Below are 115,343 nucleotides of genomic sequence, written 5' to 3' on the forward strand. Positions count from 1 at the left end.
GTGATCTGCTGATCCTTGTACTTCCACAGGAAGGCTTCCAGGTTCAACTGTACGCGATTGTTGAAGAAGCGGTTCTTTGATCCGATGGTATAGGCCGTGATGAATTCGGGCTTGTAGCTGGGGCGCCCTTCGGCAAGCTGGAACCCACCGGCGCGATAGCCGCTTTCGGCCGAAGCATAGAGCAGCGAGCGCGGCGCGACGTCGAATTCCACCGCCGCCTTCCACGTCACGCGCGAATAGCTGCCCTGCGCCACCACCGGGTTGTAGGTCTTGAGAATCTGGCCCTTGCCCGTAGTCAGGTCGAACAGTTGCACGTTGGCCTGGTCGGTTGCGCTCGATGAAATCCAGCCGTTGGACTTGAGCCAGTCGATCGTGGAACCGGTGCTGAGCGTATCGGCATAGCGCGGCAGCGCGCCGCTATTGGCACAACCATAGGCAAACGAGGCCGGCGGCGTGATCAGTTCAGGCGCCACGCCATCGGGCGCGCCGCCGCAGAACGTGATGAAATTGTTGATCATCCCGTTCATGTCCTTGTGGTCGTGCGTATAGCGCGCTCCACCCACCAGGCGCAGCCGGTCGGTCACATGGCCGGTCAACTGGCCAAACAGGGCCCAGCTCGTGGTCTTGTGGGTATAGGACTGGATCGGCAGCACGAATTCCTGGTTGTAGATGCTGTTGGACTTGATCTTCTCATCGAAGAAGAAGCCGCCCAGCACATAGTCCATCGCCCCCTTGCTGCCGGACAGGCGGCTTTCCAGGCTGAACTGCTTGTCGGTCTCGTTGGCATAGGCGGTGTTGAACGCCGGGCCGTAGAAATAGCTCTCGCCGCTGGATTTGCGATAGGCCGGGATGATCGTCAGCTTGCCCAGGCCCGTGTTCCAGTTCAGCTCGGCATTCACGCCCCAATAGGTGAAATCGATCGACTGCTGGCGCTTCATCGCCGTCAGGAAGCCGAAACCCGGCGCGGCCAGTTGTTGCGTGCGCCAGGCATTGGCGGCCGTGGTGTTCAGCCCCTCGCTGGCATCGAAGCCCGATGGGATGAAGTTGTAGCTGCTATCGAACGAGCCGACATAGCTGCTGCCCGTGCCGACACCGCCCACCTTGGTCCAGTCCGCGCCCAGGCGCAGGCTCAGGTCACTGCTCGGCTCGAACAGCAACTGGCCGCGCACCCCGCTGCGGTCGAGATCATCCGAACCATCGCGGTTATAGCCCTGGTGATATTGCCGCGTACCCGAAATACGCAGCGCGGTCTTGTCGCCCAGCGCCAGATTGGCATAGCCATCGACGTTGACGGCATCGTAATTGCCGTAAGACAGGTTGAAACCCATCCCGTTCTTGCCCAGTTCCGGGCGCGCGGGAATGATGTTGACCGCACCGCCCGTGGCATTGCGGCCATAGAGAATGCCTTGCGGCCCCTTGAGCACTTCCACCCGCGCCAGGTCATAGAACGCGGCGGCAAAGGCCCCGGCGGCACGGCCCAGCACCACCCCGTCATAGCTGGGCGTCACGGCGGGATCGTTGTAGGAACTGTTGGTCACGTTGCCCACGCCGCGCAGGAAGATCGAGGTGTTCGATCCGCCACCGTTGGTCACGCTGATCGCGGGAACCTGCTTGGTGATGTCCTGCGCATTGGTCACGCCGCGCTGCATCAGGTCGCTGCCGGAAACCGCGTCGATCGCGATGGCGGCCTTCTGGATGCTTTCGGACTTGCGCTGGGCCGTCACCACGATTTCACCCAGGCCGGGCTGCCCTTGTTCCGGCTGTGTGGCGGTGGTCGGCTGATCGGGTGTCTGCTGCGCGCTGGCCGGCCCGGCCGCGATCGTCAACGCCAGAACGGATGCTGAAAACCCTGCGCAAAGGCGCGTCTGCCTGATCATAATATTCCTCCCCGGAGCATTTCCGCGCATCTTGGCACGGCAAACCTCTATTGGCCCGTCAGGTAGGGCAATCATCGCGGCGCGTCTTAACGATTGTGTGGATGGGCGCCTATCCATGCTTCGGATTTGCCTCTCGGCTACCGTGCATTAGCCATGGCGCCATGGAACGGGAGAACATCACCGGCGTCGCCAAGACGCTGATCGTTGGCGGTGGCATCGGCGGCATGGCCGCTGCCATTGCCCTGGCCGAACGCGGCGTGGCGGTCGATCTGATCGACCTTGATCCGCAATGGCGGGTCTATGGTGCCGGGATCACGATCACCGGCCCCACCTTGCGCGCCTATCGCCGGATCGGCCTGCTCGACCAGATCAAGGCGCAAGGCGCGATTACCAACAAGACACGGCTGTTCCGCTTCGACGGCACCCATCTCAAGGATCTCGACGAGCCGGTGATCGAGGAAGGCCTGCCCGCCACCGGGGGCATCATGCGCCCGGTGCTGCACAAGATCATGCAGGGCAAAGTGCGCGAACTGGGCATCCCGGTGCGCCTTGGCCTTACCGTCAGCGCCCTGGCTGATAGCGCCGACGGCGTGGACGTGACTTTTTCTGATGGCACCACCGCGCGTTACGATCTGGTCGTGGGGGCCGACAGCGTGTTTTCCGCGCTCCGCGACCTGGCCTTCCCCCACATGGCGCCCGCCCAGCCCACCGGCCAGGGCTGCTGGCGCATCTCCATCCGCAAGCCGCCCACGCTGGACATGGGCGAATTCTACCTCGGCCACGACAATCCCTGCGGCATCACTCCGTGCAGCCCCGACAGCATCTACATGTGGATGCTGACCCCGCACGAAGAGCGCGAAACGTTCCGCACCGAAGCGGAACTGTATGACGATCTCAAGGCCCTGCTCGCTGGTTTCGGTGGCCATGCTGGGTGGATCCGCGACAGCATGACGATGGACGACTGGATCAACTATCGCCCGCTCGTCGCCGCGCTCCAGCCCCGCCCGTGGTACAACGGCCGCGTCGTGCTGCTGGGCGATGCCGTCCATGCCACCACGCCGCATCTCGCCTCGGGCGCAGGGATGGCGGTAGAAAGCGGGATCGTGCTGGCCGAGGAACTGGCCCATGCCGGGCCGGATGTCGCCGCCGGCCTTCACGCTTACCAGGAACGGCGTTTCCCGCGCTGCCAAGACGTGATCGAAAGCTCGCTGGCGCTCGGCCGGCTTCAGCTTTCGCATGGCTCGCCGGGCGAACACGCGCATATCCTCGAAGGCGCGCTCGATCGGCTCAACCAGCCGTTCTGACCCAGCGGCCACGGCCTTGGCGGTTGCCCCGCGCGGGCTTTGCCGCCAAGGCTCCGGCATGTCCGTGACCATCACCCATGCCGCCCGCCCCACCGATGCCCAGCGCGAAGCGATCCTGGCACCCTTGCGCGCCTACAACCTGCGCGAAGGTGGCAATCCCGGCCTCGTCCCGGTCGCCCTGCTGCTGACCGACGCCGATCGCACCGAGCATGGCGGCCTGTGGGGCAAGATCAGCTACGACTGGCTGTTCATCGAACTGCTCGCCGTGCCCGACAGCCTGCGCGGCCAGGGCCATGGCGAAGCGCTGATGCACAAGGCCGAAGCGATCGCGCGGGACCATGGCTGCGCGGGCATCTGGCTCGATACCTATGCATTCCAGGCGCGCGGCTTCTATGAAAAGCTGGGCTACACCGTGTTCGGCACACTGGACGACCACCCGCGCGGACAAAGCCGCTTCTTCCTGCAAAAGCGGCTGTGAAACCGTCGCAACCCTTTTTGCACGATTGCCGTTTACGTTTCATGCCCGCGCCGTCCTGCGGCCATGGGGAAACGCCAGCGCATGCTCAAGATGATCGTCAACACCGGCCACGCCATGCGCATGATCACGGCCTTCGCCTCGGCCGTGTTCACTGGCCTGTGTGCCTGGCAGTTGCAGGACATGGGCGGCAGCGGCGCCGGGCAGGCTACCGTGATGGGCGTGTGGGCGCTCGCCGCCGCCTCGGCCCTTGGCGGCCTGCTGTCGCTGCGCCGCCTCCTCCAAACTGGCAAGCCAAAGGCCCGTGCCACCGGCCTGCCCGACCTGCCGGGCGATCCCGGCTTCGATCCTGACGCGATTATCGCCCGCCACCTGGCGCAACGCGCCACCGCCCCGCTGCCCGAGCCGGACGCGCCGCTGGCCGATCGCCCGGAAACCCTCCCCCCGCGCCCGGTGTTTGGTCGCAAGGGGCTCTAAGCACAGCTTAGGGTCTGTGGGGATTTAGGTCAGGGTGGAGCGAGAATGGCTGATTTTCGCGACCCGGAGCGCAGCGTACTTTCAGTACGTGAGCACCGGAAGCGCGAAAAGCGGCCGTTCGCAGCCCGCCATGGGCTAAATCCCCACAGACCCTAGGCGCCGCGTTCGAGCGTGGCGATAATATGCTGCGCCAGGCGATGGGCGGTGTCTGACAGGCCGGGCGCTTCGAGCAGGGCGATTTCGGTATCGTAGAGCGGGGGCAGGCCCGCTTCCTCGCTTACTGCCACCAGGCCCTGCGGCACCATTTCCAGGGGCAGCACGGTCATCCCCAGCCCGGCGCGCACGGCCGAGAGACTGCCGGCCAGGCTGGTGGAGGTATAGGCGATGCGCCAGGGGCGGCCCATCGCGTCGAGCGCTTCGGTCGCGCGCTTGCGATAGACGCAGGGTTCGGGCGAGACCACCAGCGGCACGCGGGCGAAATCGGCGGCCGACTGGCGATCGCGCGCCACCCACACCAGCGGTTCACGCCACACCCGCACGCCATCCTGCCGGTCCAGCATCGGCTGCCGCTTGACCAGCACCAGGTCGAAATGCCCCAGGTGAAACCGCTCCATCAGGTTGAGCGTCAGGTCGCAGGTCACTTCCAGTTCCACCAGCGGGTGCGCCTCGGTAAAGGCAGCCAGCACGGCCGGGAGATGTGCGGTCGCAAAGTCCTCCGGCACGCCGACCCGCACCGAGCCGGCGATGTCCGGTTCCAGCATTTCCGCCACCGTGGCATCGTGCAGGCGCAGGATCTGCCGCGCGGGGCCGATCAGACGCTCGCCTTCCGGGGTGATCGCCAGGCTGCGCGGGCTGCGCAGAAACAGCGGGCGGCCCAACTGGTCTTCCAATCGCTTCAACTGCAAGGAAATTGCCGATTGGGTTCGCCCCAGCCGCTCGCCGGCGCGCGTGAAGCTGGCGGTGTCCGCAATGGTGACGAAGCAGCGGAGCAGATCGATGTCGAGCGTGCGCAGAGCCATGCCTGCACCCTCTATCATTTGAATCTTCAATTTTCAATATTTCACAAATTCGTTTCCCCAATCATTCATTCGGGTGCACCTGCGAAGGCGCAAGAGGGGGCAGCGCTTCGCCCCCGCCAGCCAGGAACCGCACATGAACCAGACCACGCCCCTGGCGGATGGTCGCCGGGCGCCCGCGCCCACGGCGTCCCGCCGCATCCTTTCGCTTGCCGATCTGCCCGTTCTTGCCCTGGGCGCACTGCTGGCGACCGCGATCCTCGGTGGCCTCACCGCGGTCACGCCCGCCGGGGTCGCGCTCGCCGGGCTCAGCCTGCTGATCACCGGTGTGGTGATCGGCTTCGCGCGCCGACAACTGCGCGCCGATCCGCGCGCGGCCTGGTTCGGGCGCATGGCCATCGCGCTGGCCATCGCCACGGTGATGATGGGCCTGGCCGGCAACGTCGTCCTGCTGGTGGCGGCATGGATCGTCAGCGGCCGCCTGATGGCCGGGATGATCGGCCATGTCGGCGAATGGGCCGAAGCCCGCGCTGCGCTGCGGCGGGCAAGCATCGCATTCGGCATCGGCGATCTCGCGCTGGTCGGCGCCGCGCTGCTGCTCTCGCTGGGCACCGGTTCCACGCAGATTGCCGCGATTGTCGCCGCGGCGCCCGGCCTCGCGCCCGATATCGTGCTGCCGGCCGCCGCGCTGCTGGTCGTGGCCGCCCTGGCGCGCTGCGCGCTGCCGCCCTTTTTCTCGTGGTTGATGCGTTCGCTGGCGGCTCCCACGCCGGTCTCGGCACTGATGCATGCCGGCTTCGTCAACGCTGGCGGCTTCCTGCTGATCCGCTTCGTCCCGGCGCTGGAAGCCGCACCGGCCGCCCGCTTCGTGCTCTTTGCCACCGGCATCCTCGCCGCACTGGCGGGAAGCGCGATCATGCTGGTGCGCAGCGACGTGAAAGGCGGCCTCGCCGCCTCCACGGTGGCGCAGATGGGCTTCATGCTGCTGACCATCGCGCTGGGTGGCTATGCCGCCGCGCTGTGGCACATGGTGGCGCACGGGGTGTTCAAGGCATGGCTGTTCCTGGGTTCGGCGGGCACCGTCTCCCGCGCCCCGGCGACCAAGGCCCTGCCCCGCGCGTGGCCGGCGGGCATTGCCCTTGCCGCGCTGGCCGGCGGCCTTGCCCTGCTGCACTGGGGACCGGCTACGGCGCTGCTGCCGCTCGGCCTGGCTGCCACGGCGCTGCTTTGCGCCCTCGCTGTCGGCCTGCGCGCCGCCTCGCGCAGCCCGGTTGGTATGATCGTGATCGCCATCCCGATCCTGCTGATTGCGATCAACGCCGCAGCGCTGGCGTTCGTGGCCCATGTCCAGCCCGATGCGGCCATGCCGCTGCTGTCCGGCCCGGCGCAGTGGGTCCTGCTGCTGGTCTTCCTCTCCGTCTGGGTGCTGCAACAGCGCGTGGCGCGCGGCGAGCAGAGCCTGCCCCCGGCGCTCTATGCCCGCCTGATCCACGCCGGCAATCCCACCGCCTGATCCAAAGGAACCGCCCGATGACTCTCGCTGCCGGAAACCTCGCCAAGACCGCCGCCCCCACGCTGGCCCATCCCGCCCTCGGCTCTCCGGGCGAACGGGAAGCCCTGCTCGCGCTCGCCTCGATCGCGGCCCACACCGTTGCCCCGCTCTGGCCGCTGGACAGCGCCATCGCGGTCAACCCGCTCGCCGGGTTCGAGGATCTGCCGTTTGAAGATGCAGTGCCTCAGGCCGCCGCCCTTCACGGCGCCCGCGCCACGCTGTCGCTGCCCGAATGGCGCAGTCTGCTCGCCGAAGGGCGGATCAACGATGTTGCCCTGCGCAAGACGGTGGTCCAGGCGCTCGGCGGGCTGGAGGCCGCGTTCGACCCGCTCGTGCCCGAACTCAACGCCTATGATCTGCTGATCGCCCGCCTGGTCACGCTCGATGCCGAGCATGCGCCGCCGGTGCGCCGCGCGCTTTCGCCTGCGGTGGCGATGCTGGCGCGCTGGCTCGGGGCGTTTTTCGATCGCACGGCGGCGCTGCCGGTGCCCGGCCGCGCGCGCGGGCTCTATCCCTGCCTGCTCCAGGCGCTGCGCCACGATCCGGCGCTCGGCAAGAGCGTGGAAGCGACCGGCGCCGCCTGGCTGGCCAGCGCGCCCGGTGATCCGGTCGAGATGCTGCTGCTCGGCGCCCGGCGCGAGGCGGTGAGCCCCGAACATCGCCTTGCCTGGTTGCGCACGCTGGTGGCGACATTGCCAGGCTGGGCCGCGCACTTGCGCTGGCGGACCGAATACGCCGGGCCGGAAGCCAGCCGGGGCGCCCCGGCAACGATGCTTGATCTCATGGCCCTGATGGCCCTGGTGCGCGGGCTGGAGCGTCCGGCCTTGCAGGCAGTGCCCGATGCGCCCAGTCCCCGCACGGTGGAAGCGGCGCTGCTGCGCCATTTCGGCCTGTCCGCCGATGCAGCAAAGACCTGGCCCGCCGCCGCCCGCGAACGGCTGGCCACCGTGGCCGCGCTTACCCCGGCGCAACTCGGCTTCCTGTTCCAGCAGGCAGCCGAGGCCAGCCATCTCGCCACGCTGACCGCGCCGCTCGAAGGCGCCTCGGCCCGTCGCACGGCGCCGCGCGCGCCCATCCGGCCACAAGTGCAGGCGGTGTTCTGCATCGACGTGCGCTCGGAACCGATGCGCCGCGCGCTGGAAGCGCAAGGGGCAATCGACGGCGCGTTCGAAACGGTGGGCTATGCCGGCTTCTTCGGCCTGCCGATCGCGCTGGCCCCGATCCCCTTGGCGCCTATGGCCGAAGCCCAGGCGCGCAACCAGTTGCCGGTGCTGCTCTCGCCCGCGCATGTCGTGCCGGAAACCGCTGCCCCTGGGCGGGAGGCGGAAGCGCGCACCGTGCTGGCACGGCAGGCCGCGCTGGCCGATGCCCAGGCCATGCTGGATACCACCAAGGCCGGCGCCACCGGCTTTGCCACGGCCGAAGCCGCCGGGCCGCTGGCCGCCGTCAGCATGATCGCCCGCACCCTCGCCCCGCGTCTCACCGATGCCCTGCGCCGCCGGGTGATCGGCGATGCCGGCCAGGTGCTGGCGCCCGCTGCCTGCAACGACGATCCTGCAATCGGCCACGGCCACGCGCACGATCACGCCATCCCGCTGGCGCAGAAGATCGCCTATGCGCGCGGCATGTTCACGCTGACCGGCCTTTCGGCGCAGACCGCGCGGCTCTTCGTGCTGGTCGGCCACGGCGGCTGCACCACCAACAACGCCTTTGCCGCCAGCCTCGATTGCGGCGCCTGTGGTGGCCATCCCGGCGGCCCCAATGCCCGGCTGATGGCCGCGATCCTCAACGATCCGGCAGTACGTGCCGGTCTTGCCGCGCAAGGCCTGGCGCTACCCGAAGACACCTGGTTCCTTGCCGCGCAGCACGACACCACGCGCGACATCGTCGAGGTGTTCGATCGCCACCTTGTACCCGCCAGCCATGCCGATGATCTGGCACACCTGGACGCCGCGCTGGCCCGCGCCGGGGTGCAGGCCCGCGCCGAACGCGCCACGCGGCTCGGCCGCACGCCGCAGGACCTGCTGGTGGGCGCCGCCCACTGGGCCGAAGTGCGCCCGGAATGGGGGCTTTCAGGCAACGCCGCGTTCATCATCGGGCCGCGTGCCCTCACCCAGGGGCTGGACCTGGGGGGCACGGCCTTCCTGCACAGCTATGACTGGAAGCAGGATGAAGACGGCAGCGCGCTCACCGGGATCATGACCGCGCCGATGATCGTGGCGCAGTGGATCAACTGCCAGTACCTGTTTTCCACCATCGACAACGAGGCGTTCGGCGCCGGGGACAAGACCACGCAGAACGTCACCGGCGGCTTCGGCGTGGTCCAGGGCAGCGGCGGCGATCTGTGCACCGGCCTGCCGCGCCAGTCGCTGTTCCACGATGACGGCACCCCCTACCACATTCCCCGCCGCCTGACCGTGATCGTCGAGGCGCCGCTGCAACGGGTGGAAGGGATCGTGCGCCGCCATGACGCGGTGGGCCGGCTGGTGGAAAACGGCTGGATCAACCTGGTGGTGATCGATCCGTGGAAGCACCAGGCCCATCGCTGGTTGCGCGGAGAGTGGAAAGCACGGCCCTGTTGAGAGAAGACACGAAAAAACCCGGCCCCCATCAGGGCCGGGCTTTTGCGGTGGTGCGCCCAACTGGATTCGAACCAGTGGCCTCAGAATTAGGAATTCTGCGCTCTATCCTGCTGAGCTATGGGCGCAGCCGCTGCCGCACCTAGCATCACTCGCCCGTGCCGACAATGCGCCAGCGTGCGTTGTTGTCCACGATGGCAGCTATCCGGCCCGGTTGAGCATCACGGCAATGCTGATCTTCACATCATCGCCCACGAACGGGGCATATTTGGTCATCCCGAATTCGGAGCGGTGCACCGTGCCCGTGGCATTGACCGCCAGCCCGGCGCCCGGCGTAGCGGCATCGGCAAAGGTCGCGTCGAGCAGCAGCGGGCGGGTCACGCCATGCATCGTCACTTCGCCTTCGATCCGGGCGCTGCGTGGCCCGGTGGGCACCAGCTTGCGCCCCTGGAAGCGGATCGTGGGATAGCGGGCCACGTCGAACAGGCCCGGCCCTTTCAACTCGTCGTCAAACGTGCCGTCCTGCGTGGCAATCGCGGTTGCCGGCATGACCACGTCCAGCGCCAGGGTTTCTGGCATTCCAGGATTAAGCACGATCGCACCCGTCGCGCCCGGCACGGTGCCTTCAATATGGTTCACGCCCAGATAGCGCACCCGAAACCGCGCCACGGTCTGCGCCGGATCGACGGTATAGCGCCCGGCCGGCAGGCTTTGCAGCAGAACGGGCAGCGCCGGGCCGGGGCCAAGCCCAGGTCCAGGCTGAGCCTGGACCACGCCGCAAGCGGCAATGCCGGCCAGGGCCAACGCGATGGCAGCATGATGGCGAAACGTCATGGCAAAGGCTCTCCCGCCGGGGAATCGATCGGCGCTATGGCTTTGCCCTTGGTATCATGACTGATCGCTGTATGCGCCAGCGTCCGTCGGGCAGGTTGACAAGACGCCGGGTCCACCGCCGCGATCGCTGGACACCGCCGCTGCCAGCCGCCAAACTCCGTGCCGGACGGGGACCATGGCAGACGACAGACAGCGAAGCGAATCAGGCTTTTCGCATTCCAGCTTTTCACAGGGCGCGAACAGCGTCCTGGGTTCGCCGCTGCGCCTGCTGGCGGGCACGCTGCTCTATGTCGTCGCGCTGTTTGCCGTATCCACAATGGGTTATGTCCGCGCCGGATGGCCGCTGGGCGATGCCGCCTACATGGTGCTGCTGACGATCTTCTCGGTCGGTTATGGCGAAGTGCGGCCGATCGACGGCACGTTCCTGCGGCTGTGGACGACGATGACCATCGTGCTGGGCTGCACCGGCATGATCGTGCTGACCGGCGCGCTCGTCCAGGTCTTCACCCTGTTTCAGTTTCGCCGCCTGCTGGGGCTTGATCGCATGCATACCGAAATCGAACGCCTGACCGGCCACACCATCATCTGCGGCTATGGCCGCATCGGCGTGCAACTGGCCAAGGCGCTGGCCGAAGCCGGCCACCCTTTCCTGGTGCTCGAACGCTCTCCCGCCAAGGCCGAGGAAGCACGCGGCCACGGTTTCCTGACGCTGGTGGGCGAAGCCACCCATGAAGATACATTGAAGGAAGCCGGCATTGCCCGCGCCCGCGTGCTCGCCACGGTGCTGCCCGATGATGCCGCGAACGTGTTCATCACGCTTTCGGCGCGCAGCCTCAACCCCGCCGTGCAGATCATCGCGCGCGGCGAAGCGCCCACCACCGAAAGCAAGCTGTTCCACGCCGGGGCCGACAAGGTGGTGCTGCCCACCCACATCGGCGCCGAACGCATCACCGAAATGATCCTCTACCCCGCCACCGGGGCGGCCATGGACGAAGGCAGCCCGATGGGCGAGGTGAAGCGCAAGCTGCACGATTTCGGGCTGGACCTGGAAGTGGTCACCTGCCCGCCCAAGGGCGCGCTGACCGGTGCCAGCGTCGGCGAAGCCGAACGGCGCGGCAACGGCGCTTTCTTCATCGTCCAGATCGACCGCGCCCATGGCCAGCAGATCGCGCATCCCGGCGAGGACGTGCGGATCGAGGCGGGCGACCGCATCCTGCTGGTGGTGCGCGGCAGCCGCCTGTCGGCGGGCGCCGTGTTCCACGCCCCGGCGCGGCCGATCAAGCACGGGCGCGCGCTGGTGCGCTGATCGTTCGACAACTTAGCCGTGCGCGCCGAAGTAGTTCGCCACGGCCACGGCCACGCGCAGGTTCAGGGCATGGGCGCGCTCGATCGGATCGATGAACCGGGCGCGGATGGCGCCATAGTCCTCGCCTTCGTGGTCGGGGAAGTCGCTCGGCTCGTCCACGCTGAAATCCGCCACGTGGGGGATCGCCACCGGATAGGCGCGGCGCAACTGGGCCAGGGCATCGTCCACGCGCAGCGACAGCACCATTTCCAGCACGTCGTCGCGGCTCACGTCGTTGGAACGCGAGAACGGCGGCACCTGCACCGCGCGCAGGAACATGTGCATCAGCAGCGACAGGCGCACGGCCTGGAGCAGGCCGATGTTGCGCCGCTCTGCATCGACCACCGGATCCCGCCCTGAGGGCATGCCCGGCACCAGCGCGAGCAGGCGGTGCAGCTTCATCCAGTCGACCCGCAGGCGCGAGGTCAGGCGGCGGAACACGCCCGAGCGATCGTCCTTGGTGAGATATTCGGCCAGCGCCATGCACGCCGCTTCCAGGGCGGTTTCGGTGCCGCGATAAGGCCGGCTGGCCCAATAGGCGGAATTGAACAGCTCGCCATAAGCCGCCACCGTCTTGATCGAAGCGAGCCCATTGGCCGCACGCAGCAGGCGCACCAACTGGTTGCCACGGTCGGACTGGCCGAGCAGTTCGGCAATCGCCTCCATCTCGTCGCCCGCCGCCGTGCCCGCCCCGGCGATCACGTTCACCGGATAGCCGATCTGTTGCAGGATGGCGTTGTGCGGGATCGCGCGGATCTGGCGCAAGCTCATCGAGCGATCGGCGGAAATGTCGGACTGGCGGCGCGACACGCGGCTGCCCGTGGCGGTCAGCATGCCCAGGCCAAACGCGGTGACCGCGCGGGCATAGGTCGCGCTCTTGAGGTGATCGCGCTGCACCCGGCGGATCGCGCGATAGAAATCGAGGCTGAGGTCGGTGCGATCATAGAACGGATCGCGCGCGGCGGGCGCGGTGAACGCCACTTCGGCTTCGGCAATGCGCGCCAGCGTGGCCAGCGCCAGTTCGTCGTTGCGGAAGAACAGATAGCCATCGCCGCCCTGGAAGCTGGCCTCGGCCTCCAGCGCGATACCCGCCTTGGCAAAGCGGCGGCGCGCCCAGCGGCTGAGCGGCCAGGTCAGGCGATCGGCAAAGCCGGCCGGATGCGCCCCGCGCCCCATGGATTCGCCATGCGTGTCGAACACCAGCGCCGCCACATCGGCCAGGCCGTTGTTGACCATGGCTTCGGCCAGGCGGCCTTGCAGGCGCTCGATCGCCAAGGCGGCGGGCAACTGGCCGATGAAGCGGCCGGCGTCGGAAAAGCCGGTCTGGATCGACACGCGCCCGCGCCCGCGCACATAGTCGCGATAGGCCTCTTCGGCGAGCAGCGCTTCGAGGAAGCGACCGCCATGCTCCAGCGCGGTCTCGGTCTCGAACAGGGGAGACACGTCCACCTTGTCCTCGATGCCGAACAGCTTGGCGAAATAGAGCGCGGCCAGCACGGTCTGCGGCTGCTCGCATTCGGCGATCAGCATGCGGATCGGCGCATCGGCGTCGATATGGTGCAGGATCTGCGCCATGGCCAGAAACTGGCGGATCGCGGTGCTGGTCTCGATCGCCAGCGCGGCGAAGTTGACGCGCAGCGGCTTCACTTCGGCCAGCAGCTCGCGCAGGCGCGAGATCGCGCTCTTGCTGGCAATGTCGAGCGTGCCTTCCGGGTCGATCCGGCGGCGCAAGGCGTTGTGAAGCTGCGAGGAATTGACCCGGAAGTGGATCCACCCCATGCCCAGGCCATCCGCGCGCATGGCGCCCGCCAGCGTCGCCAGGCCCACCGCCACGTCGCCATCTTCGGCAGCGGCGGCATCGGCTTCCAGCGTGGCAATCAGCGGCGCCAGGCTGAGCAACTTGGCCGGATCGTCGGCCGTCAGGCGGTTGGCCGCCGATGCCAATCCCTCGGGCGTATCGAGTGGGCGCGAAAACAGCTCCGCCATTTCCGAAGCATGGGCCTGCGCCGCATCGAGCGTGGCGACCATCGCGTGATCGGGCACCAGGCTGGCAAGCCCCGACGAATAGGTGGCCAAACGGCGCGCCTTTTCGCGCAGGCGGAATGCGACCGAGGTGTGCCAGCCGATATCGGTGCGGCCATCCATGTCATAGCCGACCCAGGTGGCAAAGCGGAACGGCAGCGGCCGGAAATCGAGCCAGCGACCCGGCCAGCGCTGGCGGGCATGGGCCAGCAGCGTGGCGTTGATGCGGTCGCGCGCATGGCCGGCACGCTCGATCGCGTTGCACACTTCAAGGTGCTCGAATTCCAGGGTGATCTTGGGGCCGTTGGCCGGCAGGGCACACACCGTGGAGGCCAGCGGATCGTCGGCCAGCGCGGCCGTGGCTACGGCATCGGCCTGCGCCGGATTGAGCAGGAACGTGGGGTGCGCGGTGAACACCGCATGCAGCAGCGGCTTTTCCCAGCGGGCGCGGAACTGACTGAAGCCGTCTTCCTCGTCCAGCAAGGCGGCCACGCGCGCCAGGTTCTCGTCGGGATTGGTCGGCGCCACCAGCCGGCGCAGGCGCCCGGCACGGCTTTGCAGCGCCTCGCACTCCAACTCGGCCACCAGGCTTTCCATGTCGTCGAGCGACAGGGCACCGGTCTCCAGCTCGCGCGAGAGATCGTGGCTGAGCTGGAATACCGGATTGAACAGCGGCGTTTCGGCGGTCCGCTCGTGCAGCTTGCGCAAACGGTCCCTGAGCTTCGCGACGGTCTTCATCTGCCGTTTCCCCCCTGCTGGCTGTGATGCCGTTTGCGGCTTCCTGGTCGAGCGCGCGTTCCTGGCCGCCACCCCGCGTGGCCCGGTCAGGCCTTGGCGAGCGCCGAGGCCTCGCGCGCCAAGCGCTCGATCTCGGCTTCGTCGGGTGCGCCCTTGGGCACGACCCAGCTACCACCCACGCAGAGCACGCGATCGAACGAGAGCCATTCGGGCGCGGTCGCGGCGCTGATTCCGCCCGTGGGGCAGAAACGCGCCTGATAGAACGGCGCGGCCAGGGCCTTGAGCGCTGGCAGCCCGCCCGAGGTGGAAGCGGGGAAGAACTTGAAATGGGTCAGCCCCAGATCAAGCCCACGCATGATGTCGGCAGCGCAAGCAGTGCCGGGCAGGAACGGAATGCCCGCGTCCACGGCGGCCTGGCCCAGGCGGTCGGTCAGCCCCGGCGAGACGATGAATTCGGCGCCAGCATCGATCGCGGCCTTGAGTTCATCGGGATTGGTCACCGTGCCGGCGCCAACGATGGCCCCTTCGACACTCTTCATCGCGGTGATCGCATCGAGCGCCGCCGGTGTGCGCAGCGTCACTTCCAGAACACGCAGGCCACCAGCAACCAGCGCGCGCGCAACCGGCACGGCATGGGCCACATCATCGATCACCAGCACCGGAATGACAGGCGCCGTGCGCATGATGGCTTCGATCGGCTTCATGAACTCTCCCCGCATTTGGCAGGAGAAAAGCCTAGCCCCTCAACGCACGGTTGTGCACCCGCTAACAGCCCCGGCGCATAGCTATTTCCTCAAAGTGTGGCAAAAGCGCGCTGCCTAGGGCCTGTGGGGATTTAGGCCAGGGTGGAGCGAGAATGGCTGATTTTCGTGACCCGGAGCGCAGCGTACTTTCGGTACGTGAGCACCGGAAGCGCGAAAAGCGGCCGTTCGCAGCCCGCCATGGGCTGAATCCCCACAGGCCCTAGACGGCCGAACTGAACTGATGCCCGCCACCGCGATAGGCATCGAACAGCACGGCGATGGAGCGATGATAGGGCGCGCTGTGCGGTGCCAGCACCAGCCGCTGCCCTTCGATCCGGGCCAGGCCGCGCGCCAGGAACGGCGCCAGCCCTTCCCGCGCCTCGTCCATCAGGTCCGTCGGCAGGTCCACCGCTTCGTGGCACAGCAGGGTTTCGATCACCGCCGCGCGGCGCTGGTCCTCTGCGCTTTGCACCAGCCCGCGTGTGCCGGCCAGGCGCCCGGCTTCCACCTGCTGGCGATAACGGCCGGCGTTCTTTTCGTTCTGCACCAGCAGGCCGGGAAACATGCCCACCGATGAAGCCCCAAGGCCGATCAGCGCGCCTGCGGTATCGTCGGTAAAGCCCTGGAAATTGCGCCGCAGCGTGCCGTTGCGCCGCGCCTGGGCCAGATCGTCCTGCGGCCGGGCAAAGTGATCGAAGCCGATGGCGTCATAGCCCGCCCCGCGCAGATGCGCCGATCCCTGCGCCGCCATGGCAAAGCGGGTGCGCTGGCCGGGCAGCGCGGCCACGTCGATCCGCCGCTGGCGCGGCACCACGTGCGGCACATGGGCATAGCCGAACAGCGCGACGCGGTCGGGTGCCATGGCCACGGCGGTGTCGAGCGTTTGCGCCAGCACGGCTTCGTCCTGATAGGGCAGGCCATACATCAGGTCGAAATTGATCGAATCCACCCCGGCCCCGCGCAATCCGTCCATGGCGCGGGCAATATCCGCCTCCGGCTGAACCCGTCCGATCGCGGCCTGCACACGCGGATCGAAGGTCTGCACGCCCAGGCTGGCCTTGATCACCCCGATGCCGCGAATGGCGGTGAACCACTGCGGCGCCAGGCTGCGCGGATCGAGTTCGAGCGAGAGCACCGGCCGCGCCAGGCGGAAGTTCAGCGTCAGCGTATCGATCAGGCGAACGAAGTCGGTGGGCGAAATGGCATTGGGGCTGCCCCCGCCAAAGGCGATGCGGGTGATGCGCGCCTGCGGCCCGATCGCCTGCGCCACCATTTCGATCTCGCGGTGCAGGGCGCCGAGATAGGCGGACAGGCGCTGGCTGCGGTTGGCCGCCCCGGTGTTGCACCCGCAATACCAGCAGATTTCCTGGCAATACGGGATATGCAGATAGAGCGAGACCGGCCCCTGCAAGCGCGCCAGCGCGGCTACTTGCGCATCCGCCAGATCGACATCGGCAAATTCGGCGGCGGTGGGATAGCTGGTGTAGCGCGGCACGGGCCGCGCCAAAAGCTCGGGATACCACGTCCAATCGGCAAATCGCTCACCCAAACCGGACCCGATGGTGGGGTTCGGCAGGGTTGCGACTGCGGTGTTCAGGGTGTCTGGCTTTTGGGCAACTGGGCCTGCTTCAAGCGACATCGTCGTCGTCCTCCTGGCCACAGCAGCTATCGCCCCCGGCACGCTTGCGCATTGCGCTATGGCAAATCGCGCAACACGGCGCAGACCCGTCGCCCACCGGCTTGCGCGCAGGCGCGCGCCCGGCCAGGCGGATCAGCAGGACATGCCCCGCCTCGCCACAGATCGGCACGGCCAGCGCGCCGCCGTCGGCGCTGAGCGCCAGGGCCGGCGCCGGCAGGGCCAGCCGCAGCACCGCGGCCACGCTGGCCAGCGCCACCAGCCGCAGGCGCGTCTCGCGCGTCATGATCTGTCGTCCCGCTCGTCCGTTTCGTCGATCAGGATGCGCGCGGCTGCACCGTCCAGATCGACGAACTGCCCCCGGCGCAGCGCCCAGAAAAAGGCGCAGAGCCCGATCAACCCCATGCCGAGCGCAATCGGGATCAACAGTGCGATGGAGGTCATGCCCGTTGCTCCTTGACCAGAGACAGGCGCAGCGAATTGGCCACGACGATCAGCGAAGACGTGGACATCGCCACCGCCGCGATCAACGGCGTCACCAGCCCGGCCATGGCCAGCGGCACGGCCAGCAGGTTATAGGCGATGGCCAGGGCAAAATTCTGCCGCACCACGCGCATCGTCGCGCGCGCCATGCGCACGCTGCGCGGCAGCGCCATGAGCGAGGCGCCGGTGAACACCACTTCGGCGGCCTGGCGACCCACGTCGCTCGCCGTGCCCGGCGCGATCGAGGCATATGCAGCGGCCAGTGCCGGCCCGTCGTTGAGCCCATCGCCCACCATCAGCACGCGCCGCCCGCCCGCCGCCAGCCGCGCGATGGCATCGTGCTTGTCGTGCGGACTGGCGCTGGCCTGCGCGGTCAGGCCGGTCTGCCGCGCTACCTGGGCCACGGCCTGGGCATTGTCGCCCGACAGGATCGAGGCCTCCAGGCCCAGACCGCGCAAGGCGTCGAGCGCCATCACGGCATCGGGGCGCAAGGCATCGGCATAACCGATCAGGCGCACCGGATCGGCACCCAGCGCCAGTGCGGCCGCCATGCCTCCGGTGGGGGAAGAAGGCCGGCCGAGCGAGACCGGCACTTCGTGCCACAGCGCGGTGATCCCGCGCCCGACGACTTCCTCCACCTGGGCCAGCGGCTGCGCTTTCACCCCGCGCCCGGCCAGAGCTTCGGCCAGGCCCTGCGACAGCGGATGGCGGCTGTGGCTGGCGAGGGCCAGGGCCACGCCCGCCTCGTCAGGCGTCAGGGCATCGAGCGCGCCGGCATCGGGTACCGGCCGTCCCAGGGTCAGCGTTCCGGTCTTGTCGATCAGCACGCGGTCCACTTCGGCCAGGCGTTCCAGCGCGGAGCCATCCTTGATCAGCACGCCGCGCTTCATCAGCGCACCGGCCGCCACCACTTGCGCCACCGGCACCGCCAACCCCAGCGCGCAAGGGCAAGTGATGATCAGCACGGCAATGGCAATCACCAGCGCGTGATAGAACCCCGCCCCCGCCAGCATCCAGCCGGCAAAGGTCAGCGCCGCCAGGCTGTGCACCGCCGGGGCATAGAGCCGCGAGGCGCGATCGGCGATCCGCACATAGCGCGAGCGGGACTGACCGGCCGCCTCCATCAGGCGGGCGATTTCGGCCAGGGCAGTATCTTCGCCGATCGCCCGCACTTCCACGTCGAGCGGGGCGTCTGCGTTGAGCGTGCCTGCCAGCACGGCATCGCCCACGCCAGCGGGCACGGGGGCGCTTTCGCCAGTCAGCAGCGCGCGATCGAGGCGGCTGGCCCCACGCAGCACCACGCCATCGGCGGCCAGGCGCTCTCCGGCGGCAACGCGCATCACCATGCCGGGCGCCAGGTCCGCCGCCGCCAGCCAAGCCGTGGTGCCATCGGCGGCCACCACCAGCGCACCGGGCGCAGCCTGGCGCAGTAGTGCGTCCACCCCGGCGCGGGCGCGATCGCGCATCATCGCGTCGAGCGCGCGGCCCGCGAGCAGGAAGAACAGCAGCATCAGCGTGCCGTCGAACCAGGCCTCTGCGCCATGCGTGACGGTTTCATAAAACGACAGCGCGGTGGCCAGCGTGACACCGATGGAAATCGGCACGTCCATGTTGGTGCGCCCATGCCGCAGCGCGCCCCAGGCCGAGCGGAAGAACGGTCGCCCGGCGTAGACGATCGCCGGCACGCCGATCAGCGCGGAAAGCCAGTGGAACAGATCGCGCGTCGTGCCATCCGCGCCCGACCAGACACTGACCGAGAGCAGCATCACGTTCATGCAGGCAAAGGCCGCCACCGCCAGCGGCGCCAGCAGCGGCCGCACTGCGGAAGGCGCCTGTTCCAGCACCGTGGCGCGCGGCTGCGCAGCAAATCCGGCATTGGCCAGCGCGGCGACCAGATCTGGCACGGTTACCGCTTCGGCATGGGTGACCCCCACGCTGCGCGCGGTCAGGTTGGCGCGCGCGGTGGTCACGCCCGACACGCCGCCCAGCGCGCGCTCCACCTTCCCCATGCACCCGGCGCAATGCATCCCCGGCACCGACAAGGCGGTGTGGACCTGCCCCGCTGCCCCGGCCGCGCCGGGTCGGTCCAGCGTCTGTGCCGCCTGGGTCATCCCACGTCTCCCATCATGCGCCACGTGGCGCCCTGCCGCACCACCCTCAGCTTGATCCGCCAACGCCCGGCCGGCAGGCTGGCGCGATAATGGCCCGGCGCCGTTTCATTCAGCGTCAGCGCCAGATCGTCGCGCAGGCCCAGCGGGTGTTCGGCCACGGCGGTCACTTGCGCGCCGGCCAGCGCATGGCCCTGCGCGTCGCTCAGCGTCACCGCCAGCGCGCCGTCGCTGCTGCGGGCAACCGCCCCGTTCCAGCCCAGCGCGCGTTCGCTGCGGGCCTCGCCCAGCCAGCGGTTGAAGTTCTGGCTGGCGACATAGGAGTTTTCCACGACCACGCCGCCAAAGGTGGAGGTGGCCAGCCGCGCCATGATCACGTTGACGACGATCACCACGCCAAAGAACGTGACGAGGATCGCGGCCATGTGGCGGCCGGTAAACGGACGGACAACACGATGCTGGGTCATCGGCCTGCTCCTTTCATTGCGCCTGGGGCGCGGAGAATTCGGTGTTCACGCGGTCCTGCGCCGGCGCTTCGCCCGGGCGGGCGACCGCCGCGAGATGGAACGCGAAAGGCTGCGGCCGCGCGTCGTCCCCCGGCACCACGGCATAGACGCGCAGCCGCATCGTGGTGTCGGCCGGCACAGTGAAGCGTAGTGCGGGCTTCGCCGCCGCAGCGTCCATCTCGTCGGTATAGATCACCCCGCCGGCCAGCCCTTCGAGCGACAGCACCGTGTCGCGCGGACGGTCTTCCATGTTGCGCAGCTTGATCGTGAAGCCATCGCGCACCGATCCGTCGGACAGTTGCACGAATTCCGGATTGCGATCGCGCGCCACCGACAGGTCCAGGCGCGTGCGCTGGCCCAGCATGAACAGCAGGCCGAGGCCGATCGCGCTCCACAGCCCGAGATAGACCAGCGTGCGCGGCCGGAAGATGGCCTTGACCAGCGACTTGGGCGCCCCGCCCTTGCGTTCGTGCTCGGCATCGTCGAGCGTGCAATAGTCGATCAGCCCGCGTTCCCGGCCCACCTGCCCCATCACGCGGTCGCAGGCGTCGATGCACAGGCCGCAGGTGATGCAGCCGATCTGCGCACCTTCGCGGATGTCGATCCCGGTGGGGCACACCGCCACGCACTGCTTGCAGTCGATGCAGTCGCCGATCGCGCCAGGCAGGCGCCCTTCTCGAACCTTTGCGGCCTGCTTGAGCGAACCGCGCGGTTCGCCGCGCCAATCCTTGTAGGTGACGATCAGCGACTTTTCGTCGAGCATGGCCGACTGGATGCGCGGCCAGGGGCACATATAGACGCAGACCTGCTCGCGCATGAAGCCGCCCAGCCAGAACGTGGTGAACGTGAGCACCGCCACGCAGGCATAGGCCACGCCAGGCGCCGCACCGGTCCAGAATTCGCGCTGGAGCGTGGGCGCATCGGCGAAATAGAAAATCCAGGCGCCCCCCGTGGCAAAGCTGATGGCCAGGAAAATCGCCCATTTGGTCAGCCGCTTGGTGATCTTGCGCGCGTTCCACGGGGCGCGGTCCAGCGCCAGTTGCGCGTTGCGGTCCCCGTCGATCAGACGGTCGACATGCTGAAACAGATCGGTCCACACCGTCTGCGGGCAGGCATAGCCGCACCAGGCGCGTCCCACCGCCGAGGTGACCAGGAACAGCCCCACCCCGGCCATGATCAGCAGGCCGGCCACGAAATAGAACTCGTGCGGCCAGATTTCGATGCCGAACATGTAGAAGCGGCGATGGGCCAGATCGATCAACACCGCCTGGTTGGGCGCCCATGGCCCGCGATCCCAGCGCAGCCACGGCGTGCCCCAATAGACGGCCAGGCAGAACGCCATGACCGCCCATTTGAACCGGCGGAACCGCCCGTCGACCTTGCTGGGGCAGACCGGTTCGCGCCGGGCATAGAGCGAGGGTTCGTGGTGCGCGGTGGCGTTGTCGCCACCCCCTTCCTGCGGAGAGGGGGTGGACGCCACCAGCTTGAGCTTGGGATCAGCGGGCATGGCTGGGGTTACCGTGTTGCCGGCGCCGCCGGGGCAGCGTCGGGTGCAGGAGTTGCGGCGGGCAGCGCTTCGCCACCCCCGCGCGAGTGGACATAGGCCGCCAGCATCTTGACGGTCACCGGATCGAGCCGCTGGCCCCAGGCCGGCATCACGCCCTGGCGGGCATAGGTCACCGTCTGCGTCAGCGTGGCGCGATCACCGCCATAGAGCCAGATCTTGTCGTTGAGGCGCGGCGCGCCCACGGTGCGGTTGCCCTCGCCATTGGCGCCATGGCAGACGCTGCAATTGTCGGCAAAGATCTGCGCGCCACGGGCAGACGAAGCGCTGGCCTTTTCCTGCCCGCTGATCACGCGGACATGGCTGACCACGTCCTGCACCTGCGCCGCCGTCAGGATGCCATCGCGCCCGAACGCGGGCATCTGGCTGGTGCGGGTCTGCTCGTCGCCGGGATAGCGCACGCCATGTTCCAGCGTCTGGTGGATCGTGGCGATGTCTCCGCCCCACAGCCAATCGTCGTCGTTGAGATTGGGATAGCCCTTGGAACCTGCCGCGCCCGAGCCATGGCACTGCACGCAGTTCTGCTTGAAGGCGGCAGCCCCGCCCTCGATCGCGGCGCGCAGCAATTGCGGATTGTCCGCCAGCTTTTCCACCGGCGTTGCGGCGATGGCAGCGCGGGTCTGGGCGCGGGCGGCGTCCGCAGCCGCCAGGTCTTTGGCCAGTGCGCCGCGGCTGGTCCAGCCAGCCGTGCCGGCCGAGGCCGCATGGCGCCCCGGAATGGCCGGGTAGACCACCACATAGCCGATCGCGAACACGATCGTGGCGTAGAACGTCCACAGCCACCAGCGCGGCAAGGGCGTGTTGAGTTCTTCGATGCCGTCCCATTCATGTCCGACGGTTTCCACGCCGGTGGGCTCGTCGATGCGCTTGTCAGCCATCGTGGTCCTCCGTGAAGATCGAGTTGGCCGCTTCCCTGCCGGAGGACTTGCCCCCACGGCGGAAAGGCCAGATGCACAGGGCCAGGAAAATCACGCCCATCACCACCAGCGCCCAGCTATCGGCAAAGTGGCGCAAGGCATCATACGTGCTCATCGCCCCTTCTCCTTGGCCAGGTCTTCCTGCGCGGCGGGCGCATTCACATCCACCAGCGTGCCGAGCATCTGGAGATAGGCGACCAGCGCATCCATCTCGGTCAGCTTCTTGGGATCGCCATCGAAATCGCGAACCTGGGCCTTGGGCCAGCGGGTCTTGAATTCGGTGGCGTTTTCCGGATCGGCCTGGGCCTTCAAGTCGTCGTTGGCCTTGGCGATCTGGTCCTTCGTGTAAGGAACGCCGGTGGTGTAGAGCGTTTGCAGCTCGGCCGTCATGTCCCCCTGGTTGAGCGGACGCTCGGCCAGGAACTGGTAGGTGGGCATGATCGATTCCGGCACGACCGAGCGCGGGTCTTTCAGATGCTGGACATGCCATTCATCCGAATACTTGCCGCCCACGCGCGCCAGGTCCGGCCCGGTGCGCTTCGATCCCCACTGGAACGGGTGGTCATACATCGATTCCGCCGCCAGGCTGTAATGGCCGTAACGCTCGGTCTCGTCGCGGAACGGACGGATCATCTGGCTGTGGCAGACATAGCAGCCTTCGCGCACATAGATGTCGCGCCCGGCCTGTTCGAGCGGGGTGTAGGGGCGCATCCCCTCCACTTTCTCGATGGTGTTGTCGATCCAGAACAGCGGGGCGATTTCCACGATCCCGCCGATCGTCACCGCAGCAAAGGCAAGGACTGCCAGCAGGGTGACATTGCGCTCCAGCGTCTTGTGACGCTCGACAATGCTGGACATTATCTATCTCCTTCCTGCGGCGTTCAGGCGGGTTGGGCAACGATGGGACGATCCTTTTCCGGATCGAACGCGGCATCGTGCATCGGCGCTTCGGTGCGGTACTGGCCCAGGATCGTCCTGGTGATGTTGATCACCATGATCACCGCGCCGCTCAGGTAGAGCAGGCCGCCAAAGGCGCGCAGGGCATACATCGGGTGCAGCGCGGCGACGGTTTCGGCAAAGCTGTTCACCAGATAGCCGTCAGGCCCGTATTCGCGCCACATCAGCCCCTGGGTGATGCCCGCCACCCACATCGAGGCCGCATAGAACACGATGCCCAGCGTGGCGCACCAGAAGTGCCAGTTGACCATGCGCAGCGAATAGAGCCGCTCGCGGTTCCACAGGCGCGGCACCAGGTAATAGAGTGCCCCGAACGTCACCATGCCGTTCCAGCCGAGCGCACCGGAATGCACGTGGCCGATGGTCCAGTCGGTGTAGTGCGAGAGCGAGTTGACGCTCTTCACGCTCATCATCGGGCCTTCAAACGTGCTCATGCCGTAGAACGCCAGGCTCATCACCAGCATGCGCATGATCGGATCGGTGCGGATCTTGTCCCACGCACCATTGAGCGTCATCAGCCCGTTGATCATGCCGCCCCAGCTCGGCATCCACAGCATGACCGAGAACACCATGCCCAGCGTCTGCGCCCAATCGGGCAGCGCCGTGTAATGCAGATGGTGCGGGCCAGCCCAGATGTAGAGGAAGATCAGCGCCCAGAAGTGGATGATCGACAGGCGATAGGAATAGACCGGGCGCTCGGCCTGCTTGGGCACAAAGTAATACATCATCCCCAGGAAGCCGGCGGTCAGGAAAAAGCCAACCGCGTTGTGGCCATACCACCATTCCACCAGCGCGCCCTGCACGCCGGCAAAGATCGGGTAGGACCGCGAGCCGAACAGGCTGATCGGAATGTTGAGGTTGTTGACGATGTGCAGCATCGCCACGGTCAGGATGAACGAGAGGTAGAACCAGTTGGCCACATAAATGTGCGGCTCGCTGCGCTTCACGATCGTGCCGACGAACACCGCCAGATAGGCCACCCAGACGATGGTCAGCCACAAGTCAGTGTACCACTCCGGTTCGGCATATTCCTTGCCCTGGGTAATGCCCAGGAGATAGCCGGTCGCCGCGATGACGATGAAGAGCTGGTAACCCCAGAACACGAAACGGGCGAGGCCGGGGAAGGCCAGCCTCGCCCGGCAGGTGCGCTGCACGACGTAGAACGACGTGGCGATCAGCGCATTGCCCCCGAAAGCGAAAATGACCGCCGAGGTGTGCAGCGGGCGCAGGCGGCCGAAATTGATCCATTCCAGCCCCAGGTTGAGCTGGGGCCAGGTCAGCTCCAGCGCGATCCACAGGCCAGCGGCAAAGCCGGCGATACCCCAGAAAACCGTGGCGATGACGCCCCAGCGAATCACATCGTCGTCATAGCGCCCCTGATCGGGCATGCGCAGGATGCCGCGCACGGCATCGTCGACGTTCTTGCCGCTGATGGTCACCCACAGCGCAAGGGCGGCGGCGATGCCGAAGATCGCCATATGAATCGCGAAACCCTGGTCTACTGCCAGAGCACAGGCAACCACCGCCAGGACAAGCGCACCAAACCATAGCCCGGCGCGCAACAGAACCTGTTCCATGGACCCTTCCCTTCCATGATCTACTACAGATTCCGCCCCTGCGCCGATTGCCGGCATTGCACATTGATACGGGTCAAATAACCCCAGTGGTGAGCGAATTGTTGAAACGCTTGCCGTTTTTGCGTTGCGTCAATGTAGCGAATCGTTTGCCGGCGCATTGACCGTTTCACGCCAGAGGGAACGGAGCCTGCGAGGGGCAGGCCGCCTGCGGCGCAGCCTGCAACTGGCGCAGTCTGACAGTGACTAGGAAACGTGCGATGAAAAAGGTTCTTGGCAAAGCTCTCGGTGCCGCCGCGCTGGCGCTGGCGTTCGCCTCTCCCGCCCTCGCGGCCGATGATGCCCCGGCCGCCGGCAAGTGGCAGGTCAAGGTGCTGGCCACCTCGGTTCTTGCCGATGGCAAGATCACGGCCGTGCGCAAGGACCTGATCGGCCTGCCCGCCGGCTCGCAGACCGATGCCAGCAACAACGCCTTCACGCCCACCTTGGCAATCGAATACTTCGCGCTGCCCAACGTGTCGGTCGAAACGATCTGCTGCTTCACCGCGCACCACGTGTCGGGCGCCGGCGCGCTCGATGGCGCCAGCCTGGTCGATCACGCGCTGATCCTGCCGGCAACGGTCACCGCCAAGTATCACCTGACGCTGCCGGGCGGCATCAAGCCCTATGTCGGCGCCGGCGGGGCCTGGTTCTTCTACATTGCCGAACGCCCCGGTGCCACGGCGCAGACCCTTGGCGCCACCCGTGTGAAGCTGGACAACGATGCCGGCGTGGTGGTGCAAGGCGGGATCGACATTCCGATTACCAAGACCGGCCTTGGCCTCACGCTCGATGCCAAGAAGTACTGGATCAGCACGACCGCGCACTTCTACACCGCCAACGGCACCGAAGCGCTGACCACGCGCCACCGCATGGACCCGTGGGTGCTCAGCGCAGGCGTCGCCTACCGCTTCTGATCACGGCGTACCACCGATAGCCCTGCATATCCGTCGTATGCAGGGTTGCGGGCGGGTCGGTCCAGGGTCTGGGATCCCCTGGCATCGGCCCGCCCGTTTTCGCGTCCTGCACCGGCAAGCGCTGCGCCCGGCGAAGGCACGATCCGTCTCGGTTCGTCTTAAATATTGTAAATTCAACACGATTTGGTGCCAAAAGTCGGGTGAGACGGGCTATGCGGGGGGAACCTTTGCAATGGCTAATCAGGGACCCAAGAGATGGCCGTCACCCCCTATCACCCCAAGATCCTGGGCATTGCCCTTGCCCTCGCCGCAGCCGGCGGCGCGGTGCAGCAAGCCACGGCGCAGACCGCGCAAGAGACCAGCTACAACGGCAAGCTGGAACGCCGCAGCCCGCGTGATGGTGAAATCTATGACAGTCACCCGCTCCAGCTCAGCGCCGGCAAGCGCTATGAAATCGGCGTGGAATCGACCGAGTTCGACCCGCAGATCACGCTGACCGATCCCGATGCGGAAGTGATCGCCGAAGACGACGATGGCGGCGAAGGCAACAATTCCCTGCTGGAGTTCTCCCCCACTCGCAGCGGCACCTATCGCATCCGCGTGAAAGCCGTGGACGATGGCAAGGCGGGCGCGGCCTACAAGCTGACGATGCGCGAACTGCGGCCCCTGCCCGCCCCGGTGCGGGCCAAGCCGGCAACCACCGCCTCGCTGCGGATGGAAAGCTATGGCGGCTCGCTCGACGCCAGCGATGGCGAAGTGAACAAGCGCTATGAAGACGAATACGTGTTCCATGTCGAAGGCGGCCAGACCATGCTGTTCTTCCTGAACAGCAGCGCGATCGACCCGGTCCTGCAAATCTATGACCTGCCCGGCCGGACCACGGGCCGCTCGATCGACCAGGACGACGACGGCGGCAGCGCGCAGAATGCGTTCATCGCCTTCTCGCCCAAGGACAGCGGCGACTATATCGTGCGGGCCACCAGCGCCAACGAACACGAGACCGGCGCCTATACGCTGCGCGCCGTGCTCGTGCCGGCTGACTGATCAGCGAACCGCCGGCCTGCTCCTGCGGAGTGGGCCGGTGCCGCAACGAAAATGCGCCTTGGCGCATTTTCAAAACGGGCTCTTACCCGGCCAGTGCCACCAGAGCTCCGCGATTGACGATTTCCACGTCGCGCCGGGCCGGCAGATCGATCACGCCTTCGTTCTTCAGCTTGGTGAACTGGCGGCTGACCGTTTCGATGGTCAGGCCCAGCACATCGGCCACCTGCTGCCGCGAAAAAGGCAGGGTGAAGCGCGTGGCCGGGCCGCGCGTGATCGGGGTGCAGCCGGTCTCGGCCAGGCGTTCGGACATTTCCAGCAGGAACGTGGCGATCTTTTCAGGGGCCGTCTTGCGACCGAGCAGCATCATCCATGAACGTGTGCGGTCCAGCTCGGCCAGCGTGCGTTCCAGCAGCTTGTGCTCCAGCCCGGGATGGCTGCGGGCGAAGCGATCGAAATCGTTGCGCGAAAACACGCAGACCCGCGCGTCCGTCAGGGCGACGACGCTGGCCTTGCTCGTCTGGCCAAAGGGGCGGCCAATGAAATCCGAAGGATAAGCCACACCCACGATCTGCTCGCGGCCGTCCTCGGTGCTCGTGGTCAGCTTGAGCACGCCTTCGATCACGTTGGCGACGAGCAGCGAATCGTCATCCTCCCAGATCAGGGGTTCGCCCGCCGAGACATTGCGGCGACGGCCGATCGCATTGAGCGCGGTGATTTCCTGATTGTCGAGTCCGGCACAAATCGCGCGATTGCGGACGACGCAGGTTTCGCAAGAAGACATGTCGCCCCAAATACCAGCTTGCGCACGCCAAGACAATCACAAGACCCGGTCTTATAAGACCAAAGTGTAATGAAGCCGGAGGCAAAAAAGGGGGGCGGCAAGCCAGGCTGGCCGCCCGAGTTGGGGAGAAATCACGCGAAACGAACAGTCTGTCCGGGTTGGAAAGAGCTGTTCCCTTCGGCGATTTCCGGTCTAGCGCCCCGCGCCCGGCCCGGCTTTGATCCGCGTCAACCGCCCCGCAATTCGTGCGAAAACGGTGTAATTTCGCGCTTCTCGTTACACCCCCTGGGCGATTTCTACGGCATCGTGATACTGCCCGCGGAAGAACAGCAGCGGCGTGCCCCCTGCCCGCGAATCCAGCGCTTCCACCGCGCCGACCACCAGCCAGTGATCGCCGATGTCTTCCACCCGCTCGATCCGGCAGTCGATCCAGGCCAGCGCGTTGTCGAGCAGTGGCAAACCAGCGGGACTGTGACCGTGCGCCAGTTCGGCAAACTTGTCGTCGGCGCGGCTGGCGAAGCGGCGGCACAGGTCGAGCTGGTCTGCCCCCAGCACATTGACGCAGAACCGTCCGGTGGCGGCAATGCGCGGCCAGGAGCCCGAACGCTTGTCCGGGAAAAAGCCCACCAGCGGCGGATCAAGCGAAATCGAGGTGAACGAGCCGACCACCAGGCCGGTGCGCAGCCCTGCCGCGTCAACTGACGTGATCACGCAAACGCCGGTGGGATAGGCGCCCAGAACGGTGCGGAAATGCTTGGGATCGATCATGAGGCCCTCGAATGTGGGAAATTTCGCTGCGCTGCGTCAATTGCCGATCCGGGCCACTTCCTCAAGCACCCGTTCGGCCCATTCGCGCCGGCAGATCAACAAATCGGGCAGCCACGTACTGGTGTTGTTGTAGCGCAGCGGCGAACCATCGATTCGCGACACATGCAGCCCCGCGCCGGCCGCTACGGCGACGGGCGCGCAATTGTCCCATTCGTATTGCCCGCCCGAATGCAGGTAGATTTCCGCCTGGCCGCGCACCACGGCCATGGCCTTGGCCCCGGCGCTGCCCATCGGCAACAGCTCTCCGCCGATGGCCTTGGCCACTTCCACCGCCTCGTGCGCGGGGCGCGAGCGGCTGACCAGCAGGCGCGGCACCGGGGCCATGGGCGGCAGCGGCTGGGGCGGACCATCACTGTCGAGAACCAAGTCTTCCCCCGGCAGCGCCACGGCGCCCAGCACCGCCTGGCCATCCACGGCCAGGCCCACATGGACCGCCCAGTCGCTGCGCCCCTCGCCATATTCGCGCGTGCCGTCGAGCGGATCGATGATCCACACGCGCGACTTGGCAAGGCGCGCGGGCGTATCGGCGGTTTCCTCGCTCAGCACGCCATCGTCCGGCCGGTGCGCCGCCACTTCGGCCATCAGGAAAGCGTTGGCCAGGGCATCACCCTGCGCTCCCAACGCTTTACCTTCATGAGTCCCGGCGGCGCGCAAATCCATCAGGATGCGCCCGGCGCCTGCGGCCAGATGCCGCGCCAGTTCCAGATCGTCCATCGCCTGCCCCCGCTGGCCGGTTCAGATCACCGGCATCCACGCGCCGATCACCCGTTCGACGATCCGCTCGGCGGCGTCTTCGGGGCTTTCGCGCGTGGTGTCCACCCGGATTTCCGGATTTTCCGGGCGCTCATAGGGGCTGTCGATCCCGGTGAAGTTCTTGAGCTGGCCGCTCCGCGCCTTCTTGTAGAGGCCCTTCACATCGCGCTTTTCGGCGTCTTCCAGCGGGGTGTCGATGAACACCTCGATGAATTCGCCCTCGGGCAGCAGGCCGCGCACCAGGTCGCGCTCGGCGCGGAACGGGCTGATGAACGCGGTCAGCACGATCAGCCCGGCATCGGTCATCAGCTTGGCCACTTCGCCAACGCGGCGGATGTTCTCGATGCGGTCGGCATCGGTAAAGCCCAGGTCCTTGTTCAACCCGTGGCGCACGTTGTCGCCATCGAGCAGGAACGTGTGCTTGCCCAGCGCGTGGAGCTTCTTTTCCACCAGGTTGGCAATGGTGGACTTGCCCGAGCCGGACAGCCCGGTGAACCACAGCACGGCCGGCTGCTGCATCTTGAGCGAGGCATGGGCCTGGCGCGTCACGTCCAGCGCCTGCCAGTGCACGTTCTGGGCACGGCGCAGGCAGAAGTTGAGCATGCCGGCGCCGACCGTGGCATTGGTGATCTTGTCGATCAGGATGAACCCGCCCAGCGCGCGGCTCTGCGCATAGGGTTCGTAGACCAGGGCCTTGTCCGTCACCACTTCGGCCACGCCGATCGCGTTCAGTTCCAGCGTCTTGGCCGCCAGATGCTCCATGGTGTTGACATTGACGACATACTTGGGCGCGCGCACCGTGGCCGAAACCGTCTGCGTGCCCAGCTTGAGCCAATAGGCGCGGCCCGGCGTCAGCGCCTCGTCGGCCATCCACACCAGCGTGGCGTCAAACTGGTCGGCCGCCTCGGGCGGCGCGTCGGCCAGCGCGATGACGTCCCCGCGCGAGCAATCGATCTCGTCAGCCAGACACAGCGTCACCGCCTGCCCCGCCTGCGCCTGGTCCAGATCGCCCTCCAGCGTCACGATCCGCGTGACCGTGCTGGTCTTGCCCGAAGGCAGCACCCGCACGATATCGCCCGGCTTGATGGTGCCGCTGGCGATCAGGCCGGAAAAGCCCCGGAAATCCAGGTTCGGGCGGTTGACCCACTGCACCGGCATGCGGAATGGCCGGGCGAGATCGTCTGCCCCGCGCACCGGCACGGCTTCGAGATGCGCGATCAGCGACGGACCGGTGTACCACGGCGTATTGGCCGAGGGCTGCGTCACATTGTCGCCGGCAAAGCCCGAAATCGGCAGCGCGGTGAAGGCCTCAATACCGATGCTGGCGGCAAAGGCGCCGTAATCGGCGACGATCTCGTCAAAGCGAGCCTGGCTGTAATCGACCAGGTCCATCTTGTTGACCGCCAGCACGATGTTGCGGATGCCCAGCAGGTGGCACAGGTAGGAATGCCGCCGCGTCTGCACCAGCACACCCTTGCGCGCGTCGATCAGGATCACGGCGAGGTCGGCGGTGGAAGCGCCGGTCACCATGTTGCGGGTATACTGCTCATGGCCGGGGCAATCGGCCACGATGAACTTGCGCTTTTCGGTGTTGAAGAAGCGATAGGCCACATCGATGGTGATGCCCTGCTCGCGTTCGGCAGCCAGGCCATCGACCAGCAGCGCGAAATCGATCGCTGCCCCTTGCGTGCCCACTTTCTTGCTGTCGCTTTCCAGCGCGGCAAGCTGATCCTCGAAGATCATCTTGGAATCATAGAGCAGCCGCCCGATCAGCGTGGACTTGCCATCGTCCACCGACCCGCAGGTGATGAAGCGCAGCATGGTCTTGTGCTGGTGGGTTTCGAGATAGGCGTCGATATCCTGCGCGATCAGGGCATCGGTCTGATAGATGACATCCGGCTGGCTCATCAGAAATACCCCTGCTGCTTCTTCACTTCCATGCCGGCGCCGCCCGCATCCTTGTCGATCACGCGGCCCTGGCGCTCGCTGGTGGTGGTCAGCAGGGTTTCCTGGATCACCTCGGGCAGCGTGGCAGCGGTGCTTTCCACCGCCCCGGTCAACGGGAAGCAGCCCAGCGTGCGGAAGCGGATCGAGCGCTCGACGATCTCGGGCCGATAGCCCAGCACCTGTTCCAGCCGCGCGATGTCGTCGGCCATGAACAGTTGCCCGTCCCATTCATAGGTCGGCCGCTTTTCGGCAAAGTAGAGCGGCACGATCGGCACGTCGTTGAGGTGGATATATTGCCAGATGTCCAGCTCGGTCCAGTTGCTGATCGGGAACACCCGGATGCTTTCGCCCTTGTTCTTGCGGGCGTTGTAGAGGTTCCACAGCTCGGGCCGCTGGTTCTTGGGATCCCACCCATGGCTGGCAGTGCGGAACGAGAAGATGCGCTCCTTGGCGCGGCTCTTTTCCTCGTCGCGCCGCGCGCCGCCAAAAGCCGCATCGAAGCCATACTTGTCGAGCGCCTGCTTGAGGCCCTCGGTCTTCCACATGTCGGTGTGCAGCGCGCCATGGTCGAACGGATTGATGCCGCGCGCCTTGGCTTCCGGGTTCTGGTAGACCAGCAGGTCCATGCCGCTTTCGCGCGCCATGCGATCGCGCAGCTCGTACATCGCCTGGAATTTCCACGTGGTGTCCACGTGCAGCAGCGGGAACGGCGGCGGCGAGGGATAGAACGCCTTGCGCGCCAGGTGCAGCATCACCGCGCTGTCCTTGCCCACCGAATAGAGCATGACCGGCGCCTGCGCCTCGGCCACGACTTCGCGCATGATGTGGATCGCCTCGGCTTCAAGGCGCTGGAGATGGGTGAGCGACGGCATGTTCATGGCGCCGCCTTTGGCACAGGCATGGCGGGGAATGACAGGGCGAATTGATTAAGCACCCCCAAGCCAAACTTTGGCAGGCCGCCAAGCCAAAAGCTCCCCTCCCGCTTGCGGGAGAGGCTGGGGGAGGGAATGCTCCCGCAAAACCCACACGCCCTCCCCAAACCCCTCCCGCTTGCGGGAGGGGCTTATTCAGTCGAAATAGGCGATGCAGCGCACTTCGATGCTGCTGCGCGTCTGTGTGTTCGCCAGGCTGGTATCGTGGAACGCGGTGTGCGGGCAGCGCCAGGTGACGCTTTCGTCGCTGTCGTTGAACTTGAACAATAGCACGTCCTGCGCGTCCATGTTGGCGAAATACCACCAGCGATGCTCGGGGCGATAGCGAAAGATCGTCGCGGCGATCATGTCCTCCTCGCCGGGCACCGGCGCGGTCAAGGCCTCGCCGACCGGGAATTCGTCGACCACGAACAAGGTGTTGGAGGCGGTTTCCGCTTCTCCGACGCTGCGCCCGTCACACACCGCCAGCGGCCAATCCTGCGGCCCGGGCGAAAACGTGCGCCACAGGGAAAAGCAGATGGCGCGGGCATAGCCACCGCGATCGGCAAAGCGCTGTTCGTGCATGCGCCGGGCGGCACGGCGGGCGGTCGGGCGGTTGTAATCGACATGGGCCTCGCCCGCCGGGGGCTGGATGCCGCCGTTGTGCTGGTAATGGGCCACCTTTTCCCGCGCCCTTGCGGAAAGATCGGCCGAGGTGCGGATCATCCAGCCCTGCGCCGCCACGCGATCGGCGCCGCACAACCGCGCCACCAGTGCTTCCACTTCCGCCAGGTAGTGCGCATCCACCGCGGCGCGATCGTGAAAACCCTCGATCGCCGATGCGTGGCGGCCCAGCATGAAACCATGGGTATCGAGCGTGAAATGGTCGCGCATGGGCATGCCGTCACGCACCACCACCGCATGATCGGTATACGTCCCGGTGTTGATTTCCGCCCCCTGGCTCACATAGCGGCGGGTGACGAAATCGCCCTCCCCCAGATAGCGGATGATCGCGGGGGCCTGGCGCGCGGCCTCTTCCACGGGGTCGAACAGGTCAAGGCGGGCCGGCAACACGGTGTCCATCGCAGATCCTCTCGCATCGGGGCGTCTGGCGCGCCCCACTTGTTCGTAGACCTAACGATTGCCGGCATGCGTGTCCAGCGGCAAGCCCCGGCGCCGAGACGGCAGCGCCGAGGCTCGCCCACCGGTCAGAACGCGGCGCTCAGCGTGGCCTGGAACGTGCGGCCCCAACGCACGATCTGCGGCACCACTTCGCTCGTCGGGCTCACCGTCCGATAATAGCTGATGTCGTCAAAGATGTTGCTCGCCTGCACCGACAAGCGCACGTCGGGACTGAGTGCGTAGCCGACCGAGGCATCGACGCTATGCGTGGCGCGCTGCGTGTCATTCATCGTCGCACCGCCCCATGTGCCAAAGCGATAGGCCGCCACGAGCGCGCCGTTGTAGCGATAGGCGAGGTTGGCCGAGACCTTCTTGCCTTCGTAGAACACCGAGGCATTGGCTAGGAATTTGGGCACGCCCTGCATCGCCTGGGTGGCATCGGTGCCCGAATCCAGCAGGTGCGCCCAGGAATGCTGGAACGTGACATTGCCCGACACGCCAAAGCCGGAAGCCCATCCCTGCAACTCGGTCAACTGATAGCGCCCTGCCAGTTCCAGGCCATAGAGCGCGGCGTTGCCGCCATTCATCGGCTTGCTGATCGAGCTGACCCCGCTGCTGGCGATTTCCTGCGCGCGATAGCTGGTGCCACGATCATAGAGGTAGTTGCCGATCGCCTTGTAGAACGCCGCGATCGAGCCGCTGAAACCGTGGGATTCGTGTTCGAGGTTGATATCGAAGTTCCACGATGTGACCGGGCGCAGATCGGGGTTGCCCTGGGTGATGCTGATCGTGCCGTCGCTGTTGAGTTCGGTCTGGGTGCCGCCCGCCAACTGGAAGAACGCTGGGCGGGTATAGCTGCGCCAGATCGCGCCGCGCAGGATGCCGCCCTGCCAGGGATGCCAATCGGCGTGGAGGCTGGGCAGCAACATGTCGTAGCGGGTGCGGCTGGTGCCCCAGCCGGAGGTCTGGCTGGCACTGGCGCCGTCGTCCACGCTCACCGTGTTCCAGAATCGGTTGTCGATCTGGGTGTGCTCAAAGCGCAGGCCTGGCTGGATCGCCACGCCCCCGGTCTCGATCCGCGCCAGGATATAGGCCGAAGCGACGTTTTCATGCCCCGACATGGTATTGCCGTTGTAATCGTCCGAGCTGAGCGTCACGCTCGAAGCCGCCTTGGCGGCCGCATTGGTCAGCGCCTCGCCATCGAAGCGGACGAACGAGTAGGGGTAATACTTATGGTCGATCGCCGCGATGGTGTTGCGGGCAAACGGGCTGGCGCTGAGCGGCGTGCCGGTGTCGATGAACGACAGGCCGCTATAGTCGCGCGAATAAGTGGCGCGGCTGCTGCGCACGAACTTGACGCCGGCCTTCAGCGCCTTGAGCACGCCATCGCCCAGCGCCAGTTCCGCATCGAGGCGACCGCCCAGCTTATTGGCCGTGCTGCGCGACGAGGTATATTCGCCGCTGCCATCGGCTTTCAGGAACAGGCTGCTGTTGTTGAGCCGGGCGAGCTGCGCCGCGCTGAGCGCCGGGATGGGATAGCCATCGCGATAGGTCACGCTGAACGGGCCGTTCAACTGGTTGGCGGCGCTGGTTTCGAACGAGACTTCGGCATGATCGGGTGCGGCGCTCTTGGCCCAGCTCCAGAACCCGGCATAGTCCAGCGTCAGCGCCCCGCTCTGGGTCTTGCCGCCCAGCTCGGCGGTGTCGAGCGCGGATTCGGCTGGCGCGGTTTCCACCCAATAGTGAAAGGCCGCGTCGCTTTCGGCATTCTGATAGAGCCCGTCGGGCCGGATCGTGGGCGACGAATAGTGATCGGCCTGGATGCCCTTTTGATAGATGATCTGGCGGATGTTGGATTCAGCCACCGTGCCACGCAGATAGAGCTTGGTGCTGCCCATGTCCCAATCAAGCGACAGCGCGCCGCCAAAGCGGGTCTGGTGGCCTTCGGTGAACTGCGCGTTGGTGCTGGTCAGCAAGAGGTTGTCTGCCTTGCTGAACCCGGCAGGATTGCTGCCCTGCTCGCCATCGGACACGGCATATTCCCACTGCCCGGCCTGGAAATCGACCATGGTCGAGGCAAAGTAGCGCTTGCCGTAATAGCCGGTGGCATAGATGCCGAACTGGTGATCGGCGCCCAGATGCGTGCTGTATTCCGCCTGGGTCATGCCGCTGGCGGCCGGCACGTGGTAATCCAGACCATATTGGCTGACCCCGCCTTGCAGCGTGACGCCGACATGACCGTCCTTGAAATTGTCGGCCGTGGGGGTGCGGAAATCGATCGTCCCGCCGATCGCGTCGCCATCCATGTCCGCCGTGGACGTCTTGCTGACGACCACCGCCGCCAGGCCCACCGGCGGCAGCAGGTCGAGCTGGATCTCGCGCGAATAGGGCATGCCCTGCGCGGCGTTGGCGCCGTTGACCAGGTTGACGTTATAGGACCCCGACAGACCGCGGACATAGACGAAGCTCGCCCCGCCGCGCGCCGCGCCATCGAGGCCGCCGTGGTTGCCCGAAGACGGCGTGCCGAAAAAGTCGGTCGGGGAAACCGAAATCCCCGCCACGCGCGCCAGGGCATCGACCACGCTGACATTGGGCTGGCGCACCAGATCTTCGGGGGCCAGCACGGCGGTGGTGCCGGCTGCTTCCATCTTCACCGTGCGCGCGGCCTGGCCAGACACCACGATGCTGCGCGTTTCGCCATCGGCATCGGCCGTTTCGGGCGCCGCCGCATCGGCGGGTGTGCCGGCAGCACGGGCCGCAGGTGCTGCGACCATCGCCAGCAACATGGCCGCGCCGGCCACGCCGCGCAGCAGCGGCGCACGACGAAGCGCGCCGGTAAGGATCGGCAAATCGGTCATCTGAGGACATCCCTGTTGGTGGAATCGTTGGCGCCGTGAACGGTGCGGTACGAGCCGGCACCTAGGCCCGGCGCGCGACGATTCCATGACAGCTCCACATTTTCTGATGGTTTTATTTGCGATTTCCCAAAATCATGCCAATTGTCATCGAAATTTCATCAAAAACGCCAAGAGCCCCTGCATGACCGCCCTTCGCTCGTTCGTCCACCGGCACGCCCTTGGCCTGTGCCTTGCCCTGGCCGCTGTTCCGGCCCTGCCCGCCCAAGCCGCGGTGGCCGTGCCGCCCCGCTCGGCCGGGGCGCTGCGGGTGATGAGCTTCAATGTGCGCTGGCCGGCGCCGGATGATGGCCTCAACACCTGGCCACAGCGCCAGCCGGTGTTCCTGGCCACGATCCGCGCCGCCGATCCCGATGTCATCGGCACGCAGGAACTGTTCAAGCGCCAGGGCGATGCCGTGGTACGCCACCTGCCGCACTGGCGCTGGTTCGGCCCCGATCGCTTTGGCGGCCATGCCAACGAACACATGGGCATTCTCTATCGCACCGATCGCTTGGCGTTGATCCGCCACGGGGTGTTCTGGCTTTCGCCCACCCCCGCCGTCCCGGGCAGCCTGGGCTGGGGCGCCACGCTGCCGCGCATGGTGCAATGGGCCGTGCTGGAGCGGCGGCTGGGTGCCCGCACCCGTTTCCTGATGATCGACACGCACCTGGCCAACCGCGACGTGGAAGACGAAACCGCCCGCGTGGAAAGCGCGCGGCTGATCGCGGCGCGCCTGCCAGCGCTTGCCGGGCGCCTGCCGGTCGTGCTGACCGCCGATCTCAACGCCACGGCAGGGAGCGCCGCTTATGCCACGCTCACCGCGCATCTGGCCGATAGCCGCGCGCAAGCCGCGGCTCCACTCGGGCCGGAACCGACATTCCACGATTTCACCGGCACCGGGCAGCAGCGCATCGATTTCATTCTGGAGCGCGGCTGGCAGGTGCGCGCCTATGCCACGCTGACCACCCACGCCGGGCCACGCTGGCCTTCCGATCATTTCCCCATTCTGGCAGACCTTGTGCCCAGCAAAGGGGAAAGCACGCCGCAACCATGAGCATCAAGCGCCAGGATCGCCAGGACCGCCTGCTCGCCCTCTTGGGCGCGGGCACCACGCTGGCCATCACCGCCCTCGCCCGCGAACTGGACGTCTCGGACGAAACGATCCGCCGCGAACTGCGCGATCTGGAGGCGGCCGGCCGGGTGGAGCGGCTGCATGGCGCAGTGCGTCTGGCCCGGCGCGAGACCGAAGGCCCGCTAGACCGTCGCCTGCACGAGAACGTGGACGTGAAGAAACGCATCGCGGCCGCCGCCGCGCGCTTCGTCACCGATGGCGACATCGTGTTCATCGACGCCGGCACCACCACGTTCTACATCGCGCAGGAATTGCGCGGGCACAGTGACCTGACGGTGATCACCAATTCCCTGGGCGTGGCCGAGGCGCTGGGCGGCATCAACGGCAACCGGCTGTTCCTGGCAGGCGGTCAGATGGATTACGAATACCGCGCCTTTTCCGATCGCCAGGCACAGGACTATGTCGCCGGGTTCACCCCGCATCTGGCGCTGCTTTCGGTTGGCGCGGTGAGCGCGGACCGGGGGCTGATGGATTTTCATGCCGGCGAAGCGACGATGAGCCGCATTGCCTATGCCACCGCGCAGCGCGTGCTGCTGGCGGCCGATTCCAGCAAGTTCGGCCGCTATGGCCTGATGGCCACGGCCCCTTGCGCCAAGGTCGGCGTGCTGGTGACCGACCAGCCGCTCGCGCCCGATCTGGCCCAGGCCTTTGCCCATGCCGAGGTGGTGGTAACTGGATAAGCCCTGCCAAAATGGTTGCGCCGCCCGATCGGCGCCCTACCTTGCATGGTATGCCCCTGCCCTTTCCCGGCCGCGCTGCCGACAGCGCCCGCCTTGCCGAAATCACCCGCATTCTGGCCCGCCACGGGCTGGGCTGGCTGGCCGCCCGGTTCCTGCCCGGCAGCGGAACACCGGCCGACGCGGCGGAAAGCGATCCGGCCACCACGCCGCAGCGGGTGCGGCTGGCGCTGGAGGAACTCGGCCCGGCCTGGATCAAGCTGGGGCAAATTCTCGCCACGCGCGCCGATCTACTGCCGCCCGCGTGGATCACCGAGCTTGAGCGCCTCCAGAGCGAGGCGCCCACCCTGCCGTTCGCGGCGCTGCAAGCCGAACTGGAAGCGGCCCTCGGCGCGCCAGTTAGCGAATGCTTCGCACAGTTCGATGAAACGCCGCTGGCGGCGGCCTCGATGGCACAAGTCCACCGCGCCACCTTGGCCGACGGCACGCCGGTGGTGGTCAAGATCCGCCGCCCCGGCATTGCCGCCCCGATGCTGGCAGACTTGCGCCTGATCGCGGGCGCGGCCGCTCTGGCAGAGCGCACCAACGCCCAGGCCCGGCGATTGCGCGCCGGAGCCATGGCCGCAGAACTGGCCGATGCGCTGCGCCAGGAACTCGATTTCACCGTGGAAGGCCGCAATGCCGACCGGCTGCGCGCCGATTTCGCGCGCAATCCGCGCGTGGTGGTGCCCACGATCCATTGGCCGCTGAGCAGCGAAAGCGTGCTGGTGATGGACTACGTCGCCGGTGTCGCCCCGACAAGCGCAGCCGCACTGACAGCCGCCGGCATCGATCCCGCGCGGATCGCCGCGCTGGGGGCAGACGTAGTGCTCGACATGGTGCTGATCAACGGCCGCTTCCATGGCGATCCGCACCCCGGCAACTTGCGCTGCCTGCCTGGCGACGGCATCGCCCTGCTCGATCTTGGCCTCGTCGGCCAGGTCTCGCCCCGGCGCCGCGAGGAATTCATCCGCTTTACCCAGGCGCTGATCACCTGCGACGATGTCGCCATGGCCGATGTCCTGGCCATCTGGGACGAAAGCGGCAGTGCCCCCGCCGCCGCCGTCAGCGCCGCTGCGCGGCGGCTGGTCGAAAGCCATGGCGGCAACACCCTCAAGCTCGCTCCGATGGTCGCCGATTTCCTCCCGCTACTGCGCGAGACCGGCATTGTCATGCCATCAGACCTGCTGCTGATCTTCAAGGCGCTAGTCACGATCGACGGGGTGCTCAGCCGCATCGAGCCGGGCTTCGATCTCGCCGCCGCGCTGCGCCGCTCCACCGTGCGACTGGTGGCAGCGCGGCTGGCGCCCGATCACTGGCAGCCGATCGTGCGCGCGCTGGGGCTGGAACTCGCGCACATGGGCAACGACGCACCGCGCCTGCTGCGCGCGGCGGTGCAGCGGTTGACCGAACCACCTGCCCCGGTCGCCCCCGCGCCGCAATGGGCCGCGCTGATCAAGCCGGTTACCCGCGCCGTGTGGGGCGCGGGCGCCCTGGTCGCCGTGGCGATCCTCGCCACCCGACTGATGGGCTGAGGCGCGTTACGTCGCTGGCTGTTGCTCGGTTTCCGCCGCCGGCAGCGGCACGCCGCCCTGCACCATGACCGAGCGCGTGGGCTGGGCCAGCGTGATCCCGACCGCCTCGAACTGCTCCATGATCGACAGCAGCACCTCCTGCCGCGCCGCCATCGCCTGGTTGTAGTCCGGCCCGGCCAGATAGGACCACACGTCGATGGTCAGCGCGCTGTCGGCGAAATTGGTGAAGGTGGCGCGCACGCCGTCGCTGATCACGCCATCATGGTCGAGCAGAGTCTGGCGCACGATATCCACCGCCTCACGCACTTTCGCGGCGGGCAGGCCATAGGCGATGCCGATCGTGGGATTGAACAGGAAGCGGTCGCGCGTGGCAAAATTCTCGATCTGGCGCGCGGCAAAATCGCCATTGGGAATGGTCACCAAGGTGCGATCGTTGGTGCGGATACGGGTGGAGCGGATGCCCACGTCCTCCACCGTCCCCGCAACATCACCCACCTTGCAGAAATCGCCCACCTGCACGGGCTGGTCGGCAATCACGGTGACGCTGCCAACCAAGTTCTCCACCGTCTTCTGGGCGCCCAGCGCCAGGGCGATGCCGCCAATGCCAAGGGCGGCAATACCTGTGGTAACATTGATACCAAACGTATCAAGAACACCCACCACGGTGAAGGCCAGCAACAACAGCTTGGCCCCGCGACGCAGCAGGTTGACCACCGAGATCACCTGGCGACGCTGGTAATGATGCAGCCGCCGCGTGGCGAGGTCGGCAATGGCGTCGATCAAGCGCAGCGCGAACCACACCAGCGCCACCAATGCCACCGTGCCGCCATAGCGCAACAGCGTCTGCCGCGCGACGATCGCCACCGGCAGGCGGTTGGCCCACATGAAGAAGATCATGATCGACAGGAACAGGCTAAGCGGGGGCAGCGCAGCAGCCAGGAAGCGGTAGAACGCGCTGTCCTGGCAACGCGGGATGACCTTGCGCACCACCAGCAGGATCAGCGCCGCGAGCAGTCGGAACGCGGCAAAGCTTACCGCGGCCAGACCCAGCAGCGTGAGCCAGTCGCTGACCGGCGCACCGCCCACGATCCATGCATCCGGGCTAGTGCTGGCCGCCGCCTGTTCGCGTGGCACATCGGCCTTGGCCAGGATTTGCAGCGTTTCGGGCGCCACGCGCCACACCACCACTTGTCCCTGCTGGCTGCTCGCCAGCATCACCGGCACCTTGTCTTCGCCCACTTTCATGGTGCCGACCTGCTCGCGATTGAACGGCAGATCGTCGCCCAGATCGCCCACCGGCTGGTTCGACAGAGCGCCAAAGGGCCGCAGCGTGCCGCCCTTGTCCAGCAGGACCTGGAGGCGCCGCGCCAATTCCTCGGCGCCGTTGGTCAGGCGGGCATTGTCCATCCGCACGGACATGAAATGGGCGGCCCGCTCGTAATCGCGCCCGGCCAGGGCCTGGATCAGGCCAGCAACCGAAGAGCGTGGCGTTTCCCGGCCATAGGGATCGGATGGCGCCGCTGGACTGGACGAGGCAGCCGGGGTGAGCTGGGCCTGAGCAGGCACGGCCAGCCCCAGCAGCAGGGTGAGCAAGGCAAAGCGGAACAGGCGAAAAATGGGCAAGGGTCCTCCGGCAGATGCTGCAAAAGCGAACGCTCCTACAGCCCCCAACCGGACAATGCGGGGTTCGGTTCCCCGCCAACGTTCCCGCGCGCCTTATTCCTCGCCCATGCGCAGCGCGGCGATGAAGGCTTCCTGCGGAATCTGCACGTTGCCGTACTCGCGCATGCGCTTCTTGCCTTCCTTCTGCTTTTCCAGCAGCTTCTTCTTGCGCGTGATATCCCCGCCATAGCACTTGGCGGTCACGTCCTTGCGCATCGCGGCGATGGTTTCGCGCGCGATCACCTTGGCGCCGATCGCCGCCTGGATCGGAATCTTGAACAAATGGCGGGGGATCAGGTCTTTCAGCCGTTCGCACAGCGAGCGGCCGCGCGCCTCGGCCTGGCTGCGGTGGACGATCATGCTCAGCGCATCGACCGGTTCGTTGTTCACCAGGATGTTCATCTTGACCAGATCGCCTTCGCGCAGGCCGATCTGCTCATAGTCGAAGCTGGCATAGCCCCGGCTGATCGACTTCAGGCGGTCATAGAAATCGAACACCACTTCGTTGAGCGGCAGTTCATAGTTCACCTGCGCGCGCCCGCCCACATAAGTCAGCCCGGTCTGGATGCCGCGGCGATCCTGGCACAGCTTGAGGATCGAGCCGAGATATTCGTCTGGCGTGTAGATCGTCGCCTTGATCCACGGTTCTTCCATGGTGTCGATCTTGACCACGTCGGGCATGTCCGCCGGGTTGTGCAGTTCCATGTGGCTACCGTCGGTCATGGTCAGGCGATAGACCACTGAGGGCGCCGTCGTGATCAGGTCAAGATCGTATTCGCGGCTCAGGCGCTCCTGGATGATTTCCAGATGGAGCAGCCCGAGGAACCCGCAGCGGAAGCCGAAGCCCAGCGCCGCGCTGGTTTCCATTTCGAAACTGAACGAGGCGTCGTTGAGGCGCAGCTTGCCGATCGAATCGCGCAGCTTTTCAAAGTCGGCAGCGTCGACCGGGAACAGCCCGCAGAACACCACCGGCTGCACTTCCTTGAAGCCCGGCAGCGCTTCGCTGGCGCCGCCCTTGACCGTGGTGATCGTGTCACCCACGCGGGCCTGGGCCACTTCCTTGATCTGGGCGGTGATGAAGCCGATTTCACCCGGCCCCAGCTCGGACAGTTGCTCGATCTTGGGCCGCATGCAGCCGACGCGGTCGATCAGGTGCTCGGTGCCGCCGGCCATGAACTTGACCTGCAAGCCCTTCTTGATCACGCCGTCGATCACGCGAACCAAGATGACGACGCCGAGATAGGGATCGTACCAGGAATCGACCAGCATGGCCTTGAGCGGCGCGTTGCGATCGCCACCGGGCGCAGGGATGCGTTCGACCACGGCATCGAGCACTTCCTCGATGCCGATGCCGGCCTTGGCGCTGGCCAGCACGGCGTTGCTGGCATCGATGCCGATGACCTCCTCGATTTCGTCCTTGACCTTTTCCGGCTCGGCGGCGGGCAAGTCGATCTTGTTGATCACCGGCACGATCTCGTGGTCGTGCTCGATCGACTGATAGACGTTGGCCAGCGTCTGCGCTTCCACGCCCTGCGCCGCGTCCACCACCAGCAGCGCGCCTTCGCAGGCGGCGAGGCTGCGGCTCACTTCATAGGCGAAGTCGACGTGGCCGGGCGTGTCCATCAGGTTGAGCTGATAGGTCTTGCCGTCCTTGCCCTTGTAATCCAGGCGCACGGTCTGGGCCTTGATCGTGATCCCGCGCTCGCGCTCGATATCCATGTTGTCGAGCACCTGGGCGGTCATCTCGCGCTCGGCCAGGCCGCCGGTATACTGAATCAGGCGGTCGGCCAGCGTGGACTTGCCGTGGTCGATATGGGCAATGATGGAAAAATTGCGGATCAGCGCGAGGTCGGTCATGCGCCGCCGTTAGCAGGCCCTTTGCGCGCTGTCATCAGCGGCGATAGTGGCTTTTCGGGGTAGCTGAACATGCCCGCCCCCAGCCCAAAAAGCCCCTCCCGCCTGCGGGAGGGTTTTGGGGAGGGCATGTTGCGAAAACCCGCCGCCCCCTCACCCCACCTTGCGCTGTACGGTCCGCTCGGGCATCGCCACCGGCGCGGGTGTGCGCACCTGCACCACGGCGATGCGGCCATCGTCATCCGCCTTGAGCGGGGCGGCAAACTCCACGCCCATGCGATCGTCGTTGCTCCAGCGGCAGGTTCCGCTCACGCTATGGCCATCGGCCAACTGGATGCGGAACACCGTGCCGGGCGGCACATTCCACAGCCCTTCGATCAGCGCCCCGGTCAGCGAGATGTTGCGGATCATCCCGTTGTACTTGTGGCCGGCATTCTCCAGCACCACCTTGCGCAGCATCGACTGGCGGCTGGCGCGCGCCGAGCGCGGACCCTGGGCCACGGCCACCAGCCCGGTCGAAAGCCGTGAGGCCGCATTGATGGCAGAGAGCGGGCGTTCGTAGATATAGCCCTGCACGTGGCTGCACCCGAGCATCCGCACCAAGTCCAGTTCGTCCAGCGTCTCTACGCCTTCGGCCGTCGTTTCCATGCCCAGCGCTTCGGCCAGGCTGACGATCGAGGCGATGATCGCGCCGTTGCGACTGCCCGGCTGGGTCGCGCCGCGCACGAACGACTGGTCGATCTTGATCTTGTCGAACGGCGCCGAGCGCAAGTAGCCGAGTGAGGAATAGCCCGTGCCGAAATCGTCGAGCGCCAGGCGCACACCGATCGATTTCAATTGCTTGAACATCTGGTCGGTGCCCTCGTCGTTGTTGAGGAACACGCTTTCGGTGATTTCCAGTTCCAGCCGGCCGGGCTCGACCCCGGCATGGGCCAAGGCGGAGGTAACGATCGTTGGCAGGGCCGGATTGGCGAATTGCAGCGGCGAAACATTGACCGCCACACGCACGTCGTCGGGCCATTGCGCCAGGTCCTGGCAGGCGGTGCGCAGTGCCCACTCGCCGATCGCCGCGATCAGGCCGGTGTCCTCGGCGATCGGAATGAACTTGTCGGGGCCGATGAAGCCCTGCTTGGGATGGTGCCAGCGCAGCAGCGCCTCGAACCCGGTGATCCGCTCGGTCGCTGTCTGCACCACCGGCTGGTAGTAGAGCTCCAGCCCACCGTTGGCGACCGCATCGCGCAGGTCTTCTTCCAACTGGCGCCGTTCCTCCGCGTCGCTGTGCAGATCGGCGGCGTAGAAATGATAGCGCCCGCGCCCCCCGTCCTTGGCAGCGTAGAGCGCCAGGTCGGCATTGCGAATCAGCGCCTCGCTGGTCACGCCATCATCGGGCGCAATGGCGATGCCGACAGAGGCACCGATCATCACCCGGTTGCCGTCGATCGCATAGGGCGCGGAAAGCTGTTCGATCACCTGGTTGGCCAGATAGGCCAGGTGATCGCGCTCGATCTTGCCGGGCATGATCACCTGGAATTCGTCACCGCCCAGCCGGCCGACGCGGCCGACATTGCCGATCACGCCTTCCAGTCGCTGCGCCACCTGCTTGAGCAACGCATCGCCGGCGGGATGGCCCAGGGTATCGTTCACCTGCTTGAAGCGATCGAGATCGAGCAGGAACACCGCGCAGGCGCGGTGCTGCACTTGCGGCGCAACCAGGATCTTTTCCAGCGTCTGCGACATCCGCAGGCGGTTGGACAGGCCGGTGAGCGAATCGAACTGCGCCAGGCGCGAGGCATGCTCGGCCGAGCGGCGTTTTTCGGTCAGGTCGGTGCCCGATCCGCGAAAGCCCTGGAAATTGTTGAACGTGTCATAGGTCGGGCGGCCGTTGATCTGCCACCAGCGCTCTTCCAGGTCGGTCGCCGCGCGCACGGCCAGTTCGGTGAAGCTCGACCGCGCGGACAAGTGGAACGCCAGCGTCCGCTCGCCCTCCCCGGCCTGGTCGGCCAGGTTGAACAGCTCGGGAAACGGGCGGCCGATCAACTCTTCCACGCTGCGGCCCAGAATCTGCGCCACGGGGCGCGAGAGGTAGGTGATCTGGCCCCGGCGGTCGGTTTCCCAGAACCAGCCCTGCCCGGTCTCTTCATAATCGGCCAGGATCTCTTGCGCGCGCGTCTGGATGCGCGCCTCGATTTCCATCTGCTCGCGGGCGCGCGCCTCGATTTCGCGCTGGCGGAAATAGGCGGCCACGGCCACGGCCAGCCCCACGCCCAGCGTCACCAGCCCACCCAGGCGGCTCGCAGCGCAGGCCACCCCGGCCCAGATCGCCACTTGCGCCACCAGCACGCCGGCCAGTTGGCCGCTTTCGAACACGGTGGCGAGCAGCGAGATCGTGACCAGCAGCGCCATCGCCTGAAGCCATGGCACCGCGCCCAGATCGGCCCAGTGGCCCACCGCCGCGCCAAACAGGAACATCGGCATGCCCACGGCCAGTGCCATCAGCAGCATGCGCGGCGCCGTGCCGACAATGCCTGCGTTTTCCACGCGCACGGCCAGTGCGCCAAGCAGCGCCAGGACGATCGCCGTGATGCCCACCGAAAGGACCGTGCCATCGGGCAAAATGCCGTTGAGCAGCCCCAGCCCGAGCAGCCCCACGGCCATCGGCACGGCCATCTGCGGCCATTCCCGCGCGATCAGGCGGCTGCCTTTGCGCGGAAGCGGCGCATGGCTGGAAGGCACGCGCTCGCGCCGTCGCTGCGTGCGCGCATAGTCGCGGCGGTCTTCCCCCCGCGCTTGGGTTTCGGTCTGCTCTGCCCCGGATACGTCTGCCATGACACCCGCATGCCCGAACGGCTTTGAAAAACCGTTAAGCAGACCTGACGACGGCACGCGAAATCTGCCCACTTTTACCACCGGAATGAACCTGCTAGGCGGCGCGCGGGGGGCGAATGGAGCTTTGGTGCGCACGATGGCGCCGGTTCGCCGGCGCAGACACGGCGCGCAACCGGCAGGAGATGACGGGATCGTGGCGAGCTTGACCGCTGATTTTTCGTTCGTGGGCGTGGCCGGACGACGGCTGCGGCTGGGCCAGTGGCATACTCGCGCGCAAGAGGCGCGCCCGCTCGTGCTGCTCAATGGCATCGGCATGAACATGGAACTGATGGAGCCGGTGGCCCGCGCCCTGCCCTGCCGCCGCGTGATCAGCTTCGACATGCCCGGCATCGGCAAGTCGCCCGATCCGATCATTCCCTATACCATGCCGTGCATGGCCCTGACGCTGGCGGCCCTGCTCGATCGCCTGCATCTCGATGTGGTGGATGTGCTGGGCATCAGTTGGGGCGGCGCCGTGGCGCAGCAGTTCGCCTTTCAGCACCGCGCGCGCATCGGCCGCCTGGCGCTGGCGGCAACGGCAGCCGGGGTGGCGATGGTGCCGGGCAACCCCGCGATCCTGAGCCACATGGCCGATCCGCGTGAATACACCGTCGCGCGCACGCTCCAGCGCAACCTTGCCACGCTCTACAACGGCGGCGGGCGCCATGCAGTCTCGCTCAATGCCGCCATGCCGCCTTCGCCGGTGGGCTGGGCCTGCCAGCTCAGCGCCTTTTCCACCTGGAGCAGCGCGCCGTTCCTGCCCTTGCTGTCGGTGCCCACGCTGGTGCTGCATGACGAGGAAGACCAGTTGATCCCGCCGGCCAATGCGCATTTCCTGCACGGCGCGATTCCCGGCAGCCGGCTGGAAATGTTCCAGGGCGGCGGGCACTTGTTCATGCTCGCCGATCCCGATGGCTTTGCCGAAACCCTGCGCGGCTTCCTCGACGCGGCCTGAAATCCTACTCAGGCGGCGCGGCGCGTCTTGGCCTGTTGCGCGGCCACGCCCTCCACGCGGAAATGCCCGACCAGGTCGGCCATGCGATCGGCCTCTCCGGCCAGGCTGCGCGAGGCGGCGGTCGCCTGCTCCACCATGGCCGCGTTCTGCTGGGTCATCAGGTCCAGTTCGTTGACCGTGGCCTGAATCTGGCGGATGTTGGAGGCCTGCGACTGCGCACCGTGGGCAATGTTGCTGGCCACTTCGGCGATTTCGCCCACGCGGCTGACGATCCGCTCAAACGTCTCGCCAGTCTGGCCCACCAGCGTCACGCCGCGTTCCACTTGGACCGAGCTTTCGCCGATCAGTTTCTTGATATCCAGCGCTGCTTCGGCCGACCGCTGCGCCAGCGCGCGCACTTCGTTGGCGACCACGGCAAAGCCGCGCCCGGCATCGCCCGCGCGCGCCGCCTCGACCCCGGCGTTGAGTGCAAGCAGGTTGGTCTGGAACGCGATGCCATCGATCACCGCGATGATCTTGCCGATTTCCGCAGCCGAGCGATGGATGTCGTTCATCGCCTGCACCGCTTCTTCCAGCACCCCGCCACCCTGGCGCGCATCGCCATGCGCTTCCTGCACGGCAGAGTGCAACTGCGTCGCTTCCTCGGCCGTGGTGCCAACCGTGCCGGCCAGGGTGGTGATCGAGGCCGATGCCTCTTCTAGCGAAGCCGCCTGCTGTTCGGTGCGCCGCGCCAGATCGTCCGATGCCTCGCGGATTTCCTGCGCGCCGATATCCACCGCGCGCGAGGTCTGCGACACTTCGCCCAGCGCGCCGCTCACTTTCTTGCGCATGGTCTCCAGGTCACGCTCCAGCGTGGCATAGGCTTCGGGCAGACCCGACAGCGCCACGGTGAAATCGCCCTCGGTCATCTTGCGCACGGTGTGGCCCACTTGCGTGACCACCGCCTGGCGCTTGGCATCTTCGGCCTGGAAATAGGCGGACAGCGCCACTTCCATGTCTAGCAGCGCCATTTTCACCAGGCTCGCCACCGCCTTGGCGCGGCTGGCGCCGAGCGCCCCCAGCCCCCTGCCCAGGAAGCGCACGATCACTTCGTCCAGCACCGAGGCATAGGCCCCGATATACCACCCCGGCTCCAGGCCGATGCGGGCGTGCACGTCGCCGATGCGCTGCGCCCGTTCGGCATAGGCCATGCCCGGCGTGCCGCTGAACATGCCGCTCCAGTGCTCGATCTGCTTGTCGCGCGCGTGGTTCATCGCCTGGCGCGACGAGAAGAATCGCCCGGTGTCGGGCGTGACGGCGATGCGGTCGTAAAGCCGTTCAAGTGCTGGCCCGGCCAGGCTGTCCATCGCGCCGGAAATCTGGCCGAACCGCGCGACGTCATCGGCGGTGATATTGAAAAACGCCAGCTTCTTGTCGATGTCCTGCTGGGTAAGCGCCATGGGATGATCCCCGTCAGAGTCCGATCGCGCTGGCTTAACCGCGCAGGGTCAAAATGATCGCAACGTCGGGTAGGGGATTTTCCGATAGCTGACAGCGCAAGGGGCGCGACCGGTTGAACCCGGCGCGCCCCCCTGTGGCAATCAAAGATGTCGCAGTCCAGTACGTGGCGGTCCAGTATCTGGGCCGCGCGATCAGACGCGCATCGGCATCAGCACATAGAGCGCGGGAGACTTGTCATCCTTGCGGATCAGCGTGGGCGCGCCGGCATCGGCCAGGTGCAGTTCCACCGTATCGCCGTCGATCTGGCTGAGGATATCCTTGAGATAGTTGGCGTTGAAGCCGATCTCGAACCCTTGCGCGGTATAGTCGGCGGGCAGTTCTTCGGCCGCAGTGCCGTTGTCAGGGCTGGTGACCGACAGCGTCACGCGATCGGTTTCCAGCGCCATCTTCACCGCGCGGGTCTTTTCCGTGGCGATCGTCGCCACGCGATCGACGCCTTCATAGAAGCTGCGCGGATCAAGCTTGAGCAGCTTGTCGTTGGCGGTGGGAATGACGCGGCTGTAATCGGGGAACGTGCCGTCGATCAGCTTGCTGGTCAGCACGACGCCATGTTCGCCGCCCAGGGTAAAGCGCACCTTGCTGGCCGACAGGTCGAGCAGCACGTTGGTGTCGAGCACTTCTTCCAGCAGCTTGCGCAGTTCGCCCACGCATTTGCGCGGCACGATCACGTCGGGCATGCCCTCGGCGCCTTCCGGCCGGGTCAGCGTGTAGCGCGCCAGGCGGTGGCCGTCGGTGGCGGCAGCCTTGAGCACTTCATCGGCCACGTGGAAGAAGATGCCGTTGAGGTAATAGCGGGTTTCTTCGGTGGAGATGGCAAAGCGGGTGCGGTCGATCAGCTCGGCCAGCACGCGCGCGGGAATTTCGAAGCTGGTCGGCAGATCGCCTTCCACGATCACCGGGAAATCGTCGCGCGGCAGCGTCGGCAACTGGAAGCGGCTGCGCCCGGCCTTGACGATCATGCGGTTGTCGGCGGTTTCCAGGCTCACCTGCGAGCCATCGGGCAGCTTGCGCGCGATGTCGAACAGCAGGTGCGCCGACACGGTGATCGCGCCCGGCCCTTCCACCGAAACGGCCGGCATCGATTCCACGATCTGCAAATCGAGGTCGGTGGCCATCAGACGCACCGAATTGTTGGCCGAAGCCTCGATCAGCACGTTGGACAGAATGGGAATGGTGTTGCGGCGTTCGACAACCGACTGGACGTGGGACAGGCAGCGCAGAAGAGTCGCGCGTTCGATGGTCGCCTTCATTCTCGTCTCGATCCCCAGTCTCGTTACCCGGCCGCTTCAGCCATGAACTGAAGCAGGCCGGACTGGACGGACAGGCGCCGTCCGGGTTGGCTGCGCAGCATCAGGCCATGGAATCACGGCCCGCAGCGTTGCATTTCGGACCACCTTTCTTAGCGTGGAGCGCCCCTTGGGCAAGGCTCGGCTTGGGCTGCCAAGGTGAAACTGTGCATAAATGGCCGTAAAAATCGAAAAAATGCGTCGATCGAGCCCGAATCCCGTCAATCGAGATCCCGTTGGCCGTCAAACATCAGCGCCGTGGCTGTGATCCAGCCCGTGATCAATTGCCAGCCCAGCGCGGTCACGCTGGCCGGTGGCTTGCCCGCCTTGTCCAACGCTTCACCCACGATCCGCAGATCGCCCTGCGTCACCTTGTCGGCCGGGTTGTTGGTATTGCCCGGGCCGATATCCAGCGCCTGGTCGATCAGGCTTGAGGAAATGCCCAGCCCCGCCAGCCTCCCGTCCAGCGCGTCGCGTCCCATGCGACCCCAGGTATAGCTGAAATAGGCGTCGCGCTGCTTCTCGCCCAGCAACTGGTCGGCCGCGCAGGCATCGGTGATCGCGCGCAGATCGGCCTGGGTGCCGTTGGCTTCGGGCGTGCCGGGCGTCAGGATCGCGTCGGCCACTTTCTGGTCCAGCCCTTCGGGCGCGGCCTTGATCGCGCATGCCAGGGTTTCGGGCGGGCGCGCCACGGCCGGCCAGGGGGCACACAGCCCCATGGTCAAGGCCAGCAGCGCGCCTTTCCGCGCCCGCATCAGGCGAACATCGCCATGCCGCCGTTCACATGCAGCGTCTGGCCGGTGACGTAACCGGCTTCCTTGCTGGCCAGATAGGCCACCGCCGCGCCGATATCCTGGCCTTCGCCCATGCGGCCCATCGGGATGCGGCCATTGAGCGCGTCCTTCTGCGCATCGGGCAAGACGTCCGTCATCGCGGTGCGGATGAAGCCGGGCGCCACGCAATTGACCGTCACGTTGCGGCTGGCCAGTTCCTGCGCCAGGCTCTTGGACATGCCGACGAGGCCCGCCTTGGCCGCGGCATAGTTCACCTGACCCGGATTGCCGGTGGCGCCGACCACGCTGGTGACGGAAATGATGCGGCCAAAGCGCGCCTTCATCATCGGCTTGGTCGCGCTACGCATCAGGCGGAACGCGGCTTCGAGATTGACGCGGATCACCGCATCCCATTCCTCGTCCTTCATCCGCATGGTAAGGTTGTCGCGCGTGATCCCGGCGTTGTTGACCAGGATGTCGATCTTGCCCAGCGTGTCGAGCGCGGCGGGTACCAGCTTTTCGACCTGCTCGGCGTTCGACAGGTCGCAGGTCACTTCCACATGGTCGTGGCCATAGGTGTCGTTCAGCTCCTCGCGGAACGCGCGCAGCTTGGCCGGGTTGGTCCCCGAAAGCGCGAGCCGCGCCCCCTGCCGGGCCAGCGCATGGCTGATCGCCGAACCAATGCCACCGGCCGCGCCGGTCACCAGGGCAGTCATGCCGGTCAGATCAAAAAGACGGTTTTCCATAAACTTGGCTCCGATTTCATAGTGTTCGCGCAGAGGCGCGGAGGCGCAGAGAAGGTCACGACTGAGGGCCATGGTTGTTGACCAGCCGCCGGATGCCCTCCTTCATCGTTTCGCCGGAAAAGTTCAGCAACAAGCCAACCGGCAGTTTCATCAAGCGCAGATACGTCAGCACCTGTTTGGCGTGTGCCGCGCTGAGTTTCTCCACCGACTTGATCTCTACGATTAACCTGTCCTCAATGATCAGATCGGCGCGAAAGGCTGCTGGAAAGCGCATTCCATCGAATTCGATATCGACCGGCCTTTGCCGGTCGACCTTGTATCCACGCCGTTCCAACGCGGCGGCTAGGACGATTTCATAGACGCTTTCCAACAGTCCAGGGCCGAGTTCCTTGTGAATGCGCATCGCAGCATCGACCACGTCGCCGCTGATGGAGTCGATTGCTGTCATTCACTACCCCTCCGCGCCTCTGCGCCTCTACGCGATTTATTTCCCCTGATCTGCGAGGCAGTCAGAGATCCTTGGCCAGGGCTTCGATGTCGGCCATGGTGATCACGCTGGTCACGGCAAGGTCTGCCCCGGCCGAGCGGGTGATCATCGGCGCGAGCACCTTGCCGCCCAGTTCGACGAAGCGTTCGACGCCGGCATCCTTCATCGCGATCGCGCTTTCGCGCCAGCGCACGCGGCCGGTCACCTGCTCCACCAGCAACCGCTGCACTTGCGCGGGATCGGTGACGATCGCGGCCGTGACATTGGCGAACAGCGGCACGCGGAAGGCCTGCGGGGGCGTGGCGGCCAGCGCCTCCGCCATGGCATCGGCAGCGGGCTGCATTAGCGGGCAGTGGAACGGCGCCGAAACCGGCAGCAGCACGCCACGCTTGATGCCATGTTCCTTGACCAGCGCCACGGCGCGCTCGATCGCGGCCTTGTGGCCCGAAAGCACGACCTGGCCGGGATCATTGTCGTTGGCGACGGTGCAGACCTCGCCTTCCGCCGCGGCTTCCGCGAGGGCCGTCGCCTTGTCGATATCGGCGCCGAGCAGCGCGCACATCGCGCCTTCGCCCACCGGCACCGCTGCCTGCATCGATTGCCCGCGCAGCTTGAGCAGGCGGGCAGTGTCGGCCAGCGAAAACGCCCCGGCGGCACAGAGCGCGGTATATTCGCCCAGGCTGTGCCCGGCGACGAAATCGGCCTTGTCGGCCAGCGCGATGCCGCCTTCCTTTTCCAGCACGCGGAGCACGGCGATGGCGTGGGCCATGATCGCCGGCTGTGCGTTCTCGGTCAGCGTCAGGGCATCGTCGGGCCCTTGCGTCATGATCTGGAACAGCTTCTGGCCCAGCGCGTCGTCCACTTCCTCGAACACTTCGCGCGCGGCGGGGCTCGCGGCGGCGAGTTCGGCGCCCATGCCCACCTTCTGGCTGCCCTGCCCCGGAAAAACGAATGCCCGCATTGTTCAAAGCCTCCTGAAAACTGGCGGGCGCCCTATTGGCCCTGTGGGTTTCCTGCAAGCCCGAACGGCACGATGCGGTTGTCGGCATCGTGCCCGATGTCGGCCCGGCCCAGATACGGCAGACCTGCGCGCGCGCACCAATGACGGGCCATGGCTTCGTGCTCCATGCCAAAAGGCCGTTCATTTTCAGGCACCTGAGTGACGCGGCCAAGCCGCAGACCGGCCGCCTTCATGGCCGCCAGCCCGGCCGTGACGTGGAACAGCAGGCGATCGACAGCATAGTCGTATTCGCTCACTTCCTCCACCATCACCACATGACCGGAAAGGTCGGGCATCACCGGGGTGCCCATGATCATCGCCAGAGTCATCAGGTTGAACGCCACGACCGGCACTGCGCCGCTGGCCTGCGGCTCCAGCCCGGCTTGATCCCCGCTCAGCCAGCCGAGCACACGCCGCACCGCGGCCTCCCCGCCCTCGCGCCGCAGGTCCACGGGCATCGGCGCGTGGACCGGTCGGCCAATCCCGGCGCGATAGAGCGCGGCCAGCAACACGCCGCCATCGGAATAGCCCAGATAGCGCTTCGCCCCCGCCGCCGCTCCCAGCAGCCCCACCGCATCCTGCGCGATCCGCGCCGCGCCATAGCCGCCGCGCGCGAACCACACGGCATCGAAGGCAGGATCATTGGCGCAGTCCACGAACGCGGAGAGACGCAGCGCGTCCGGCCCGGCAAAGTGGCCCTCCTGGGCAAAGCACTGCTCGTGAAACACCAGGTCCACCCCCGGATAGCCTGCTGCCAGCGCGGCCACGCGCGCGGCATCGGCACGATCGAACGGGGTGGACGGGGCACAGACGGCAATGCGCAACATCCACCCGCTTCTAGGCCGCATGGCGCGTCCCGTCCATCGCCGGTGGTTAACGGAATCTTGCCCGAGTACTTAGGGTGCGACTTTCGGGAAAGGTTTCGCCGCCTGCGGCGTTAGGCGTCATGACAGGACCGAACGGGCGCACTGGTTATCCAGCGGCGGGCCGCTCCGGTGCTGTCAAACCTTGCGCCTTTGCAACCGGGCGCCTGGCGAGATGGACGTGGCCGAACTCGCGCCGTTTTCCGCGCGGCACCAGCTCCGACCGCGTCTCTTTTTCGCCGACGCCTGGCCTTGAAAGGGACTGGCCGAACCGGGCGCCTCGTGCCTGGCTCCGGCCAGCCCTTTTCGCGCATCCACCCCGGCTGGCGTGGCCGACCAATCTTGCCTCGATCGGCGATTGCTGTAGTGCCCTTGCGCCATGGCCCACATCGCATCGGCGCCCGATGGCGCGCTTACCGCCCACCCCTGGTTCTTTTGCGGCATCGGCGGATCGGGCATGCTGCCATTGGCACTGATCCTCAAGGGCGCGGGCGCCCAGGTCGCCGGATCGGACCGCAGCCGCGACCAGGGACGCACCCCCGAAAAGTTCGCATGGCTGGAAAGCCTGGGCTTCACGCTGTTTCCGCAGGACGGCAGCGGCATCACCTCGGCCGATCAGGCGCTCGTCGCCTCGGCCGCCGTGGAAGACACCGTACCCGAAGTGGTGCGCGCCCGCGATCTGGGCTGCCCGCGCTTCACCCGCGCGCAACTGCTCGCCCGCCTGTTCAACGCCGCGCCCCATGGCATTGCCGTGGGCGGCACCAGCGGCAAATCGACCGTGACCGGCATGATCGGCTGGATTCTGACGGCCCTCGCCCATGATCCCACGATCATGAACGGCGCGGTGATGAAGAACTTTGCCACGCCCGATGCGCCCTTTGCCTCGGCCCGCGTGGGGCAAGGCGGGCTGTTCGTTTCCGAAGTGGACGAAAGCGACGGCTCTATCGCGCTCTATCGCCCGCAGATCGCGGTGCTCAACAACGTCAGCCTCGATCACAAGAGCCTGGAAGAACTACGCGAATTGTTTGGCAATTTCCTGGCCAGCGCAGCGGTTGCCGTGCTCAACGCCGATGATCCGGAAAGCCTTGCCCTGGCGCCGCGTGCCACGGCGACGCTGACCTTCGGCTTTGCAGAGAGCGCCACGATCGGCGTGGTGCCGGGCAGCGTGGTGGAAAGCCCCACCGGGATCGCCGCCACGGTGATCGACCGGCGCGATGGCGGGCACTATCCGCTGACCCTGGCCGTGCCCGGCCGCCACAACCTTGCCAATGCCTTGGCCGCGCTTGCCGCCGCCAGCGCGGCGGGCGTGCCGCTGGCCGATGCCGTTGCCGCCCTTGGCCACTATGCCGGCCTTGCGCGCCGGTTTGACGTGGTCGGCACCAGCCCCAGCGGCGTGACGGTGATCGACGATTTTGGCCACAACCCGGAAAAGGTGGCTGCCACGCTGGCGACGCTCAAGGCCCATCCGGGCCGTGTCTTGGCGCTGTTCCAGCCCCATGGCTATGGCCCGCTGCGCCAGATGGGCGCCGAACTGGCCGAGGTCTTGGCCACCCGGCTGGACGCGGACGACCGCGTGATCCTGACCGATCCGGTCTATTTCGGCGGCACGGTGGATCGCACACAGGGCTCTGAGCGCATTGTCGCGCTGATCAAAGCGCAAGGCGGACAGGCCGAGCATGTGGGCGAACGCGCGGCAGCGGGCGAACGGCTGCTCGCCCTCGCCCGCCCCGGCGACCGCATCGTGGTCATGGGCGCGCGCGACGATACGCTGTCCGCGTTTGCGCGGGGCCTGCTGGCAAAGCTGCCCTGAGGTTGCGGAGGGCCCCGGGTCAAGCCCGGGGCGACGGAAGAATGGAACGTTGCAGTACCACGTCGCCCCGGGCTTGACCCGGCGCCCTCCGCACCCCCTCAGCCCAGCCGCTTTTCCAGCATCACCAGGTGCGGATCGCCTTCCACGCCGTGGGCGACGAAGCCATAGTCCTTTTCCAGGTCGATCGCGGCCTGGTTGGCGCGGTCTTCGATGGCGATGACGCGATCGAGCCCGCGCCGCTCCGCTTCGTGGGCGAGCAGGTCGAGCATCGCCCAGCCCACGCCCTGTCCGCGAAAATCGCCGCGCACCGATACCGCCACTTCGCCGGTTTCCATCGCCGCGTCGCAGGCCAGCATGCCCGATGCGACGAGGTCGCCGCTGGCCTGGTCGAACGCCAGGAAGCTTTCGGTGCGCCAGTGGTCCACCCGCGTCATCGGCAACAGGCGCTGGTGATCGAGGTGCCCCGCCGCAGCCAGGAAGCGGAACCGGCGGTCTTCGGGCAGCACGGCGTCAAAGAACGCGGCCAGCGCGTCCTCGTCCTCGGCAAAGGCCTGGCGCACGCTCAGCGTCACGCCGTTGCGGGTAACGACCGTGGCCGCGCGGGCCAGGGCCGCCATGGTGGGAACGCTTTGGGTGGCAGTCATCGCGCACATCTCCTGTGGGCCGGAAGGAATGCGCCATGCCTAGCGCTTCACGCGCCGCCACGCCTTGACCTTGCGCAAAGCCGGCGTTTGCAAAACACGCGGTTTTGCTTGCATTTCGCAAGGTAGCGGCCTAAGCGCGGCGCGTTCTTTCCCGCATTGGGCGAGAATGCCTGCGCGGGCATCCGGCCCGCATGGGCGGATCGGCCCTTTTGGCCCATCATCCTGCATGGGGCAGGTGGTGGAGAAAAGACCGGCGGACCCAACCGCCTGGCCGGAAACATCGATAACAGGAAGACTTTTTCATGTCGACCAACCCGACGCGCGACGATTTCGCCGCGCTGCTCGACGAATCGCTGGGCGCTGGCGCCAGCGGCGGCTTTGAAGGCCGCGTCGTCAAGGGCACCGTAACCGCCATCGAAAACGACAAGGCCGTCATCGACGTGGGCCTGAAGAGCGAAGGCCGCGTGGCCCTGCGCGAATTCGCCGCCCCCGGCCAGCCGCACGGCCTCAAGGTCGGCGACGAAGTCGAAGTGTTCGTCGACCGCGTCGAGAACGCCGAAGGCGAAGCCATGCTCAGCCGCGACCGCGCCCGCCGCGAAGCCGCCTGGGACAAGCTCGAAGCCGAATTCGGCGAAGGCAAGCGCGTTGAAGGCGTGATCTTCGGCCGCGTGAAGGGTGGCTTCACCGTCGATCTCGACGGCGCCGTGGCCTTCCTGCCCGGCTCGCAGGTCGATATCCGCCCGGTGCGCGACGTGACCCCGCTGATGGACATGCCGCAGCCCTTCCAGATCCTCAAGATGGATCGCCGCCGTGGCAATATCGTGGTCTCGCGCCGCGCCGTTCTGGAAGAAACCCGCGCCGAACAGCGCTCGGGCCTGATCCAGAACCTCAAGGAAGGCCAGATCATCGACGGCGTCGTCAAGAACATCACCGATTACGGTGCGTTCGTTGACCTCGGCGGCATCGACGGCCTGCTCCATGTCACCGACATGAGCTACAAGCGCGTCAACCACCCGAGCGAAGTGATCGCCATCGGCGACACCGTGCGCGTCCAGATCATCCGCATCAACCAGGACACGCAGCGCATCTCGCTGGGCATGAAGCAGCTCGAAAGCGATCCGTGGGATGGCGTTGCCGCCAAGTACCCGGTCGGCGCGAAGCTGCACGGCACTGTCACCAACATCACCGAATACGGCGCCTTCGTGGAGCTGGAACCGGGCATCGAAGGCCTGGTCCACGTTTCGGAAATGTCCTGGACCAAGAAGAACGTCCACCCCGGCAAGATCGTCTCGACCTCGCAGGGCGTCGATGTCATGGTGCTGGAAGTCGACAGCGACAAGCGCCGCATCAGCCTGGGCCTCAAGCAGGCGCAGCAGAACCCCTGGGAAGGCTTTGCCGAAAAGCACCCGGTCGGCTCGATCGTGGAAGGCGAAGTCAAGAACGCCACCGAATTCGGTCTGTTCATCGGCCTGGATGGCGACGTGGACGGCATGGTCCACATGTCCGACATCGCCTGGGGCATCTCGGGTGAAGACGCGCTGGCCCTCCACCGCAAGGGTGAGCAGGTCAAGGCCGTGGTCCTCGACGTGGACGTCGACAAGGAGCGCATCTCGCTCGGCATGAAGCAGCTCGAAAAGGGCGCTCCGGCCGCTGGCGGCGTTGCCACCTCGGGCTCGCTGCGTCGCGGCGAAGTCGTCACCGTCACCGTCCTCGAAGTCCGCGATGGCGGCCTCGAAGTGCAGGCTGGCGAAGACGGCGCGACCGGCTTCATCAAGCGTTCGGACCTGGGCCGCGATCGTGACGAACAGCGTCCCGACCGCTTCCAGGTTGGCCAGAAGATCGACGCCATGGTCACCGGCTTCGACCGTTCCAAGAAGCCCAACTTCTCGATCAAGGCGCGCCAGCTCGCCGAAGAAAAGGAAGCGGTGGAACAGTACGGTTCGTCGGACTCGGGCGCTTCGCTCGGCGACATCCTCGGCGAAGCCCTCAAGGCTCGCGGCTGATCCCGGCATGGTGGGGGCCATGCGCCCTCACCATCCGCGACGACCGGAAAAGGCCCGCTCGGCACCTGCCGGGCGGGCTTTTTCGTGAACTGGCGTTTTGCTCGCGCCATGGTTACGGTCCGTAATCAGACACTTTCACTCCGTTCGCCCCGAGCCTGTCGAAGGGCTCGTCCTGAGCAAGGCCGAAGGGCCTGTCATTCGCCAAGCCGCCAGGCGAACGCCAGGCCGCAAATCCTTCACAGCCGCGAGAACTGCCCACCGCATGCCCTCACCCACCCAGCCCGATCCCAGCCGCACCGGACGCCTGCGCGAGGCAACGCGCGACGTCCATGCCGCGCTCGATGCGGCGCTGATGGAGCGGGAGAGCTTTGCCAGCCGCGCCGGCTACGCACAGTTCCTGGCGATGCAGCGGGGATTTCACCAGACCGTCGCCCCGCTCTATGCCGATCCGGCGCTGCAAGCGCTGCTGCCCGGTCTGGCCACGCGGGCGCGGCTGGCGCTGGTGGAGCAGGACATGGCCGACCTCGGCCTACCCCTGCCGGCCGCTGCCGCTCCGCAACCGGTTTCTGGCGAGGCTGCGGCCTTGGGCTGGCTCTATGTCGCCGAAGGGTCTTCCCTGGGCGCGGCCGTGCTGCGCAAGCTGGTGTCGCGCATCGGCCTGTCCGACACGTTCGGCGCGCGGCACCTGGCCCCTGCCGCAGCCGGCCCGGCTGCCCACTGGCGCGATTTCACCACGGCGCTGGATGCCGTTGCGCTTGACGAGGCGGGGGAAAACCAAGCCATTGCCGGGGCGCAAGCCGCCTTTTCCCATGTCGCCGCCCTGGCCGAGCAGGCGCGCAGCCAAGCCCCACACGGGGCCTGATCGCCAGCGAACCACGCCCCGCCGCCAAGGGAGCGCTACCGGCTCTTTTGCTTTGCAGCATTTGCGCTATGAGGGGGCAAACCAGCAGCGTTTACGGGGCCAGGAGCGAGGGCGATGATCGAAGTTCACCAGTTTCCATGCCTGTCGGACAACTATGGCTATCTGGTCCACGATCGCGCCAGCGGCGAAACGGTGTGCATCGATACGCCCGATGCCGAGCGCTATCTGGCCGAAGCCGCCACGCGCGGCTGGCGCATCACCCAAATCTGGAACACCCACTGGCATCCCGATCACGCGGGCGGCAACCTTGCGATCAAGGCGGCGACCGGCTGCACCATCACGGCCCCGGTCGGCGATGCCGCCAAGATCGAAGGCGTGGATCGCACCGTCGACCAGGGCGACACCGTGCACCTGGGCGATCACGTGGCAGAAGTGCTGGCGGTGGGCGGGCATACACTGGGCCACATCGCCTATCACCTGCCCGATGCCGCGCTGGCTTTCGTGGGCGATGCGCTGTTCGCGCTGGGCTGCGGGCGCATGTTCGAAGGCACGCCCGACCAGTTCTGGACCAGCCTGCTGCGCCTGAAAGCCCTGCCACCCGAAACGCAGATTTACTGCGCGCATGAATATACCGCCAGCAATGCCCGCTTCGCGCTTCACGCCGATCCGGACAATGCCGAACTGGCCGCCTATGCGCAGGACGTGACCGAACGCCGCGCGCAGGGGCACCCCACCGTGCCCACCCCGCTGGCGCGCGAGCTGGCCACCAATCCGTTCCTGCGCGCCGATGACCCCGCCTTGCAAGCCCGCTGGGGCGGCGGTGATGCCGTTGCCACCTTTGCCGCCCTGCGCGCGGCCAAGGACAGTTTCCGCTGATCGCCCGCCTGCGAAAGAGACCTTGATCCATGGCCGAAAAGCGCCTCACCCGCGTCACCAGTTTCGACGTTGCCGAAGCGGCCGGCGTCAGCCAGTCCACCGTCAGCCGCGCGCTCGCCGGTGACCCTTCGATCAGCGCGCCGACCCGCCAGCGGGTGATGGAAGCGGCGCGCAAGCTGAACTACCAGGTGGACGAAAACGCCGCACGCCTGCGCCGGGGTAAGACCGGCACGCTCGCCGTGGTCATGGTCTGCCGTCCGGGGCAGGATCGCAAGGACTTGAACCCGTTCTATTACGCCATGCTCGGCAGCACCTGCGCGGCAGCGTCCGCGCGCGGCTATGAAGTGCTGGTGGCGTTCCAGGACAGCCCGGAGAATTTCTGGGGCCATTACCAGGAACGCCGAAAGGCCGACGGCATGATCGTGATCGGGACCAGCGAAAACACCGCCGCGTGGGACTATTTCGGCGCCCTGCCGCAAGGCAGCCACTGGGTGTGCTGGGGCGCCACGCAAGACGATTTTCCCTGGGTGCGCAGCGACAACCATGCCGGGGCCACGCTCGCCACGCGCCACATGCTGGTGCGCGGCTATCGCCATATCGTCTGCCTGGGATCGGAAACCTCGCCCCAGCGCCAGTTCAAGGAACGTTACGACGGCTATGCCGCCGCGATGGAAAGCGCGGGACTTGAGCCGGTGCTCCAGCGCATCGAACGCGGCCTCCCGCGCGAGGAACAGGGCCGCCGCGCCGCCGCCGCGCTGATCGACAGTGGCCGCCCGTTCGATGCGATCTTTGGCGTCAGCGACGAGATTGCCCTCGGCGCCCTCAAGGAATTCGGCGCGCGCGGGCTGGTCGTGCCCGATCAGATCGGCGTGGTCGGCTTTGACGGCGTGCGTGCCGGTGCCTGGTCCACCCCGCCGCTCACCACCGTGGAATCCGATTTTGAAGTGGCCGGGTCGCTGCTGGTCGATCGCCTGCTGGCGATGATTTCCGGCGAGAGCGCCACCGCCCGGCGCGTGCCGGTGCGCCTGGTCGTGCGCGGCTCTACCCGTCCCTGAGGATAGGCCCGATGGCCCCGTCACCGCTCGACCGCATCGACCTCAAGATCGTGGAAGAACTGCGCGTCGACGGGCGGCTGAGCATCAACGAGCTGGCCCGCCGGGTTGGGCTGAGCAAGACGCCGTGCCAGGCGCGGCTCAAGCGGCTGATGGCCGATGGCGTGATCCGTGGCTTTCGTGCCGTGGTCGATCCGCACAAGCTCGGCCTGGCGCATATCGCGTTCACCCAGGTCAAGCTGTCCGACACCCGCGAAAAGGCGCTCGAGGCATTCCGCCGCGCCGTCCTCCAGGTGGAGGAAGTGGAGGAATGCCACATGATCGCCAGCCACTTCGACTATCTGCTGAAAATCCGCACCGCCGACATCCTGGCCTATCGCCGCGTGCTGGGCGAACAGATTTCCAGCCTGCCCAATGTGGCCAGCACTTCTACCTACGTGGCGATGGAAACCATCCTGGAGCATGGGGCCTGAGGGCTGGTGTAGGGCCCCGGATCAAGTCCGGGGCGACGTACAACAAGCTTCCGTTTCATTCTTCGTCGCCCCGGACTTGATCCGGGGCCCCGCACCACCGCTCAAGCCATTACCGGCTCATTCCCCACCCCGCGCGGCACCGGCCGGCGAGCAAAGGCCACCACCAGCGCCACGGCCAGGCCGATCATCGCCTGGCCGGCGAAGTTGGGCACGAAGCTGCCCATCGTGTCATGCAGATGCCCGCCGATGCTGGGGCCGATCGCGGCGGAGGTGGAAACCACGGTCATCACCGAATAGAGTTCCAGCGCCCCGCGCCCGCCGAACCAACCGCGCAGCAGCAGTGCCGTGCCCACGGTGGACACGCCGATGCCGATCCCGAAGGTCAGCGCAAAGAAGCCCAGCGCCGCGCTGCCCAGCGGCAGGATCAGCGCCAGCGAGGAAAAGGCCGAACCGACCAGCGCCACCACCGTCAGCGCGCGCGCATCGACCTTCTGCCCGGCAATGCCGGCCAGGCCCGCCGCCACCGCCGCCACGAACGCGGCAGCGGAAATGAACCCGGTTGCCACGCCCGGCGCCACGGCATGTTCCAGCATGTGCTGATAGGCAAAGCTGTGCACCGTGGTGTTGATCAGCAGGCACGCGGTATAGGCCAGGACCACGATCCAGAACTGCCACGTCGCCAGCGCGGCGCGCGCGGTCCAGCCTGCGGGCGGCACGGGCGCTTCGTCGGCCGGGCCATGCACCACCCCCACGCGCCGTTCATAGCGGCCGCAGACCGCCGCCGCAAACAGGCCCAGCACCAGCGCGCCGGCGGCGCAGACCAGCCAATAGAGCCGCCAGCTTCCGGTGGCCGAATGGATGGCGAAGAACATCAGCGGGCCAATCACCGCGCCGACATTGCCCGCCGTGAAATAGAGGCCGATCGCCGTCGCCCGCTTGCCGTCAAAGGCATTGCCGATGGCATCGACCGCGGGGATCGAACCGCAAAAGCAGAAGCCCAGGCCCAGCAGCAGCGTGGCCAGCAGATACATGGCTACGCCCTGCATCCACGCCAGCGCGACAAAGCCGGCGATCAGTTGCGCCATGCCGATCAGCAGCGTCACCGCCACGCCATATCGCCGGATCACCGCCGCCGGCAGCATCGAGGCCGCCCCGCAGGCAATGCCCAGCACGGTAAAGCCCATGCCCGCCTGCGCCCAGGTGAAATGCAGATCGGCCACGATCATCGGCAGAACCTGGCCCAGCGAATTGAACGTGGAAGCCATCAGCAGGAAATAGAGCGCGGCGAACGCGCCCAGAATGACGATACGCATCGGCTTGGTGCCCTTTTGGATGCCCGCATCTGGCCGGGTTGCCTGCGCCGACATGGTCAAGCCACCGGCCAGGCGCAAGGGATCGAAAGGCCAGCGCGCGCAATCAGCCCCGGCGCCGCTTCCTGCACGCGGGCATAGAGCGCCGCTTCGTCCACGCTGGTCACGCGATAATCCTCCACCACGCGCACGCCATCCACCCACACACTGTGCACCCCGCGCCCATCGGCCGACCAGACGAGCTGGTTGACCACGTTGAGCAGCGGCGTCCATTCCGGACGCTGGCGATCGTGCGCAACAAAATCGGCCTTCATGCCGGGCACCAGCGCGCCGACCGTGCCGGCCAGGCCCGCCGCCGCCGCGCCCTTGAGCGTGGCGCATTCCAGCACTTCGTAAGCGCTGAACAAGTCACCCTGCCGCCGCGCATCCTTGAACAGCCCGGCCAGCAGATACATCGCCCGCATCAGATCGGCGATATTGCCGTTGTTGTTGCCATCGGTGCCAAGCTGGATCGGCACGCCCCGCGCCTGCATTTCCGGGAACTTGCCCACGGCCGTGGCGCCATAGCCGCCTTTCATCGCGGTGAGCGGGCAATGCGTCACGCGCGTGCCGCTCTGCGCCACGGCATCCAGCTCGGCATCGTCGAGGTGGATCATGTGGGTGAGCGACAGATGATCGCCCAGCGCGCCAATCTCGGCCAGATGCAGCAAGGCGCGCTTGCCGGTGGTGGCCAGGTAGTATTCCGGGTCAGCCGGGTCCGCGCTCATGTGCGCGCTGATGCCCAGGCCCCGCTCGCGCACCAGCGTGGTCGCCGCGCGCCACAGGTCGTCGGTGGCGGTGTTGTGGCCCACCAGGCAGCCCCAGGCCGCCAGGCGCTTGCCATCGTCCACGGGCCAGCGATCGAGCTGCGCTTCCAGCTTGGCGATCGCCTCGCGGGTCAGCGTGGCCTGATCGTCGGTGGGGGCAAAGGCGCGGTCCTGGATCCATTGCCCCAGCCGGCCGCGAATGCCGACCGCGTCCACCGCTCCCATCACGGCGGGCAGGTCGAGGATCGTGCCTGCTTCCACGAACGTGGTCACCCCGTTGCGCAGCATTTCGACGCTGCACAGCGTGGCCGCCAGTTGTTCCTCCGCCGGGGTCTGCGCCAGATAGGTGGGAATCAGCCAGTCGAACACATTGGTGCGCCAGTCGGTGTCATCGGGCACGTAGCCGCGCGTAATCGGCTCCCCGGTGATGTGCACGTGGCAATTGACCAGGCCCGGCGTGAGCACGAAGCGGCTGCCGTCGATCACCTCGCGCGCAGCAACGCTGGCCAGCACTTCGTCCGTCGGGCCGACCGCAACGATGCGGTCCCCCGCCACGGCCAGCGCGCCATCGCGCCAGATCTGGCGCGTGGCATCCATCGTCACGATCCACGCGTTGCGGATCACGAAATCGGCGGGAATGGGGCCATCCGGGCTCATGCCTTCCACGCCTCCACCACGGCGGCGCTGGTGGTGAGCAGCGAGCAATGCTGCATCATAGCCTTGAGCGCGTGGACATGCAGGTCAGCCTCGGCCGCCGCGCAAGCGTCAGACACCACGAAAGTATGATAGCCGTGATGAAACGCATCGCGCGTGGTGGAATCGACGCAGCAATCGGTGGTCAGCCCGGTCATCACGAGGGTATCGATGCCGCGCGCGCGCAATTGCAGGTCGAGGTCGGTGCCGTGGAAGCTGGAATAGGCCAGCTTGGCGATCTCGATATCGCCGGGTTGCGGCGCCACGCGCCAGTAATCCTCGCCGCCGCTGCCGATGCGGCAGATCGCTTCGCCGCCGGGCGTGCCGCGCCGGGCCATCCAGGTTTTCAGCGCCTGGCTGTCGCTTTCCGGCCGGGTCATCACCCGCATGAACGCCAGCGTCACCCCAGCCGCCCGCGCGGCCGCGACCAGTTCCTCGATGTGGTCCACGGCCTTGTCGGATTCGGTCATGTCGGCGCCGTATCCGGCCACCACGCCGTGCGGCGCGGCAAAATCCACCTGCACGTCCACCACCACCAGTGCGGTGCGTTCGGGGGCGATCATCGCCCCCGGCGCGATCACATGTGGCAGGGCCGTGACCGGATCGATCGCGGTCGGGGCTTCGGCCTCAGGCATCGAGTGCCTCCCTGATCTTGCCCGGGAACCGCGCGCGCAGCACGGGCAGGATCTTTTCGGCAAAGACCGGCAGCATGGTGAGGTAATCGGGGAAGATCACCATCAGCCCGTCGAGTGCGGTCTTGTCAAAGATCTCGGTCAGTTGCGCCAGCACGGTTGCGGGCGAGCCGGCCACATGCGGGGCCATCAGCGCCGAACGCGCCTTGCGGGTGAAATCGTTCTCCTTGCCGATTTCCGCGTCGAGCATGCCATAGGCGCGCATCATGCCCCACAGCGTTTCCTCGTCCAGCCCTTCGCGATAGGACTGCACCATCGCTTCGGCCTCGGCATCGGTCTCCCCGATCACAAGGATCATCATCGAATACGTGCGGATGGCGTGGCCCAGTTCCAGCGCGCCAGCCTTGGCCTTGTGCGTGTTGGCGATCAGCTCGTCCAAGTTGTTCCCCGCCAGGAACAGCGCATCCATGTGCTCGGCGGTGAACTTGACCCCGGCCTTCGACGTGCCCGCGCAGACCAGGAACGGGCGCTGCTGCGGCTTGGGCCAGGATGTGCAATCGTCCAGCGTGAAATACTTGCCCTGCGCGCTGACGCGGTCCTCGCTCCACAGGCGCTTGATGTTCTCGATCCACTCGGTGGCCAGCACATAGCGTTCGTCGTGGTCTACGCCTTCGGGCCAGGCACCCATCTGCGCGAATTCGCCCTTGTAGGCACCGGTCACCACGTTGAGCCCGGCGCGGCCATGGCTGATCTGGTCGAGCGTGGCGATCATCTTGGCCGCCACCGCCGGGTTTTGCAGCAGGGTGTGGATCGTCGCCCACACTTTCACGCGGCTGGTGGCCTGGGCCAGGCCGGCCATCATCAGCGGGCTGTCGAGCGAGGATTCCCAGTGCTGGATCTCCCCGCCATAGCCCTTGAACTTGGCCATCGCCATGATGAAGTCCAGCCCCATCTCGTCGGCCAGCTTCGCCACTTTCAGGTTGTAGTCATAAGAGCCATCGAGGCGCGGCGAGTTCCTGGAAATGATCCAGCCGCCGTTGGCCATGGGCATGAAAATGCCGATGTCGCGCCCGCCGCTGTCGGAAGGGAGGCCGAAATGGGCAACCGTGGGTGTGGTGTCGGTCATGACTGGTCCGTGATCTGGCATGGATAAAACTGTGTGGCTCGGCTTGGGATCGTGGGCAAGCGTAGTGCGCCTTGCCCGTGGCTTCTTGTCAGCCTGCGCACGACAGCTTGCATCATGGCATTTGTGCAGGCCGGTTCTGCACAAATCCATGCGCGCCCTGCCAAGACGGCACACCACCCTCCGCCTAGCCTTTGCGCAACACAGCGAAAGGAATGCGCATGGCAAACTGGTTCATCACCGGCGTCAGTTCGGGCCTCGGCCTGGCTCTGGCCAGGGCAGCCCTGGCGCGCGGCGATGCAGTGGTGGGCACGGTACGCGCGCAGGCCGATGCCGAGCGGTTCACAGCCCTTGCCCCGGGCCGCGCCCACGCGATGAAGCTGGACGTGACCGACGAAGCCGCCGTGCAGGTCGTGGTCCGCACGGCGGAAAGCCTGGTCGGCCCGCTGGACTATATCGTCAACAATGCCGGGCGCGGCTTTACCGGCGCGGTGGAGGAAACCAGCCTGGCCGACGCGCGCGCCCTGCTGGAGGTAAACCTGCTGGGGCCACTGGCCGTGATCAAGGCCGCCCTGCCGGCCATGCGCCGGCGCCGCGCCGGGCACATCGTCAACGTGACGTCGGTTTCCGGCCTGGCGGCGTGGCACGGCACCGCGATCTATGGCGCCACCAAGTTCGCCCTGGAGTGCCTGGGCCGCACCCTGGCGCAGGAAGTGGCGCCGCTGGGTATCAAGGTCACCAATGTCGCGCCCGGCGGGTTGCGCACCGCCTTTTCCGCCGATCGCCTGCCCGGCGCCGATCCGGTGATTGCCGACTATGCCGCCACGGCCCATCTCGCGCGGCGCGTGCTGCAGGACAAGCACGGCAGCGAACCGGGCTGCCCCGATCTGGCCGCCCAAGCGATTCTCGCTGCGCTCGATGAACCCGAACCGCCGCTCGTCCTGCTGCTGGGCGAAGACGCGCTGCATTATGCCGAGCGCGAACTGGGCGAACTGGCCGCGCAGTTCGATCGCTGGCAAGGCTATACCCTGGCGATCGCAGCCGAAGCAGCGCAGGCCGCGCAGTAGCAGCGGGCGCGGCTCAACTGGTGAACAGCGCCTTGCGGATCACCGCGTGCACGCCCCAGTTGCCATTGGCCACCTGGCTCACCCCGAAATCGACACCCACCGACAGCAGCGAGATGGCCTCGTCCTCGGTCAGGTCGCGAATGGTCATCAGGAAACGGCGCGCCTTGCGAAAGGCGTCGCGCATCGCCGCATCGATCGAGGATCGCTTGTAGACCTCGCTCTGTGCCTTGTTGCCCAGCTCGCGCAGGTAATCGGGATTGGAAAAGCCCAGGATGACATATTCGCTGGGCGTCTCGATCATCGGGTAATCCAGCTCGCGCACATGGGCCGGGGCGCCGTTGGCCTTGTGCAGGATCACCTGGATCACCGCGGTCATCGAACATTCGATCGCCGTGCCGCACAGCTCGCCATCGCCCTGGCTGGCATGGGGATCACCCAGCGAGAGCAGCCCGCCCGGCACCGCCACCGGCAGGAACACGCTCGCCCCCGGCCCCAGCCGCCAGTTGTCGATATTGCCGCCGAAATTGGCCGGCGGCACCGAATCGACCAGGTCGGAATGGGCCGGCGCCAGCGCCACCACCCCGAAATGGGGCCGCACCGGAATTTCGATATCGCGCAGGACGTTGAAATTCTTCTCGATCGTTTCCGGGTCCACCGGCACGCCGGGATAATCGTACATCGGGTGGATCACGCCCGAGGGGTCTTTCTGCGGGGTCCAGCGATAGTTGTAGACCGCATGCGCCACCGGCAGGCCCGCGCCCTTTTCGATCTCGTAGATCGTGATCACTTCGCGCGGTTTCGGCTCCGTGATCAATTCGGCATAGTGAAATCCCCAATAGGCCGCCACGTTGCTGCCAAAGGCGCGCCCGGAAAAGCGCGGGTTGCGGCTGGGGCGCGGATCGATATCGAGGATGCGCACCTGCACCACGTCGCCCGGCTCGGCCCCGGCAATGGCGATCGGGCCGGTGCAGATATGCACGCCAAAGCCCTCGCCCGGCCCGCGCCCGACGACCGAGGCATCGAGTGGCCCGGCCCCGCGCCGATCGACCACTTTGCCTTCCGCCGTCCAGCGATAGACCGCCTCGGCGGCCGGATCGCCATGGATCATGCGCTCTGCATCGTCGTTGGCATGATGGGTCAGCGTCTCGACCGTCACGTAATCGCCCGAGCAGACCTCCAGCGCGGGCTTCAGGTGCTTGCTGAAATAGCCCCAGTGGATCGTGTCGGGCCGCACCGGCAGCACATGGTGGCGCACGCCGGGGGCGGCATCGACCTGCACGTCCTCGACCAGGCCATCGGCCTCCACCGCCGGATCGAGCGCGTTGGCGGGCTGCGCCTCGTCCCGATCTTCGGGCCGCGCGTCCTTCAAGGCGCTGGGGCGGCCACGGCGGGGCACTTCCACCGTCTCTTCCGGCAAGGCGCCCAGTTTGCGATATTCGCGCGGGCTCATGCCATAGCGTTCGCGGAAGGCACGGCTGAAGCTGGCGCTGTCGTTGAATCCCCATTGATAGAGGATTTCGGAAATCGAGCGCTGGGCGTGCAACGGGCTGCCCAGGTCCAGCCGGCAGCGCTCCAGGCGGCGGAATTTCACGAACTGGCTGAAGCTTTCGCCCGCGCTTTCAAACAGCTTCTGAAGATAGCGGGGCGAGATGCGATGTTCCGCCGCGATCTGGTGGATCGACAGGTTGGGATCGGACAGCCGCATTTCGATCGACTGGAACACCCGCTCGAGGATCGCCGCGCGCGCACCGGCCGCGCCGCCCAGTTCCTTGACCGGGGCCTTGTCCAGCAACGTGGCCGCGATGAATTCGGGCAGCGCCAGTTCCACCGGGCGGATCTGGTCATCGGACACGTCGACGATGGTATCGGCCACCGAGCGTAGCAGGGCCGAGAGCATGCGCCCGATCGCCTCGTCGGCGATCAGGTTGCTGATCTGCGACGGCAAGGCCGAGCGGGAGCGCAGCGCGGGCAGCGCATGCGGCACCTTGACCAGCAGGAAGCGGTGCTCCCCGTTCAGATCGATCCGGGTGCGCGCCGATCCGCCGCCATAGAGAATGTCCCCTTCCGACAACTCGATGGTCTTGCTGTCCTGCACGGCGTTCAACCGGCCTTCGAGCAGCAGCACCAGCCAGAAGCTGGGCGCGTCCTGGCCCATGTCGATCACCAGGCGCTGCCCGTTGCCGGTCACGCGCACGAACTGGATGCCCTGACCGCTGGTGAAGCTGACCAGCTCGCCATAGAGCTCCTCGGCCGTGGCGACGACTTCGAGGCTGACACGCTGCAACGCAAAACGCCAGGCATCCTGGCGCTGCTCGCGCGGATAGGCATTGGTGGTAAAGCGCAACGGCTTGCCCCCTGGATTGAGCGACCCTGGTTTGCGGCGCGGCTTATGGTTGCCGGCCCGGCAACCACCTTACGTCATCTGTGATGACACGCAATGCTGCGCTGCAAACAAAAGGTGCCCCGGATCGGGTCAGGCCTCGGCCAGTTGGCGGCCGGTGAGCCGCTCATGCGCGGCGCGATAGCGGTGCACCAGCCACTTGTTGAACTGGCCCTGCGCGCCTTCCTGCCAGGAATAGCGGCCACGCGGGGCAAAGCGCGAGCGCAGGCCCTGCTGCACCAGTTCATCCACGTGCAGATCCTGCGCGATGATGTGGCCCGAGGCGCGAATGTTCATGTCCAGCTTGTGATCAAAGGCGGGATCGGCCATCGCGCCCGGCGCAAACAGGAAGCCGGTGTCCATTTCCAGCGATTCCGGGCCGTTGGGCCGCAGGATCAGGTAGATGACCATGTCGCTCATCATCACCAGGCTGAGCGTCGGCGGAATATTCGCAAAGGTCATGCGCATGCGCGCTTCGTCCGACAGGCCGGGGAACACCGGCAGCACGGCCTTTTGCGTGGCGTTGAAGCTGGCATCGGCGTGCAGCGTGCCGTTGAAGCGCAGGAAGCCGCCATCGGCCGGGTCGCTGTCAGGGAACACCGCCAGGCCCGATGGCACGAAATCGTGCAGTGGCCCGTGATGCAGGCGACTGGCGTGATAGCCGTCGTTGTTGTTCTCGAACATGACCTTCCAGTTCCACGGCAGCGTGGGCGCCGGATCGGGGCGCGGCCCTTCGGCATGGGCCAGGTCATAGCCGGCAATCGCCTCGGCCACGGCCGTGAGGCGCGGGGCCAGCGGGGCGGCATCGGCATCGAAATTGATGAAGACAAAGCCGTTCCACAGCTCCACCTTGAACGTGGGCAGGCTGTATTGCGCCTTGTCGAAATTGCAGGTTTTGCTCATCGCCGGGGCGGCCACCAGCCGGCCATCGAGATTGTAGCTCCAGTGGTGGTAGGGGCACAGGAAGCCGCGCGCATTGCCATGCCCTTCGGCCACCAGCATGGCGCGATGCTGGCATACGGCCGACATCGCGCGGATTTCCCCGTCCAGCGTGCGCGAAACCAGGATCGGCTCACCGATCACGCGGGTGGAGAAATAGTCGCCGGGATTGGCCACCCAGTCCGCCCGCCCCACGCAGAGCCATTCGTGGTTGTAGAGCGCTTCCTTCTCGAACTCGTAGAATTCCGCGCTGGTATAGCACTCGGGCGGCAGGGTCTCCGCCTCGGCAAGGTCGGTCGCCGAACTCGCGAGAGAGCGGATGAAGCTGTCGGTAACGAGGGTCACGGGCGCAAACTCCTGAAGGGACGGTCAGCGGTCAATCTAGCGGCGCGGCGTGGCACCGGTCTTGAGCAGGGCAGCACGAATTGTTGAGAGTTTGGGACAACCCGTGCTGCACCGCAATAGGGCCTATTCGCGGGTGAAGTCGGCGGGCACCTGCGGGTCTGCGCCTGCCTTGCCCCACAAGATGATCTCGTTGCCCCACGGGTCTTGAAAGGCGTGGTTATAACCGTTGAAGGTGGACCAGTAATGGTTGCGCCACAGGATCGTGGCGCCGCGTTCCTGCGCGGCAGCCAGGATGCGATCAGCGCTGTCGTCGTCGCTGATCAGGATCCAGATGCGCGGCTTGCGTCCGTCTTGCGCGAGGGCGCGGGGCGCGACGCCGGTCGATTCGGGATGGGGCCGCGCGTTGGCCGCATCGAAAATGCCCAGGTGCAGGTTGCCGATCTGGCTGTCGCTGCCATCGGGATTGGGAAACTGCCCACCCGGCACCATGCGGTGATAGACCCCGGCCGGCTTCTCGTCATTCTGCCAGCCGAACACTTCGGCATAGAACCGCCCTGCGGCGGCGGGGTCGTCGCTGGGCATGTCCACGAAGATCAGGGTATTGGGCATGTCTGCTGGGCCTTTCCGGGATATTGGCGGGAAAGCCCGCCTTGTGCCGCGCCCGCCCCACCCCGGCTTGGACCTGCGCGCACCGATTGTTGACACCGGTATGGATGGGCCAAGTCATAGGGCGCGCGCAAACAAGACCGCAGCGCAGCATTGGCCCGAAAACGGCGTGGTCCTGACTACCCATCGAAACGAGGCACACGCATGAGTTTGGTCTGCACCCACGGCGATCGGCACGGCCATCAGCGGGCGGATACGGCGCCGGGCGCCCTGCATTTTCTCAAGGCCACGCCCGAAACGGTGCACTGGGGCTATTTCTCGCCCGCGCTCAAGCCGGCGCTGCGGATCAAGAGCGGCGATCTGGTCCAGGCCGAGGCGATCACCCACCACGCCGGCGATGCGCCCGACCTGATGTTCGACGAAGGGGTGGAGCGCATCTTCACCGAGATCGACCCCACCACCCGCGCTCCGGGCGTGCATATCATGACCGGGCCGATCTATGTGGAGGATGCCCAGCCCGGCGACATGCTGGAAGTGCGCTATCTCCAGATGGTGCCGCGCAACAACTATGGCTCCAACCTGGCAGCCAACTGGGGGCACCTCTACCAGGAATTCGACGAGCAGGAGCGCGTGACGATCTACCAGCTCGACCCCACCACGCAGACCGCCAGCGCGCTCTATGCCTATGACTTTCCCGGCAAGTATCTGGTGCCCGGCACGATCACCAACTGTCCGGTATGCGACCGCCAGCCCGCCCTGCCCGGCGTGACCATCCCGGCCCGCCCGCATCTGGGCACGGCGGGCGTGGCCCCGGCGGTGAACGAGCCGGTCAGCACCATTCCCCCCGGCCTGCACGGCGGCAATATCGACAACTGGCGCATCGGCGCGGGCGCGACGATGTATTACAAGTGCCAGGTGGAAGGCGGGCTGTTCTCGATCGGCGATCCGCACGTCAGCCAGGGCGATGGCGAGATTTCCGGCACGGCGATCGAAAGCTCGCTCAATTGCCTGTTCCAGATCATCCTGCGCAAGGATTTCGAGTTCCCCTCCCCGCTGCTGGAAACGCCCAAGCACTGGATCGTCCATGGCTTTGGCGACGATCTCGACGCGGCGATGAAAAACGCCTCGCTCGACATGCTGCGCCTGCTGGGTGACCAGGTCGGCCTGTCGCGCAACGATGCCTATTCGCTGATGAGCGTGGCCGCCGATTTCGGCGTCACCCAGGTGGTAGACGGCACGCTGGGCGTCCACGCCCGCATCGACCGCAGCCTGTTCCCGGCCAAGGGCGTGGTCAAGGATCCCGAATAAGCCCTTCGCAAGGGTCGCAAGGAAACGCCGGGGAGCCTTTGGCTTTCCGGCGTTTTTTGTGCGCTTGTTTCCTTGGGCAAGCGCAGCGCTGGCGCCCTTCGACAAGCTCAGGGCGAACGGAGATGGGCAAATTTTCGTTGAATTCCGCTCGGGCTGAGCTTGTCGAAGCCCCCCCACCTTCAGGCCAGCGCGAGTTCCACCTCAGCCCGCGTGGGCATCGAGGCAGCCGCACCCAGGCGCTGCACGGAAAGGCCCGCAGCCAGCACCGCGACGGCCAGGGCGCGCGGCATCGTTTCGCCCTGTGCCAGCCGCGCGGCGAGCACGCCGCAGAACGTGTCGCCCGCGCCGGTCGTGTCCACCACCGGAACGCGGCGCGCCGGCAGACGCACCGTGCCATCCGGCCCTTCGGCCAACACGCCCGCACCGCCGAGCGTGACGATCACCCATTGCCCGGCGCGCGCCATCAGGCGGCGGGCGGCAGCCGCCAGGGCGGCGTCGCTTTCGGGCACGGTTTGTTCGCCAAGGAAGAACGCCAGTTCGGTTTCGTTGACCACCACGATATCGGCCAGCGGCAAGAGTCCGCGCCCTTCGGCCAGCGCTGGCGCGGCGTTGTAGAGCGTGCGGGCGCCGGCCTCGTGCGCCAGGGTGAAGAAGCGGGCCACGGCCTGCGCCGGCACTTCAGCCTGGGCCACCGCCAAAGCCGCGCCAGCAGGAAACACGGTCGGCGCGGCCAGCGCCGCGTTGGCCCCCGGCACGATCACGATCTGGTTTTCGCCAGCGTCGGACACAAAGACGTGGGCCAACCCGGTTGGCCCGGAAAGCCGCTGCACGCCCCCGGTGCCGACCCCGGCTTCGGCCAGGACGGCCAGCATGGCAGTGCCATGGGCATCCTCACCCACCGCGCCCAGCATCACCGTGGGCACACCCTGGCGCGCCGACGCCACCGCCTGGTTTGCGCCCTTGCCGCCGGGCAGCAGGTCATAGCTGGTGGCCGCCAGTGTTTCGCCGGGCTGCGGCAGGTGCGGCACGCGCATCACCAGATCTCGGTTGATCGATCCGAACACGACAACGGTCATCGCCCTGCCCCCATTCGCCTGTCCATCATGCCAGCGCCAGATCGCCGGGCGCCGCTTCCAACTCGCGCCGCGCGGCCAGCCCGCCGGCAAAGCGATCGGGGTGCGGCAGCAGTGCGAGCAGGACCATGCCCAGCGCCAGCGCCGCCACGATCGTCAGCGTGGCGCCGGCGTAGGAATGGCTGGCATCGAAGCTCATGTCCATCAGCATCGGCGCCACGCCCTGGATGAAGGCCACCACGGCATAGAACGCGCCGACGATCGTGCCGAAGTGGCGCAACCCGAAATAGCGCGAGACGAAATAAGACAGCGCCGCATATTCCGCGCCCATGCCGATTCCGAGCAGCACCCCGGCCAGCACGATAGCCACGCTGCCCGTGGCAAATTGCAGGATCAGCATGCCGGCCATGGCACTGGCATACATCGGCAGGATCAGGCGCGGCGTGCGAAAGCGATCGAGCAGCCCGCCGGTCACCACCTGCCAACCGGCGGTGACCAGGGCAAAGACCGCCACCACGCCGGTCGCCTCGGCAAGCCCCACACCATGCCCGGTCAGGATCGGCACGACATGGGTGAACATCGCGGTCATCCCGCCCGCCCCGGCGGCCACGGCCACCAGCATGAGCCAGAACGCCGCCGTGCGCGCCGCCTGCCCCAGGTTCATGCCATCGGCCAGCGGTGCGGCAGGTCCACTTGGCGCAGCATGCGGGGCATCGCGCAGCCACAGCGCAATGAACGGCGCGGCCAGCGCCACCAGCGCGGCAATCGTGGCATAGCCGGCGCGCCAGCCGTGGGCAGTGAGCACCAGGCCCGCGACAATCGGCATGACCGTGGCGCCCAGGCCATTGCCCACGCCCGCCGTGATCCCCAGCATCAGCCCGCGCCGCGCATCGAACCAGTTGGACACGACCTTGCTGACCATGCCGGTCGCCGCCATCGTGCCGAACAGCCCTACCACGGCAAAGCGCCAGTAGAAATCGAGCATCGTACCGCTGGCGCGCGAGACCAGCAGGATGCCAAAGGCGAGCCCGAGATTGCCCGCCAAGAGCAACCAGCGCGCGCCGAAGCGGTCCATCGCCCGGCCAATCAGCGGATAGCTGATCGCGCTGATCACCGAAATCAGCCCGAGCACGCCCGAAACCCCGGCGCGTGGCCAGCCGAAATCCTGCGCGATCGGCACCAGGAACACGCCGATCGTGGCGGAAATCGCCGCCGTCATGCACAGGGCATTGGCGATGGTGGCGGCCAGCGCAACCTGGACGGCCTGACGAGTGGGCGCGGAAGGCATAAGGCGCGGTGAGTCCCTGGGCAGTGGATGACCAGACCATCAAACCCCACCCCCGCGCCCTTGCCAAGCGCAGAGCCCCGCCGGCAAAAACCAGGGCGCCGCGCATCAACTTGCATGCCGGTTGCGGGCCTGTTTTCCAGAGACTTGGCCCCGACCCAAGCGCCCCTCGCAAAATTGCTTGCGCCCGGCGTCAAGACAAGGCCCCCTTGCGCCCTCTAGGCCCAGGCCTCGATCCAAGGAGCACGATCAGCGCGATGTCTGAAATCCCTGCCACCACCGCGATGCCCAGCCTGTTCATTCCCCACGGCGGCGGTCCGTGCTTCTTCATGGACTGGCGCGCGATGGGCGGCCCGGCCGATGCCTGGGACAAGACCGCGGCCTATCTCAAGGGGCTGATCGCCAGCCTGCCGCAGCGGCCCAAGGGCATCGTCGTCATTTCCGGGCATTGGGAGGAAGACGCCTTCACCGCCTCCACCGCCGCCACACCGGCGATGATCTATGACTATTACGGCTTCCCGCCGCACACTTATGAATTGCAATTCCCCGCCCCTGGCGCCCCCGAACTGGCGGAACGCATCGTGGACCTGATCAAGGCCGAAGGTCTGCCCGCCCGCACCGATGCGACGCGCGGGTTTGACCACGGGGTGTTCATTCCCTTCCTGCTGGTCACGCCAGAGGCCGACATTCCGGTGGTGCCGCTCTCGCTCAAGCGCGATCTCGATCCGCAGGAGCACTTGCGCTGCGGCCGCGCGCTGGCCGCCTTGCGCGAGGAAGGCGTGCTGATCGTGGGGTCGGGCATGAGCTTCCACAACATGCGCGCGTTCTTCTCGCCCGCTGCGCTGCAACCTTCGGCCACGTTCGATGCCTGGCTGACCCAGGCGATCGAAGGCGAACCGCAAGCGCGCTGGCAGGCGCTGGCGCAATGGGCCAGCGCCCCGGCCGCGCGCCAGAGCCACCCGCGCGAGGAACACCTCATCCCGCTGATGGTCGCCGCCGGCGCCGCCGCCGATGCGCCGGGCCAGCGCGATTTCACCGACAATGTGATGATGGCCGATATCTCGGCCTTCCGCTTTGGCTGAGATGATCCCGGCCGAAACCCTGGTCGTCGATACCATGGTCACTGGCGCCCTGCTGGTGACGATGGACCCGCAGCGCCGCGTGATCCGCGATGGCGCGGTGGCCATGGCCGGGGGGAAGATCGTCGCCGTCGGCCCCAGCGCCGAGCTTGCCGCCACGGTGACTGCGCGCGAAGTGGTGGACGCGCGCGGCTTTGTCGCCACGCCCGGCTTCGTCAACGCCCATGTCCACCTCACCGAAACCCTGCTGCGCAATTTTCTTCCCGAGGCGCTGCCATTCGACGAAGGGCTGAACCAGTGGGTGATCCCGCTCTATCAGGGCCATAGGCCGCAGGAGCAGGCGATTGCCGCGCGGCTGGCGGTGCTGGCCATGCTCAAGACCGGGACGACCACTTTCCTGGAAGCGGGCACGCTGATCGCGTTCGATGCCGTGGCCCACGCGCTGGAAGGCACCGGCATCCGTGGCCGCATCGGCCGCTGGTGCATGGACCGCGCCTTTGCGCCCGGAGAGGACCAGGCCGCCCTCACCCGCGCCGCGCTCGATGCCTTCGAGACAGACCTCGCCGCCTGGCCCGACGATGGGCGCAGAATCGCCGCCTGGCCCTTGCTGGTCGGGCACATGACCAACACCGCCGAGCTGTGGCAGGCCGCCACCGCGATCGCGCGCGAGCGAGGCTTGCGCATTTCCGCGCACATGGCGCCCGCCGTGGGCGATCCGGAGTGGTATCTGGCGCATACCGGCAAGCGCCCGGTGCAATGGCTGGCAGACCTCGGTGTGCTGGGCGATCACCTGTCGCTGGTGCACATGGTGCACGTGGACGAAAGCGAAGTGGCACTGCTGGCGCAGAGCGGCACGCACGTGGTGCATTGCCCCGAAGCATCGCTCAAGGGCGGCTATCAGGCGACCACGCGCGGGCTGTTTCCCGAAATGGGGGCAGCGGGCGTCAATATCGCGCTGGGCACCGATGGCGGGGATCGCCACGATCTGATGCCCTCCGCGCGGCTGATGGCCGGCCTGTGGAAGGATGCGCGCGGCGATACCGCGCTGTTCCCGGCCGAAAGCGCGCTGGAGATGCTTACCGTCAATGGCGCACGGGCGATGGGGCTGGAAGGCCAGGTCGGCATGCTGGCCGTGGGCGCGCGGGCCGATCTGGTGCTGCACGATGCGCGCCGCCCCGAATGGGTGCCGCTGCACAACCCGGTGCAGCAACTGGTGTGGTCGGCCGATGGGCGCGGCGTGGACAGCGTGTGGGTCGATGGCCACCGCGTGGTCGAGGCCGGACGCTGCACCACGATCGATGAACAATCCCTTTTGGCCGAGGCGCAGGATGCCGCGCAGGCCGTGATTTCCCGCTCGGGCCTGCCGCTGCGCATGGCCTGGCCGCTTCTTTGAAAAAGGCAACACGTTCCATGGCCTATGAAACGATTACGGTAACCCAGGTGACCCCGGCGATCGGCGGGGAAGTGTCGGGGCTGGACCTGACCAAGCCGCTGCCAGAGGCCCAGGTGGCCGAACTCAAGGCCGCCATGGCCGATCGGCTGGTGCTGTTCTTCCGCGACCAGCCGCTGTCCCACGAAGACCATATCCGCCTGGCGCAGTATTTCGGCGGCGTCCACATCGCGCCCAGCACCAAGCCCTGGCAGGTGCCCGGCCACCCCGAAGTGACGATCATCCATGCCGACGAGAACAGCACGTTCGTGGCCGGCGAAGACTGGCATTCCGACATGAGCTGCGACGAGGCCCCGCCGATGGGCTCGATCCTCTATCTCCACACCATCCCGCCAGTGGGTGGCGACACGGTGTTTTCCAACATGTATGCCGCCTATGACGCGCTGTCTGACCGGATGAAGGCCTATCTCGAAGGCTTGACCGCCGTGCACGATGCCGTGGTCGGCTTTGGCGGCATCACGCCCGAGGGGATGAAGCTGCCGCGCCACAGCCACCCGGTGATCCGCACCCATCCGGTCACGGGCAAGAAGTGCATCTACGTGAACCGGGGCTTCACCACCCATATCGAGGGCATTCCCGCGATCGAGAGCCGCGCGATCCTCAATTACCTCTACGAGCACGTGCAGCACCCGATGTTCCAGTGCCGCTTCCGCTGGCAGCAGCACTCGATCGCCTTCTGGGACAACCGCTGCGCACAGCATTCGGCGATCTGGGACTATTTCCCGCAGCGCCGCTCGGGCTATCGCGTGCAGATTCTGGGCGAAAAGCCGGAATGAGCGCCGCGCCGCGCGCTGTCACGGCGCGCGAAGGCGCAGTGGTGATCGCCGTTTCGCTGGCCCTGTTTGCCGGGCAAGGCATTGTCTTTGCCGGTATGGGGCTGGCGCTGTTTGCCACTGGCCAGGCGCTGAACCTTGGCCCGGCGGCCCTGGGCGGTGCCTTCACCATGGTGATCGTGGGCGCGAGCATCGGGGCGACGCTTCCGGTGTGGCTGATGGCGCGCATCGGCGGGCGCCTGACGATGACCGGCGGCGCGCTGGCCATGGCGGCCGGGCTGGCACTTGCGGGCCTGGCCACCAGCCTTGCCCTGCTGCTGCCGGCCATGGCCCTGGTGGGCGCAGGCTTTTCGCTGCTGGCCAATACGCCCGCCTATACCATGATCGCGGGCTGGTCCGGCCCGCGCACCGAGCGCGTGCTGGGTCTTTACCTGATGACCGGCGCGCTGGGCAATGCGGCGGGGCCGGCCGTGGGGCAGGCCCTGATCGACAGCGGCGTCGGCTATTGGCGCGGCACTTGCGCCATTGCCCTGGCGCTGGCCGCACTGCTGCTGCTTGGCCTGCGCGATCCGCCTGCTTCACCTGTAACCGACCAGCCGCGAACTGAGGGATGGTGGCGCCCGCTGGTGAACGCCCGCTTTGCCGTGCTGGCCATTGCCATGGTGCTGAGCCAGGCGGTGATCATGACCGCGCTGAGCGTGGCGCCGGCCCATCTCACCCCGGCACTGGGCTGGAGCGATAGCGCCGTCGCCCGCGTGCTCGCACTGCAAGGGCTGCTGGGCGCGCTCGGCACCGGTCTTGCCGGGTTTGCTCTGCGCCACCTGCGCGCCGCGACGCTGCTGGCCCTGGCCATGGCGGCGACCGCGCTGGGCATGGGCGCCCTGGCGCAAGGCAGTGCGCTGATGGTCAACTGGGGCTTCGTGCCGCTGTTCGGCGTGGGCTCTGCCCTGGTCGCCATGGCGGTGACCGTGCTGCTGATGGAATGGTTCGGCCATGAGGCCGGCACGGCCGGCCTGGCGCTGTGCTGGACGCTCGCCGGCTTGGCCGCGCTCGGGCCGGGCCTCGCCGGCGTTCTGGCGCAATGGACCGGCAGCTATGCCGGCGCGCTATGGCTGCTGGGTGCGGCATGCCTGCCGGTGGCCATGGCGACAGCGGCCTTGCGCCACGCCTGACAGCCACAAGAAAACCCGGCGGATCGCTCCGCCGGGCTGATCTGTCAGGCCAGTTCGCGTCAGGAAATCAGGCGCGGGACCGACATGCCGCGCACGTCGAAATGGGCATCGGGATGCTCGGCCGCGCCATCGCGCGGGGCGGCGCGGTGCTGGACCACGCCGTTCTTGCCAAAGCCTTCGACCACCGGCCGGGCGCCCTTGCTCGAAAGCCACAGGCGCAGCAGGTGGCGCTTGCGCTGCGGTTCGGGCCAGTCCCAGAACGTGGTGCGCGCGTGCAGCGCGGCATAGTTCGACAGCCACTGGATATCGCCAGGGCGGAAATCCATCTCGATCGCCATGCCCTCTTCATACGTGATCTCGTCGAACAGACGCAGCACTTCGATCTGGTCGTCCGTCAGCTTGGGCACGCCTTCGTATTCCTGCGCGGTGAGGATATAGAGCGAGCCGGCATACATACTGAACACCCCGTCCTTCAGGCTGACGATCGGCGAGGTATAGGTATCGGCCGGCGCCTCGTGGTCCTGGCGGCGCCAGTCCCAGTGGAACGGCTCGAACAGCAGCGGCGCCAGATCGGGGCGGCGGCGCAGGATCTCGTTGTAGATTTCTGCCCCTGAAACGAGGCACGACAGCCCGCCTTCGCGCGCCCCGCGCAGGCACATCAGCGCGACGATATCCGAACTGTCGGAATGATAGACCAGCTTGTCGCGCACCTTGGACGAAAGCGCCGTGGGATCGTCCATGGTCTTGTCCGACGTGGCATAGACGTGATCGAGCAGGTCGCCCATCTCGTTCTGGCGGATCGGATCGCCCATGTGCAGGCCGAGGATGTAATAGATCGCGCACGAGAGGGCGTCTGAATAGAGCTCCGCCCGCAAGCCGCGCACCAGCACAAAGCCGCGGCCGAATTCGACTTCCTGGCGCCATTCCTCGCAAGCCTGCGCGGTTTCCACCAGGGGGTAGTCCTGCGCCTGCACAGTGCGCAGGTCGGGATTTTCAGCCATGAAGCGCGTGCCCAGCGCTTCCAGTTCGGCAACCTGGGCCGCGCTCAGCTCATAGACCCAGTCCTGGCCCTGGCTGAGCTGGTCACCCCGCCAGGCAGCGCGGCTGGTGATGGGCGAGAGCACCGGGGCGGGAGGCGTGATCACGGACAAGGCTCAATTCCTTTGCTTGCAGTGGGGCGTTGCACCACGCCTGCCATGATGCAGTGCGCCACGTCTTGACGAGGCGCGCAAGACCTTTGGACCCCAGCCCCCAAAAAGGCGCCGCCCCACAATCGGTCTTTCGTGAGCCTTGCAGCGCAACATGGTTCTTGCTGCAACGCGGATCGGTCAACTATTCGTGCGTTGCCGCGCAAGACCGCAGGGCGCTTGTCCAACGATGCTGGCACCACACAACAAGCCTGCCACGCTGAAGGCCAGGTTCAGGGAGAACATAAGAGCCCGACCCAAAAGTCTGGCGGGTCGGGCTCCAGAGCCGAGAGGCTGCCTGAAAGCGATGAAAAGCATTCTTCGAGGGGGGAATCCCATGCGAGCGTCATCCGTCCTGCTCACTGCCACTGCATCGCTTCTGGCGCTTGTCGCCCCATTTGCCGTCACGTCTGCCCGGGCGGCTAATGCCGCCCCCGAACCTGCGCCGGCGCCAGCCGCTGCCGTCGATGCCAACGGCGATCCGCTCGGCACCATCGTGGTCAACGGCGAAAAGCGGGAAGTGAACCTGCAATCGGCGGCCATCGCCATCAGTACCGTGTCCGACGATGCGCTGCGCCAGCGCAATGCCACCGAACTGGCCGATCTCAACGGCTTCGTGCCGGGCCTGACCGTCACCAAGAGCGAAGGCAACGAGCGCGTCATCGCCATTCGCGGTGTCGGCTATGAAACCGCGCAAAATCCCAATTCGCAGCCCGGCGTCGCCTTCCACATCGACGGGGTCTACATTGCCCACGTCGTGGCGCTGAACCAGGATCTGCTCGATGTCGATCACGTGGAAGTGCTGCGCGGGCCGCAGGGTACCGTGTTCGGCCAGACCTCCACCGGTGGCGCGATCAACGTGATCACCCGCAAGCCGGTGCTCGGCGTGACGACCGGCGAAGCGCAGGTCAGCTATGGCAACTACAACTATGTCCGCGCCATGGGCACGCTCAACGTGCCGCTGGCCGAAACGCTGGCGGTGCGCGGCACGGTGCAATACCTGCGCCACGATGGCTATGGCTATGCCGTGGGCGTGCCGGGCTATGCCAAGTATCCGCTCGACGATGCCAACAACCTGGGCGCGCATGTCTCGCTGCTGTGGCAGCCCTCGCCCGATACCTCGGTCACGCTCTCGGCGCAGACTTTCGATGCCGATCACAACGCCGCGCTGCAAAAGTGCCTGCTGTGCAGCACCGATCCCGCCGCCGGCAGCACCACCTATATCGCCGATCCCAGCACCAACCCGCGCGTGGTGAACCAGGACTATGGCGGCAAGTACAACACCAAGACGCGCATGGCCTATCTCTCGATCGCGCAGACGATCGACGACAAGGTCGTGCTCAAGTCGGTGACCGCCTACCAGTATCTCAACAAGAACCAGAGCGGCGACAACGACCGCTATGTCTATGCCAACTATCACGACAACATCGTCAAGTGGCAGGACTACAGCAGCACCTGGACGCAGGAAGTCTCGGCCTCGTCCACGCCGAACAAGTCGGTCGAATGGGTCGTCGGCGGGTTCTATCTGCGTCAGCACGCGCTTCAAAACATCCTGGAATATACCACCGGCGGCTTTTCCACCGATCCCAGCAACGGGGAGGCCGTGTCGTTCCAGACCGACAGCCCCTATCAGCACACCTCATGGGCCGGCTATGGCCAGGCGATCGTTCACGCCACCGACAAGCTCGATCTGATCGCCGGCGCACGCTATAGCTGGGACAAGATTTCCGCCCAGCCCGTGCAGTATTTCGCGGTGGTCACGCCGCGCACTTCCACCAGCGACGCGGTGACCGGCAAGCTCAGCCTGCAATACCGGCTCGATACCGATCACATGGTCTATGTCACCGGCTCCAAGGGCTACAAGCCCAGCGGCGTCACCTTTGCCGGCAGTTCGATCTTCGTGAAGGACACCTACAAGAAGGAAACCGTCTGGGCGGCCGAAATCGGCTCAAAGAACGAGTTCTTCAACAAGACCCTGCGCTTCAACGTGGCGGGCTATTACTACTGGTACAAGGATTTCCAGTTCACCGCCGAAGACCCGGTGCCCTTTGCCGGCGGCACGGCCAATATCCCGCGCGCCGAAACCTATGGCATCGAGTTCGAAACCACCTGGGCGCCGACCAAACAATTGCGCTTTGATGGCAACCTGGCGCTGGCCGAAGGCAAGTTCCACGGCGACTATTACACCATCGACAAGCAGACCGCGCAGGATGTACGCGCTGCCGCCTATGCCGCTGCCGGCTATCCCGCAGACTGGTATTACGACAGCGCCGTGATCAACGCTGTCAAGGCCGCCGCCACCAACACCAACGGCAAGAAGATCCCCAAGCTGCCGGGCGTGCAGGGCAGCTTTGCCGCCACTTACACCGCGCCGGTCGGCCCGGGCGAACTGATGCTGCGCGGCGAAGTGATCTATCGCGGCAAGTTCAACTCGCGCATCTTCAACGTGCCGCAGTTCGACACCGTGCCCGCCTATACCATCGGCAACCTGATGATCCAGTATCAGCCCGATGCCTCGCCGTTCAACTTCTCGGTGACCGGCACCAACATCACCGACAAGGCCGGGGTCAGCAACAAGTTCGCCGATCCCTATGGTTCGGGTACGACGAGCGTGGAATACATCCCGCCGCGCCAGGTCTTTGCCACAATCGGCTACAAGTTCTGACTTCGACGCATGAAGTCCACCTTGCCGGCAGCGCGGATCATCCCCGCGCTGCCGTTTTTTGCGTCAGTCGATCAGGCGGTGCACTTCGGTGACGAAAGCCTTGGCCGCCTTGGCCACATCTTCCACGCTGCGCCCGGCCTTGTAGAGCGCCGAGCCCAGCCCGCCACCGGCCGCGCCGGCCGCCATCCAGTCGCCCAGGTTCTGCGGCGTCACACCGCCCACCGCGAGCACCGGCACATGGCGCGGGATCACGGCCAATTGCGCCTTGAGCACCGTGGGGCTGGCCGCTTCGGCCGGGAACAGCTTGAGGCCGTGCGCGCCAGCGTCCAGCGCGGCAAAGGCTTCGGTGGGCGTGGCATAGCCGGGCAGCGCGACCATGCCCAGTTCCACGCTGCGCGCGATCACCGCCGGGTTGACGTTGGGCGAAACCATCAGCTTGCCGCCCACGCCATGCACCGCCTCGACATCGGCGACGGACAGCACCGTGCCCGCGCCAACCAGCACGGTATCGCCATAGCGGTGCGCGATCTTGCCGATCGAGACCAGCGGCTCGGGCGAATTGAGCGGCACTTCGATCATGCTGAAACCGGCCTGGACCAGGGCATCGGCCATGGCCTCGATCTCGTCGGGGCGCACCCCGCGCAGGATCGCCACCAGCGGGCAGTGGCGCATGGCCTGCGCAAAACGGTCGGCCGCCTCATGAGCGGGGGTATGGTCAGTGATCACGAACGAGGCTCCAGATCTGGGCAATGCCGGCAACGAACGCGGCATGGCTGTCAACGAGGTGGGCGCGGCCGCCGCATTGCGCAATGGCCGAGGTGTAGAGCGCGCCGAGCATGGGATCGGCGAGCAGGTAGACGTCGACGCCCGGCCCCACGCCCGCGCCGCGCACGTCGCTGCCGATCAGCAGGCCAGAGGCGTGGGCGGCGCTGTCTTCCACCGCGCGCAGGCCGAGCAACGCGGAAGCGCGCACGCCGAACAACGCGGTGAGCAGGGCGGGATCGGCACTGGCGGCAACCCCGCCGGCAAAGGCCGGGCCATCGGCCACCGGCCCGCCGAGGAATTCCGCCAGCAGGCTGTGCTGCTTGAGCAGGGCAAACATCTCGCCGGTCATGCTGGTCGAAAACGCGGCGACGGCCCCGCCCTGCATCCGTGCCCACTTGCAGTGGGTGCCGGGCTGGCACAACAGCGCGTCGGCCGGGGCAAGGCCGGCGCTCACCGCGCCGAGCAGTTGCACTTCTTCCCCGCGCATCACATCGCCGCGCGGGTCTGACAGGCCCGGCACGATCCAGGTGCGCGGCGCCACTTCATGCAGCGCCCCGGCAATCTCTGCCGCGCCCGAGGGGCACGAGAGATAGGGCACCATGGCCCAGCCGCGCTGCGAGCCGACCATGCCGGCGGCGATCACCGGCCAGTCACCCAGCCTGGCGCGGATGGCGGCCACTTCTTCGGCAAAACCGCCCGGCCCCACCGCGAGCACGCCGCGATCGTCGCGGAAGGTTTCGTGCACGGTCCCGCTGGCGTCGAGCAGGTAGACCCGGCGATTGGTGGTGCCCCAATCGATGGCAAGAAAACGGTCGGTCACGGTCACATCACCACCAATAGGCATAGAGAGCGACGAGAATCGCCAGGATCGCCAGCGCCGCCGCATTGAAGCCGGGGCTGGTGCGGAACAGCGTGGCTTCCTTGCGGATGCCGGCGCCCTGTTGCACCTGCGGGCGCGCGAGCGAAACCCCCATGGCCAGCAACAGCGACACGACGAAGATGATCGCCATGCGGTTCATGAACGGCACGGCTTCGAGCGCGGCAATCCCGCCAAAGCGGAACACCAGGCTGAGCAGCACCGAAGCGACGGCACCGGTCAGCGCGCCGGCCTCGGTCGCGCGCGGCCAGAACAGGCCGAGCAGGAAGATCACGGTGATCCCCGGCGTGACGAAGCCCGAGAACTCCTGGATATACTGGAACGCCTGGTCCAGCCCGCCCAAGAGCGGGCGCGCAGTGAGGATCGCGATGACCACGGCCAGCGCAGCGGCCACGCGGCCCACAGCCACCAGCTTCTTCTCGCTCTGCTCGCCCTTGGCGAAGCGGGCATAGATATCGAGGGTGAAGATCGTGGCGATCGAGTTGATTTTGCTGGCCGTCGACGCGATGATCGCGGCCACCAGCGCAGCAAACACCAGGCCGAGCAGGCCCGGCGGCAGCAGGCGCATCATCGCCGGATAGGCTTCATCCGGCTTGGCCAGGTTCGGCGCCAGCAGCACGGCGGCAATGCCCGGCAGCACGATGATGATCGGCATGATCAGCTTGAGGAAGCCGGCAAAGACCATGCCGCGCTGCGCCTCGGGCAGGCTCTTGGCCGCCAGCGCGCGCTGGATGATATACTGGTTGCAGCCCCAGTACGACAGGTTCGCGATCCACATGCCGCCGATGATCACCGACAGGCCCGGCAGATCCTTGTAGTGCGGATCGTTAGCCGACAGGATCATGTGGAAGTGATCCGGGGCCTGCGCCACAAGGGCCTTGAAGCCCGAGACGATGCCCGGCCCATCGCCATAGAGCTGGCCGATCTGCCCGAGCGTGAGCCAGGCAATCACCAGCCCGCCCAGCACCAGCAGCGTGACCTGGACGATATCGGTCAGCGCCACGGCCTTGAGCCCGCCGCGCAACTGATAGAGCAGCGCGAACACGCCCAGCCCCGCCAGCGCCACGTCCTGGTTCACGCCCGCCACCTGCATCACGGCGACAGAGCCGAGCCAGATGATCGAGGTGAGGTTCACGAAGACATAGAGCACCAGCCAGAACACCGCCATGACCGTGCGGATCGTGGGGCCAAAGCGCTGCTCCAGGAACTGCGGCATGGTGTAGATGCCGTTGGCGAGGAAAATCGGCAGGAAATACTTGGCCACCAGCAGCAGCGTGGCCGCCGCCATCCATTCGTAGGAGGCGATGGCGAGGCCAATGGCATAGCCCGATCCGGCCATGCCGACGATCTGCTCGGCCGAAATGTTGGCCGCGATCAGCGAGGCGCCGATCGCCCACCATGGCAGCGATTTCGATGCCAGGAAGTAATCGGTGGTGTCGGTCTGGTGGCCGGCCTTCTCCCGGCTGACCCATTGGGCCAGCACGAAGATGAACACGGCATAGGCCGCCACCACCACGGCATCGAGTGTCGATAGGCTCATTTCCCGCCCTCTCTGGCATTTTGCCCGGAATTTGGTCTTGCCAATTCCGATTCGTGTCTATTTATATGATTAAAAGAGCACACTACCCCGAAGGGATCACCGTGGCATTCCAACCGCTCGAAGCACGCGACGCGCTCGGCCGCAATCTCACCTATGGCCTGCTCGATCGGCTCGGCTCGATGATCGTCGGCGGCGCCTTTGCCGGCCGCCCGTTCCCCACCGAGGCAGAGCTGTCGGAAACCCATGGCGTCAGCCGCTCGGTCACGCGCGAAGCGGTCAAGATGCTCACCGCCAAGGGCCTGGTCAGCGCGCGCCCGCGCCAGGGCACGATCATCCAGCCCGACAGCCAGTGGAACCTGTTCGATCCCGACGTGCTGCGCTGGATGCTGGAGCGGCGCTTCTCGATCGACCTGCTCACCCATTTCGGCCAGTTGCGCGTGGCGATCGAGCCTGCCGCCGCCGCCTTGGCCGCGCGCGAGGCAAGCGAGGATGGCCTGGCCCTGATCCGCGCCGGCTTTGCCCGCATGCAGGCGGCCGATGCCGGGCAGGATGACGTGCTGGAAGCCGACGTGGCTTTTCACGTCGCCATCCTCAAGGCTTCGGGCAATCCGTTCTTCGGCCAGTTCCGCGATGTCGTCTCCACCGCGCTCAAGACCTCGATCCGCTATACCAACCGCATCGTTGGCCGCAGCGCCGATCTGGAAGCGCACGAAATGGTGATGAACGCGATCCTGGCGCGCGACGAGGCCAGCGCGCAGACCCGCATGCGCGTGATCATCGAGGACGCGCTCGATGCCATCCGCAAGAACGAGGAAGCACTGGCCTGACATCGCCGCCCTGCCCTAGCCGCCGAAACGCGGCGTGGGGCAGCCGCGAAAGCCGGTACCGGTCACTTCGAACAGCACCCCGCCCTGCGCTTCGTCCACCCCATCGGCGGCGGAACTGACGAACAGGCGATCGAGATTTTCCCCGGCAAAGGCCAGGTTGGTGATCTGGCTGGCCGGCAGGTCGATGCAGTGCGTGCGCGTGCCATCGGCCAGGAAGCGGCTGACGCAGCCCACGCCCCAGTGTGCGATCCAGATGCCGCCCTGGCTGTCGATGGTCATGCCATCGGGCGAGCCCCAGCTTTCGGGAAAGTCCAGGAACGTCTCGCGCGGGCCCAGCGTACCATCGCCGCGATAGGCAAAGCGATAGACCCGGCCCAGCGCGCTGTCGGTGTGGTAGAGCCACTGCCCATCGGCCGAGAGCACCGGGCCATTGGCGATGCGATAGCCGCTGTCCACCCGGCTCCACGACAGATCGGGATCGAGCCGGTAGAAATGGCCAGTGGGCGTTTCCCCGTCCATGTTCATCGTGCCGGCCCAGATGCTGCCGCGCGGGCAGACCATGGCATCGTTCATGCGGTTGCGCGGCAGATCGGGTTCCGGCGCGCCGATCAGCACGCAGGAAAACGGTTCGAGCGTGATCGTGGCAAAGCCGCCGCGCAGCCCGGCGATGAAGCCCGGCCCGCTCTCGCGCTCCAGCACCCAGCCGATCATGTCGGGCACGTCCCATTCGGCCACCAGGCCGCTGGCCAGGTCCAGCCGGTTGATTCGCTGGCCGATGATGTCCACCCAGAACAGCGCCTGCTGGCGGGCTGACCACAGCAGCCCTTCGCCCAGCAGATCGCGGGTGTGCATCGCGCCCGGTCGCGCCACGGGCACTACTTGAATGGTATCAGTGGCTGTCACGGGGCACTCCATAGACTTGGGCAACCTTCTGGAACCGTACGGCGTCCTCGATCACCGCGCCACCGGCGAACTGCCCGGTGATCTTGCGGCTGAGCGCCTGCCACGGGGTCTGGTCTTCGGGGAAGCGGAACGGCTCGGCGGCCAGCGCGGCACGGCGCTCGGCCAGTTCGGCATCGGAGACCAGCAGGTTGACGCTGCGGGTCTTGAGATCGACGCGGATGCGATCGCCATCGCGCAGGATGGCCAGCCCGCCGCCCACGGCCGCCTCGGGGCTGGCATTGAGGATCGAGGGACTGCCCGAAGTGCCCGACTGGCGCCCGTCGCCCAGGCACGGCAGCGCGTCCACGCCCGCGCGGATCAGCGCGGCGGGCGGGCGCATGTTGACCACTTCGGCGCCACCGGGATAGCCGATCGGCCCGGCGCCCCGGATCACCAGGATCGAGCGCTCGTCGATGCCCAGCGCGGGATCGTCGATCCGCGCGTGATAGTCTTCCGGCCCGTCGAACACGAAGACCTGCCCCTCGAACGCTTCGGGATCATCGGGGTTGGACAGATAGCGCGCGCGGAACTGGTCGCTGATCACGCTTTTCTTCATCACCGCCGCGTCGAACAGGTTGCCGCCCAGCACGGTGAGCCCGGCGGCGAGCTTGAGCGGACGGTCGAGCGGGCGGATCACGTCTTCATCGGCAATCTGCACATGGGCGACATTGTCGGCCACGGTCTTGCCATTGGCGGTCAGCGCGCTGCCGTCGAGCAGCCCGGCGCGGGCGAGTTCACCCATCACCGCCGGCACGCCGCCCGCGCGGAAATAGTCCTCGCCCAGGTATTCGCCCGAGGGTTGCAGGTTGACCAGCAGCGGAATGTCCGCACCGTGGCTTTCCCAGTCCTCCAGCGTCAGGTCCACGCCGACGTGGCGGGCAATCGCGTTCAGGTGGATCGGCGCGTTGGTCGATCCGCCGATCGCGGAATTGACGCGGATGGCGTTGAGGAACGCGGCCTTGGTCAGGATGTCGGACGGCTTGCGATCGGCCGCGACCATTTCGACGATCTGCTTGCCGGTGTAATAGGCGCATTCCTGCCGGTCGCGGTGCGGTGCGGGGATCGCCGCCGAGCCGGGCAGGCTCATGCCCAGGGCTTCGGCCAGCGAATTCATCGTCGTGGCCGTGCCCATGGTGTTGCAATAGCCGGTCGAGGGCGCGCTGCTGGCGACCAGTTCGATGAACCCCTTGAAATCGATCTCGCCCTTGGACAGCATCTCGCGCGCTTTCCACACGATCGTGCCGCTGCCGGTGCGCTTGCCTTCATGCCAGCCGTTGAGCATCGGCCCGACCGACAGGGCAATGGCGGGAATATTGACCGTGGCCGCCGCCATCAGCGCGGCGGGCGTGGTCTTGTCGCAACCGATGGTCAGCACCACGCCATCGAGCGGATAGCCAAACAGTACTTCGACGAGGCCGAGATAGGCCAGGTTGCGATCGAGCCCGGCCGTCGGGCGCTTGCCGGTTTCCTGGATGGGGTGCAGCGGAAATTCGATGGGAATGCCGCCCGCCTCGCGAATGCCGTCGCGCACGCGGCTGGCCAGCACCAGGTGGTGGCGATTGCAGGGGGAAAGATCGCTGCCGGTCTGGGCAATGCCGATGATCGGACGATCGGACTGCAATTCCTCGATCGTCAGGCCATAGTTGAGATAGCGTTCGAGATAGAGCGCGGTCATGTCGGCCGATTCGGGATTGTTGAACCAGGCGCGCGAACGCAGCCCTTTACCCAGGCCGCCGCCGTTGTTGCCGTTATCGTTGCCCACCGCTGCCATTCCTTCCATTTGCCTTCTTATGGGCCGGCGCGCGTTGCCCCGCCGCTATCCCCGCCCATTGACCTCTCTAACCATATATATATGATAAATGTAAAGAGCCACCGATAAGCTTGCGAGGACCCTGAAAATGCCCCCTTCTCCGATCCGCCTGGGCCTGGTGGGACTGGGCAAGATTGCCCGCGACCAGCATCTTCCCGCGATCACGGCAAATTCCGGGTTCGACCTGGTCGCCGTGGCCGATCCGATCCACCGCATCGACGGTGTTCGCGGCTATGCCGGGCTTGACGAAATGCTGGCGGGCGAAGCGGGTCGGCTCGATGCCGTGGCGCTGTGCACGCCGCCCTCGGTGCGCGTGCCCCTTGCCCGGCAGGCCATCGCCGCCGGGCTGGATGTCCTGCTGGAAAAGCCGCCGGCCGCTGCCCCCACCCAGGCCGAAGCCCTGGCACAACTGGCTGCCCGCGCCGGCGTCACGCTCTATGCCGCCTGGCACTCGCGCGAAAGCGAAGTGGTGGAAGCCGCGCGCGCCTGGCTCGCCACGCGCAATGTTCGGAGCGTGCACATCGCCTGGCGCGAGAACGTGCGCCAGTGGCATCCGGGGCAAGACTGGCTGCTGGCCAAGGGCGGCTTTGGCGTGTTCGATCCGGCCATCAACGCCTTTTCGATCCTGACCGAAATCCTGCCCGCCGGCATCTGCGTGGAAGGGGCCGACCTGATCGTCCCGGCCAATCGCCAGTCGCCCACCGACGCGCACGTGCGGATGCGGTGCAGCACGGGCGCGCCGATCACCGCCGATCTCTCGATCCTGCAACCCGGCCACCAGCAATGGGATATTGTGGTGCAGACCGACGATGGCGACCTGGTGCTGCGCGAGGGCGGCCATCGCCTGGAAATCGGCGGAACGCTGCGCCAGGAATCCGGCAACGACGAATATCCCCGTATCTATCGCCGCTTTGCCGATCTCATCGCGCGGCGCGCCAGCGATGCCGACGCCAGCCCGCTGGCACTGGTGGCCGATGCCCTGTTGCTCGGCGCTGTGACCACCGGCCCCGATTTCGAGTTCTGAACGATGATCCCCAACCCCACTGCCGACCGCCGCACCGCCCTTGCTCTGGGCCTTGCTGGCCTTGCCACCGGTGCCACGCCCGCGCTGGCTGCAACAGCCGCGACCACGGCCATCACACCGGCATCGCCTTCGCCCCGCCGCCGTGAACGGCTGGCCGATGGCTGGCGCTTTGCCCTGGGCCATGCGGCAGACATGGCGCGCGATTTCGATTTCGGGCTATGGCAGCGCACCTATGCCAAGCCGGGCCAGGCTGTCTCACCCGCCACCATGGCCGATTTCAACGACAGCGCCTGGGCTTCCGTGCGCGTGCCGCACGATTGGGCGGTGGACCTGCCCTATGCCCCGCCCAAGGCGGCGGTGGCCAAGGACCAGGAAGACATGGCGGCAGCGCACGGCTTCCGCGCCATCGGCCGCGATTTCCCCCAGAACAGCGTGGGCTGGTATCGCCGCAAACTGCCGATCGGCGCCAGTGACAAGGGCCGCGCGATCTGGCTGGAATTCGATGGCGTGTTCCGCAACTGCAAGGTTTTCGTCAACGGCTATGAAGCCGGTGGCAGCGCCTCGGGCTATGCCCCGTTCCGCGTCGATATCGCCGATTTCCTCAACTATGACGGCACGCCCAACCAGTTGGCGCTGCGCGTCGATGCCACGCTGGGCGAAGGCTGGTTCTATGAAGGCGCCGGCATCTATCGCCATGTCGACCTGGTCAGCGCCGCGCCGCTGCACGTGCCGCAATGGGGCACCTGGGTGCGCAGCACGGTCGATGCCGGGGGCGCGCAGGTCGCCATCGAAACCACGCTCGCCAACGCAGCCGAAGCGGCCGGCAGCGTGCAATTGCGCCATCGCGTGATCGCGCCGGATGGCACGACAGCGACCACGATCGCGCCGAGCGAGGCCATCGCGCTGGCGCCGGGCGGTCAAGCGCTGGCCAAGGCTTCGCTCGCCCTGCCCGCGCCGCGCCTGTGGTCGCCCCAGACCCCGCATCTCTACACGCTGGAAACCGCCGTGCTGGTGGATGGCCAAGAGGTGGACCGGGTGGAAACCCGCTTCGGCATCCGCACCCTGGCCTTCGACGGCACGCGCGGCTTTGCCGTCAACGGCCAGCCGGTGAAGCTGCTGGGCGTGTGCAACCACCAGGACCACGCCGGCGTCGGCACGGCCATTCCCGATGCCCTGCATGCCTGGCGCGTGGCGCAGACGCAGGGCATGGGCGCCAATGCCTGGCGCAGCGCGCACAATCCGCCCGCCCAGGCCCTGCTCGATATCTGCGACGCGAGCGGCATGATGATGATTGCCGAAACCCGGCTCAACACCACCAACCCGGAAGCGCTGGACGAACTGGAGCGGATGATCCTGTCATCGCGCAACCACCCCGCGATCATCCTGTGGTCGGTGGGCAACGAGGAAGGGCACCAGGGCACCGAGCGTGGTCGGCGCCTGTCCGCCCAGCTCGTGGCGCGCTGCAAGCAGCTCGATCCCACGCGGCTGACCACCCAGGCGATGGACCAGGGCTGGGACGGCGGCGCGGCCGATGCGGTGGACGTGGTCGGCTTCAACTATCGCACCGACAAGATTCCCGCCTGGCGCCAGCGCCATCCCGGCAAGCCGGTGATCGGCACCGAAACCGGCAGCACCGTCGCCACGCGCGGCGCCTATGCCAACGATGCCGCCGCCCACGTGGTGCGCGCCTATGACACCGAGCATCCGTGGTGGGCGAGCACCGCCGAGGAATGGTGGAAAATCGTGGCCGCCGAGCCGGGCATTGCCGGCGGCTTCATCTGGACCGGCTTCGACTATCGCGGCGAGCCCACGCCCTATCCGCAGTTTCCCAGCGTCTCCAGCTATTTCGGGGCGATGGACCTGTGCGGATTGCCCAAGGACAACTATTACTACTACCGCGCCTGGTGGCGCCGCGACCAGCCGCTGGTCCACCTGCTGCCGCACTGGACCTGGACCGGGCGCGAAGGCCAGCCGATCGAGGTCTGGGCGCACGGCAACGCCGAGGAAGTGGAATTGCTGCTCAATGGCCGCTCGCTGGGCCGCAAGGCTATGCCGGAAAACGGCCACCTCGCGTGGCAGGTGCCCTATGCCCCCGGCACGCTGGAAGCGCGCGGCTATGCGCGGGGCAAGCTGGTGGCCCGCGACCGCCGCGTGACGGCCGGCGCGCCCGCCGCGCTGCGCCTGGTGACCGAGCGGACGCGCCTGGCCGCCGATGGCGACGATCTGGCCGCCGTGCGCGTGGACGTGGTCGATGCCCATGGCACGCTGGTGCCCATGGCCGACACGCCGCTCACCTTTGCCGTGACCGGCGCCGCGCGGCTGATCGGATTGGGCAACGGCAATCCCACGTCCACCGAGCCGGACAAGGGCACCACGCGCCGCGCTTTCAACGGCCTGGCCCAGGCGCTGGTGCAAGGCACCGGCACGGTGGGCGGTGCCCGGCTCACCGTCAGCGCGGCGGGGCTCAAGCCTGCCAGCCTTGACCTCCTGTTCCACGCCTGACGCGAAAGGCCCCTTTTTTATGCCCCTGCTGCGCCGCGCGCTCTGCGCTTCCGCCTCGCTGTTCCTGGCCAGTTCGGCCATGGCTGCCCCACCTGCTCCACCTGCCCCGCCCCCGCTCTACCTGGGCGCGGACCTGTCGTTCACCAACGAGATGGAAGCTTGCGGGGCGAAGTTCCTCGACCATGGTAAACCCGCCGATCCGTTCGTGCTGCTCAAGCAGCATGGCGGCAACCTGATGCGCGTGCGGCTGTGGAACAACCCGACATGGACGCACTACAGCGCCTATGACGATGTGCTCAAGACGATCACCCGCGCCCATGCGGCGGGGCTCAACGTCCTGCTCGATTTCCATTATTCCGACGATTGGGCCGATGGCGACAAGCAGCCCGCCCCCGCCGCGTGGGCCGGCCTTTCCACCGATGCCCAGGTGAAGGCGCTGCACGATTACACCCGCGAAGTGCTCGACAAACTGGCCGCCGCCGGGCAACTGCCGGAAATGGTCCAGGTCGGCAACGAGACCAACGCGGCCATGCAGGGCGGCGCCAAGGACCAGCCGATCGACTGGGTGCGCAATGCCCGCCTGCTCAATGCCGGGATCAGCGCCGTGCGCGAAGCATCAAAGGCCCACGGCAAGCCGATCCAGATCATGCTGCACATTGCCCAGCCCGAAAACGTGATCCCGTGGTTCGACGATGCCACGGCCGCCGGGGTGCTGGATTACGACATCATCGGCATCAGCTATTATTCCAAGTGGTCGAAGTACAACCTCTCGGGCCTGGGCAAGGTGATCGACGCCGCCCACCGCCGCTATGGCGCGCAAGTCTGGGTGGTGGAGACGGCCTATGCCTTTTCCGACGACCATGCCGACGACACCACCAACCTGCTCGGCTCCGACAGCGCCATCCCGGGCTATCCCGTCAGCCCGCAGGGCCAGCGCAGGTATCTGGAAGACCTGACCCAGACCGTGGTCAACAACGGCGGCAACGGCGTGGTCTACTGGGCGCCGGACTGGGTTTCGACCAAGTGCAAGACTCGCTGGGGCACTGGTTCAAGCTGGGAAAACGCAGCGATGTTCGACATCAAGCGCCACGAAGCGCTGCCCGCGTTCGACTGGCTGGGCAAGACCTACACGCCGCAAGGCAAGTAAGCGAGGTGCGCGCCCGGTCGGCAACCGACCGGGCGCCACACGCAAGACAGGATCAGACCAGCCGCGCCTGCTTCACCGCTGCGGCGATGAAGCCCTTGAACAGCGGGTGCGGATCGAACGGGCGGCTCTTGAGTTCGGGGTGGAACTGCACGCCGATGAAGAACGGGTGGTCGGGCCGCTCGACGATTTCCGGCAGCAGCCCGTCGGGCGACATGCCGGCAAAGCGCAGGCCGCCCTGCTCCAGCGCCTCGCGATAGGCGACGTTCACTTCATAGCGATGGCGGTGGCGCTCGCTGATCGTGGTGGCGTCATAGATGCTGGCCACGTGGCTGTTGCCAGCCAGATGCGCTTCATAGGCGCCCAGGCGCATCGTGCCGCCAAGGTCGCCGCCGGCTTCGCGCTTTTCCAGGCCTTCGGCGGTCATCCATTCGGTGATGATGCCGACCACCGGCTCCTTGGTCGGGCCGAATTCGGTGGACGAGGCTTCGGCGATGCCGGCCGTGTTGCGCGCGCCTTCGATGCAGGCCATCTGCATGCCCAGGCAAATGCCGAAGAACGGCACGCCGCGTTCGCGGGCAAAGCGCACGCTGGCGATCTTGCCTTCCGAGCCGCGCTCGCCAAACCCGCCGGGCACCAGGATGCCGTGCATCGGTTCGAGATGGGCGGCAATCGCGCTGTCTTCCTGCTCGAACAGTTCGGCGTCGATCCAGCGCACATTGACTTTCACGCGGTTGGCCATGCCACCGTGCGCCAGTGCTTCGTTGAGCGACTTGTAGGCGTCTTGCAGGCCGACATACTTGCCCACCACGCCGATGGTCACTTCGCCTTCGGGGTTCTGGTAGCGGTCGACGATATCGTCCCACACCGAAAGGTTCGGCTCGGGCGCGGTCATGCCGAAGTGGCGCAGCACTTCCGCGTCCAGCCCTTCGGCATGATACTGCAACGGCACGGCATAGATGCTGCTGGCGTCGAGCGCGGGAATCACCGCCGATTTGCGCACGTTGCAGAACTGCGCGATCTTGGCGCGGTCGCTGTCGGGCAGCGGCTTTTCGCAACGGCACAGCAGGATATCGGGCTGGATGCCAAGCCCGGTCAGCTCGCGCACGGAATGCTGGGTTGGCTTGGTCTTCAGTTCACCGGCGGCCGCGATATAGGGCACCAGGGTAACGTGGACGAAGCAGGTCTGGTCGCGGTCCAGCTCGTTGTGCAACTGGCGCAGCGCCTCGATGAACGGCAGGCCCTCGATATCGCCCACCGTGCCGCCGATCTCGCACAGCACGAAATCGAGGTCTTCGGTCTCGGTCTGGGCAAAGTCCTTGATCGCGTCGGTCACGTGCGGAATCACCTGCACGGTCGCGCCCAGGTAATCGCCGCGGCGTTCCTTGGCGATGATGTCGCGATAGATGCGGCCCGAAGTGATGTTGTCCGCCTGGCGGGCGGAAACGCCGGTGAAGCGCTCGTAGTGCCCGAGGTCGAGATCCGTCTCGGCGCCGTCGTCGGTCACGAAGACTTCGCCGTGCTGATACGGGCTCATCGTGCCCGGATCGACGTTGAGATAGGGATCGAACTTGCGGATCCGCACTCGATAGCCACGTGCCTGGAGCAGCGCCGCGAGGCTTGCCGCCATGAGACCTTTGCCGAGCGAGGAGACCACGCCGCCGGTGATGAAAATGTACCGCGCCATGGGAGTTGGGCCTTAGCGTCAGAAGGGACAGGAGCGCAAGGGGGTGCGACGCCAAAAGGCATCACCAAAAGGCTGGACCATCCCCAAGCGCGGGGCGAACCGTAACATCCCGTACACCGCAGTGCGGCGCGACAGGAGATCACGTCAAGAACCCGCAAAAACAAAACCGGCGTCCCCACCTGTGCGGCGGGAACGCCTGGCTTCATCGTTGCGCGGTATTACTGCTTGGCGGCACCACCGAGCGGATCGGCGGGTGCGGCGGGCGCCGCTGCCGAGGGATCGGCAGCCGGTGCCACCGGAGCCGCAGCCGGCTGCTGGGCCTGGCCGGCCAGCGGATCGGTCGTGCGCTGCAACGAGGTGTCGAGCGTGCGGGTGCCGCCGGTGTTCACCGCCATGGCGGCGAGCACGATGCTCAGGATCACGAACAGGCCCGCCAGAATCGAGGTCATGCGGGTGAGGAAATCGGCCGCACCGCGTGCCGACATGAAGCCGGCCGGGCTACCGCCCACGCCCAGGCCGCCGCCTTCGGACTTCTGGATAAGAATCACGCCGACCAGTGCGGCTGCAATCAGCGCCTGGACGATGGTGAGGAAGATAAAAAGCGACATGAGGTTCCGCCTGAAACTGTTGGCGCGCACTTAGGGCGCGACGCGCCCTTGCGCAAGGGGCTCAATCCTGAGCTCAACTCTCGGACGCGCCCGCCGCCGCCACGATCGGCAGGAAGGCGTCGGCCGTCAGGCTGGCCCCGCCGACCAGCGCGCCACCCACCTCGGGCGCGGCCAGCAGCGCGGCGGCGTTGCCGGCATTGACCGAGCCGCCATAGAGAATGCGCGGCCGCGCGCCGGCCTCGCCATAGGCATGCACCAGGCGCGCCCGCACCGCCGCGTGCATCGCGATCACATCGCCCACGTCGGCCACGCGGCCCGTGCCGATCGCCCAGACCGGCTCATAGGCAATGGCAAGCTTGCCGACCATGGCCGCTTCCAGCGCGGCTTCGCCCTGCGGCAGTGAGCGGTCCACCTGCCCGCCGACCACGTCCAGCGCGCGCCCGACATCGCGTTCGTCCAGCGTCTCGCCCACGCAGATGATCACGCCCAGCCCGGCCGCCAGCGCGGCATCGGCCTTGGCCTGGACCAGGGCATCGCTTTCGCCATGGTCGCGACGGCGCTCGCTGTGGCCCAGAATCACGAAATCCGCCCCGATATCGGCCAGCATCGCGGCCGAAACGTCACCGGTGTGGGCGCCCTTGGCCTCGGTATGGCAATCCTGCCCGCCCACGCCGATGCCGGTCACCGCTTCGCGCAACAGGCCGATCAGCGGGAACGGCGGCGCCAGGGCGATATCCACCTGGGGATGGCGCGCGGCCGCCCGGTCGATGGCCCGGGCCTCGGCCAGCATGGCGCGGCTGCCGTTCATCTTCCAGTTGCCGACGATATATGGTCGTTGCGCCATGGCTGGCTTTGTCCCTCGTGCTGTATGCCCCATGGAATGCGGGCCGCGCCGCCCCGGCAAATGCCTGGACACGATGCGTGCCACCCCGATTCCTCTTGCCCCCTTGCCTGCAATTGCCGGGCAAGCGCAAGACCCGCGCGATGAAGTGCAGGCCAGCGGGCGGAATGTCGGCAAGGTGCGGCGCCAAGCCCACAATCCTTTGGCCATGCCCACAGGCCCATACCCAATCCACAGGCATTGCGGGATCGGTTCAAGCCTCCTAAGGCAGGCGCTTCCAAGTCAATGGCGGATTTGATCGCATCCCATGCTCTCGCTGTTTCGTAAACTGATCCATTCCCGCATCGGCGCGTTGTTCGCCCTGGTGTTCATCGGCCTTCTCGCGCTGGCCTTTGCCGGCGCCGACGTGACCGGCCTGCGCGTTGGCCAGACCAGCGGCAGCGAGGCAGCGGCCACCGTGGGCCACGCCAAGGTCGGCGTGGACGAGCTGGGCAAGACGATCACCTCTGCCTTCGAGCAGGAGCGGGAGCAGAACCCCACGCTCACCATGAAGCAGTTCCTGGCCCAGGGCGTGCTCAACGATGCGCTGTCCGGCCTGGCCGATCGCGCCGCGATGCAGGAATGGGCCGCCAGCGCGCAGATGGGCGTGAGCGACCGCCTGGTCGACAGCGAGATCGCCAAGCAAGCGGCGTTCCAGGGGCCGGACGGCAAGTTCAACGATGCGGTCTATCGCGCCTTCCTCGCCCAGCGCGGCCTGACCGACGCGGCCGTGCGCAAGTCGATCACGCAGAGCCTGATCGCCCGCCAGGTGCTCTCGCCGGTGTCGGAAGGCAATGCCATGCCCGCCTCGGCCGTGGCGCGCTATGCCGCGATGCTCAAGGAAAAGCGCGAAGGTGACATCGCCTTCCTGCCGAGCCTGGCCTTTGCCGGCAAGGACAAGCCGTCCGATGCCGTGCTCGCAGCCTATTACAAGGCCAACGCCGCCCGCTATCAGCAGCCCGAGCGCCGCACCCTGCGCTATGCCGTGATCGACGAGGCGACCCTGGCCAACGTGCCCGCCCCCAGCGATGCCGATATCGCCGCCCGCTACAAGGCCAAGGCCGATGTCTATGGCGCCAGCGAAACCCGCACCGTGACGCAAGTCGTCGTGCCGACGCAGCAGGCCGCACAGGCTCTGGCGGCGGAAGTCTCCGGCGGTACCAGCATCGAAGCAGCCGCCCGCGCCAAGGGCCTTGCCGCCAGCAAGATCGCCGACCTGACTCGCGACAAGCTGGCCGCGCAAAGCTCGCCCGCCGTGGCCGACGCCGTGTTTGCCGCCGCGCAGGGCAAAGTAGCCACCCCGGCCAAGAGCGGCCTGGGCTGGCACGTGATCCGCGTCGACGCCGTGGTCAAGAAGGCCGGCAAGACGCTGGAGCAGGCCCGGCCCGAACTCGTCGCCGAACTGACCACCGAAAAGCGCCACGCCGCGCTGCTCGACCTGTCTTCGCGCCTCGAAGAGCAGTTCGAGAACCACACCGGCCTCGCCGACGTGGCCAAGGCGCAGGGCGTGACCGTGACCACCACCCCGGCGCTTACCGCCGATGGCACCGTGTTCGGCCAGCCCGGCCAGAAGGCTCCGGCTGACGTTGCCGCGCTGCTTCAGGGCGCCTTTGCCATGGAGCACGAAGGCGAAGCGCAAGTGACGCCGCTGGCCGATGGCAAGCGCATCGCGATCTTCGACGTGGGCCAGATCACGCCGGCCGCGCCCGCGCCGCTCGACCAGATCAAGGATGCCGTGGCGCGCGACTATGCCACCGAGCAGGGCGTGGCCAAGGCCAAGCAGGCTTCGGCCACCGTGCTCGCCGCGATGGCCAAGGGCACCTCGCTGGCCGACGCGCTCAAGGGCCTGGGCGTGCAACTGCCGCCCTCGCAGCCGATCGGCATCACCCGCGAACAGCTTGCCGCCATGCAGCAGAGCGGCCGCCAGTTGCCCCCGCCGCTGGTCCTGCTCTTCGCGATGTCGAAGGGCACGGCCAAGCCGCTCGAAGCGCCCAACAAGGCCGGCTTCTACGTCGTCTCGCTCAAGGCGGTGACGCCCGGCGTGATCCCTGCCGGCGATCCGTTCCTGGCCCAGGCCAGCAAGCAGTTCGGCATCGACATGGGCCGCGAGATGGCCGAGCAGCTTCGCGTCGCCATCCGCAACACCGTGGGCGTGACCCGCAACGAAACCGCGCTGCGTGCGCTCAACGCCAAGCTTGTCGGTAACCAGTAAGACCATGACCACGATCCTGTCGCGTCCCGCGCCAAGCTCCGGCGCCCTGCCCGAAAACAGCGCGGCGGCTCTCGCCGCGCTGGCGGCCGGAAAGCCGGCGCTGGTCTGGCGCAAGCTGATCGCCGACAGCGAAACCCCGGTCAGCGCCGCGCGCAAGCTGTTCGTGCCCGAACGCGGCGATTTCCTGCTCGAATCGGTGCAGGGTGGCGAAGTGCGCGGGCGCTACAGCCTCGTCGGGCTCGATCCCGATCTCGTGTTCCGCGCCACGGGCGAAACCGCCCAGCTCAACACTGCATGGCAGACCGATCCGGCTGCCTTCGCGCCGCTGCCGGGCAACAGCCTTGCCGAACTGCGCGCGCTGGTCGAACGCTGCCGGATCGACGTGCCCGAAGGCCTGCCGCCCACGCTCGCCTGCCTGGTCGGCTATTTCGGCTATGAAACCATCGGTCTGGTGGAAAAATTGCCGCGTCCGGCGCAAAGCACGCTCGAACTGCCCGACATGCTGTTCGTGCGGCCCACCGTCGTGCTGGTGTTCGATCGCCTGACCGACGAACTCACCGCCGTCGCCCCGGTCTGGGCCGAAGGCGGCGATCCGCAGGCCCTGCTGGCGCTGGCCGCAGACCGCATCGACGCTGCACTCGCCCGCCTGCACGGCCCCTTGCCCGCCGAACCGCGTCTGCCCGAAACGGTCGACCTGGTGCGCGAGCCGCAGATGGCGCCCGAACGCTATGGCGAAATGGTCGCCCGCGCGCGGGACTACATCACCGCCGGCGATATCTTCCAGGTGGTGCTGGCGCAGCGCTTCACCGCGCGCTTCCCGCTGCCGCCGATGGCACTCTATCGTTCGCTGCGGCGGATCAACCCTTCGCCGTTCCTCTATTTCCTCGATCTGCCCGGCTTTGCCCTGATCGGCTCCAGCCCGGAAATCCTGGTGCGCATCCGCGATGGCGAAGTGACCATCCGGCCCATCGCCGGCACCCGCCCGCGCGGCGCCACCCCGGCAGAGGACCGCGCCAACGAGGAAAGCCTGCTGGCCGATCCCAAGGAACGCGCCGAACACCTCATGCTGCTCGACCTGGGCCGCAACGACGTGGGCCGCGTCGCGGCTGCCGGCACCGTGAAAGTCACCGAAAGCTATACGATCGAACGCTATAGCCACGTGATGCACATCGTTTCCAACGTCGTCGGCCAGCTCGATACCAGGCGGGCCGATTCGGTCGACGCCCTGCTCGCCGGCTTTCCCGCCGGCACCGTCAGCGGCGCGCCCAAGGTGCGCGCCTGCGAGATCATCGCCGAACTCGAACCCGAAACGCGCGGCGCCTACGCCGGTGGCGTCGGCTATTTCGCGCCCGATGGCTCGGTCGATAGCTGCATCGTCCTGCGCACCGCCGTGCTCAAGGACGGCGTGATGCATGTCCAGGCCGGCGCCGGCATCGTTGCCGACAGCGACCCCGCCGCCGAACAGCGCGAATGCGAGCACAAGTCCGGCGCCCTGTTCGCCGCCGCGCGCGAAGCCATCCGCGTCGCCGCCGAGCCGGCATTCGGGCAATAAGGAGGAGCCGACATGATCCTCGTCATCGACAATTACGACAGCTTCACCTGGAACCTGGTCCACTACCTGATGGAACTGGGAGCCGAAGTGAACGTGGTGCGCAACGACGCCATCTCGGCCGCCGACGCGTTGGCCAGTGGTGCCAAGGGCTTCCTGCTCTCGCCCGGCCCCTGCACCCCCAACGAAGCAGGCGTCAGCCTCGATCTCGTCGGCGCGGCGGCGCAGGCGGGCGTGCCGCTGCTCGGCGTGTGCCTGGGGCACCAGTCGATCGGCCAGTATTTCGGCGGCAAAGTGGTGCGCGGCGGGCTGATGCATGGCAAGACTTCGCCGGTCACCCACGATGGCACAGGCGTTTTCGCCGGCCTGCCCTCACCGTTCACCGCCACGCGCTATCACTCGCTGGTGGTGGAAGACGTGCCGGAATGCCTGGTGGTCAACGCCCGCTCCGATGATGGCCACACCATGGGCTTCCGCCATGCCAGCCTGCCGATCCACGGCGTGCAGTTTCACCCCGAAAGCATCGCCACCGAACATGGCCACGCGATGATCGCCAATTTCCTGGCGCTGTGCGGGGTCAACGTGCGGATGCTGGCATGAGCCTGCTGCCGCCGGTGGCGGAAACCCCGCTGCCGCAGGACGAAGCGCAAGCCGCCTTTGCCGCCATTCTCGACGGCAAAGTGGCGGACGAGGACACGATCGCGTTCCTCGTCGCCCTGTCCGATCGCGGCGAAAGCGCCAGCGAGATTGCCGGCGCCGCCCAGGCCATGCGCGCCCGCATGATCGGCATTGCCGCCCCCGACAATGCCATCGACGTCTGCGGCACCGGCGGCGACGGGCACCATACCCTGAACGTGTCCACCGCCGTCAGCCTGGTCGTGGCAGCCTGCGGCGTGCCGGTGGCCAAGCACGGCAATCGCGCCGCCAGCTCCAAGGCCGGCGCGGCCGATACGCTGGAGGCCCTCGGCCTCAATCTCGATCGCGCAGTCGAAACGGCGGAAGAGACGCTGGCCGATCTGGGCATCTGCTTCCTGTTTGCCGGCAAGCACCATCCCGCGATGGGCCGGATCATGCCGATCCGCCGCGCCATCGGCCGCCGCACGATCTTCAACCTGATGGGCCCCCTGGCCAATCCCGCCGGGGTGCAGCGCCAGTTGGTCGGCATTGCCCGGCCCGCCTATGTGCCGATCTATGCCGATGCCCTGGCGCGCCTTGGCACCGCGCGCTCGTTCGTCGTCTCGGGCGACGAGGCGCTGGACGAGTTGAGCCTGGCCGGCGGCAACGAAGTGGCCGACGTGCACGGGCAGGCGATCCTGATGCACCGCGTGGCCCCTGCCGATGCCGGTCTGGCCACGGCCCCGGTCGATGCCATTCGCGGCGGGGACGCGGCCTATAACGCCGCCGCGCTCCAGGCCCTGCTCGATGGCCAGCCCGGCCCCTATCGCGATGCCGTGCTGTTCAACGCGGCCGCCGCGCTGATGGTGGCGGGCGAAGTGACCGACTGGCACGAGGGCGTGGAAGAAGCCGCCGAAACCATCGACAAGGGCCTGGCCCTTGGCTTGCTGCGTTGCTGGATCGACGCGCTGAAGTAAGGCATTTGCGAAGCATGACCGACAAGCTCACCGAAATCTGCGACACCACCCGCGCCGAAGTCGCCCGCCGCAAGGCCACCAGCTCGCTCGCCGATCTCGCCGCCCGCGCCGCCACGCAGAGCGCGCCGCGCGGGTTCGAGGCGGCCTTGCGCGCCCGCGCCGCCAGCGGCTTTGCCCTGATCGCCGAAATCAAGAAGGCCAGCCCGTCCAAAGGCCTGATCCGCCCGGATTTCCAGCCCGCAGAACACGCCCGCGCCTATGAAGCGGGTGGCGCGGCGTGCCTGTCCGTGTTGACCGACGCGCCCTATTTCCAGGGCCACGAAGACTATCTCGTCGCCGCCCGCGCCGCCTGCGCCCTGCCGGTGCTCCGCAAGGATTTCATGGTCGATCCCTGGCAAGTGGCCGAAGCCCGCGCCATGGGTGCCGACGCGATCCTGATCATCGTCGCCGCGCTCGGCGATGCGCAGATGGCCGAAATCGAAGCCGCCGCGCACGACCATGGCATGGACGTGCTGGTCGAAGTGCACGACAAGGCGGAAATGGAGCGCGCTGCGCGCCTGCATTCGCGCCTGATCGGGGTGAACAACCGCGATCTCAAGCGCTTCGTGACCGACATCACCAACACCGAGCGCCTCGCCCCGCTCGCGCCCGAAGGCACGCTGCTGGTCGCCGAAAGCGGCATCAACCACCACGCCGATCTCGTGCGCCTCTCGGCCTGTGGCGCGCGCACGTTCCTGGTCGGCGAAAGCCTGATGCGCCAGGCGGACGTTGCCGCCGCCACGCAGGCGCTGTTGCAGGGCTGAGCGCGGCTTGGCGCGCAAGCTGTGGTTCGACGGCGGCTGCCGGCCCAATCCGGGCCGCATGGAAACTGCCGTCGTCGCGCGCGGCCAGACCTGGTTCACCCCCGATTGCGGCGCAGGCGACAGCAACCGCGCCGAATGGCTCGCCCTGTTGGCCGCCATGGCAGTAGCCCGCGCGCTTGGGGAAAGCGATGTCGTGCTGTGCGGGGATTCGGCTTTCGTGATCGACCAGATCCAGGGCCGCACTGCCAGACATCCCGCCACGGCCGATTGCTTCGCGGCCTATTTGAACGGCCTCGTTTCATTTTCGCGGGTGCGCCTGCGCCATGTCGGCCGCGCGCAGAACCTGGCCGGCATCGCGCTCGATCGGTTGCGCGCCGGGCTTGCGCCGCCTCAGCCCCTGGCGGCCGAACAAGCCTTGCACCATTCCGGCGACGTGGCATGAGCACAGCATGACAGAGCTTACCCATCTCGATGCCCAGGGCCATGCACGCATGGTCGATGTCGGCGCCAAGGCACCCACCCAGCGCGTGGCCGTGGCGCGCGGCATGATCCGCATGTCGCCCGCCGCCCTGGTCGCGATCCGCGACGGCACGATGCCCAAGGGGGATGTGCTGGCCACCGCGCGCATTGCCGGGATCATGGCCGCGAAGAAGACCGGCGAGCTGATCCCGCTGTGCCACCCGCTTTCGTTGGATGCCGTGGCCGTGGAATTCGGCTTTGTCGAAGGCGGGGTGGAATGCACTGCCACAGCCTCGCTCACCGCCAAGACCGGCGTCGAAATGGAAGCGATGACAGCCGCTTGCGTGGCGTTGTTGACAATCTATGACATGGCCAAGGCGGTGGACAAGGGCATGGTGATCGACGCAGTGCGCCTGGTTGCCAAGCGCGGCGGCAAGTCGGGCGACTGGTCGGCGCCATGACCATCCCGCGCCAGCCGCCCCTGCCACTGGAAGAAGCCCAGGCCCGCCTGATCGCGCTGGCGCCCCGCTTGCCGGTGGAACACCGCGCCACGGCCGAAGCGCTGGGCCACTATCTCGCCGCGCCCCTGCTCGCCGCGCGTACCCAGCCGGCGACCGCGCTTTCGGCCATGGACGGCTATGCCCTGCGCGCGGCAGACCTGCCCGGCCCATGGACGGTGATCGGCGAAAGCGCCGCCGGCCATCCCTTCGCCGGGACCGTGGGCACGGGGCAGGCGGTGCGGATCAGCACCGGCGCCGCTCTGCCTGCCGGCGCGGACTGCGTGCTGTTGCAGGAAGACTGCCAGCGCAGCGACGCGTCCCTGACGCTCACTGGCACGCCGCCCCAGCCCCCATCGCGCCATATCCGCCCCGCCGGCATGGACTTTGCCGCCCACGATCCGCTGCTCGCCACAGGTTCTCGGCTGGGCGCCGCGCAGATCGCACTGGCGATTGCGGCCGGGCACGGCCATGTGCCGGTCTATCGCCGCCTGCGCCTGGCCGTGATCGACAGTGGTGACGAACTCGCCGCTGCCGGCCATGCGCTGGCGCCGCACCAGATCCCGGCCAGCAACGGGCCGATGCTGGCAGCCATGGCTGCGGCCCTGCCGGTGGACGTGCAGCGCCTTGGCCCGGTGCCTGACCAGCTCGACGCGCTTGCCGCCGCGCTCGATCGCGTGCGCGACGCGGATATCGTGGTCACCAGCGGTGGCGCCTCGGTGGGCGATCACGATCTCGTGCGCCCGGCGCTGGAGGCGGTGGGCGCGCGCATCGATTTCTGGCGCGTGGCGATCAAGCCGGGCAAGCCGCTGCTGGTCGGCCACCGCGCCGCCGCTAGCCTTTCCGCGCCGCAAGTCATCCTTGGCCTGCCCGGCAATCCGGCCTCGGCCTATGTCACCGCGCACCTGTTCCTGCTGCCGCTGCTGCGCGCAGCGCTGGGCGCCGCAGACCCGCTGCCCCGGCCGCTCGCCGCGCGGCTGGCCCAGGCCATGCCGGCAGGCGGCGGGCGCACCGAATTCCTGCGCGGCACCTGGAATGGCGAGGCCGTCACGCTCGACACCTTGCAGGATTCGGGCGCGATCGCCCCGATCGCCCGCGCCAATTGCCTGGTGCGACGCGAAGCTGGCGCAGCGATGCGACCGGAAGGGAGCAAGGTACCGATCTATCTGCTCGAATTTGGCGGATTTGCTTGACGGGACTGGTTTAGTTGCTTATTCGTTCCGCATTCGTTCGCCATAGGAGACTTGCGGATGCTTACGCGCAAGCAGCACGAACTGCTCTCGTTCATCCAGACGCGCCTTGATGATTCCGGCATTTCCCCGTCGTTCGAGGAAATGAAGGAAGCGCTCGATCTCAAGTCCAAGTCTGGCGTGCACCGCCTGATCTCCGCGCTGGAGGAACGTGGCTTCATCCGCCGCCTGCCCAACCGGGCGCGCGCGCTGGAGGTGATCCGCGAGCCGGAAAGCCTGGCCACCAAGGCCGCGCCGCGCAATGCGACGCCGCGCCCGGCGCCGACCGCTCGCCCCGCCACGCTGGGCGCACCGGTTGCCGCCAACGACGTCATCGAAATCCCGCTGCACGGCCGCATCGCCGCCGGTGCCCCGATCGAGGCGCTGGAAGGTTCGGCAATGCTGCCGGTTCCAGCCGCGCTGCTGGGTTCGGGCGAGCACTATGCGCTCGAAGTGTCGGGAGACTCGATGGTCGAAGCCGGCATCCTCGACGGCGATTTCGCGCTCGTGCGCCGCACCAACACCGCGCGTGACGGTGAAATCGTGGTCGCCCTGGTGCGCGGCGAGGAAGCGACGCTCAAGTACCTGCACCACGAAAAGGGCAAGATCCGCCTCGATCCGGCCAACGCCGCTTACGATCCGCAGTTCTACGCGCCGGATGAAGTGGAAGTGCAAGGCAAGCTCGCCGGCCTGCTGCGCCGCTATCATTGATCCACGCGAGGCGTCTGCAAGGCTTTAGCTTGGGAGCTACAGCCTTAGCGTTGGTTAAGCTGTCGATAAGCTTGGTCCAACATGTTGCGGAGGGCCCCGGTTCAAGCCCGGGGCGACGGGCCAATGGGGGAATTCATCCTACTTGCGAGCGAGTGACGTCGCCCCGGGCTTGACCCGGGGCCCTCCGATTTGGTTCGGCCAATACGCCATTTGGCCAGTGGGCGGTTCATGATGCGTTTTGGCCTTGTTGGCCACACGCATGCTTGGGCCACCCCAGCAACCACGGCAAGCCAGAGCCGGAAAGCTATGCCGCGGGCCGCGAAAACTGTTGGCCGCCGGATCGCCGCTCAGCGCAAGTCAAGCACCACGCGCCCTTCGATGGCGCCCTGCTCCATCCGCGCGAAGATCGTGTTGATCTCTTCCAGCCTGGCGGTTTGGACCGTTGCACGCACTTTGCCGGTAGCAGCGAAGTCCAGCGCCTCGATCAGGTCGAGCCGGGTGCCGACGATCGAGCCACGCACGGTAATGCCGCCCAGCACGGTGTTGAAGATCGACAACGGGAAATCACCCGGCGGCAGACCGGTCAGCGTCACGGTGCCACCACGCGCGGCCATGCCAAGGGCCTGCTCAAAGGCCTTGCGCGACACCGCCGTGACCAGGACGCCCTGCGCTCCACCACACTGAGCCTGAACGAATGCAGCCGCGTCCTGCTCAGCGGCGTTGACGGCCAGTTCTGCCCCCAGCCGGCGCGCGAGGTCGAGCTTGGCAATGTCCACGTCCACGGCGATCACTTTGCGCCCCATGGCCTTGGCATATTGCACGGCCATGTGCCCCAGCCCGCCGATCCCGGAAATCGCCACCCAGTCGCCGGGCTTGGTATCCGTCATCTTGAGGCCCTTGTAGACCGTGACGCCGGCGCAAAGGATCGGCGCGACTTCGGCAAGATCGAGGCCGGGGGGAATGTGGCCGAGATAGGCCGCCTCGGCCAAGGCATATTCGGCAAAGCCGCCGTTGACCGAATAGCCGGTGTTTTCCTGCTGGTGGCACAGGGTTTCCCACCCGCCCAGGCAATGCGGGCAATGGCCGCAGGCCGAATGCAGCCAGGGCACGCCGACGCAGTCCCCTTCCTTCACGCCCGTCACGCCCGGCCCCAGGGCGACGACATGGCCTACGCCTTCGTGGCCGGGAATGAACGGTGGCTGCGGCTTGACCGGCCAATCGCCATGCGCGGCGTGCAGATCGGTGTGGCAGACGCCGCAGGTGGCGATCTTGACCAGCACCTGGCCAGGGCCGGGCACCGGCACGGGAACCAGTTCGATCGCCAGTGGCTGCCCAAACGCACGCACCACTGCCGCCTTCATCACCTCGACCATGGCCATTCTCCATTTCCGTCAATGGCATGGAGAATGCCATGGGCTGGCCGCAGGCGCTTTGCGCTTGATCAACCCGCCATCGTGCCGAACTGGCCAGCCTGGAAATCGGCATAGGCCTGGTGAATCTCGGCCACGCTGTTCATCACGAACGGACCGTGCGCCACCACCGGCTCGTCGATGGGATCAGCATGGCCGAGCAGGATGACGCTGTCCTGTTCGGCGACGAGATCGAGCCGCTCACCCGGGGTCAGCTCCACGAGGTGGAAGGCCGGGGCCGCCGCGCCTGCCACCGCCACTGTGCCGCGCACGACATAGAGAAACACGTCCCTTCCGCCCAGATCGCCGAGGGACAGCACCCCGCCACGGGCCATATAGGCAAAGCTCATGAACACACCGGTGAGCGAGTCGACCGGGCCGGTGGCGCCACCATGCGTGCCGGCCACAAGGTGGAGCCGCACCCGGCCTTCGTCCTCCACGAGCACGGGCACAGCATCTGCCTGCACCCCTGTGTAGCGCGGCGCGGTCAGCTTGAGGCGGGCGGGCAGATTGACCCACAATTGCAGGATTTCCAGCGGCCCGCCCTGGCGCTTGAACTCCTCTGACGAGATTTCGGCGTGGATCAGGCCGCGCCCGGCAGTCATCCACTGCACCCCGCCGGCCAGGATCGTGCTTTCGTGGCCACCGGTGTCGCGGTGGGTCAGTTCGCCCTCGAGGATGAACGTCACCGTTTCAAAGCCGCGATGGGGGTGCGGGCCAAACGGCAGGCCGCGGTTGGGCGCGGGATAGACCTGCGGACCGTGGTGGTTGAGGAACAGGAACGCCCCCAGCCGATCGAGCGAAGGCCCGGGGAGCGGCCGATGCGTGACAAGATCGCCGATATCGTCGCGATAGGCAGGATGGAGGCGACGGATGGTGCGCAAGGTGGGTGTGGTCATTCCCGCAGGATAGCGCCAGGGCGCTGGAAACGCGCGCAAAAAAGGGGTGGCGCAAAAAGGGGTGGCTGGGCCCTCCCCGGCCCGCCACCCCTTCTCTCTGTCAGCCCTGCTGACCGATCAATAGGCCAGCACCAGCGTGGCGATCGCCGCGCGCGGCGCGCCGATCTGGGCATTGGTATAGCTGCCCGTATAGCTGATCTGGTTGTTGAAGGTGCCCGAGAAGCCGCCCACGTAATACTGGTTGAACAGGTTGGTCACGTTGACCTGGAGGTAGGACCGATCGTTGAGGCCGACTGCCCCCAGCGCCACGCGGGCGTCGAGATCGACCGTGGTGTAGGACGGCGTCTTGGCGGCATAGGCCACGGTGGTCGTGCCCGCCAGGTAATAGGGCGTGTTCTGGTCGTTGACATAGCGCGGACCGGTGCGCTTGACCTGAACACCCAGCGTGAATGGCTGGAAATTGCCCGAAAGGCGCGCACCAACCGTGGTGATCGGCACGGCGGATTCAAACTTGCCCGCCGTGGCCAGATCGCCGGTCGCGGCCGTCACATTGTCCTTGATCCGCGAATGCAGCCACGAGCCGAAGACATAGCCGCTGACATGGCTGTTGAAGCGGTACGACAGGTTGGCATCGATGCCATAGCGATCGACCGTGCCCAGGTTGGTGTAGATCGTGGTCTGCGCATCGGGCTGGTAGGCCGTGCCCAGGCGGTTGGTGAAGTGGGTGTACCACAGGTCTGCCTGGGCCTGGAGCGGGCCGCTGGTGCGGCGGAAGCCCAGGTCGAAGTTGTTGGTCTTTTCCGGGTTCACCAGGCCGGCATCGCTGCCGTTGGCAAAGTAGAACGACTGATAGAGCGACGTCGTCTGCGGGACGGACATGCCCTGCGAAAAGTTGAAGAAGATCTGCCCGGCGGTGGGCAGGTCATAGGTCAGCCCGATGCTGGGCAGCACCGCGCTGTAGTTGTAGGTGCGGCGTTGCGGCGCGCCGTAATAGGGGCTGGTGGTGATCGTCGCGGCATAGGCCGTGGCCGAAGCACCGAATGCGCAAGTCACGCCGCCGCTGGCGTTGCGGGCAAAGCAGTAGTTGGTGAGATCGCGATGCATGAACGGCGCGCGCAGGCCGGCGTTCACTTTCAGGCGGTTATCGAGGAAGCTGCCGCGATATTCCGCCGAAACCTGGTTGAGCAGCGCGATCGACCGGGTGTCGCGCTTTTCCACGACGTTGCCGGACGCATCGGTGATCGGATCGTTGACCGGCGAGATCATCACCGGCGAACCATCGCTGTTGATCGGGCCGAGTTCACCAGTCTGCGCGATCACCGAGCGAGCGAAGGCATATGCGAGGCGGACGGCCTGCCGGCTGTCGATGTCATAGCGCATGGAGGTGGTCAGCGCGACGCGGTGCGTCGTGGTCTGGCTGGGCGCGAGCAGGCGCACGGTGTCAAGCGTGTCACCGTCGCCGTTCAAGTCCTTGCCCAGGTAATAGCTGCCGTTGATGTAGCCGGTCATCCCGTTCAGCGTGCCTTCGGAAGCCGACACGGTGCCGCCGCCATTGGCCTTGGTCCACTGGAAGCTGGGATCGATCGTCCAGACCAGGCCCGGCGCCAGGGTCAGCCGGGCACTGCCGCGAATGTTGAGCAATTGCGCGGGGTTGACGCGGTAATCGTAAGCCGAGCCGCAGGTGTTGGCCTTGTCCGCCACGCCGGCGTTGGCGCTGGCCGTGGTGCACGGGGTGTAGGTGTAATAGCCGTTCTTGAAGCTGGTTGGGAAATAGGTGAAGCCCAGGCCGCTATCGCTGGCAAGCGCCACGTTGGACAGCGGCACCGAGCCCGAAAAGTTGTTTTCCGTGCCGACATAGGTGGCCTTGAGCGACAGGAAATCGCCATTGGCGCCGAGCGGCTGATAGATGCCGCCATTGGCCTGCTCGCGCCGCACCTTGCCATAGTTGTTGAACGGAGAATCGTTATGCGAGCGGCTGTATTCGGCATATAGGCGCGTGCCGGCCGGCCCGATCGCCCCGCTGTCGACCATGCCCATGACTCGGTAATAGTTGTCGGTGCCGAGCGCGCCCGATGCCTTGAGGTGGAAATCCTGCGTCGGCTGGTGCGAGCGGATGTTGATCGTGGAACCCGAGGCCGACGAAGTGGGGCTGTCCACGTCGGTCGTGCCAAGGTTCACCGAAACCTGGTCGATCACTTCGGAATCGAGCAGTTCGCCCGAATAGAGCGCATAGTTGCCATCGTCGTTCAGCGTCACGCCGTCGATGGTTTCGGAAATGCGCGTCGCGTCAAAGCCGCGGATCATCAGCGTGCCGCCGCTGCCGCCATAGGGGTCGTTGTTCTGGAAGCTGACACCCGGCAGGTAGTTGATCATGTCGTTGATCGACTGGCCAGGGGTCTGGCGCTCGATCCAGGCCTGGGTCAGCACGGCCGAGGCCTTGCTGGTATCGGGGTTGGCCACCCCGGCGATCCCCTTCTGGCCGCTGGCGGTCACCACGATCTGGTTGCTGAAATCCACCGAGCCGGTGGACTGCGCCAGCGCCGGCATGGCCGCCGACAGCCCGGCCAGAGCCAGCACGGTGGCGCTGACGTGGGCCGCCAGGCGGTATTTTTGGTTGGTCATATTGCCTCCTTGAAACCGCGTCCGGATAAGGCGGAAATATGCCAGATTTGCTACAGATATTCGGTATACACAGTTGATTTATATTGATAATTTAGATATCTATAGAAACGGATGAAACCAGTACTGACGCGTTGCGCAATGGTTTGCAATATGTGCGACTTTGTAACGGTTTCGCACGATTTCCGTCAATCAACCGTCATTTTGCGCCTTCAGCCAATCGGCATAGCGCGGGCGCATGAGCTGGAAGGATGTGTCGCTACGCGAGTACCACCCTGCCCCATGCATGCGCGCCACCAGGCCCATTGCCATGGTGTCGACATGAAGCCGCTCGGCATCGATGAACGCATCATGGATGTGAAAACGGACCACTTCACCCAGCACAATCGTGCTCTGCCCGGCCTCGATCGCCTGGTAGAGCCGGCATTCCATCGACACGGGCGCGCTGGCGATGCGATCGGGCGCTACCACGCTCGACGGTACCAGCGAGAGCCCGGCATGGGCTGCCTCGTCGAAATCGGGCGGGGCGTCGATGCAGGTGAAGTTCATCGCCTCGGCGTCTTTTTCTGACACCAGGTTTACAACGAATTCCTTCGTTTCCAGGATATTGGCCGGTGTATCCTTGTGCCGTCCATCGCTCTGGCGCAGAAATCCGATGGCCAGCAGCGGCGGATCGGCGGCGACCATGTTGAAGAAGCTGAACGGCGCCGCATTGGCAACGCCCGCCGCCGAGCGACTGGTGACCCAGGCAATCGGACGCGGCGTGATCGAGGCACTCATCAGCTTGTAGCGGTCGCCCGCCGCAACCTGGCTAAAATCGAACTCCATTCGTTGCGCCTTTCACGCCAGCATTGGTTGCGCGGGAGATGGGGCGGCGCACGCCCTTCGGCAAGAGTGCGATGGTCGCTGGCCCTTTGGGACAAGGCCGTGCTATGCTTGGAAAAATATCATCCTTTGCAGGACCTTCCATGCGCACGCCCAGCCATTCCTTTTGCAGACTGGCCGCCTCGGCCCTGGCCGCCCTGGCCTCTCCCCTGGCCGGTGCCGCCATCGCCCAGCAGCCTGCGGCCATGGCGGCGCCAGCCTGCCCTGCGACGCCCGAGCCGCTGCCACCGGCCTTTGCCGCCTGGCCCAACGCCACGACGCTGACCAGCGCGAGCGATCGCCCCGGCCTCGCCGCCGCCAAGGTGGCCCCTGGCGAAGCGGAAACGCTGGAACTGCATCCGGCGGCCGAAATGCATTATGCGCTGGCGCCGGCCAAACCCGCCGCAGCCGGCAGCTTTGGCGGTATGGCCGCGCTGCATGTGACAGCGCCCGGCACCTATCGCGTGGCGCTGAGCAGCGGAGCATGGGTCGATCTGCTTGGCAACGGCCAGTTCCTGCCCTCGGCCGGGCATGGTCATGGCCCGGCTTGCAGCGGCATCCGCAAAATCGTCGATTTCGCGCTGCAACCGGGCGACTATGTGTTGCAGGTGGCGGGTAGCACCGCGGCGACGATCACCGTGCTGGTCGTGCCACAAGGCTGACCCCAGCGCCCCGCGCTGACCAATGTGACATCGAAATGTGATATCCACTTGAATATCACATTTCGATGTGAGACATGAGCGTCATGTCAAACGATCTGATCGAACGCGTCCGCAAGTTGGTGACCGAAGGCGGCATGTCGCGGGCCGGGCTGGCCCGTGCCGCCGGGCTTCACGCCAACACCTTGCGCGACTGCACCTCGCCCGGCTGGAATCCCACCGCCGACACGCTCGCCAAGCTGCAACAGGCGCTGACCGAGGGCGACGACAGCCCCGCTGTGGTGCCGATCGAGGAAATCATCGAGGAAGCCCGCAACGGCCGGATGTTCATCCTGGTCGATGACGAGGACCGCGAGAACGAAGGCGACCTGGTGATTCCGGGGCAGATGGTGACGCCCGATGCGATCAACTTCATGGCCACCCACGGGCGCGGCCTGATCTGCTTGACGCTCACCCGTGCGCGGGTGGAGGAACTGGGGCTGGAACTGATGAGCCGCGCCAATGGCACGCGCCACGAAACAGCCTTCACTGTGTCGATCGAAGCACGCGAGGGCGTCAGCACCGGCATTTCCGCGCATGATCGCGCCCGCACGGTGACCGTGGCGATCGACCCAGCGAGGGGGCGCGGCGACATCGTCACGCCAGGCCATGTCTTTCCGCTGATCGCCCGCGATGGCGGCGTGCTGGTGCGCACCGGCCACACCGAAGCGGCGGTGGACATTTCGCGCCTTGCCGGGCTCAACCCCTCCGGCGTGATCTGCGAGATCATGAAGGACGATGGCACGATGGCACGGATGGACGATCTCGTCCCCTTTGCCCGGCGCCACGGCCTCAAGATCGGCACGATCCGCGACCTGATCGAATATCGCCGCCGCCATGACCACCTGGTGCAGAAAGTGGCCGAAGTGCCGTTCACGTCGGACTATGGCGGGGACTGGCGCGTGCTGACCTATCGCAACAAGGTGGATGGCACGGAAAGCCTGGTGCTGCAAAAGGGCCAGGTTGCGCCGGGCCAGGCCACGCTGGTGCGCGTCCACGCCTTTTCCGCGTTCGACGACCTGCTCGGCCGCGCCGGCCCGCGCAAGCGCACCTTGCAGCGCGCCATGGACGAGATCGGCCGCGAGGGCGCCGGGGTGATCGTGCTGCTGTTCCCCACGGCCGAGAGCGATCCCGTGCGCGGCGCCGTGCCCGGCCAGGACATGGACTTGCGCGCCTATGGCATCGGCGCACAGATCCTGGCGGATCTTGGCATCCATGACATGGTGCTGCTGTCCAATTCCCACCATACCCCCGTCGCGATCGAAGGCTATGGCCTCAACATCGTGGGCGAACGCCCGATTCCTGCGGAGTAAGTTCCTTGGCCAAGTTCCTCATCGTCGAAGCCCGCTTTTACGAGCATCTCAACGACCAGTTGATCGCCGGCGCGCGCGCCGCGCTCAAGGCCGCCGGGCACAAGGCCGATGTCGTGACCGTGCCGGGCGCGCTGGAAATTCCCGCCGCCATCGCCCTGGCGGACCAGGACGGCAGCTATGACGGCTATGTCGCCATCGGCGTGGTGATCCGCGGCGAAACTTATCATTTCGAAATCGTGGCGGGCGAAAGCGCGCGCGGCATCATGGCGCTGACCATGGACGGCCTGCCCATCGGCAACGGCATCCTGACGGTCGAAAACGAAGCGCAGGCCATTGTCCGCGCCGATCCGGCGCAGAAGGACAAGGGCGGCGAAGCGGCCAAGGCGGCGATCGCGCTCTACGAACTCAAGAAGAAATGGGGCGACTGATCACCCCGTAATCCCCCCTCCCGCTTGCGGGAGGGGCCCTCTTCAACCTCCCCTCCCGCGAGCGGGAGGGGCTGGGGGAGGGAATGTTACAGACAACATTCCAACACCCCCTCACCCAACCCTCTCCCCGGCGGGGAGAGGGCTTTCTTTTGGGTTCAGGCCAGACGCCCGAACGCACCACGGCCGGCATAGCGCGCAGCCTGGCCCAGCTCTTCCTCGATGCGGATGAGCTGGTTGTACTTGGCCAGCCGGTCGGACCGGGCGAGCGAGCCGGTCTTGATCTGGCCGCAGTTGGTGGCGACGGCGAGGTCGGCAATCGTCGCGTCTTCGGTTTCGCCCGAACGGTGCGACATCACGGCGGTGTAGCCCGCGCGCTGCGCGATGCTGACGGCTTCGAGCGTTTCGGTCAGCGTGCCGATCTGGTTGACCTTGACCAGCAGCGAGTTGGCCAGGCCCTTGCCGATGCCCATTTCCAGGCGCTTGGGATTGGTCACGAACAGGTCGTCACCCACCAGTTGCACG

At 66.7% G+C, this 115,343-nt stretch carries 97 protein-coding genes and 1 tRNA gene (2 of these 98 running past the window's edge); 41 read left to right on the forward strand and 57 right to left on the reverse strand.

From position 1 onward, the window contains the following. Positions 1–1,826 carry the 5' portion of a TonB-dependent receptor gene (locus IE191_RS04160; RefSeq protein ID WP_229815093.1) on the reverse strand. 607 nt of this gene lie to the left of the window's left edge, so 1,826 of the gene's 2,433 nt are visible here — the first part of the coding sequence; it begins with the start codon at positions 1,824–1,826; its stop codon lies beyond the left edge, outside the window. Positions 1,827–2,038: 212 nt separating this feature from the next. On the opposite strand from IE191_RS04160, the gene IE191_RS04165 reads away from it, so the two are divergent. The 3 genes from IE191_RS04165 (at position 2,039) to IE191_RS04175 (ending at position 4,133) form a co-directional block, all read left to right on the forward strand. Beyond that, a complete protein-coding gene (locus IE191_RS04165) occupies positions 2,039–3,181 on the forward strand; it encodes an FAD-dependent monooxygenase (RefSeq protein WP_229815094.1) in 1,143 nt (380 codons plus the stop codon). A gap of 58 nt (positions 3,182–3,239) precedes the next feature. Continuing rightward, positions 3,240–3,659 (forward strand): GNAT family N-acetyltransferase, encoded by a 420-nt coding sequence (locus IE191_RS04170; RefSeq protein ID WP_191323108.1) that lies wholly within the window; start codon positions 3,240–3,242, stop codon positions 3,657–3,659. A gap of 63 nt (positions 3,660–3,722) precedes the next feature. After that, positions 3,723–4,133, forward strand: coding sequence for a hypothetical protein (locus IE191_RS04175; RefSeq protein ID WP_191323109.1), 411 nt, complete (start codon positions 3,723–3,725; stop codon positions 4,131–4,133). A 152-nt stretch (positions 4,134–4,285) separates the two neighbouring features. Here the strand turns inward: IE191_RS04175 and IE191_RS04180 are convergent, their stop codons facing one another. After that, on the reverse strand, positions 4,286–5,152 hold the full coding sequence (locus tag IE191_RS04180) for a LysR substrate-binding domain-containing protein (protein ID WP_191323110.1): 867 nt from the start codon (positions 5,150–5,152) through the stop codon (positions 4,286–4,288). Between the two features lie 133 nt (positions 5,153–5,285). Here IE191_RS04180 and IE191_RS04185 point away from each other — a divergent pair, with 133 nt between their 5' ends. After that, on the forward strand, positions 5,286–6,662 hold the full coding sequence (locus IE191_RS04185) for a proton-conducting transporter transmembrane domain-containing protein (RefSeq protein WP_191323111.1): 1,377 nt from the start codon (positions 5,286–5,288) through the stop codon (positions 6,660–6,662). A gap of 17 nt (positions 6,663–6,679) precedes the next feature. Next, positions 6,680–9,283: a DUF2309 domain-containing protein gene (locus IE191_RS04190; protein WP_191323112.1), complete on the forward strand. Its 2,604-nt coding sequence runs from the start codon at positions 6,680–6,682 to the stop codon at positions 9,281–9,283. Between the two features lie 48 nt (positions 9,284–9,331). Here IE191_RS04190 and IE191_RS04195 read toward each other — a convergent pair. Then, a tRNA-Arg gene (locus IE191_RS04195) sits at positions 9,332–9,408 on the reverse strand. Positions 9,409–9,481: 73 nt separating this feature from the next. Continuing rightward, on the reverse strand, positions 9,482–10,114 hold the full coding sequence (locus tag IE191_RS04200; RefSeq protein WP_191323113.1) for a YceI family protein: 633 nt from the start codon (positions 10,112–10,114) through the stop codon (positions 9,482–9,484). Positions 10,115–10,289: 175 nt separating this feature from the next. Here IE191_RS04200 and IE191_RS04205 point away from each other — a divergent pair, with 175 nt between their 5' ends. Beyond that, positions 10,290–11,420, forward strand: coding sequence for a potassium channel family protein (locus tag IE191_RS04205; protein WP_191323114.1), 1,131 nt, complete (start codon positions 10,290–10,292; stop codon positions 11,418–11,420). Positions 11,421–11,432: 12 nt separating this feature from the next. Here the strand turns inward: IE191_RS04205 and IE191_RS04210 are convergent, their stop codons facing one another. The 12 genes from IE191_RS04210 to ccoN all read right to left on the reverse strand — a co-directional run bounded on the left by IE191_RS04210 (position 11,433) and on the right by ccoN (position 24,710). After that, positions 11,433–14,219 (reverse strand): phosphoenolpyruvate carboxylase, encoded by a 2,787-nt coding sequence (locus IE191_RS04210; protein ID WP_191323115.1) that lies wholly within the window; start codon positions 14,217–14,219, stop codon positions 11,433–11,435. Between the two features lie 86 nt (positions 14,220–14,305). Then, positions 14,306–14,923 (reverse strand): bifunctional 4-hydroxy-2-oxoglutarate aldolase/2-dehydro-3-deoxy-phosphogluconate aldolase, encoded by a 618-nt coding sequence (gene eda / locus IE191_RS04215; protein WP_191323116.1) that lies wholly within the window; start codon positions 14,921–14,923, stop codon positions 14,306–14,308. A 259-nt stretch (positions 14,924–15,182) separates the two neighbouring features. After that, entirely contained in the window at positions 15,183–16,511 is a 1,329-nt protein-coding gene (gene hemN / locus IE191_RS04220) for an oxygen-independent coproporphyrinogen III oxidase (RefSeq protein ID WP_229815095.1), read from the reverse strand. Positions 16,512–16,590: 79 nt separating this feature from the next. Next, a complete protein-coding gene (locus IE191_RS04225; RefSeq protein ID WP_191323118.1) occupies positions 16,591–16,884 on the reverse strand; it encodes a hypothetical protein in 294 nt (97 codons plus the stop codon). Continuing rightward, on the reverse strand, positions 16,881–17,042 hold the full coding sequence (gene ccoS / locus IE191_RS04230) for a cbb3-type cytochrome oxidase assembly protein CcoS (protein WP_191323119.1): 162 nt from the start codon (positions 17,040–17,042) through the stop codon (positions 16,881–16,883). The genes IE191_RS04225 and ccoS overlap by 4 nt, the downstream gene beginning before the upstream one ends. After that, complete coding sequence (locus IE191_RS04235; RefSeq protein WP_191323120.1) at positions 17,039–19,192, reverse strand: heavy metal translocating P-type ATPase; 2,154 nt, start codon at positions 19,190–19,192, stop codon at positions 17,039–17,041. The genes ccoS and IE191_RS04235 overlap by 4 nt, the downstream gene beginning before the upstream one ends. Then, positions 19,189–19,656 (reverse strand): FixH family protein, encoded by a 468-nt coding sequence (locus IE191_RS04240; RefSeq protein WP_191323121.1) that lies wholly within the window; start codon positions 19,654–19,656, stop codon positions 19,189–19,191. Before IE191_RS04240 ends, IE191_RS04235 begins: the two co-directional genes overlap by 4 nt. A gap of 13 nt (positions 19,657–19,669) precedes the next feature. After that, the gene (gene ccoG, locus IE191_RS04245) at positions 19,670–21,202 is read right to left on the reverse strand and encodes a cytochrome c oxidase accessory protein CcoG (protein ID WP_191323122.1); all 1,533 of its coding nucleotides are present in this window, start codon (positions 21,200–21,202) and stop codon (positions 19,670–19,672) included. A gap of 8 nt (positions 21,203–21,210) precedes the next feature. Next, positions 21,211–22,137, reverse strand: a complete 927-nt coding sequence (gene ccoP / locus IE191_RS04250; protein ID WP_191323123.1) for a cytochrome-c oxidase, cbb3-type subunit III — start codon at positions 22,135–22,137, stop codon at positions 21,211–21,213. After that, complete coding sequence (locus tag IE191_RS04255; RefSeq protein ID WP_191323124.1) at positions 22,130–22,291, reverse strand: cbb3-type cytochrome c oxidase subunit 3; 162 nt, start codon at positions 22,289–22,291, stop codon at positions 22,130–22,132. Before IE191_RS04255 ends, ccoP begins: the two co-directional genes overlap by 8 nt. Continuing rightward, on the reverse strand, positions 22,288–23,034 hold the full coding sequence (ccoO, locus tag IE191_RS04260; protein ID WP_191323125.1) for a cytochrome-c oxidase, cbb3-type subunit II: 747 nt from the start codon (positions 23,032–23,034) through the stop codon (positions 22,288–22,290). Before ccoO ends, IE191_RS04255 begins: the two co-directional genes overlap by 4 nt. A gap of 23 nt (positions 23,035–23,057) precedes the next feature. Continuing rightward, positions 23,058–24,710 carry a cytochrome-c oxidase, cbb3-type subunit I gene (ccoN, locus tag IE191_RS04265; RefSeq protein WP_191323126.1) on the reverse strand — a complete coding sequence of 551 codons (1,653 nt, stop codon included), beginning with the start codon at positions 24,708–24,710 and terminating at the stop codon, positions 23,058–23,060. A gap of 257 nt (positions 24,711–24,967) precedes the next feature. Here ccoN and IE191_RS04270 point away from each other — a divergent pair, with 257 nt between their 5' ends. Next, a complete protein-coding gene (locus IE191_RS04270) occupies positions 24,968–25,663 on the forward strand; it encodes an OmpW/AlkL family protein (RefSeq protein ID WP_191323127.1) in 696 nt (231 codons plus the stop codon). Positions 25,664–25,918: 255 nt separating this feature from the next. Next, positions 25,919–26,707, forward strand: coding sequence for a PPC domain-containing protein (locus IE191_RS04275; RefSeq protein ID WP_191323128.1), 789 nt, complete (start codon positions 25,919–25,921; stop codon positions 26,705–26,707). 82 nt (positions 26,708–26,789) lie between these two features. Here the strand turns inward: IE191_RS04275 and IE191_RS04280 are convergent, their stop codons facing one another. From IE191_RS04280 to IE191_RS04310, 7 genes are all read right to left on the reverse strand, one after another. Further along, positions 26,790–27,488 carry a Crp/Fnr family transcriptional regulator gene (locus tag IE191_RS04280; RefSeq protein WP_191323129.1) on the reverse strand — a complete coding sequence of 233 codons (699 nt, stop codon included), beginning with the start codon at positions 27,486–27,488 and terminating at the stop codon, positions 26,790–26,792. Positions 27,489–27,764: 276 nt separating this feature from the next. Next, the gene (locus tag IE191_RS04285) at positions 27,765–28,256 is read right to left on the reverse strand and encodes a flavin reductase family protein (RefSeq protein WP_191323130.1); all 492 of its coding nucleotides are present in this window, start codon (positions 28,254–28,256) and stop codon (positions 27,765–27,767) included. A gap of 36 nt (positions 28,257–28,292) precedes the next feature. Beyond that, positions 28,293–29,030, reverse strand: coding sequence for a 3'(2'),5'-bisphosphate nucleotidase CysQ (locus tag IE191_RS04290; protein WP_191323131.1), 738 nt, complete (start codon positions 29,028–29,030; stop codon positions 28,293–28,295). A 21-nt stretch (positions 29,031–29,051) separates the two neighbouring features. Then, positions 29,052–30,977, reverse strand: coding sequence for a sulfate adenylyltransferase subunit CysN (gene cysN, locus IE191_RS04295; RefSeq protein WP_191323132.1), 1,926 nt, complete (start codon positions 30,975–30,977; stop codon positions 29,052–29,054). Beyond that, positions 30,977–31,888: a sulfate adenylyltransferase subunit CysD gene (cysD, locus tag IE191_RS04300; protein ID WP_191323298.1), complete on the reverse strand. Its 912-nt coding sequence runs from the start codon at positions 31,886–31,888 to the stop codon at positions 30,977–30,979. Before cysD ends, cysN begins: the two co-directional genes overlap by 1 nt. A gap of 195 nt (positions 31,889–32,083) precedes the next feature. Beyond that, positions 32,084–33,010 (reverse strand): CmcJ/NvfI family oxidoreductase, encoded by a 927-nt coding sequence (locus IE191_RS04305; protein WP_191323133.1) that lies wholly within the window; start codon positions 33,008–33,010, stop codon positions 32,084–32,086. Positions 33,011–33,135: 125 nt separating this feature from the next. Then, entirely contained in the window at positions 33,136–35,907 is a 2,772-nt protein-coding gene (locus IE191_RS04310) for a TonB-dependent receptor (RefSeq protein ID WP_191323134.1), read from the reverse strand. Between the two features lie 181 nt (positions 35,908–36,088). On the opposite strand from IE191_RS04310, the gene IE191_RS04315 reads away from it, so the two are divergent. From IE191_RS04315 to IE191_RS04325, 3 genes are read left to right on the forward strand one after another with little or no spacing between them, the layout of a single operon-like run. After that, the gene (locus IE191_RS04315; protein ID WP_191323135.1) at positions 36,089–37,000 is read left to right on the forward strand and encodes an endonuclease/exonuclease/phosphatase family protein; all 912 of its coding nucleotides are present in this window, start codon (positions 36,089–36,091) and stop codon (positions 36,998–37,000) included. Beyond that, positions 36,997–37,758, forward strand: a complete 762-nt coding sequence (locus tag IE191_RS04320; RefSeq protein WP_191323136.1) for a DeoR/GlpR family DNA-binding transcription regulator — start codon at positions 36,997–36,999, stop codon at positions 37,756–37,758. Before IE191_RS04315 ends, IE191_RS04320 begins: the two co-directional genes overlap by 4 nt. Before the next feature lie 50 nt (positions 37,759–37,808). Then, positions 37,809–39,329, forward strand: coding sequence for an ABC1 kinase family protein (locus IE191_RS04325; RefSeq protein ID WP_191323137.1), 1,521 nt, complete (start codon positions 37,809–37,811; stop codon positions 39,327–39,329). 6 nt (positions 39,330–39,335) lie between these two features. On the opposite strand, the gene IE191_RS04330 is transcribed toward IE191_RS04325, so the two are convergent. From IE191_RS04330 to IE191_RS04340, 3 genes are all read right to left on the reverse strand, one after another. Continuing rightward, on the reverse strand, positions 39,336–40,952 hold the full coding sequence (locus IE191_RS04330) for a mechanosensitive ion channel family protein (protein ID WP_229815096.1): 1,617 nt from the start codon (positions 40,950–40,952) through the stop codon (positions 39,336–39,338). A gap of 93 nt (positions 40,953–41,045) precedes the next feature. Further along, entirely contained in the window at positions 41,046–42,848 is a 1,803-nt protein-coding gene (gene lepA / locus IE191_RS04335) for a translation elongation factor 4 (RefSeq protein WP_191323138.1), read from the reverse strand. A gap of 150 nt (positions 42,849–42,998) precedes the next feature. After that, positions 42,999–45,671: an EAL domain-containing protein gene (locus tag IE191_RS04340; protein ID WP_191323139.1), complete on the reverse strand. Its 2,673-nt coding sequence runs from the start codon at positions 45,669–45,671 to the stop codon at positions 42,999–43,001. 193 nt (positions 45,672–45,864) lie between these two features. Between IE191_RS04340 and IE191_RS04345 the strand changes: the two genes are divergently transcribed. Further along, entirely contained in the window at positions 45,865–46,665 is an 801-nt protein-coding gene (locus IE191_RS04345; protein ID WP_229815097.1) for an alpha/beta fold hydrolase, read from the forward strand. Between the two features lie 8 nt (positions 46,666–46,673). Here the strand turns inward: IE191_RS04345 and IE191_RS04350 are convergent, their stop codons facing one another. The 7 genes from IE191_RS04350 to IE191_RS04380 all read right to left on the reverse strand — a co-directional run bounded on the left by IE191_RS04350 (position 46,674) and on the right by IE191_RS04380 (position 53,284). After that, a complete protein-coding gene (locus tag IE191_RS04350; RefSeq protein WP_191323141.1) occupies positions 46,674–48,104 on the reverse strand; it encodes a globin-coupled sensor protein in 1,431 nt (476 codons plus the stop codon). Positions 48,105–48,296: 192 nt separating this feature from the next. Beyond that, on the reverse strand, positions 48,297–49,415 hold the full coding sequence (gene dnaN / locus IE191_RS04355; RefSeq protein ID WP_191323142.1) for a DNA polymerase III subunit beta: 1,119 nt from the start codon (positions 49,413–49,415) through the stop codon (positions 48,297–48,299). 257 nt (positions 49,416–49,672) lie between these two features. After that, complete coding sequence (locus IE191_RS04360) at positions 49,673–50,206, reverse strand: hypothetical protein (RefSeq protein WP_229815098.1); 534 nt, start codon at positions 50,204–50,206, stop codon at positions 49,673–49,675. Beyond that, positions 50,206–50,970: a 3-oxoacyl-[acyl-carrier-protein] reductase gene (gene fabG, locus IE191_RS04365; RefSeq protein WP_191323143.1), complete on the reverse strand. Its 765-nt coding sequence runs from the start codon at positions 50,968–50,970 to the stop codon at positions 50,206–50,208. The genes IE191_RS04360 and fabG overlap by 1 nt, the downstream gene beginning before the upstream one ends. Before the next feature lie 55 nt (positions 50,971–51,025). Beyond that, on the reverse strand, positions 51,026–51,418 hold the full coding sequence (locus tag IE191_RS04370) for a GxxExxY protein (protein WP_191323144.1): 393 nt from the start codon (positions 51,416–51,418) through the stop codon (positions 51,026–51,028). A gap of 61 nt (positions 51,419–51,479) precedes the next feature. After that, positions 51,480–52,418: an ACP S-malonyltransferase gene (gene fabD / locus IE191_RS04375; protein WP_191323145.1), complete on the reverse strand. Its 939-nt coding sequence runs from the start codon at positions 52,416–52,418 to the stop codon at positions 51,480–51,482. A 32-nt stretch (positions 52,419–52,450) separates the two neighbouring features. Beyond that, positions 52,451–53,284 carry an LD-carboxypeptidase gene (locus IE191_RS04380; protein ID WP_191323146.1) on the reverse strand — a complete coding sequence of 278 codons (834 nt, stop codon included), beginning with the start codon at positions 53,282–53,284 and terminating at the stop codon, positions 52,451–52,453. A 415-nt stretch (positions 53,285–53,699) separates the two neighbouring features. Here IE191_RS04380 and IE191_RS04385 point away from each other — a divergent pair, with 415 nt between their 5' ends. Further along, a complete protein-coding gene (locus IE191_RS04385) occupies positions 53,700–55,130 on the forward strand; it encodes a glutamate ligase domain-containing protein (RefSeq protein WP_191323147.1) in 1,431 nt (476 codons plus the stop codon). A 98-nt stretch (positions 55,131–55,228) separates the two neighbouring features. Here IE191_RS04385 and IE191_RS04390 read toward each other — a convergent pair whose 3' ends face one another. Next, entirely contained in the window at positions 55,229–55,774 is a 546-nt protein-coding gene (locus IE191_RS04390) for a GNAT family N-acetyltransferase (RefSeq protein WP_191323148.1), read from the reverse strand. Between the two features lie 302 nt (positions 55,775–56,076). On the opposite strand from IE191_RS04390, the gene rpsA reads away from it, so the two are divergent. The 5 genes from rpsA (at position 56,077) to IE191_RS04415 (ending at position 61,040) form a co-directional block, all read left to right on the forward strand. Then, a complete protein-coding gene (rpsA, locus tag IE191_RS04395) occupies positions 56,077–57,777 on the forward strand; it encodes a 30S ribosomal protein S1 (protein ID WP_191323149.1) in 1,701 nt (566 codons plus the stop codon). Between the two features lie 262 nt (positions 57,778–58,039). Further along, positions 58,040–58,639 (forward strand): biliverdin-producing heme oxygenase, encoded by a 600-nt coding sequence (locus IE191_RS04400; protein ID WP_191323150.1) that lies wholly within the window; start codon positions 58,040–58,042, stop codon positions 58,637–58,639. A gap of 114 nt (positions 58,640–58,753) precedes the next feature. Next, entirely contained in the window at positions 58,754–59,515 is a 762-nt protein-coding gene (gene gloB, locus IE191_RS04405; protein WP_191323151.1) for a hydroxyacylglutathione hydrolase, read from the forward strand. A 29-nt stretch (positions 59,516–59,544) separates the two neighbouring features. After that, on the forward strand, positions 59,545–60,570 hold the full coding sequence (locus IE191_RS04410; protein WP_191323152.1) for a LacI family DNA-binding transcriptional regulator: 1,026 nt from the start codon (positions 59,545–59,547) through the stop codon (positions 60,568–60,570). A gap of 11 nt (positions 60,571–60,581) precedes the next feature. Then, positions 60,582–61,040 carry an Lrp/AsnC family transcriptional regulator gene (locus IE191_RS04415; protein WP_191323153.1) on the forward strand — a complete coding sequence of 153 codons (459 nt, stop codon included), beginning with the start codon at positions 60,582–60,584 and terminating at the stop codon, positions 61,038–61,040. A 101-nt stretch (positions 61,041–61,141) separates the two neighbouring features. On the opposite strand, the gene IE191_RS04420 is transcribed toward IE191_RS04415, so the two are convergent. Genes IE191_RS04420 through IE191_RS04435 form a run of 4 tightly spaced genes read right to left on the reverse strand, consistent with a single transcriptional unit; the run spans position 61,142 to position 65,607 of the window. Next, positions 61,142–62,353: an MFS transporter gene (locus tag IE191_RS04420; protein WP_191323154.1), complete on the reverse strand. Its 1,212-nt coding sequence runs from the start codon at positions 62,351–62,353 to the stop codon at positions 61,142–61,144. A 56-nt stretch (positions 62,354–62,409) separates the two neighbouring features. Next, positions 62,410–63,813, reverse strand: a complete 1,404-nt coding sequence (locus IE191_RS04425) for an amidohydrolase family protein (protein ID WP_191323155.1) — start codon at positions 63,811–63,813, stop codon at positions 62,410–62,412. Then, the gene (locus IE191_RS04430; RefSeq protein ID WP_191323156.1) at positions 63,810–64,484 is read right to left on the reverse strand and encodes a cysteine hydrolase family protein; all 675 of its coding nucleotides are present in this window, start codon (positions 64,482–64,484) and stop codon (positions 63,810–63,812) included. Before IE191_RS04430 ends, IE191_RS04425 begins: the two co-directional genes overlap by 4 nt. After that, on the reverse strand, positions 64,477–65,607 hold the full coding sequence (locus tag IE191_RS04435; protein ID WP_191323157.1) for an LLM class flavin-dependent oxidoreductase: 1,131 nt from the start codon (positions 65,605–65,607) through the stop codon (positions 64,477–64,479). Before IE191_RS04435 ends, IE191_RS04430 begins: the two co-directional genes overlap by 8 nt. 218 nt (positions 65,608–65,825) lie before the next feature. Between IE191_RS04435 and IE191_RS04440 the strand changes: the two genes are divergently transcribed. Beyond that, positions 65,826–66,671, forward strand: a complete 846-nt coding sequence (locus IE191_RS04440) for an oxidoreductase (RefSeq protein WP_191323158.1) — start codon at positions 65,826–65,828, stop codon at positions 66,669–66,671. A 13-nt stretch (positions 66,672–66,684) separates the two neighbouring features. On the opposite strand, the gene IE191_RS04445 is transcribed toward IE191_RS04440, so the two are convergent. The 3 genes from IE191_RS04445 to IE191_RS04455 form a co-directional block, all read right to left on the reverse strand. Then, the gene (locus IE191_RS04445) at positions 66,685–69,015 is read right to left on the reverse strand and encodes an acetamidase/formamidase family protein (RefSeq protein ID WP_191323159.1); all 2,331 of its coding nucleotides are present in this window, start codon (positions 69,013–69,015) and stop codon (positions 66,685–66,687) included. Between the two features lie 129 nt (positions 69,016–69,144). After that, positions 69,145–70,335, reverse strand: a complete 1,191-nt coding sequence (locus IE191_RS04450; protein WP_191323160.1) for an aromatic ring-hydroxylating oxygenase subunit alpha — start codon at positions 70,333–70,335, stop codon at positions 69,145–69,147. A gap of 123 nt (positions 70,336–70,458) precedes the next feature. Next, positions 70,459–70,944, reverse strand: a complete 486-nt coding sequence (locus tag IE191_RS04455; protein ID WP_191323161.1) for a VOC family protein — start codon at positions 70,942–70,944, stop codon at positions 70,459–70,461. A 201-nt stretch (positions 70,945–71,145) separates the two neighbouring features. On the opposite strand from IE191_RS04455, the gene IE191_RS04460 reads away from it, so the two are divergent. Next, complete coding sequence (locus IE191_RS04460) at positions 71,146–72,249, forward strand: acetamidase/formamidase family protein (protein ID WP_191323162.1); 1,104 nt, start codon at positions 71,146–71,148, stop codon at positions 72,247–72,249. 179 nt (positions 72,250–72,428) lie between these two features. Here the strand turns inward: IE191_RS04460 and IE191_RS04465 are convergent, their stop codons facing one another. Both IE191_RS04465 and IE191_RS04470 read right to left on the reverse strand, forming a co-directional pair. Beyond that, positions 72,429–73,325, reverse strand: a complete 897-nt coding sequence (locus IE191_RS04465) for a ribokinase (protein ID WP_191323163.1) — start codon at positions 73,323–73,325, stop codon at positions 72,429–72,431. A 25-nt stretch (positions 73,326–73,350) separates the two neighbouring features. Beyond that, the gene (locus tag IE191_RS04470) at positions 73,351–74,610 is read right to left on the reverse strand and encodes an MFS transporter (protein WP_191323164.1); all 1,260 of its coding nucleotides are present in this window, start codon (positions 74,608–74,610) and stop codon (positions 73,351–73,353) included. Between the two features lie 254 nt (positions 74,611–74,864). Here IE191_RS04470 and IE191_RS04475 point away from each other — a divergent pair, with 254 nt between their 5' ends. Genes IE191_RS04475 through IE191_RS04490 form a run of 4 tightly spaced genes read left to right on the forward strand, consistent with a single transcriptional unit; the run spans position 74,865 to position 79,081 of the window. Further along, positions 74,865–75,689 (forward strand): DODA-type extradiol aromatic ring-opening family dioxygenase, encoded by an 825-nt coding sequence (locus tag IE191_RS04475; RefSeq protein ID WP_229815099.1) that lies wholly within the window; start codon positions 74,865–74,867, stop codon positions 75,687–75,689. A gap of 1 nt (position 75,690) precedes the next feature. Then, a complete protein-coding gene (locus tag IE191_RS04480; protein WP_191323165.1) occupies positions 75,691–77,079 on the forward strand; it encodes an amidohydrolase family protein in 1,389 nt (462 codons plus the stop codon). Between the two features lie 17 nt (positions 77,080–77,096). Then, positions 77,097–77,912, forward strand: a complete 816-nt coding sequence (locus tag IE191_RS04485) for a TauD/TfdA dioxygenase family protein (RefSeq protein ID WP_191323166.1) — start codon at positions 77,097–77,099, stop codon at positions 77,910–77,912. Continuing rightward, positions 77,909–79,081: an MFS transporter gene (locus IE191_RS04490; RefSeq protein ID WP_191323167.1), complete on the forward strand. Its 1,173-nt coding sequence runs from the start codon at positions 77,909–77,911 to the stop codon at positions 79,079–79,081. Before IE191_RS04485 ends, IE191_RS04490 begins: the two co-directional genes overlap by 4 nt. Positions 79,082–79,140: 59 nt before the next feature. On the opposite strand, the gene IE191_RS04495 is transcribed toward IE191_RS04490, so the two are convergent. Next, the gene (locus tag IE191_RS04495; protein WP_229815100.1) at positions 79,141–80,226 is read right to left on the reverse strand and encodes a TauD/TfdA family dioxygenase; all 1,086 of its coding nucleotides are present in this window, start codon (positions 80,224–80,226) and stop codon (positions 79,141–79,143) included. A 379-nt stretch (positions 80,227–80,605) separates the two neighbouring features. Between IE191_RS04495 and IE191_RS04500 the strand changes: the two genes are divergently transcribed. Further along, positions 80,606–82,933 carry a TonB-dependent receptor gene (locus tag IE191_RS04500; RefSeq protein WP_191323169.1) on the forward strand — a complete coding sequence of 776 codons (2,328 nt, stop codon included), beginning with the start codon at positions 80,606–80,608 and terminating at the stop codon, positions 82,931–82,933. A gap of 63 nt (positions 82,934–82,996) precedes the next feature. On the opposite strand, the gene IE191_RS04505 is transcribed toward IE191_RS04500, so the two are convergent. Genes IE191_RS04505 through IE191_RS04515 form a run of 3 tightly spaced genes read right to left on the reverse strand, consistent with a single transcriptional unit; the run spans position 82,997 to position 86,115 of the window. After that, entirely contained in the window at positions 82,997–83,605 is a 609-nt protein-coding gene (locus IE191_RS04505; protein WP_191323302.1) for a 2-dehydro-3-deoxy-6-phosphogalactonate aldolase, read from the reverse strand. A 43-nt stretch (positions 83,606–83,648) separates the two neighbouring features. After that, the gene (locus IE191_RS04510; protein ID WP_191323170.1) at positions 83,649–84,542 is read right to left on the reverse strand and encodes a 2-dehydro-3-deoxygalactonokinase; all 894 of its coding nucleotides are present in this window, start codon (positions 84,540–84,542) and stop codon (positions 83,649–83,651) included. Next, positions 84,526–86,115, reverse strand: a complete 1,590-nt coding sequence (locus IE191_RS04515; protein WP_191323171.1) for a sodium:solute symporter family transporter — start codon at positions 86,113–86,115, stop codon at positions 84,526–84,528. The genes IE191_RS04510 and IE191_RS04515 overlap by 17 nt, the downstream gene beginning before the upstream one ends. Positions 86,116–86,180: 65 nt before the next feature. Here IE191_RS04515 and IE191_RS04520 point away from each other — a divergent pair, with 65 nt between their 5' ends. After that, a complete protein-coding gene (locus IE191_RS04520) occupies positions 86,181–86,942 on the forward strand; it encodes a FadR/GntR family transcriptional regulator (RefSeq protein WP_191323172.1) in 762 nt (253 codons plus the stop codon). 15 nt (positions 86,943–86,957) lie between these two features. Here IE191_RS04520 and IE191_RS04525 read toward each other — a convergent pair whose 3' ends face one another. Both IE191_RS04525 and IE191_RS04530 read right to left on the reverse strand, forming a co-directional pair. Beyond that, positions 86,958–87,845: an SMP-30/gluconolactonase/LRE family protein gene (locus IE191_RS04525; protein WP_229815101.1), complete on the reverse strand. Its 888-nt coding sequence runs from the start codon at positions 87,843–87,845 to the stop codon at positions 86,958–86,960. Continuing rightward, positions 87,832–89,559, reverse strand: coding sequence for an IlvD/Edd family dehydratase (locus tag IE191_RS04530; RefSeq protein ID WP_229815119.1), 1,728 nt, complete (start codon positions 89,557–89,559; stop codon positions 87,832–87,834). The genes IE191_RS04525 and IE191_RS04530 overlap by 14 nt, the downstream gene beginning before the upstream one ends. 223 nt (positions 89,560–89,782) lie before the next feature. Here IE191_RS04530 and IE191_RS04535 point away from each other — a divergent pair, with 223 nt between their 5' ends. Genes IE191_RS04535 through IE191_RS04545 form a run of 3 tightly spaced genes read left to right on the forward strand, consistent with a single transcriptional unit; the run spans position 89,783 to position 94,367 of the window. Next, positions 89,783–90,718 carry a Gfo/Idh/MocA family protein gene (locus tag IE191_RS04535; protein ID WP_191323174.1) on the forward strand — a complete coding sequence of 312 codons (936 nt, stop codon included), beginning with the start codon at positions 89,783–89,785 and terminating at the stop codon, positions 90,716–90,718. Between the two features lie 3 nt (positions 90,719–90,721). Further along, a complete protein-coding gene (gene galA / locus IE191_RS04540) occupies positions 90,722–93,220 on the forward strand; it encodes a beta-galactosidase GalA (RefSeq protein WP_191323175.1) in 2,499 nt (832 codons plus the stop codon). Between the two features lie 19 nt (positions 93,221–93,239). After that, positions 93,240–94,367, forward strand: coding sequence for a glycoside hydrolase family 53 protein (locus IE191_RS04545; protein WP_229815102.1), 1,128 nt, complete (start codon positions 93,240–93,242; stop codon positions 94,365–94,367). Positions 94,368–94,419: 52 nt separating this feature from the next. Here the strand turns inward: IE191_RS04545 and pyrG are convergent, their stop codons facing one another. From pyrG to tpiA, 3 genes are all read right to left on the reverse strand, one after another. After that, on the reverse strand, positions 94,420–96,051 hold the full coding sequence (gene pyrG, locus IE191_RS04550; protein WP_191323176.1) for a CTP synthase: 1,632 nt from the start codon (positions 96,049–96,051) through the stop codon (positions 94,420–94,422). A 218-nt stretch (positions 96,052–96,269) separates the two neighbouring features. Further along, complete coding sequence (secG, locus tag IE191_RS04555; RefSeq protein ID WP_191323177.1) at positions 96,270–96,659, reverse strand: preprotein translocase subunit SecG; 390 nt, start codon at positions 96,657–96,659, stop codon at positions 96,270–96,272. A gap of 73 nt (positions 96,660–96,732) precedes the next feature. Then, positions 96,733–97,503, reverse strand: coding sequence for a triose-phosphate isomerase (tpiA, locus tag IE191_RS04560; RefSeq protein WP_191323178.1), 771 nt, complete (start codon positions 97,501–97,503; stop codon positions 96,733–96,735). A 304-nt stretch (positions 97,504–97,807) separates the two neighbouring features. Between tpiA and IE191_RS04565 the strand changes: the two genes are divergently transcribed. Genes IE191_RS04565 through lexA form a run of 9 tightly spaced genes read left to right on the forward strand, consistent with a single transcriptional unit; the run spans position 97,808 to position 106,591 of the window. Next, positions 97,808–99,751 carry a peptidylprolyl isomerase gene (locus IE191_RS04565; protein ID WP_191323179.1) on the forward strand — a complete coding sequence of 648 codons (1,944 nt, stop codon included), beginning with the start codon at positions 97,808–97,810 and terminating at the stop codon, positions 99,749–99,751. Between the two features lie 4 nt (positions 99,752–99,755). Next, complete coding sequence (trpE, locus tag IE191_RS04570) at positions 99,756–101,303, forward strand: anthranilate synthase component I (protein WP_191323180.1); 1,548 nt, start codon at positions 99,756–99,758, stop codon at positions 101,301–101,303. A gap of 12 nt (positions 101,304–101,315) precedes the next feature. After that, entirely contained in the window at positions 101,316–101,900 is a 585-nt protein-coding gene (locus tag IE191_RS04575; protein WP_191323181.1) for an anthranilate synthase component II, read from the forward strand. Beyond that, on the forward strand, positions 101,897–102,892 hold the full coding sequence (trpD, locus tag IE191_RS04580; RefSeq protein ID WP_191323182.1) for an anthranilate phosphoribosyltransferase: 996 nt from the start codon (positions 101,897–101,899) through the stop codon (positions 102,890–102,892). The genes IE191_RS04575 and trpD overlap by 4 nt, the downstream gene beginning before the upstream one ends. A 14-nt stretch (positions 102,893–102,906) precedes the next feature. Then, entirely contained in the window at positions 102,907–103,695 is a 789-nt protein-coding gene (gene trpC, locus IE191_RS04585; protein ID WP_191323183.1) for an indole-3-glycerol phosphate synthase TrpC, read from the forward strand. Between the two features lie 7 nt (positions 103,696–103,702). Continuing rightward, positions 103,703–104,137 carry a reverse transcriptase-like protein gene (locus IE191_RS04590; RefSeq protein ID WP_229815103.1) on the forward strand — a complete coding sequence of 145 codons (435 nt, stop codon included), beginning with the start codon at positions 103,703–103,705 and terminating at the stop codon, positions 104,135–104,137. 7 nt (positions 104,138–104,144) lie between these two features. Beyond that, a complete protein-coding gene (gene moaC / locus IE191_RS04595; RefSeq protein WP_191323184.1) occupies positions 104,145–104,615 on the forward strand; it encodes a cyclic pyranopterin monophosphate synthase MoaC in 471 nt (156 codons plus the stop codon). Further along, complete coding sequence (locus IE191_RS04600; protein ID WP_191323185.1) at positions 104,612–105,844, forward strand: molybdopterin molybdotransferase MoeA; 1,233 nt, start codon at positions 104,612–104,614, stop codon at positions 105,842–105,844. The genes moaC and IE191_RS04600 overlap by 4 nt, the downstream gene beginning before the upstream one ends. A 57-nt stretch (positions 105,845–105,901) precedes the next feature. Beyond that, positions 105,902–106,591, forward strand: a complete 690-nt coding sequence (lexA, locus tag IE191_RS04605; RefSeq protein WP_191323186.1) for a transcriptional repressor LexA — start codon at positions 105,902–105,904, stop codon at positions 106,589–106,591. 347 nt (positions 106,592–106,938) lie between these two features. On the opposite strand, the gene adhP is transcribed toward lexA, so the two are convergent. The 4 genes from adhP to IE191_RS04625 all read right to left on the reverse strand — a co-directional run bounded on the left by adhP (position 106,939) and on the right by IE191_RS04625 (position 112,346). Beyond that, positions 106,939–107,964 carry an alcohol dehydrogenase AdhP gene (adhP, locus tag IE191_RS04610; RefSeq protein ID WP_191323187.1) on the reverse strand — a complete coding sequence of 342 codons (1,026 nt, stop codon included), beginning with the start codon at positions 107,962–107,964 and terminating at the stop codon, positions 106,939–106,941. Between the two features lie 68 nt (positions 107,965–108,032). Next, complete coding sequence (locus IE191_RS04615) at positions 108,033–108,899, reverse strand: pirin family protein (protein ID WP_191323188.1); 867 nt, start codon at positions 108,897–108,899, stop codon at positions 108,033–108,035. 117 nt (positions 108,900–109,016) lie between these two features. Beyond that, a complete protein-coding gene (locus IE191_RS04620) occupies positions 109,017–111,521 on the reverse strand; it encodes a TonB-dependent receptor (protein ID WP_191323189.1) in 2,505 nt (834 codons plus the stop codon). 189 nt (positions 111,522–111,710) lie between these two features. After that, positions 111,711–112,346 carry a flavin reductase family protein gene (locus IE191_RS04625; RefSeq protein WP_191323190.1) on the reverse strand — a complete coding sequence of 212 codons (636 nt, stop codon included), beginning with the start codon at positions 112,344–112,346 and terminating at the stop codon, positions 111,711–111,713. A gap of 140 nt (positions 112,347–112,486) precedes the next feature. Between IE191_RS04625 and IE191_RS04630 the strand changes: the two genes are divergently transcribed. From IE191_RS04630 to ribH, 3 genes are all read left to right on the forward strand, one after another. Then, on the forward strand, positions 112,487–113,044 hold the full coding sequence (locus tag IE191_RS04630; protein ID WP_191323191.1) for a homogentisate 1,2-dioxygenase: 558 nt from the start codon (positions 112,487–112,489) through the stop codon (positions 113,042–113,044). 83 nt (positions 113,045–113,127) lie between these two features. Next, positions 113,128–114,393, forward strand: coding sequence for a 3,4-dihydroxy-2-butanone-4-phosphate synthase (ribB, locus tag IE191_RS04635; protein WP_191323306.1), 1,266 nt, complete (start codon positions 113,128–113,130; stop codon positions 114,391–114,393). 5 nt (positions 114,394–114,398) lie between these two features. Next, positions 114,399–114,821: a 6,7-dimethyl-8-ribityllumazine synthase gene (gene ribH / locus IE191_RS04640; RefSeq protein ID WP_191323192.1), complete on the forward strand. Its 423-nt coding sequence runs from the start codon at positions 114,399–114,401 to the stop codon at positions 114,819–114,821. A gap of 155 nt (positions 114,822–114,976) precedes the next feature. On the opposite strand, the gene eno is transcribed toward ribH, so the two are convergent. Next, positions 114,977–115,343 carry the final stretch of a phosphopyruvate hydratase gene (gene eno, locus IE191_RS04645; protein WP_191323193.1) on the reverse strand. The gene runs 917 nt beyond the window's last position, so 367 of the gene's 1,284 nt are visible here — the last part of the coding sequence; its start codon lies beyond the right edge, outside the window; the stop codon is at positions 114,977–114,979.

The sequence above is a fragment of the Novosphingobium pokkalii genome (assembly GCF_014652855.1).
Lineage (GTDB): Bacteria > Pseudomonadota > Alphaproteobacteria > Sphingomonadales > Sphingomonadaceae > Novosphingobium > Novosphingobium pokkalii.

Coding starts and splice junctions, on each gene's coding strand:
- IE191_RS04515 (WP_191323171.1), bottom strand. CDS start 86,115: ATGAGCCTATCGACACTCGATGCCGTGGTGGTGGCGGCCTATGCCGTG.
- IE191_RS04275 (WP_191323128.1), top strand. CDS start 25,919: ATGGCCGTCACCCCCTATCACCCCAAGATCCTGGGCATTGCCCTTGCC.
- IE191_RS04400 (WP_191323150.1), top strand. CDS start 58,040: ATGCCCTCACCCACCCAGCCCGATCCCAGCCGCACCGGACGCCTGCGC.
- IE191_RS04350 (WP_191323141.1), bottom strand. CDS start 48,104: ATGGCGCTTACCCAGCAGGACATCGACAAGAAGCTGGCGTTTTTCAAT.
- cysN (WP_191323132.1), bottom strand. CDS start 30,977: ATGAGCCAGCCGGATGTCATCTATCAGACCGATGCCCTGATCGCGCAG.
- IE191_RS04225 (WP_191323118.1), bottom strand. CDS start 16,884: ATGACGCGCGAGACGCGCCTGCGGCTGGTGGCGCTGGCCAGCGTGGCC.
- ccoP (WP_191323123.1), bottom strand. CDS start 22,137: ATGGCTGACAAGCGCATCGACGAGCCCACCGGCGTGGAAACCGTCGGA.
- IE191_RS04425 (WP_191323155.1), bottom strand. CDS start 63,813: ATGAGCCCGGATGGCCCCATTCCCGCCGATTTCGTGATCCGCAACGCG.
- IE191_RS04410 (WP_191323152.1), top strand. CDS start 59,545: ATGGCCGAAAAGCGCCTCACCCGCGTCACCAGTTTCGACGTTGCCGAA.
- IE191_RS04625 (WP_191323190.1), bottom strand. CDS start 112,346: ATGGAGTTCGATTTTAGCCAGGTTGCGGCGGGCGACCGCTACAAGCTG.
- IE191_RS04175 (WP_191323109.1), top strand. CDS start 3,723: ATGGGGAAACGCCAGCGCATGCTCAAGATGATCGTCAACACCGGCCAC.
- fabD (WP_191323145.1), bottom strand. CDS start 52,418: ATGCGGGCATTCGTTTTTCCGGGGCAGGGCAGCCAGAAGGTGGGCATG.
- IE191_RS04190 (WP_191323112.1), top strand. CDS start 6,680: ATGACTCTCGCTGCCGGAAACCTCGCCAAGACCGCCGCCCCCACGCTG.
- fabG (WP_191323143.1), bottom strand. CDS start 50,970: ATGGAAAACCGTCTTTTTGATCTGACCGGCATGACTGCCCTGGTGACC.
- IE191_RS04370 (WP_191323144.1), bottom strand. CDS start 51,418: ATGACAGCAATCGACTCCATCAGCGGCGACGTGGTCGATGCTGCGATG.
- IE191_RS04620 (WP_191323189.1), bottom strand. CDS start 111,521: ATGACCAACCAAAAATACCGCCTGGCGGCCCACGTCAGCGCCACCGTG.
- IE191_RS04380 (WP_191323146.1), bottom strand. CDS start 53,284: ATGTTGCGCATTGCCGTCTGTGCCCCGTCCACCCCGTTCGATCGTGCC.
- IE191_RS04340 (WP_191323139.1), bottom strand. CDS start 45,671: ATGGCAGACGTATCCGGGGCAGAGCAGACCGAAACCCAAGCGCGGGGG.
- dnaN (WP_191323142.1), bottom strand. CDS start 49,415: ATGAAGGCGACCATCGAACGCGCGACTCTTCTGCGCTGCCTGTCCCAC.
- cysD (WP_191323298.1), bottom strand. CDS start 31,888: ATGCCGTCGCTCACCCATCTCCAGCGCCTTGAAGCCGAGGCGATCCAC.
- IE191_RS04205 (WP_191323114.1), top strand. CDS start 10,290: ATGGCAGACGACAGACAGCGAAGCGAATCAGGCTTTTCGCATTCCAGC.
- IE191_RS04630 (WP_191323191.1), top strand. CDS start 112,487: ATGCGCACGCCCAGCCATTCCTTTTGCAGACTGGCCGCCTCGGCCCTG.
- IE191_RS04280 (WP_191323129.1), bottom strand. CDS start 27,488: ATGTCTTCTTGCGAAACCTGCGTCGTCCGCAATCGCGCGATTTGTGCC.
- ccoN (WP_191323126.1), bottom strand. CDS start 24,710: ATGGAACAGGTTCTGTTGCGCGCCGGGCTATGGTTTGGTGCGCTTGTC.
- IE191_RS04500 (WP_191323169.1), top strand. CDS start 80,606: ATGCGAGCGTCATCCGTCCTGCTCACTGCCACTGCATCGCTTCTGGCG.
- IE191_RS04600 (WP_191323185.1), top strand. CDS start 104,612: ATGACCATCCCGCGCCAGCCGCCCCTGCCACTGGAAGAAGCCCAGGCC.
- gloB (WP_191323151.1), top strand. CDS start 58,754: ATGATCGAAGTTCACCAGTTTCCATGCCTGTCGGACAACTATGGCTAT.
- IE191_RS04235 (WP_191323120.1), bottom strand. CDS start 19,192: ATGACCCAGGCGGCACAGACGCTGGACCGACCCGGCGCGGCCGGGGCA.
- IE191_RS04490 (WP_191323167.1), top strand. CDS start 77,909: ATGAGCGCCGCGCCGCGCGCTGTCACGGCGCGCGAAGGCGCAGTGGTG.
- IE191_RS04485 (WP_191323166.1), top strand. CDS start 77,097: ATGGCCTATGAAACGATTACGGTAACCCAGGTGACCCCGGCGATCGGC.
- trpD (WP_191323182.1), top strand. CDS start 101,897: ATGAGCCTGCTGCCGCCGGTGGCGGAAACCCCGCTGCCGCAGGACGAA.
- IE191_RS04255 (WP_191323124.1), bottom strand. CDS start 22,291: ATGAGCACGTATGATGCCTTGCGCCACTTTGCCGATAGCTGGGCGCTG.
- IE191_RS04535 (WP_191323174.1), top strand. CDS start 89,783: ATGCCCCCTTCTCCGATCCGCCTGGGCCTGGTGGGACTGGGCAAGATT.
- IE191_RS04165 (WP_229815094.1), top strand. CDS start 2,039: ATGGAACGGGAGAACATCACCGGCGTCGCCAAGACGCTGATCGTTGGC.
- IE191_RS04510 (WP_191323170.1), bottom strand. CDS start 84,542: ATGCCTATTGGTGGTGATGTGACCGTGACCGACCGTTTTCTTGCCATC.
- IE191_RS04545 (WP_229815102.1), top strand. CDS start 93,240: ATGCCCCTGCTGCGCCGCGCGCTCTGCGCTTCCGCCTCGCTGTTCCTG.
- IE191_RS04385 (WP_191323147.1), top strand. CDS start 53,700: ATGGCCCACATCGCATCGGCGCCCGATGGCGCGCTTACCGCCCACCCC.
- galA (WP_191323175.1), top strand. CDS start 90,722: ATGATCCCCAACCCCACTGCCGACCGCCGCACCGCCCTTGCTCTGGGC.
- IE191_RS04325 (WP_191323137.1), top strand. CDS start 37,809: ATGCCCCTGCCCTTTCCCGGCCGCGCTGCCGACAGCGCCCGCCTTGCC.
- IE191_RS04180 (WP_191323110.1), bottom strand. CDS start 5,152: ATGGCTCTGCGCACGCTCGACATCGATCTGCTCCGCTGCTTCGTCACC.
- ccoG (WP_191323122.1), bottom strand. CDS start 21,202: ATGCCCGCTGATCCCAAGCTCAAGCTGGTGGCGTCCACCCCCTCTCCG.
- IE191_RS04435 (WP_191323157.1), bottom strand. CDS start 65,607: ATGACCGACACCACACCCACGGTTGCCCATTTCGGCCTCCCTTCCGAC.
- rpsA (WP_191323149.1), top strand. CDS start 56,077: ATGTCGACCAACCCGACGCGCGACGATTTCGCCGCGCTGCTCGACGAA.
- IE191_RS04520 (WP_191323172.1), top strand. CDS start 86,181: ATGATTAAAAGAGCACACTACCCCGAAGGGATCACCGTGGCATTCCAA.
- IE191_RS04420 (WP_191323154.1), bottom strand. CDS start 62,353: ATGCGTATCGTCATTCTGGGCGCGTTCGCCGCGCTCTATTTCCTGCTG.
- IE191_RS04390 (WP_191323148.1), bottom strand. CDS start 55,774: ATGACTGCCACCCAAAGCGTTCCCACCATGGCGGCCCTGGCCCGCGCG.
- IE191_RS04290 (WP_191323131.1), bottom strand. CDS start 29,030: ATGGACGATCTGGAACTGGCGCGGCATCTGGCCGCAGGCGCCGGGCGC.
- IE191_RS04170 (WP_191323108.1), top strand. CDS start 3,240: ATGTCCGTGACCATCACCCATGCCGCCCGCCCCACCGATGCCCAGCGC.
- IE191_RS04575 (WP_191323181.1), top strand. CDS start 101,316: ATGATCCTCGTCATCGACAATTACGACAGCTTCACCTGGAACCTGGTC.
- IE191_RS04470 (WP_191323164.1), bottom strand. CDS start 74,610: ATGCCTTCCGCGCCCACTCGTCAGGCCGTCCAGGTTGCGCTGGCCGCC.
- moaC (WP_191323184.1), top strand. CDS start 104,145: ATGACAGAGCTTACCCATCTCGATGCCCAGGGCCATGCACGCATGGTC.
- IE191_RS04440 (WP_191323158.1), top strand. CDS start 65,826: ATGGCAAACTGGTTCATCACCGGCGTCAGTTCGGGCCTCGGCCTGGCT.
- IE191_RS04285 (WP_191323130.1), bottom strand. CDS start 28,256: ATGATCGATCCCAAGCATTTCCGCACCGTTCTGGGCGCCTATCCCACC.
- trpE (WP_191323180.1), top strand. CDS start 99,756: ATGACCACGATCCTGTCGCGTCCCGCGCCAAGCTCCGGCGCCCTGCCC.
- IE191_RS04505 (WP_191323302.1), bottom strand. CDS start 83,605: ATGCGCCACTGCCCGCTGGTGGCGATCCTGCGCGGGGTGCGCCCCGAC.
- IE191_RS04310 (WP_191323134.1), bottom strand. CDS start 35,907: ATGACCGATTTGCCGATCCTTACCGGCGCGCTTCGTCGTGCGCCGCTG.
- pyrG (WP_191323176.1), bottom strand. CDS start 96,051: ATGGCGCGGTACATTTTCATCACCGGCGGCGTGGTCTCCTCGCTCGGC.
- IE191_RS04185 (WP_191323111.1), top strand. CDS start 5,286: ATGAACCAGACCACGCCCCTGGCGGATGGTCGCCGGGCGCCCGCGCCC.
- IE191_RS04465 (WP_191323163.1), bottom strand. CDS start 73,325: ATGACCGTTGTCGTGTTCGGATCGATCAACCGAGATCTGGTGATGCGC.
- IE191_RS04430 (WP_191323156.1), bottom strand. CDS start 64,484: ATGCCTGAGGCCGAAGCCCCGACCGCGATCGATCCGGTCACGGCCCTG.
- IE191_RS04315 (WP_191323135.1), top strand. CDS start 36,089: ATGACCGCCCTTCGCTCGTTCGTCCACCGGCACGCCCTTGGCCTGTGC.
- IE191_RS04360 (WP_229815098.1), bottom strand. CDS start 50,206: ATGCGGGCGCGGAAAGGCGCGCTGCTGGCCTTGACCATGGGGCTGTGT.
- ccoS (WP_191323119.1), bottom strand. CDS start 17,042: ATGACCTCCATCGCACTGTTGATCCCGATTGCGCTCGGCATGGGGTTG.
- tpiA (WP_191323178.1), bottom strand. CDS start 97,503: ATGGCGCAACGACCATATATCGTCGGCAACTGGAAGATGAACGGCAGC.
- ribB (WP_191323306.1), top strand. CDS start 113,128: ATGTCAAACGATCTGATCGAACGCGTCCGCAAGTTGGTGACCGAAGGC.
- IE191_RS04415 (WP_191323153.1), top strand. CDS start 60,582: ATGGCCCCGTCACCGCTCGACCGCATCGACCTCAAGATCGTGGAAGAA.
- IE191_RS04240 (WP_191323121.1), bottom strand. CDS start 19,656: ATGACCCAGCATCGTGTTGTCCGTCCGTTTACCGGCCGCCACATGGCC.
- IE191_RS04455 (WP_191323161.1), bottom strand. CDS start 70,944: ATGCCCAATACCCTGATCTTCGTGGACATGCCCAGCGACGACCCCGCC.
- IE191_RS04210 (WP_191323115.1), bottom strand. CDS start 14,219: ATGAAGACCGTCGCGAAGCTCAGGGACCGTTTGCGCAAGCTGCACGAG.
- IE191_RS04320 (WP_191323136.1), top strand. CDS start 36,997: ATGAGCATCAAGCGCCAGGATCGCCAGGACCGCCTGCTCGCCCTCTTG.
- eda (WP_191323116.1), bottom strand. CDS start 14,923: ATGAAGCCGATCGAAGCCATCATGCGCACGGCGCCTGTCATTCCGGTG.
- IE191_RS04305 (WP_191323133.1), bottom strand. CDS start 33,010: ATGGACACCGTGTTGCCGGCCCGCCTTGACCTGTTCGACCCCGTGGAA.
- lepA (WP_191323138.1), bottom strand. CDS start 42,848: ATGACCGACCTCGCGCTGATCCGCAATTTTTCCATCATTGCCCATATC.
- IE191_RS04615 (WP_191323188.1), bottom strand. CDS start 108,899: ATGACCACACCCACCTTGCGCACCATCCGTCGCCTCCATCCTGCCTAT.
- ccoO (WP_191323125.1), bottom strand. CDS start 23,034: ATGTCCAGCATTGTCGAGCGTCACAAGACGCTGGAGCGCAATGTCACC.
- IE191_RS04200 (WP_191323113.1), bottom strand. CDS start 10,114: ATGACGTTTCGCCATCATGCTGCCATCGCGTTGGCCCTGGCCGGCATT.
- IE191_RS04565 (WP_191323179.1), top strand. CDS start 97,808: ATGCTCTCGCTGTTTCGTAAACTGATCCATTCCCGCATCGGCGCGTTG.
- IE191_RS04460 (WP_191323162.1), top strand. CDS start 71,146: ATGAGTTTGGTCTGCACCCACGGCGATCGGCACGGCCATCAGCGGGCG.
- IE191_RS04475 (WP_229815099.1), top strand. CDS start 74,865: ATGTCTGAAATCCCTGCCACCACCGCGATGCCCAGCCTGTTCATTCCC.
- IE191_RS04270 (WP_191323127.1), top strand. CDS start 24,968: ATGAAAAAGGTTCTTGGCAAAGCTCTCGGTGCCGCCGCGCTGGCGCTG.
- IE191_RS04530 (WP_229815119.1), bottom strand. CDS start 89,559: ATGACCGCGCTCTATCTCGAACGCTATCTCAACTATGGCCTGACGATC.
- trpC (WP_191323183.1), top strand. CDS start 102,907: ATGACCGACAAGCTCACCGAAATCTGCGACACCACCCGCGCCGAAGTC.
- lexA (WP_191323186.1), top strand. CDS start 105,902: ATGCTTACGCGCAAGCAGCACGAACTGCTCTCGTTCATCCAGACGCGC.
- IE191_RS04480 (WP_191323165.1), top strand. CDS start 75,691: ATGATCCCGGCCGAAACCCTGGTCGTCGATACCATGGTCACTGGCGCC.
- secG (WP_191323177.1), bottom strand. CDS start 96,659: ATGTCGCTTTTTATCTTCCTCACCATCGTCCAGGCGCTGATTGCAGCC.
- adhP (WP_191323187.1), bottom strand. CDS start 107,964: ATGGTCGAGGTGATGAAGGCGGCAGTGGTGCGTGCGTTTGGGCAGCCA.